Consider the following 110,738-nt stretch of genomic DNA (forward strand, 5'->3'; position numbering starts at 1 on the left):
GGCGTCCTTGCCGGTCGCCTTGCCCATCTGGCTGGCGTCGGCCGTCAAATCGAGCAGGTCGTCGGCAAGCTGGAAGGCGAGGCCGATCGCCGAGCCGAATTCGGCGAGCCGTTCGCGATCCTCAGCCGGCGCGCCGGCGATGATGGCACCCGCCTCGCAGGCGAAGCGGATCAGCGCGCCGGTTTTCATCGCCTGCAGCCGGATGATGCCGGCCTCGTCGGGCGCTGCCTGTTCGGCCTCGAGATCGAGTTTCTGGCCGCCGACCATGCCGCCGGCACCGGCGGCGCGGGCAAGCGCCAGCACCAGGGCGGCCCGCCGCTCGGCCGGCAACACGGTCGCCTCGCCGGCGATGATGTCGAAGGCCAGGGTCAGCAACGCGTCGCCGGCCAGGATGGCTGTCGCCTCGTCGAAGGCCCTGTGCACGGTCGGCTGGCCGCGGCGCAGATCATCGTCGTCCATCGCCGGCAGGTCGTCATGGATCAGCGAATAGCAGTGCACGCATTCGAGCGCCGCCGCGACGCGCAGCGCCGCTTCGCCATCGGCCGAAAACAGGGCGGCACTTTCCATGACCAGAAACGGCCGCAGGCGCTTGCCGCCGTTCAGCACGCCATGGCGCATCGCCGCCATCAGACGATCGGGCCGCGCGATCTCGCCCGAAAGCGGGCGATCATCGAGCAGCCGCCGCAGCAGCACCTCGATGGCGGCTGCCCGCCGGATAAGCGCCATTTCGAACGCCATTTCGTCGTCATTCGTCATGGCCGGGAGCGGTAGCCGACACTCAGACGTTGCGCAAGAAGGCAAGCGCCATTATGCCGGAGCGGTAAGAGCCCGTTGGAAACTCTCCTCCTGCGGTCATCTGAAGGCGTTTTCCGCGCTTCCGGTGCTTGCGTACTCGAATGTACGCTCCGCTTCGGGTCTCGAAAACACCCTCATATGATGCACAGGAGCGAGTTTCAAAACGATCTCTCTGGCACGGGTTGGGCGGCTTGGCGGAACCGATCGTCGATCATGAAACCGAAAAGCTGGACATGGCGACGAGATCGCGCGGCGTGAACCGCCGCAGTCTCAGGCGCTGGGTCCGGCGCGGCCTCATCGCGGCCGCCGTGCTGGCGCTGATCCCGGCAGTGCTGACCTTTCTTTACCTGCCGTCCTTCGTGCATCCGGTGTCGACGCTGATGCTGAAGGATCTGGCGACCTTCTCCGGCTATGACCGGCGCTGGGTGTCGATCGACGATGTCGCGCCGGTGCTGGCCCATTCCGTCATCATGTCGGAGGACGGTCAGTTCTGCTTCCACCGCGGCGTCGATCTCGGCGAACTCAGGGGGGTCGTCGACGATGCGCTGGCCGGCGAGGCGACGCGCGGCGCCTCGACCATCACCATGCAGACGGTGAAGAACCTGTTCCTGTGGTCGAGGCCGCTGGGCTCGGTGCGCAAGGTCGTCGAACTGCCGCTGGCCGTCTATTTCGACGCGGTGATGTCGAAACGGCGGATCATGGAGATCTACCTCAACATCGCCGAATGGGGCCCCGGCATCTACGGCATCGAGGCGGCGGCGCAGCATCATTTCGGCATTCCGGCAAAACAACTGTCCAGACGGCAGGCGGCGCTTCTGGCCGTCACGCTGCCCAATCCGATCGCCCGCAATCCGGCAAAACCCGGGCCGGGCTTGAGACGGCTCGCCAATCTGATCGAGCGCAGGGCTGGCCGCTCAGGCGCCTATGTCGGCTGTCTCGAATAGCCAGCTCAAAAAAATTCACTGTAGTGCTGGCCAAAACAGTGTCAGGCGTGTATAGGCACCCGACTTTCTCAGATTTAGGCCCCGACATGGCCCTTTCACGAGGGCGGGCGGGGCTTTTGACCATGTAGTGGAGCATATCCATGGCCGTTCCGAAACGCAAAACCTCTCCGTCCAAGCGCGGCATGCGCCGCTCGGCCGACGCCCTCAAGGCCCCGACCTATGTCGAGGACAAGAATTCCGGCGAAATGCGCCGCCCGCACCATATCGACCTGAAGACCGGCATGTATCGCGGTCGCCAGGTGCTGACCCCCAAGGAAAGCTGAAACCAGCTTTTTTGAAGGTTTGAGTTACAAAGGACCGGCCTCTGGCCGGTCTTTTTGCGTTTGGCGGAATTTTGACGACCGGAGCCGAAGGCTCGGGCCACTGCCCACTCCAGGACAACGACAAGCTCTTGAGGCTGCCTCCAACGGGGGCTGTTCCCATGCGCGTCGGATGCCCGCGCGCCGCGCGACCCTCCCTGGCTGACGTCCATCGACGCGACTTCCCTCAGCACCAAGCCCAGCTTCCAGATCTCATCCGACCATCGACAGGCCTTCCTTCGATGGTTTTCGGCATGGGTGGGATTGTTCTTGACGATTTCTTATGCAATTTTCAAAATAATAGTCGGAAATCGACACCAATGGGGAATTGCATGTGGGATTTCGTCAGCACGAGTGATCTCGACGACACCGAACAGGCGGTGCTTTCCCAACTCAAGGTCGACGGGCGGATGTCGAGCGTCGATATCGCCAAGCGCATCGGCGTCACCGAAGCGACGGTGCGGCGGAAAATGGCGCGCGTGCTCGAGGATCCGGATATCTGCATCCAGGCGGTCGTGCGCCCCCTGCGCAGCGATGTCGGCATCGCCGCCATTGTCGGGTTCGATGTCGATCGCGAGCACATCATCAGCGTCGCCCGGAAACTGTCGGAATATTCGTTCGTCGACAGCGTCTACGCCATGACCGGGCCGTTTGACATCATCATCCAACTCACTTTGCCATCAACGACCAGCTTGCATGACTTCCTGGTCAGCGAACTGGCGAACGTTCCCGGGATCAAGGATTCCGAGAGCTACATGATCGGCCGCGTGTTCAAGCACTCGGGCCGGGCCTACCAGCGCAGCAAAACCGAAGAAAAAAGAGGGTAACAATGGGTGAGTTCCTTTCCGCATCGCGCCGCCGCGTCCTGTCTCTGCTTGCCGCCGCGCCGCTCTTCCTGTCGTTAGCATCCGCCGCTCATGCTGACGGGCTTGTCGACCAGATCAAGCAGCGCGGCACCATCGTCGTCGGTACCGAGGCCGCCTTCGAGCCGTTCGAGTTCGTCCGCGACGGCCAGATCGTCGGCTACAACAAGGACATTCTCGACTATGTGGTGAGCCAGCTCGGCGTGAAGCTCGACCAGCTCAACCTGCCGTTCCAGGGGCTGCTGCCGGGCCTGCTGGCGAAGAAGTTCGATCTGATGGCCACCTCGACCGGCATCAATGCCGAGCGGGCGGCGAAATATGCCTATACGAGGCCGACGGGCTCGTTCGAGAACGTCATCGTGGTGCGCGCCGATGAGGAGCGCATCAAGAAGCCGGAAGACATCAGCGGCATGGTGGTGGCAACGCAGCTCGCCTCGTCCGTGCAGCCGATCATCGAAGCCTATGACAAGGAACTCAAGGACAAGGGAGGCAAGGGTGTCGGCGAACTGAAGCTGTTCACCTCCTTCCCCGAGACCCATGTCGCTCTCGCTTCCGGCCAGGTCGATGCGATTGTCATTGCCTCGCCTTCGGCGGCGGTGCTGATGAAGAACGTCCCCGACACCTACAAGGTCGTCGGCTCGATCGGCGAATTCTCCTACCTGTCCTGGGTCGTGCGGCCGGAGGACAAGGACCTGCGCGAATTCATCAACACCAAGATCGGCGAGCTGAAGGACAGCGGCAAGCTGAAGGAGCTGCAGCTGAAATGGTTCGGCTTCGAGATGAAGACGCCAGACCAGGGCTATCTGCCGCCCGGCGCACTCTGAATCGTTTCCCCTGAACTTGTCTGGCGTGGCGCAGGCGATGCGCTGCCGCGGCTATCGCCCGCGCCGACGCCGGACGGTGCTTCTCCGTTCGAGCTGAAAAATGTTCCATTTTTCAAAAACGCTGACCTTCCTGCCGCAATTCCTGACCGGCGCCGGCATCACGCTCGGCGTCTCAGCGCTGGGGTTCCTGGCCGGTACGCTGATCGGCTTCGGCCTGCTGGCCTGCGGCCGGTCGCGCTGGCGCCTGGTTCGCTGGATCGGCGCGCTCTACACCAGCTTCATCCGCGGCACGCCGCTGATCGTGCAGATCTTCGTCGTCTATTACGTGCTGCCGGGGCTCGTCGGCATCGATCTGCCGCCGCTCCTGGCGGGCGTGCTGGCGCTCAGCTTCAACAGCGCGGCCTTCGTCGCCGAGATCCTGCGCGCCGGGCTGACGCGCATTCCCTCCGGCCAGTATGAAGCGGCCAAGGCGCTCGGACTGAAACCCGTGGTGACCTGGTTCAAGATCATCATGCCGCAGCTGTTCAGGGCCATCATCCCGCCGATGGTCAACGAGTTCACCATGCTGGTGAAGGCCTCGTCCATCCTGTCGGTGATCGCCGTGGTCGAGCTGACCCGCACCTCGCAGAACATCATGAACGTTACCTACCGGCCGGTCGAGGCCTTCTGCATCGCGGCGGTGCTGTATTTCATCGTGCTGTTTTCCTGCAGCCTCTTGACCCGGCATCTGGAGCGCAAGGCGGAAGGCGCGCGCGCATGACGTTCGATTTCGCCGTCATCGCGGACAACTGGCAGATCCTGGCCAAGGGCTTTGGCAATACAGTGCTGATGTGCGCCGTGTCACTGCCATTCGGCTTCGCACTCGGCATCTTGCTGGCGCTGGTGAGGCTGAGGGGCGGACGGCTGCCGGCGGCAATCGTGTCGGCCTATGTCGAGATCTTCCGCAACATCCCGTTCCTGATCCAGATTTTCCTCTTGTTCTACGCCTTGCCGATGTTTGGCATCCGGCTCTCGCCGGTGGTGGTTTCGATCGGTGCGCTGTCGGCCTATGCCAGCGCCTATTCCGCCGAGATCATCAGAGGCGCGATCCAGTCCATCTCGTATGGCCAGGTCGAGGCCGGCTATGCGCTGGGCCTGCGCTACCTCACCATCTTCCGCAAGATCCTGGTGCCGCAGGTGCTCGGCTACATCCTGCCGGCGGCCACCAACCTCACCATCACATTGATCAAGGAATCGGCGATCCTGTCGGCGATCACCGTGCCAGAACTCACCTACATGGCCCAGAACATCATTGGCCGCACCTTCTCGCCGGTGGAGATCTTCACCGCCATCGCATTGCTGTACTGGGGGCTGACCGCCCTTGTCGCGGCAATCTCGCGCAGCCTGGAGCACAGGCTGCAGCCCCATCTCGCAGCCCGCCGTGGCGCCTGATCCAAAAAGCCTATCAACACAGAGGAGACCCCATGTCCAAACTCACCACCGCGCCGCGCGATGTCTTCCAGACATTCCTGAACTTCCCGCTCGAGGATATCGACACGCTGAAGGCCGATGTCGCCATCATCGGCATGCCCTATGGCGATCCCTACACGATCGACGAACTGATCAACGACCAGACCAACGCGCCGACGGCGGTGCGGCGCGCCTCGCAGCGGATCAGCCAGGCGCTCGACCGCTATGATTTCGATATTGGCGGGCCGGTCTTCGCCGGCCAGGACATCAAGGTGGTCGATGTCGGCGACGTGCCGGGCAATGCCGCCGATCATGTCGGGCACTACGGCAGAGCCGAGGCGGCGATCCGCAAGATCCTCGCCGCCGGCGCACTGCCGATCACCATCGGCGGCGACCACGGTATTCCGATCCCGATCTTCCGGGCGCTCGATGGCGAAGGCCCGATCACGCTGGTGCAGCTCGACGCCCATCTTGACTGGCGCGACAATGTCAACGGCGTCAAGGAAGGCTATTCCAGCACCATCCGGCGGGCCTCGGAGATGGCGCATATCAAGGATATCTTCCAGGTCGGCATTCGTGGCCAGGGCAGTGCGCGCACCGAGGAGGTGGAGGCGGCCCGCGCCTACGGCGCCAACATCATCACCACCAACGAATGGCAGGATATCGGCACCGCCGCGCTGCTCAAGCGCATTCCGGATGGCGGCCGCTATTATCTTACCATCGACGCCGACGGACTTGACCCTGCGGTCATGCCGGCGGTGGAGGGCCCGCAGCCGGGCGGCATCAGCTACCGACAGACGATCGACCTGATCAAGGGGCTGGTCGGCAAGGGTCGTCTCGTCGGCATGGATATCGTCGAGATCGCGCCGGCGCGCGATGTCAACGAGATCACCTCGATGACGGCCGGCCATATCATCCTCAACGTCATCGGTGCCGCCGTGCGTGCCGGCTACTTCAAGCGCTGAGCCTTTTATCTCTCGTTTGCTCCATGTCAGCCGGGCAGCCGGCTGACATGGTTGTTGCATCCGGTCTTCGACCGTGTTTGCGGCTGCGCACGAAAAATCTTGACGGCGTGCCTGTGGGGCATTCTACAGAAGGTGCCCCCTATGGAGACGCCAGATGTTCGGTGCCGTCCCGCTTTTGATCGTGCCTTTCATTCTCTACAATCTCGGCCTGCTGGGTATATTCGGCGGCGGCGACGATCCATGGGCGAGCGAGCTCTTTTCGTTCCGCATGATGTCGGGCGGGGTTTTCTCGATGACGCTTGGCGACCTGATGGTGCTGCTCGGGCTGATCTTCCTGTTCCTCGAAATGGTGAAGGCGGCGCGCACGACCGGCGCTTCGATCATGGACCATCTTCTGTCGACGCTGGTCTTCGTCGCCTTCCTGGTCGAGTTCCTGCTGGTCAAGGGCGCGGCGCATTCCATCTTCTTCACGCTGATGATCATCGCGCTGTTCGATGTGCTGGCCGGGTTCGCGGTGTCGATGCGGTCGGCAAGCCGGGACATCAACCTGAACTAGGTCCTTCCGCGCGGAAGCTTTGGCGGGCGCTTGTGCCGACCGTTGGCGGAAACGTCCGTCAGGTCCCCGGCCCTCAGCCTGGGTCGGCGGTAAAGCCGGCGGCCTCGATGCCGGCGATGGCCGCTGCCTCGTCATTGTCCGAGGTGTCGCCGGAAATGCCGACGGCGCCGATGATGGTGCCCGCCTTGTCGCGGATCAGCACGCCGCCGACCACAGGCAGTACGCGTCCGCCAGACACATCGGAAATGCCGGCGACCAGATGGGGGCGTTCCTTGGCGAAGGCCTCGACCTTGCGCGAGCCCATGCCTATGGCCAGTGCGCCATAGGCTTTGCCCGCCGACATTTGCGGGCGCAGGAACGAGGCGCCGTCCTGGCGCTGGAAGGCGACCAGATGGCCGCCGGCGTCGAGCACCGAGACACCCAGCGGCTTGAGCTTGAGATCGGCACCCTTGGCGAAGGCGGCATCGATGATTTGACGGGCTTTTTCGAGCGGCAGTGCGGTCACGGCAATCTCCTGTTTGAAAAGGGCAATGATCGGCGACCGGCCGCACGAAGCAATCCCGGTTTCGCTTGAAATTGCTTCTTGCGAAGCGATGGAATGAAGGCCGGGGCTGTCTGGATGGTGCCGTCGAGCTGATGTATCCGAGCAGTGTCGGTTCGCTGGAGAGCGGCGCGCTATTTCTTCTTGGCGCGCGCAGGCTTCTTGGCAGGAACTGCCGGCGCGTTGGCGAGGTCTTCGGCTTCCTTGGCGAGCCGCAGCGCCCGCAGCTTGTCGGTCTTGGCTTTGCGGGCATCACTCTCCGCGGCGTATTCCGCCATCGCTTTCTGGCGGACGGTTGCTGCCTCTTCCTGCTTCTTGAAGCGCAGATCGGCGCGCGCGCGGGCGGCATCCCGAGAGTTCTCAACCAAGACCTTATCCAATCCCGTGAATTGTGGTTTCCGCTTCTTCTAGCAGAGCCGGCCTCTTAGCGGGGAAAATAGTTGGTCACGCGGCCGGGCTGGTGCCGAGAGCCTTGCCTGCGACCACGGCTTCATAGGCAGCCTGCAGGGTCGCGCGGACAGAAGGGCCAGACGCTTTGTCGAGCGGCGTGCCGAGATGCTCATGGCGCAACTCGTCCATGAATTTCTCCCACAATGGCGGTCCGCCCTTTTCCAGGAGCTCGGCGCGGATCGAGAGCTCCTCGCTGGTCGGCAGCCAGACCCGGCCCCAGGCGCCAAGATGGGCCAGGATCGGCACCAGCGTGATGGCCATCTCGGTCAGGCTGTAGATCGCCTTCTGTTTGTGCGAGGGGTCGTCGGCCTTGGTCAGCATGCCGAGCTCCATTAGCCGCTTCAACCGGTCTGCGAGGATGTTTGAGGCAATGCCTTCCATCGATCCGTTGAGCAGCTCGCGAAAATGACGCCTGCCGCCGAAAATCATGTCACGCAGGATGATCAGGCTCCAGCGGTCGCCGAACACTTCCAGCGACAGGTTGATCGGGCAGCCGGACCGGCGATCGAGGCTCATTCGATTCTCTCCATAAAACCAGTTGCATTATCTTATCAGTTTTATTATGGTGCAACTGATTGCAAAGCGCAATCAGTTTGGAGGTCTGCTTGGACGACGATCGACCGTCCCGTGATCCTGCCCGAAACCTTCGGCGACCCGGAAAATCCTCCGCTGCTGCTGATCATGGGCGCGATGGCTTCGATGCTGTGGTGGCCGGTGGCATTTTGCCGGGAGTTGGCGGATGCCGGGTTGTACGTGATCCGCTACGACAATCGCGATACCGGCCGCTCGACCAAATATCCGCCTGGCGAGCCGCCCTACACATTCGACGACATGGCGGACGATGCAATTGGTGTGCTCGACAGTCATGGCATCGGCAAGGCCCATGTCGCCGGCATGTCGATGGGCGGCATGATCGCGCAACTCGTGACGCTCAGGCACCCCTCCCGTGTTGCATCGCTGACCGTGATCAGCAGCTCGCCGATGGGGATGGACACCTCGCATCTGCCAAGGATGAGCGATGCCTATATCGAGCATTCGGCCGAGGGCGCCGACCTCGACTGGACGGACCGCCGCCAGGTGATCGACTTCATGGTCAGGGATACCAGGGCGATCGCCAGCATCGCCCATCCATTCGACGAGGCCGGGATGAGAGCCTTCATCGAACAGGATTACGACCGATCCGGCGGGTTCCTGAGCGCGACCAATCATTTCTCGCTCAAGGGCGGCTCCAAGTGGAAGGGCCGCCTGCACGAGATGCAAGCCCCGCTGCTGGTCATCCATGGCACCGCCGATCCCATTTTTCCGGTCGAACATGGCGAGGCGCTGGCCCGGGCGGTCGCCGGTGCGAAGTTCCTTCGCGTCGACGGCGGCGGCCATGAACTGCATCCTCAGGACTGGCCGGCGATATCAGCCGCCATCATCATGCATATCAGGTCCAACCGGCGGACCTGATATGTCGGCCTTGACGGGCAACGCTCGGCACAATAGTGAAGTAAATGCTTCAGTGTTGGCTTGACGGGACATCCGGTTCCCGCCCGCCGACGAACCAGAAACAGGCGAGCAAAGAATGTCCGTGACGCTGCATTTCCATCCTCTGGCCTCCTTCTGCTGGAAGCCGCTGATCGCGCTTTACGAGAACGGCACCGCCTTCAACCCGGTCATCGTGGATCTCGGCGACGAGCAATCGCGCGCCGCCTTCCTCAAGATATCACCGACCGGCAAGATGCCGGCGCTGCGCGACGATGCGCGCGACCGCACGGTGCTGGAATCGACCATCGTCGTCGAATATCTGGCTGCGCATTATCCGGGGCCGGTCGAACTCGTTCCCGCCGACGTCGACCTGGCGCTGGCCGTCCGCCAGGCTGACCGCTTCTATGATTTCTATGTGCAGGAGCCGATGCAGAAGATCGTCGGCGACCGGTTGCGTCCGCAGGACAAGACCGATCCGTTTGGTGTCGAGCAGGCGCGCGGCCAGCTGCGTACCTCCTACGCCATCATCGAACAGGAGATGCAGTCGCGGAGCTGGGCGGTGGGCGATGCCTTCAGCCTGGCCGATTGCGCGGCATCGCCGGCACTCTTCTATGCCAACAAGGTCGAGCCGTTCGGCGACAAATATCCGGCCGTGAAGCGCTATCACGACCGGCTGCTGCAGCGCCCTGCCTTCGCCAGGGTGATCGAGGAGGCGCAGCCCTACTTCAAGTTCTTCCCCTATAATAACGGCTGACCGGGATGCTGCACGATCCCGCCCAGCTCGACCTGATGTTCCAGGCGCTTGCCGATCCGGCGCGACGGCAGATGGTCGACCGGCTGTCGCGTGGCCCCGCCTCGGTCAGCCAACTGGCCGAGCCGCTGGCAATGTCGCTGTCGGCCGTCGTCCAGCATCTCAACGTGCTGGAGGCGAGCGGCCTGGTGCGCTCGGAAAAACTGGGGCGCGTGCGCACCTGCCAGATCGAGCCGAAGGCGTTGAGAGCGGCCGAGCACTGGATCAACGAGCGACGCCACGCCTGGGAGCGCCGGCTGGACCGGCTCGGCGATTTTCTCGCCGAGACCAGTGACGAAACATGAAGGAGGCTTCAGTGAGCCAACGATCCGTCGTCCATTCCACCTTTGTCGTCGAGCGCTTCTATCCGGCGGCACCTGCAAGAGTCTTCTTCGCGCTCAGCGATCCTGATGCCAAGCGGCGATGGTTCGTCGATCCCCACGACCCGATGCCCAGCCGGCACGAAATGGACTTCCGCGTCGGCGGCAGGGAGACCAATGCCGGCTGCCCGAGCGACGGGCAGATGCATTTCTTCAACGCGGTCTACCAGGACATCGTGCCGGACAGCCGCATCGTCTACAGCTATGAGCTGCTGTTCGGCGAAACCCGCGTCTCGGTGTCACTGGCGACGATCGAGATCATGGCGGAAAACGGTGGCACGCGGCTTGTGATGACGGAGCAGGGGGCCTTCCTCGATGGCCACGACACGCCGGCCACGCGTGAGCATGGAACGGGCGAACTGCTCGACGCGCTTGGCGCCTTCCTGCATGTACAGACCTGATCATCGAGGCGCTGTCGAAGGTTGAGGGCGCCTGGATCAGGCCTCCCAGAATTGATCAAGCCAGATGTTGAGTTTCAGGAAGCCGGCGTTGCTTACCGTATAGACACGCCGCGTGCCTTCGGCCTTGGCATTGACCAGTCCGGCGTCGAGCAAAACTTTCAGGTGCTGTGAAACGGCTGGGCGTGACACTGGCAACCCGGCCGCCAATTCGTTGACGGTCTTCGGACCGCGTCGAAGTTCTTCCAGAAGATGGCGCCGATTGGGGTCGGCGATCGCCATGAAGGCGTCGGAAAACATCATGCCTCATTTGTGAGGCAAAGTTTTTCAAATCTCAACTGTCTGTTTCTTCTTTTCTTCTTGGATCAAGCCGCAATGCTTCCGGCGTCACCGAGCGGTCGGCCGGTTGCGTCTTGAAGGCGTCGCGATCTCCGATCGGCACCGGAGCGCGGCGGCTGATGCGCAGCAGCGTGTAGCCAGCCAGCGACAGATGCGCGAAGGCGGTCGCCAGGAACAGGCCTTCCGGGCGCATCCAGCCCATCAGCGCCGCCGCCAGCAAAGGGCCGATCATGGTGCCAAAGCCGTAAAGCAGCAGCAATCCGCCCGATACCTTGACGAAATCCTCGGCACGGGCGTGGTCGTTGGCGTGCGCCACGGCGATCGAATAGAGCGTGTAGGCGAAAGCACCATAGGCAGCGGTGAAGACGATGACGAAGATGCCGGAGCGCGGTTCGAACAGGAAGATCATGAGCGCGAACAGCGCCGCGCCGAAAGCGGCACCGGCCAGCACGAAACGCCGGTCGGTCTTGTCGGACAGGCGCCCGGCCGGCAGTTGCATGGCGGCGCCGGCGACGACCACAAGGCTCATCATCAAGGCGATCTCGGCGGTGGAAATACCAATGCGGGCACCGTAGACAGCACCAAGCGTTCCCCAGGCGCCGTTGGCGATGCCGATCAGCAGGCAGGCGATCGCCGACACCGGCGAGTTGGCGTAGAGCCCCTTGACGTCGAGTTTGACGTCCTGCAGCGGTTTGGGGTGCGAGGCCGTCGAAACCGCGGTCGGGATCAGCGACAGGCAGAACAGGATGCCGGTGATCATGAACAGCGATGCCGATTTCACATCGCCGCCAGCGACGATCATCTGGCCCCCCATGATCGAGGCATAGGTGACCATCATATAGAGGCCGAAGACGGTGCCGCGGTTCTCGTTTGTGGCCTTCTCGTTCAGCCAGCTTTCGATGACCATGAAGGCGCCGGCCATGGTGAAGCCGGTGAAGGCGCGCAGCAGGATCCAGACATATTCGTCGATGACCAGGCCGGTGAGCAGCGCCACGATGGCACCGGATGCGGCGAAAGCGCCGAAAGCGCGCACATGTCCGGCGCGGCGCACGATGCGCGGTGCAAAAAAGCAGCCGGTGACGAAGCCGCCGGCCCAGGCCGTGCCCATCAGGCCAAGCGAGGCTGTCGAAAACCCTTCCACCTGGCCGCGCAAGGGCAACAGCAGCCCATGCAGGCCCGATGCCGCCAGCAGGAAGGCAGTGCCGCGAAGCAGGGAGAGGATCGGCCTGTAGGATGCGAGCATTTTCTGATCCGGCTGGACTCTGGGAGGGACGCAAGGTCTGAAGACAGGCGCATTCGGGCTTTTCGGCGGCGGGCCGTTGCGCCCGTCGCCTATCCGCGGCGGAACAGCGCCTCGGCGGCCGATTTGGTGTTGTCCTTGGCCTTGAGTTCGGCCTCCAGCCGGGCGATTTCGTCGCGCAGGATGCCGATGCGCTCCGACAACTCGCCAACGGAGAGCAGCGACAGGTCCTGCCCGATCTCGTGCGGACGTGCCTTCTTCTTGGGTTCGTCGTCGAAGATCGCCATGGTTGCTCCTCCTCCGCCAGACCAGATTGGCCATTTGCCTGATTTGGCAATGAGCATACATAGGGCAAGGGCGTCGATGCAAACAGCCGGTAAGAACGCGGCGAGGAAAGACGGGAAAGTTCATGGCGAGCGGACAGAAAATTCCGGCAAGGATGACAGCGATCGCGATCTCGGAGCCGGGCGGCCCACGGGTGCTGAAACCGGAAACCCGCGACGTGCCCCAGCCTGGTCCCGGCGAGATCCTGATCAAGGTGCATGCCGCCGGCGTCAACCGGCCCGACGTACAGCAGCGCAAGGGGGCCTATCCGCCACCGCCCGGCGCATCGGACCTGCCGGGCCTCGAGGTCTCGGGGGAAGTGGCCGCGCTTGGCGACGAGGTGTCGCGCTGGCGCATCGGCGAACGGGTCTGCGCGCTCACCCCCGGCGGCGGTTATGCCGAATATGTCAAGGTTCATACCGGCAGCGTGTTGCCGCTGCCCGCGGGCTTCACCCATACGGAAGCGGCGGCGGTGCCGGAAAACTATTTCACGGTCTGGCACAATGTCTTCGAACGCGGCGGCTTGAAGAAAGGCGAGACGCTGCTAGTGCATGGCGGCTCGTCCGGCATCGGCACGACGGCGATCCAGCTTGCATCGGCTTTCGGCGCCTATGTCATCACCACCGCCGGATCCAAGGAGAAATGTGATGCCTGCCTGAAGCTCGGCGCTGACCGGGCGATCAACTATCGCGAGGAGGACTTCGTCAAGGCGGTCAAGGAGGCGACGGGCGGCAAGGGCGCCAATGTCATCCTCGACATGGTCGGTGGCGACTATGTCCAGCGCAACTACGAGGCCGCCGCCGTCGAGGGCCGGATCGTCCAGATCGCGGTGCAGGCGGGCGCTGTCGCCAGTGCCGACTTTTCCAAGATCATGGTCAAGCGGCTGACCCATACGGGTTCGACACTGCGGCCGCGCACTGTCGAGTTCAAGGCGGCGATCGCGGCTGCGCTGGAAGCGCAGGTCTGGCCGCTGCTCGGCACGCGCAAGGTCGCGCCGGTCATGGACATGATCTACCCGCTCACGGATGCCTGGCGCGCGCATGAGCGGATGGAGGAGGGCGAACATATCGGCAAGATCGTGCTCGACGTCGGCTAGGACGTATCGATATTCAGGTGAGGCCGGCCTGCAAATGATGGCTTCCTGCGCTTCCGGTGCTCACGTACCTGAGTACGCTCCGCTCCGGTTCTCGGAAACCATCATTTTCGACGCGGCCTGACCTGAATCTCGACACGTCCTGGGCCAGCGCCCTTCGTCCCACTGCCTACGAGATGAACAGAAGCTTAATGGTGCAATGCAGCATTTGCATCATTGCTATGCAAAATCGGCCGTTCAAGTCCTCGTCGATGATCACTATCTGTGCAGCATCAAAACGAACACCCCATCAGGAGGACCATCATGAACCCGATCCGCGCTTTCCGTAACTGGCGCATGTACAACGAGACCGTGCGCGAACTGAACCGTCTCAACGCGCGTCAGCTCAGCGATCTCGGCATCAACCGCGCCGACATCGAACGGATCGCCCGCCAGGCGATCTGATTTCAAGCACGACCCGGCCGCAAGGCCGTGCTCGTGCCGAGAAGCAGAGCCGTCGCAGACGCTTCCCGTCTCCGGTTCCGAACCCGCTGGACCCAGTCCAGCGGGTTTTGTCTTTTGGGGATCCGGGTGATTGGCTTGCCGGTTCCAGGAGCGCGCGCGTCGCGTGGCTTCCTCCGGCTTGCGCAAGCGGCAGGAGGCAGTTCAATGGTGCTCAAGCTGACCGCTCTTCGGCATTTTGCTTATTGACCGCGATTGCCGCCGTGGCATGTTTGACCTCGGGGGAAGATCGGTCGGCCTGAAGCGTTGATTGTTCGGGTCTGGCAAGTTGCTTGCCCGGAAAGGCTTCTTGCCCATGCTCGACGACCTGACGAACAGGATCTACGAGGCGGCCTTCGTGCCCGACCTCTGGCCGGATGTGCTGGAGGATATCGATTCCGTATCCGGCTCCGTGGGTGGGGCCGTGTTTCTGTTCGGCGACGACCAGCCCGCGCGCGGCAAGACGATCGCGTTCCTGCAGGATCTGCAAGGCGAATTGCTGGCGAGCGACACGCTGCAGTTCTCGGCGGCGGTTTCGCGCATGTGCGCGCTGCAGCCGGCAAGCTTCGTCGACGTTGAGGCTTTCCTCACGCCCGACGAGATCGAGAACGATCCGGTCCGAAAACGGCTTCGCGCCATGGGTATCGGCGCGCATGCCTGCACCGCGATACCGATGCCCAGCGGCGAGATGGCTATCTTCGTTTTCCAACGACGGCTCGGCGAAGGCGACTACGACCAAAAGAGCCTGGACGTGCTCGACAGTCTCCGGCCAGCCATGGCGCGTGCCGGCCTGATAGCGGGGCGGCTCGGCCTTGAACGCGCCGAAGGAACGGTTGCCGCCATGACGGCGATGGGCCTGCCGGCGGCTGTCCTGTCGCTGAAAGGGCGGGTGATGCTCGCCAATACGCTGTTCGACGGCCTGTCCTCCCTGTTCCTGCCCACCGCCTTTGGCGGCTTGGCCATTGCCGATCCCGAGGCCAACCGGCTGTTCCAGCAAGCTGTCGTCGCCGCGCGCAACGACATGGAGCCGACAGTCCGCTCCATACCGGTGCAAGGCGTGGAGGGCCGGCGGCCCATGGTTCTGCACATGTTGCCGTTGCGCCGTTCGGCGCATGAGATCTTTTCGGGCGCCGATATTCTGGTGGCGGCGACGGCGCTCAGCGCCAGCTCGCTTGTGCCTTCGCCGACACTGCTTGCCGGATTGTTCGATCTGACGCCGGCCGAAGCACGGCTGGCCACGGCGCTGTCGCAAGGCCATGCGCTCAAGGCCGCCGCAGTCGGTTCCAACATCACGGAAAAAACCGCCCGGACCTACTTGGAGCGAATATTCGCCAAGACCGGGACACGCCAGCAAAGCCAGCTCGTGGCGCTGCTCAAAAGCGCCGGACCCTTTGGTTGAGGTCGCCGGCGGTTGGCAGTGAATGCGCTTGCTGGTTCCCCAACGTATTGAGGCCGCCGCGCCTCCAAAAACATTGCGAAACAGCAAGGGAACGGTTATACAGGCCGCGAATTTCCCATTTTGGTGGCTCTAAACCACCGCCCGCGCGGGAACGCGGGCGAACGAGAAGGATTTTTAAAATGGCCAATACGCTGCTGATGCCCAAGGCGACCGCCGTCTGGCTGGTCGACAACACCGCGCTCTCCTTTGAGCAGATCGCGCAGTTCTGCGGGCTGCATCCGCTCGAGGTCAAGGCGATCGCCGACGGCGAATCGGCGCAAGGCATCAAGGGCATGGACCCGATAATGACCGGCCAGCTGACCCGCGACGAGATCGCGCGCGCCGAGAAGGATCCGAACCAGCGCCTGAAGCTTTCCGATCCCAAGGTGCGGGTGCCGGAATCCAAGCGCAAGGGTCCGCGCTACACGCCGCTGTCGAAGCGCCAGGACCGGCCGAACGCCATCCTGTGGCTGGTGCGCAACCATCCCGAACTCAAGGACGCCCAGATTTCGCGTCTCGTCGGCACCACCAAGTCGACGATCGAGCAGATCCGCGAACGCAAGCACTGGAACTCGGCCAATCTGCAGCCGATGGACCCGGTGACGCTGGGTCTTGCCTCGCAGATCGACCTCGACATGGAAGTCAACCGTGCCTCGCGCGGCCGCGAGCAGGCGCAGCCGGTCGGCGACACGCTGCTGCCCGCGGCCCTGACCGAGCGGCTGGTGCCGGCTCCCGAAAAGCCGAAGGACGAAGATGCCGAACTCGACGCCAACGCCGTGTTCGCCAAGCTCTCGGCACTGAAGTCGAAGAACGAGGACGCGGACGACGAGTGAGCGTCTGGACAGACCAAAAAAGCCCGCTTCGAGCGGGCTTTTTTTATCTTGGGGTCTCAGCTTCGGGCCACGTGGTCCGGCGCCATGCCGTAATCCTCGCTGCGCTCCACCGCCCGGTAGAAGTCGGCAAGCTGCTTGCCGCGCTCCGGCTTGAAGATACGGCCGGCGATCACCACCGAGGCGATGCGGTCGATGCGGAAGGCTCGAAAATCGTCGCGCATTTCGCACCAGGCGACCAGCGTCCACACCTTGCCCCAGAACCACAGGCCGAGCGGCCGGATGTCGCGCGCGGTGCTACGGCCGGCCTCGTCCGAGTAGTCAACGGTCAGCACCTGGCGCTTCTCGACGGCGCGCTCGATCAGGTCGATCGCCTCGCGGGCGGCGTCGCTCACCACCCACATCGGCGTATGGATCTCGGTGCGGGCGATGCGGTCTTTCTCCGCGTCGGGCAGCACGGCGCCGATCTTGACCAGCGCCTCGTCGGCGGCGCGTGCCATGGCGGCGCCGCCAAAGGCGCGCACCATGCGCGCGCCGGCAACCAGCGCCACGATCTCGTCACGCGTGAACATCAGCGGCGGAAGGTCGAAACCCTCCCTCATCATGTAGCCAACACCGGCCTCGCCGTCGATCGGCACCCCGGTCGACTGCAGGTCGGCTATGTCGCGGTAGATCGTTCGCTCGGAAACCTCGAGCCACGTGCCGAGCTTCTGGGCGGTGACCAGACGGCCACCCCGCAGATGCTGCACGATCTGAAAGAGCCTGTCGGCGCGGCGCATCGTTTGCTTCCCCGGTGGTTTTCCCATGCATGCCGTGGCTCCCGGACCGGATCCACATGCGAATGACATGCATTACGGCTTCAGTCCTTCGCGCTTGCGCTGCGCGGCAACGAACTCCGCGCCAAAGGACAGTTTCTTCGTTGTCGGCGTCTTGGCATCGAGCACGCGCCAGAAGGGAGCGATGTCGCTCAGCGTCATGCCGCGCTCCAGGTCTTCCCTGGCGGCTTCGGCAACCGTGCGCAGATGATAGCCGATGGTGACCGGGCATGTCACTTCGGCACCGTGTTCGACGGCAAGCGCCGTGCGCAACGCACGCACGTCCATCTCGACGCCTTCTGGAATGGAGCGGATGAAGTCATCGACCTGCCGTGCTGTCGGCACCAGCATCGGCTGGCCTTCGATGACATCTCCCACCGTGCGTGGCGTTGGTTTCACGCCGTTGATGCCAGGCGTGTTCAGCCTGTCGTTCCAGCTTTTCATCGATCGTCCTCTCGGCCGGCCTTGCGCATTGTCCCACCATCGCACGCGCCTCCTGACAGCATACTGTCAGGAGGCTTCAGCATATTCCCTGGCGAACAGCGTCCGCATCTGCGCGAGATCGCTGCTTCTTTCCGGATAGAGCGTCTTCAGAAAGGCGAGGGCAAAGGTGCCCGGCGCCGAACCCGGCGCGGATAAGATCTTGCCGTCCGCGACCGCGTGCGGCACGTCCTGGTAGTTGTTGTCGCCCGCATAGCCGGCTTCATGACCGTTGATCCAGTCGCGGCCATTGCTGGTATGTTTGGCATGTCCGAACATGCCGGCCCGAGCCAGAGCCAGCGTGCCGGCGCAGATCCCGCCGACGACACCGCCGCGCGTTGCAACGGAGTTCAGCAGTTCGGCGACATCCGGCGGTGCCTTGCCCGCCCACTGGTCGGAACCGATGACGGCGATAGCATCGAGATCGGCATTCTCTTCAACGCCGGCCGAGCGGTCAGGCGTCAGCCGAAAACCGCTGATTCCGGTCACCGGCCTGCCTTCGGGGGTCAGCGACACGGCGCGGGCGCCGAACCATTCAACCGCCGAGGCCGCCAGCAAGCCATACTCCCAGTCGGCAAAACCTTCGATGAAGAGGAAGCCGATTGTCTTCTGTTCGGGCATAAGCTCGCTCCATCCCCGGCGCGCCATAGCTTCATTTTCATGCATGTCGTGCCCCCAAGCCGGGGGCGATTTTCGGGCTACATGCATCGATATCTGGGCATTGGCGCATCCATGTCCAATATCGACGTCGAAAAATTCGCCTCAATTGCCGCGAGAGCGACGTTCCGCATACATATCCGGCCAGCCGATATCCTTGCGGATGTCCGCGGGCAGTGCGTTCATGAAACGCTGCGTGCGGATTTCGTTGCGCATGGTGCGAACCTTGCCGACATAGTGCTGCATGCCGCGCAGAATGGTGAAACCGTTCATGGCTATTCTCCTCTCTCTGACTGAATGCAGTATCGCACACCCCTCCTGACAGCAGTCTGTCAGGAGGATGGCAGGGTTCGCGGCGATAGCTCCGCCTGATACAGATCCGGGAAGGCCATCCTCGAACCGCAAACTCGGGCCAGCGAGCAGGAGGAGGATTGTTCACCGTATGAGTGCTTATCGATGGGTCATTGTTCAATCTGCGGCGACGGACTGTCGGGATACAAGGCCTTCAGCGATGGGGCCGCAGTTCTGATATGACAGGAGAAAATTCTTCCCCAAAAACAGGGAGACGACCATGAGCCTGCAACTGACAGGAATCCACCATCTGACCGCCATCACCGCCAATGCACCCGGCAATCTTCACTTCTATACGAAGGTGCTGGGCCTGCGGCTGGTCAAGAAGACGGTGAACCAGGACGATACGTCGGCCTACCACCTCTTCTATGCCGACGGTGAGGCAACACCGGGCACCGACCTCACCTTCTTCGACTGGCCGGTTGGCCGCGAACGACGCGGCACCCACAGCATCGCGCGGACCAGCCTCAGGGTCGGCAGCCAGGAGAGCCTTGCCTGGTGGAGGCAGCACCTGGCCGCTGAAAACATCGTGACAGGAGAGATTGCCGACATCGGCGGCTACCCCGGCCTCGATTTCGAGGATCCTGAAGGCCAGCGTCTGCGGCTGATCAGCGATGGCGGGAAGGGCGGCAGCCACCCCTGGGCGCAAAGCACGGTGCCGCCCGAGCATCAGATTCGCGGGCTCGGGCCAATCGTCATCAGCGTCCCCGACATCACCAATACCGAGGCGGTGCTGACCAGGGTGATGAACATGCGCAAGGTCCGCGACTATGCCTCGCCGGACGGCGAGGGCCAGGTCCACGTGTTCGAAATGGGCGCGGGCGGGCCGGCGGCGGAGCTCCATGTCGCCGTGCAGCCCGGGCTGGCGCCGGCAAGGCAAGGCGCCGGCGCTGTTCACCACGTCGCCTTCAGGGCGCCGGACCAGGAGACGCTGCATCAATGGACCGCCCGTCTGGGCGAATTCCGCCTGCCGTCGAGCGGCGAGGTCGAGCGCTACTATTTCCGTTCGCTCTATTTCCGCGAGCCGAACGGCATCCTGTTCGAGATCGCCACGGACGGGCCGGGCTTCACCGCGGATGAGCCGCTGGAGACGCTGGGCGAAAGCCTGGCCCTGCCGCCGTTCCTAGAAACGAAGCGCGCCTCGATCGAAGCTGGCCTCAAGCCGCTGAGGTAACTCAAGACAGACGGGCGAGAGGAGCACTTTGACAGCCGGCCGCCATGCAGGGCAAAAAGCGGCTGTCGAAATTCCTCTCGTTCGTTGTGAGACCATGACTGTCGGCCAGCCGCTCATGCCAGCCACCGCCGCCGGCCTGACACGGAGTGATTCCCAGGCGTTGGCCATGTTGGTGCTGGCCGCGGTCTCGGCGTCGCTTGCCTTTTACAACCTCGACTTCCCTTTTGGGATCCAGCCGGACGAGTCGATCAAGGTGGCGTTTGCCGCGGGGCAGCACCACAATTACGCACACCCTCCATTGTTGATCGTATTGGCCCGCTTCGCGGGATGGCTTTCCGGCGCGTCGAACGAACATGACTATTTGCTGGCTGGCCGAAGTGTCAGCGCGTTGGCCTGTGTTGCGGCAAGTATCCTCTTCTATATCGTGTTGCGGCGATACGCGGATGATATCAATGCCTTCCTCTGGGCTTGCGTTTTCGCGGTCTCGCCAGCCATCGCGGTTCACGCGCATTACTTCAAGGAAGACGCTGTCCTGGTCTTCGCCCTGTGTGTCGGGCTGCATGCGCTCGTTCGGCTGAAGGAGCAGGTTAACTCAGTCAATCTCGTCTATTTCGGATTTGCGCTCGGCCTCGCCGTCTCGGCGAAATATGTGGGCGCCGGCAACAGCCTCGTTCTTTTCATCGTGGCGATCGTCTACTGCCGGCTCGGTCTCAGGCAGACCGCCATTATCGTCGCCGCTGATGCGCTTACCATATTGGCGATCTTTGGCGTGTCGCTGCTGACCGAGGCCGGAAGCGGCCTTTCAACGGTGATCAAAGGCCTTGGCTCGGAACTGATACACGCTGAAACAGGCCACGACCTCAGGGAATGGTTCTGGGAGGGCTACGGGCTCACGCATTTCCGTTACCATCTGATCCCCAGCCTCACCGGCCCGACCGTGGCGATCGCGCTTGGGGCGATCGCTTTTGCCATCATCGCCGACCGCAACAAATATGTTGCCGCCTACGCGGGCGGGGCCTTCATCTGGCTCTTCCTGCTCGAACTCTCGCCGCTCAAAATCGTCGGCTCCATGCGTTACATCCTGCCGGTGGTTGTCTATCTGCTGTTGGCTGCGGGTATTGCCTGTTCCAGGTCGATCGGGTCGCGAGGCAGGCCGGTGGCGATCGGACTTGGACTTGTCGCGATGGTTGCCAGCGCGCACGCCGGCATGACCTATGTCGCGAACCTGGACCGGGAAACGGATACACGCTTTGCAGCGATGCGCTTCCTTGAAAAGCAAGGCGTCACGCGTTTCGTGGTGGATTTTCCAATGGGAGAGCCGGCACCGGAAACCAAGGACTACCGCAATCTCTCGTCGGTCGACTACCTCGTATCGTTGAAGTTTCAGCGATATCTGCGCGGCGGAGGATTGAGAGCGCAGGATCCGCTGATTTATGAGCTTGCCGGCATGTTCCATTGCCTCGACGGCCATGTCGTGGCGCAATTTTCGAAGCCATATGGGGACTATGGCTATGTCGCGCCGACGGTAAGGATCTATGATCTGCGCAACGCGCGATCCTGCATCCCCGCCAGCATGGTCCGCTGATGGCATGCGCTGAAACATCTGGCTTCGGCCGGTGATGTATAAGCAGGTTTTGACAGCCGGTCGCGTTGCTGGTCAAAGGCGGCATGACGAAACTTCTCGCCCTTGTCATCGTCGGCTTCATGGTCATCCAGCTGATCAAGCCAATCGGCTGGCCCGGGCTGAAGCGCCGCGCCGATTTCTGGAAGCTGGCGCTTCTGGCGATGGCCGCGATCTCGCTGGCGGCCGTGCTCGGGCATTTGACATAGGCCTTCCCAAGACAAGATAGGCTTCTTGGCTGTCAACTGGCGAGGACCATGCCGACGAGATGTTCCGCCCAGGCCCGGTAACCCGCCTCCGAGGCATGAAAGCCGTCCGAGGCAAAACCGGCCTCGGGATTGGTGATCGGCAGGCGGGGTGCGGGCAATGCGCCGCGCTCCAGGCAAAGCCGCTCGCCCATCCTGTTCATCGCGGTGGCGCGGATTTCGAGGATTTTGCCCAGCAGCGTCGGCATGGCGGGAGCGCGGGTGAACTCCAGCACCGGCGACCACACCACGCGCGCCTCCGGCCATTTGGCGCGCAGCGCGTAGAGCAGGCCGCCGAACTCCTTCTTGAAGCGCGGCACGGAATGAAAATTCTTGGTGTCGTTGGTGCCGATGGCAAGCACGATATGCGTCCACGGATCGGCGGACAGATTGGGCAGGACGTGGTCGCGGATCTGGCCCGACGTCGCCGAATTGAAGCCGGCGGCGCGCCAGCGCACGGCCTGGCCGGTACGCTGCGAGACCAGAACGGCGAGCTGCGCGGCAAGCCCGTCCTCGGAATTGCCTATGCCGACCGAGGCGGCGGAGGAATCGCCCAGCACCAGCAGCGAGATCGCCGGTGGCTTGCCTGATATCTCATGCATGACCGGTCCCTGCGCCGGCAGCATCCGCGAGGTGCGGCGGCGCACACCCAATCCCTGCCAGACATAGATGGGGAAGGCGAGCCAGGTGAGAAGGGCGGGAAAACGCATGGCGATACCGTGGAATGATTTGCGGCAGGCTTAGCGCATGTTTCGGCGGAGGTGAACGCCTTCAGTCGCAGCAGTTCGGCTGGCCCGCCTGCTTGTCCTGATATTCGTCGTGCAGCCGCACCCAGTCCATCAGGCCGTGATAAGGGCCATTTTCATTGCGGCCTTTCGGCGTCATATCGAGATAATCATAGGCGCCGATCTGCGCCTCGCCGCCGCGCGCACGCGACAGAAAGGTGAGGAAGATGTCGCCGTTCTCGTCCTGATAGAAAACACTGGTACCGGGAAGCTCCTTCGATGTCCGCGGACGGGTCTCGAAATTGTAGGTGGTGTCGCCGGCCGCAATCTGCTTGTCGGTGAAGGAAACCTGCATGTCGAAGTTGAAGTCCGAGGCATAGGACGACACCCAGTCGAATTTCCAGCCCATGCGCTGCTTGTAGGGCAGAAGCTCGGCCAGCGGCGCGCGCGAGATCACCACCAGGGATACTTCGTGATGCCTCAGGTGCTGGTTGGCGCCGTCTATATGATCGGCAAGGAAGGAGCAGCCCTCGCAATGATGCCTGCAGCCCGGCCCGAACATGAAGTGGTAGACGATCAGCTGGCTGTTGGCGCCAAACAGGTCGGCCAGTTTCTTCGGCCCCTGTTCAGTCTCGAAGACATAATCCTTCCTGATCTTCAGCCAGGGTAATTCACGCCGCTCGGCCGCGATGCGCTCGCGAAGCCGGGTCAGTTCCTTCTCGCGGGCCAGATGTGCCTTGTGCGCCTGAAACCAGTCTTCGCGTGAAACGATCTTGTTGCGATGCATGAATCTCTCCCTGTCTGCACCCCAAGGACGTTCGGGATGAGCGCAAACCGACATCGCTCGTTGGTTGAGCATGATCCCTGGACAGGCCGGCTCCCGTTTGTCCGGGAAGACCGGCTTCCACTTTTTGGATCATGCTCCTGCGCCGAGAGGGAGATAAGGATGGACAGGCTCCATCCCAAGCCCAGGCCTGCCGCAAACAAAAACCCGGGCGCATTGGCCCGGGTTCGAAGAAGACGAGAGAACTGTGTTCAGGCGGCCTGTTCGAGGCTCGCCTTCCATTTTCCGAGCGCGGCCAGATAGTTCATATGAGCGCGATGGGTGAAGGCGGCCTGACCGGCGGCGACATTCGATGCCTTGCCGCTCCAGGCCTTCTGCGGGGCGGCCTGCAGCGCGCGGCCGTAGGAGAAGGTCAGTTTCCACGGATGCGGGCCGATGGCGTTGATGGCGTTGAGGTTGGCGGTCGCCTCCTCGTCCTCCTGGCCGCCGGAAAGGAAGGCGATGCCCGGGACTGCCGCCGGCACCGTCTCGCGGAACAGTTTTATGGTCATCTCGGCGACCTTTTCGGGGCTGTCCACCGTGCCTGACTTCTTGCCCGACAGCACCATGTTGGGCTTCAGGATCGTGCCTTCGAGCACGACGCGGGCCGCGTAGAGCTCGTTATAGAGCTTGAGCAAAGTCATCTTGCTGATCTCGTAGCACGTGTCGATCGAATGGGCGCCGTCCATCAGCACTTCCGGCTCGACGATCGGCACGATGCCGGCTTCCTGGCAAAGGGCGGCGTAGCGGGCCAGTGCATGGGTGTTGGAGCCGATAGAGGTCGCCGACGGCACGCCCTTGGCGGTGTCGATGTCGATCACCGCGCGCCATTTGGCGAAGCGGGCGCCGAGCTTGTAGTAGTCGGCAAGGCGTTCGCGCAGGCCGTCGAGGCCCTCGGTGATGGTGTCGCCGGGGAAGGCGGCCAGAGGCTTGGCGCCGGCATCGACCTTGATGCCGGGGATGGCGCCTGCCGCCTTGATGATGTCGACAAGCGGCGTGCCGTCGGCGGCCTTCTGGCGGATCGTCTCGTCATAGAGGATGACGCCGGAAATATACTTGGTCATCGCGTCCTTGGCGCGGAACATCATCTCGCGATAGTCGCGGCGGCTGTCGGCGGTCGATTCGACGCCAATGACATCGAAGCGCTTCTTGATCGTGCCGGAGCTTTCATCGGCGGCCAGCAGGCCCTTGCCGTTGGCCACGATCGCGGCGGCAATGTCTTCGAGACGTTCGCTCATCATGCTTCTCCTGAAAGGGGTTCGTTCCGCGCTTAACGGAAGTCTACCGCCAAAGGAATGGCATCGGAAAGCTCGAATCGATTGAAAGTCGAGAGTGCCGCCCGGCGCTCTCTTTGTGTTGATTGCCTTGACTGATCTAGCCGCATTCCTGCGACGCCAGGCGTTTCCGCCTGGCTGCAGAACGCGCTTGCGTCTTGACGCAATTCCCAAGGGAAAGCGCTGCGCGCTTTTCCTTGGAATTGCTTACCGCTTCAGCACGTCGACGCCGGGCAGGGGCTTGCCTTCCATCCATTCCAGGAAGGCGCCGCCGGCGGTCGAGACATAGGTGAAGTCGTCGGCGACACCGGCGTGGTTGAGCGCCGCCACCGTATCGCCGCCACCGGCGACGGAGATCAGCTTGCCGGCCTTGGTGCGCGCCGCCGCGTGCTGGGCGGCAGCCACCGTGGCGTGGTCGAACGGCGAGATCTCGAAGGCGCCGAGCGGGCCGTTCCAGACCAGCGTCGCGGCACGGTCGATCCATTCGCCGATCGTCGTCACGGTCTTGGCGCCGACATCGAGGATCATGCCGTCGGCCGGCACCTCCGATATGGCAACGGTCTCGCAGGCCGCACCCGCCTTGAACTCCTTGGCGACGACGCCGTCGACGGGCAGGATGATGGCGCAGCCGGCCTCCGCCGCCTCGATCATGATCTGCTTGGCGGTGGGGGCGAGGTCATGCTCGCACAGCGACTTGCCGACATCAGTGCCACGCGCGGCCAGGAAGGTGTTGGCCATGCCGCCGCCGATCACCAATGCGTCGACCTTCTTCACCAGGTTCATCAGCAGGTCGATCTTGGTCGAGACCTTGGCGCCGCCGACGATGGCGACGACCGGGCGCACCGGTTTGCCCAGGCCTTTCTCCAGTGCTTCCAGTTCGGCCTGCATTGTGCGGCCGGCAAAGGCCGGCAACAGACGGGCCAGCCCTTCGGTCGAGGAGTGGGCGCGGTGGGCCGCCGAAAAAGCGTCGTTGACGAAGATGTCGCCATTGGCGGCGAGCCTTTCGGTGAAGGCCGGGTCGTTCTTTTCCTCGGCCTTGTAGAAGCGGGTGTTTTCGAAGAGCAGCACGTCGCCCTTGTTCATGGCCGCGACCGCACTGCCCGCCGTATCGCCGACGCAATCCGAGGCAAAGCCGACGGGACGGCCGAGCACCTCGGCCGTCGCCCTGGCGATCGGCTCCAGCGAGAATTCGGGCGAGGGACCATCCTTCGGCCGGCCGAAATGCGCGAGCAGGATGACCTTGGCGCCCTTGCCGGACAATTCGGCGATGGTCGGCGCGATGCGCTCGATGCGGGTGGCGTCGGTGACCTTGCCGTCGGCGACGGGAACGTTGAGGTCGACGCGCACCAGCACGCGCTTGCCGCTGATGTTGCCGATATCGTCCAGTGTCTTGAAGGCAGCCATGCCGGTCCCTTTCCTCGGAAAATCGCCGGGACCATACCCCGCATCGGTGACGATGCAAGGCTTTGGCCGCGGTGCGGCGCGAAATTTTGAGGCGGGCGGGGACATAGTCCGTGAAGATCGGCCCACGCCGACGGGAGAGGGCAAACGATCGCTGTTGTCAGCTTCCGGTCGTTGCCTTTTCAGCCGGTGGCTCGGGGCCGTCTTCGGGCTCTGCCGTCACCTGCGTCTCGATCGGCTTGCGCCAGTTGCGGATAAAGGCGCTCAGACGGTCGCCCATCTCGCCAGCGCTGAGGAACACCGGCACCCGCGCCACCGGTGCGGTCGGCTCGAAGGAAAGACCGAGGCCCGTGATCCTGCCCTTGTCGTCGACGTCCCTGACGATCAGTTCGATCGAGCCGATGAGCACGCGGTCGGCATATTCGGCATGGCCGCCGAGCCGCGCCGTGACCAGCGCGCCGACGGTCTGTTTCTGCTCCGCTTCGGTCAGGCCCGGCGCGTAGGCGGCCTCCAGCTCGGCGGCGGAGCGCGCCGGGTCGACGGCGAAGGCGCCGAAGAAATCGGCATCCTCGGGGTCGACCACGGCGCGGCTGGCGAACAGCTTGTCGAGCAGGCGCGGATAGCGGTCCGGCACGAAGATGTAGACCTGGTCGCCGGCGGCCAGCCGGCCCATGTCCTGGAAGCGCATCGAGCGGCCGTCGCGCAGCACCAGCGAGGGCCGTGCCCAGCGCGGAATGCGCTCGCCGCGCGCCACAGGGCTGCCAGGTGCGACGCGATAGGCGAGAAGCTCGTGATGGGCGGAGCCGGGGAGTTCGAGTTCGACCTTGTCCAGCGGTCCCAACCGTGCCGGGACGATGAGGCCGAGGCGGCGTGCCAGCGGACCGACCGTCCAGCCCTGAACGACCAGGGACACCAGCACGATGATGAACGCCGTGTTGAAGATGACGCGGCCGTTCTCCAGCCCGCCGAGCAGCGGCGTGATGGCAAGCAGGATGGACACGGCGCCGCGCAGGCCGACCCAGGAGACGAAGGCGACTTCGGGTCGCGGCAGGCGGAACGGAATCAGGCAGAGCCAGACCGCGACGGGTCTTGCGACAAACATCAGGAACAGGCCGAGCAGCACCGCCGGCACCATGATCGCCGGAAACTGCGAGGGTGTCGCGAACAGGCCAAGGATCAGGAACATGATGATCTGCGCGAGCCAGGACATGCCGTCCTGGAAGCGCTTCAGGATGGTGACGGCGCGGATGTCGGAATTGCCGGCAATGAGGCCGGCGATATAGACCGCCAGAAAACCCGAACCGCCAATGGCGCCAGCGGCGGCGAAGACCATCAGCGACAGGGTCAGCACGAAGATCGGCAGCAGGCCGTGGTCGAGGTTGAGCCGGTCGACGAGACGCACGATGGCAAGGCCACCGAGCACGCCGACGATGGCGCCGAGGCCCATATTGACGAGGAAGCCGAGGATCAGGCTGGTGACCAGGACGTCAGCTTCGGGGTTGGCGTGGGCGGCGATGACCTCGACCAGGGTGATGGTCAGGAAGATGGCGATCGGGTCGTTGCTGCCGGATTCCACCTCGAGCGTGGAGCGCACGCGTTCGCGCAGATTGATCTCGCCGGCGCGCAGCAGGAAGAACACCGCCGCGGCGTCGGTCGAAGCGACGGCGGCCCCGAGCAGGAAGGATTCCAGCCAGCTCAAATCGAGCAGATAGTAGGCCGCGGCGCCGAAAAGGCCGGTGGTGAGAAGCACGCCGAAGGTCGCCAGCGAGAGCGCCGGGCCCGCCGCCTGCCGCAAGGCGTTGAGCGGCGTGCCGAAGCCGGAATCGAACAGGATGACGGCGAGAGCCAGTGAGCCGGCAAAATAGGCGATGCGGGCATTGTCGAATTCGATGCCGAGACCGTCGGTTCCGGTGGCGAGCCCGATGCAGAGAAAGAGCAGGAGGAGAGGGGCTCCGAAGCGGAAGGCGATCAGGCTCGAAAACGCGGCGGCGACAACGAGCGCCGTGCCGACCAGCGTGACGAGATAGATCGCATGCTCCATCCGTGATTTGCCCCCTCGAATTCCTGCCGCATGACCCCGAAATCGGGATGGATTTCGGAAAGGATCATGCGCAAATCAAAAGTGTCACAGTGTCCCTTGCGCGTCCAAGGACGCGCGGCGCTGTAATGTCATCCCGATTCAATGGAGAGTGGGGCGAAGGCATGGCCAGTGCAAGGCGGCAGGGTGGTTTTTTGGCCGAAGCCGCCGATTTTCGTCGCTGCTCCGGCAAATGAAAACGCCCGGACAAAGCCGGGCGTTTCAAGTCTCTGGAAGATGGAGCCGCGATCAGGCGATGGTCTTGCCGAAGGCGACGGCCGTGTCACCCATGCGGTTGGAGAAGCCCCATTCATTATCGTACCAGGACAGCACCGAAACGAAGTTGCCGTCCATCACCTTGGTCTGGTCTAGCGCCATGATCGAGGACCGCGGATCGTGGTTGAAGTCGATCGACACGTTCGGGTGATGAGTGACGCCGAGAATGCCCTTCAACTTGCCATTGGAGGCGGCGATGACCGCGTCGTTGATTTCCTGGACCGTGGTCGGACGCTTGGCGATGAACTTGAAGTCGACGACCGAGACGTTCGGGGTCGGCACGCGGATCGAGATGCCGTCGAGCTTGCCCTTGAGATCGGGCAGCACGAGGCCGATGGCCTTGGCGGCACCGGTCGAGGTCGGGATCTGCGACAGGGCCGCGGCGCGGGCGCGGTAGAGATCCTTGTGCATGGTGTCCAGCGTCGGCTGATCGCCCGTGTAGGAGTGGATCGTCGTCATCATGCCCTTTTCGATGCCGACCGTCTCGTGCAGCACGGCGGCCAGCGGCGCGAGGCAGTTGGTGGTGCAGGAGGCGTTCGAGATGACGATGTGGTCCTTGGTCAGCTTGTCGTGGTTGATGCCATAGACGACGGTGAGGTCGGCGCCTTCGGCAGGGGCCGAGACCAGCACGCGCTTGGCGCCGGCGGTCAGGTGCGCGGCGGCCTTGTCACGGGCGGTGAAGATGCCGGTGCATTCGAGCGCGATGTCGACGCCGAGTTCCTTCCAAGGCAGCTGCGTCGGGTCCTTGATGGCGGTGACCTTGAACTTTTCCTTGCCGACCGTGATCTGGTCGCCGGACACCGACACTTCATGCGGGAAGCGGCCGTGCACGCTGTCGTAGCGCAGCAGGTGCGCGTTGGTCTCGACCGGGCCGAGGTCGTTGACCGCGACGACGTCGATGTCCTTGCGGCCGGATTCGTGGATGGCGCGCAGGATGTTGCGGCCGATGCGGCCGAATCCGTTGATGGCAACTCTGACGGTCATTTTTCTCTCCCTGGGAGCTGGAGGGCAGACGATGGGTCCGCAGCTTCATAGCGGCGCAAGCGGAAAGAATCCAGCCGCAGCGACGCAGATTTAAATCGATTAGTTTGGGCCAGTCCGGCGAAATCGCTTTGCGCGGTTTCGCCGGGTCATTTTTGTTTCGTGCAAGTCTTCACCCCAAAACCGCAATACGGCTTTGGCACATGCACAGGCCTTACTTGGCGTGCAGGCGGGCCTCCGCTGCCTTGGCCGCCGCCTCGGCGGTGATGCCGAAATGCGGGTAGAGCTGCTCGATCGTGCCCGAGGCGCCGAAGCCGGTCATACCGACGAAGATGCCGTCCGAACCGATGAGATGATCCCAGCCCTGGCGGATGCCGGCCTCGATCGCCATCTTGATCGGCGCGTTGCCGATGGTCTTCTTGCGGTAGTCGTCGCTCTGCTTGTCGAACAGTTCGAAGCAAGGCACCGAGACGACGCGGGTCGGATGGCCGTGCTTCTCGAGCAGGTCACGGGCGCCAAGAGCGATCTCGACCTCGGAGCCGGTGGCGAAGATGGTCACCGCCGCCTCGCCGCTGGCCGCGGCCAGTTCATAGGCGCCCTGGCTGCTCAGGTTCTTGGCGGAGTGCTCGGTGCGCACCGTCGGCAGGTTCTGACGGGTCAGCGCCAGGGTCGACGGGGTCTTTTCGGATTCGAGCGCGATCTGCCAGCATTCGGCGGTTTCCACCGCATCGGCCGGGCGGAAGACATTGTGGTTGGGGATGGCGCGCAGGGCCGCCAGGTGCTCGACCGGCTGATGGGTCGGGCCGTCTTCGCCGAGCCCAATGGAATCATGGGTCATGACGAAGATCGAGCGGATGCCCATCAGCGAGGAAAGCCGCATCGACGGGCGGGCATAGTCGGAGAAGCACATGAAGGTGCCGCCATAGGCGATGAGGCCGCCATGCAGCGTCAGGCCGTTGATCGCGGCCGCCATGCCGTGCTCACGGATGCCGTAGTGGACATAGCGCTGGCCATAGTCGTCGGGCGTGATGTTCTTGGTCTGGCTGGTCTTGGTGTTGTTGGAGCCGGTCAGGTCGGCGGAGCCGCCGATGGTTTCCGGCACGGCGCCGTTGATGACTTCCAGCGCCATCTCGGACGATTTGCGGGTGGCGACCTTCGGCTTGTCGGCCGAAAGCTTCTTCTTGTACTCGGCAATGACGGCGTCGAAATTGGACGGCAGCTTGCCGGCGAGGCGGCGCTCGAACTCGGCCTTCAGCTTCGGCTCGGCCTTGGCGAGGCGGCCTTCCCAGTCGGTGCGCGGCTTGGCGCCGGCCTTGCCGGCTGCGCGCCAGGCCTCGAGGATCTCGGCCGGAATCTCGAAAGGCGGCGATTCCCAGTTGAAGAACTTGCGCGCGCCGGCGATCTCGTCGGCGCCGAGCGGCGAGCCGTGCGCCTTGTTGGTGCCGGCCTTGGTCGGGGCGCCGAAGCCGATGGTGGTCTTGCAGGCGATCATCGTCGGCTTGTCGGAATGGCGGGCGGCCTCGATGGCGTAGGCGATCGCTTCCGGATCGGTGCCGTCGATATGGCTGGCATTCCAACCCGAGGCCTGGAAGCGGGCGACCTGGTCGGTGTTGTCGGCGAGCGAAACCGGACCGTCGATCGAGATGTTGTTGTTGTCCCAGAACACGATCAGCTTGTTGAGCTTCAGATGCCCGGCAAGCGCGATGGCTTCCTGGGAAACACCTTCCATCAGGCAGCCGTCGCCGGCCAGCACATAGGTGTAGTGGTTGACGAGGTCGTTGCCGAAGGCGGCGTTCATGATGCGCTCGCCAAGCGCGAAGCCGACCGAATTGGCCAGCCCCTGGCCGAGCGGGCCGGTCGTCGTCTCGATGCCGGTGGCATGGCCGTACTCGGGATGCCCGGCGGTCTTGGAGCCCAACTGGCGGAAATGCTTGATCTGGTCGATCGTCATGTCCTCGTAGCCGGTCAGGTAGAGCAGCGAATAGAGCAGCATCGAACCATGGCCTGCCGACAGGATGAAGCGGTCGCGGTCGGCCCAGTGCGGGGCCTTTGGATCGTATTTCAGGAAGCGGGTGAACAGCACCGTGGCGATGTCGGCGCAGCCCATGGGCAGGCCGGGATGACCGGAATTCGCCTTCTCGACAGCGTCCATGGAGAGAAAACGGATCGCATTGGCCATCCGGTCATGTTGTTCACGCGACGTCATGGTTCCTCCAGGGTGGGGGTTTGAGGGCTTGGGAGAGCCCTTGAAAAGGGTGCGCGACACATAGCAGGCGCGGGCTTTTAGTCAACAAATCGGGTGCACATTTGCCAGTCTTGTGATGCCGGCGGCGGGCCTACATTAGCGTTAGCGGGGGACAGTCGCGAGAGCTTTGTTGACGTTGCCTTCACCCGGTGCCTAATGTTTCCGAGATAACGCGTTCTGAACGCGAACGATTCGGTGATGGGCAGGGCACAGGACGAAGCCATGACCGGGGAAAGCACGCTCAAGGAAGTAATCGCCAGGCTGGGCAAGGCCATCGAAGGGCTGGAGAACGCCGTCGCGGCCAAGCTGGAGCACGAGCGCGACTATTCGGAAGCCGAGGCCGAAGTGCAGCGGATGAATGCCGACCGCTCACGGCTGGCGCAGGAACTCGACAATTCCGAAGCGCGCGCCGAACGGCTGGAAGACGCCAACAAGGAAGTCTCGCGACGGCTGGTGACCGCCATGGAAACCATCCGCGCCGTGTTGGACAGATAGGAGCTGGCCCATGGCACAGGTCACGGTTTCAATCGACGGCAAGCAGTATCGCATGGCCTGCGACGAGGGCCAGGAAGAGCATCTGATCGACCTTGCCGAACGCTTCGACCGCTATGTCTCACACCTGAAGGACTCGTTCGGTGAGATCGGCGACCAGCGGCTGACGGTCATGGCCGGCATCATGGTGATGGACGAACTGTCGGAGCTGCAGAAACGCGTCAAGGGCATGGAAAGCGAAGTGCTGACCTTGCGCAAGACTCGCGACGAGGCGTTGACCAAGGCCGACAAGAGCGACAGCGTGCTGACCAACGCGCTCGGCGCGCTGGCGCAGCGCATGGAAGATCTGACGGCGACGCTGGCGATCAACAAGGCCTGAGTTGCCGAAGCCTCGCCGGTGCAACCGGAAGGCTCTTGCGCCGATGCCGTCGGCAGCATGAAAATGCTCATTCCGCCGCCGACAAGAGTTTCATATTATCTTGCAGTCACGATTTTTGCGCTAAGATGCGGCTGTGCCGGAGGGCGGGCGCCTGGTGGCGGCATGGTTTGCCGCCCGTCGCGCTGACCGCGGACCAGATCAGTTACAGGGGAAATGTGCCATGAGCCTTCGTATCAACGACATCGCGCCGGACTTCACCGCCGAGACCACGCAAGGAGAGATCAAGTTCCATGACTGGATCGGCGACGGCTGGGCGATCCTGTTCAGCCATCCGAAGAACTTCACGCCGGTCTGCACGACCGAGCTTGGCACGATGGCGGGGCTGGAAGGCGAGTTCAAGAAGCGCAACGTCAAGATCATCGGCATCTCCGTCGATCCGGTCGCGAGCCACGACAAGTGGCAGGCCGACATCAAGACGGCGACCGGCCATTCGGTGCACTATCCGCTGATCGGCGACAAGGACCTCAAGGTCGCCAAGCTTTACGACATGCTTCCCGCCGGCGCCGGCGAAACCTCGGAGGGTCGCACGCCCGCCGACAACGCCACGGTGCGCTCGGTCTATGTCATCGGACCGGACAAGAAGATCAAGCTGGTACTGACCTATCCGATGACCACGGGCCGCAACTTCGACGAGATCCTGCGCGCGGTCGATTCCATGCAGCTCACCGCCAAGCATCAGGTGGCGACGCCGGCCAACTGGAAGCAGGGCGAAGACGTCATCATCACCGCCGCCGTCTCCAACGAGGATGCGATCAAGCGCTTCGGCGCCTACGAGACCATCCTGCCCTATCTCAGGAAGACCAAGCAGCCATCCGCCTGACGCGGGCGCACCGGAACCGTTTTTGGCTTTTCCGCCCTTGCGCGCCACGTCATGCTTGACTGGCCCGCGAGGGTGGACAACCATGCTCCTGTTGGGTGCCGGTGGAGAAAATCGTTCCCGCCGGCGATGGGTCGAGGGAGCCGGACGTGGACGTAACTTTGGCCAGGCCAATGGTCAGGGGCTTCTATGACAAGCCGACCGGGGCCATCCAGTATATCGTCGCCGACCCTGCCACGAATCGGTGTGCCGTCATCGATCCGATCCTCGACTTCGACGAGAAATCCGGTGCGACGGGTACGAAGAGCGCGGATGCCTTGCTCGATTTCATCGGGGAAAGCGGGCTGGAGCTCGAATGGATCCTCGACACACACCCGCATGCCGACCATTTCTCGGCCGCGCACTACCTGAAACAGAAGACCGGAGCGCCGATGGCGATCGGCGACAGGATCATCGACGTCCAGAACCTGTGGAAGGTGGTCTACAACTGGCCGGATTTTCCCGCCAACGGCTCGCAGTGGGACAGTCTGTTCGCAGACGGCCAAACCTTCCGGGTCGGGACGATGCCGGTCAAGGTGTTGTTCTCGCCGGGGCACACGCTGGCGTCGATCACCTACGTCATCGGCGATGCCGCCTTCATTCACGATACGCTGTTCATGCCCGACAGCGGCACGGCGCGGGCTGATTTTCCCGGCGGCAGTGCCGCGCGGCTGTGGCACTCGATCCAGGGCATACTGGCGTTGCCCGACGAGACGCGCGTCTTTGTCGGGCATGATTATCAGGCCGGTGGCCGCGAGCCGTTGTGGGAAAGCACGGTGGCCGCGCAGAAAGCGACCAACATCCATCTCGTTGCAGCGCGCAACGAGGCCGAGTTCGTCGCCCTGCGCGAGGCGCGCGACCGGACATTGCCGATGCCGCGGCTGATCCTGCACGCGCTGCAGGTCAACATGAATGGTGGACGGCTGCCGGAACCGGAAGCCAATGGAAGGCGGTATTTGAAGTTCCCGCTGGATGGGCTTTGAAGAACCAGCGATCTTCCCCCTGCGGGTAGGGCTATATGAGACTTCCCGAACGTTTGCCCGGCACGTACCCCCACCCCTAACCCCTCCCCACAAGGGGGAGGGGACTTTCGTTGGCGCTGACCTCAGCAAATTACCTGAGTTTCGACACCAAGGAGGGAGTAACAAGCACGCGGCAGCGTTCTCTCCCCCTTGTGGGGAGGGTTAGGGTGGGGGTCCTCTTCGTAAAAACTCATATGCGATTGCTTTGCCCTTGCGGGGGAGATTGGCTTTTCCCTCGCTTTCGCCAACCACCAGCCGTAAGCACAAAAAAAGGCGGCGCCAGTTTCCTGGCGCCGCCTTTTGTTCATTACCGAACCCGGGCTTTAAGCCGCCGGCTGGGCCTCGATGGTGCGCAGGGCCTGGGTCTGGCGCTTGGCGGCGGCCTTGACCGCATCCTGCACCTTCTCGAAGGCACGCACCTCGATCTGGCGCACACGCTCGCGGCTGATGTCGAACTCGGACGACAGCTCTTCCAGCGTCAGCGGCTCCTCGGCGAGGCGACGGGCCTCGAAGATGCGCCGCTCGCGCTCGTTAAGCACGGCAAGAGCGCCCGAAAGCATGCCGCGCCGGTTTTCCAGCTCGTCCTGCTCGATCAGCATCTCTTCCTGGCTTTCGTGGTCGTCGACCAGCCAATCCTGCCATTCGCCGGATTCGCCTTCCGTCGCCCGGATCGGCGCGTTGAGCGAGGCGTCGCCCGACAGGCGGCGGTTCATCGACACCACTTCGGCTTCGGAAACGTTGAGCCGTGTGGCGATCTCGGCGATCTGGTCGGGCTTGAGGTCGCCGTCGTCCAGCGCCTGGATCTTGCCCTTCACCTTGCGCAGGTTGAAGAACAGACGCTTCTGGTTGGCGGTCGTGCCCATCTTGACCAGGCTCCACGAGCGCAGGATGTACTCCTGGATCGAGGCCTTGATCCACCACATGGCGTAGGTCGCGAGGCGGAAGCCGCGCTCGGGTTCGAATTTCTTGACGGCCTGCATCAGGCCGACATTGCCTTCCGAGATCACTTCGCCGATCGGCAGGCCGTAGCCGCGATAGCCCATGGCGATCTTGGCGACGAGCCTCAAATGGCTGGTGACGAGCTTGTGCGCGGCGGAAGTGTCTTCATGCTCGGCATAACGCTTGGCGAGCATGTACTCTTCCTGCGGCTGAAGCATGGGAAAGCGGCGGATTTCTTCCAGATAGCGGCTGAGGCCGCCTTCGCCGGAAACGATACTGGGTAGTGACTGGGCCATGATAGCGCCCCCTCTCTATTGGAGTGATGCCCCCGAAACGCGGCGGGCATGTGACGCGAACACCAAAAGGCTCGCTCGCGACATCAGAACTTATACAGGAACAAAACCAGAAAAGACAGACATTTGTTCAACGCGAAACAGTGTGTCACGTTGAAGTGAACAATGCCAGTCAGGTTTTTTGATGGCTGGTTTCGAACTCGTTGATGGCAGGTTCAGAGATTACGAAAGCCGCCGACGAGTTCCTCCATGTCCCCCGGTATCGGCGCCTCGAACCTCATCGGTAGATGGGTATCGGGATGGCGAAATGCAAGGAGCCAGGCATGCAAAGCTTGCCGGGAAAATGCCTTGACCTGACTTTTCAGGGGCTCCGGCAGCCGATTGGCCTTGGTGCGGAAGGCCTGGCCATAGTCAGGGTCGCCGATCACCGGGTGGCCGATATGGGCCATATGGACGCGGATCTGGTGGGTGCGGCCCGTCTCCAGCCAGCATTCGACCAGGCTGGCGGTCGCAAATGCCTGCTGGTTCTCGCCGAAACGCTCCTGAACGGCGAAATGGGTGACGGCATGGCGGGCGTCGTCGCGGCCTTCCGGCACAACGGCGCGGCGCACCCGGTCGGCGGCGCGGCCGAGCGGTGCATCGACCGTTCCGGTCGGCCTCTGCGGGATGCCCCAGACCAGGGCCAGATAGGCGCGTTCGAGATCGCCGGTCCGGCCATGGTCGGCGAAGGCTTCGGACAGGGCCTTGTGGGCGCGATCGGTCTTGGCCACCACCATGACGCCGCTGGTTTCCTTGTCGAGACGATGGACGATGCCTGGCCGGCGCACCCCGCCGATGCCGGAAAGGCTGTCGCCGCAATGATGGATCAGCGCGTTGACCAGCGTGCCGGTCCAGTTGCCGGCGCCGGGATGCACGACCAGCCCCGCCGGCTTGTTGATGACGATCAGTGCGTCGTCTTCATAGAGTACGTCGAGGGCGATGTCCTCGCCCTGTGGCGCGGCCGGCTCCGGCTCCGGCATCGCGACCGATACACGTTCGCCTGGTGTCATCTTGCGCTTGGTCTCGTCAACCGGCTTGCCGTCGACCCTGACCGCGCCTTGCCGGATCAACATCTGCACGCGGCTGCGCGACATATCAGGGCCAAGGCTGGCCGCCAGCCATTGGTCGAGGCGCTGGCCCGCCGCATCCTCGCCCGCTATCAGCACGGCGGGTGCCGCCTCTGTCAATTGATCCCCTATCAATTCGGGGGCCTCTTCGTTATGAGCGCTCATCGAAAAACCGTTCCGGAATGTTTTGCCATGGCCCGGCCCGCTGCCGAAGAAGATCAGGAAAAGCCGCTCGATCCCGAGGTCGAAAAGATGCGTGGCAAGCTCGTCCGCTTCATGGCCATCAATCTCGGCCTGCTGTTGCTGGCCCTTATGGTGGTGATCGCGGCGATTGTCTACAAAGCCCGCAAAGCATCTCCCGAGAACCCGCCATCGGCCGGCGATATCCAGGTGCCCGCCGGCGAGCCGTTGAGCGGCGACATCGTGCTGCCGGTCGGCGCCAAGGTGGTCAGCCAGTCGCTGTCCGGCAATCGCATCTCCATCGATGCCGAACTTGCCGACGGCGGCCGAACGATCTTCGTCTATGACATTGGCGAGCGCCGCCTGATCGGCCGTTTCGCTGTTCGCAACAAATGACAGGCCGCAACAACGAGCAGGCCCAAGGCATGAAGGGTTTTGCCCAACATCGCCGTGTCGCGACCGTGGCACTGGTCGTCGCCAACTATGACGAAGCGATCGCCTGGTATGTCGGGCGGCTGGGCTTCCTGCTCACCGAGGATGTCGATCTCGGCGGCGGCAAGCGCTGGGTGACGGTGGCGCCGGCCAACGGGCAAGGCGCCCGGTTGCTGCTGGCCGAGGCGTCGGACGGGGCGCAAAGGCAAAGCATCGGCAACCAGACCGGCGGCCGCGTTTTCCTGTTCCTCGAAACCGACGACTTTGCCCGTGACCATGCGGCGATGCTGGAAAAGGGTGTCGAATTCCGCGAGGCGCCGCGTTTCGAACCCTATGGCACGGTGGCTGTTTTCGCCGATCTCCACGGCAATCTCTGGGACCTGATCGAGCCGAAACGGTAAAGCGCGGGCGTCTTTTCATTCGATCTGGTAAAGCCGCCGAACCCCAGTTGCTTTTTCCTGGCCGTCAGCCTATATCGCCGGTTCTTGAACGCGCCCATCGTCTAGCGGTCAGGACACCGCCCTCTCACGGCGGGAACAGGGGTTCGATTCCCCTTGGGCGTACCAACGATTTCAATGCCCTATCAAAAGCAATTCTGAAACCGTCAAATAAACGATTGGGGCGGGCCGCTTCCCGGCGCCGTTGGCCGAGAAACTGAAAGAGCGCGGCGCCCACGAAGGCGTACGTCCAAATCTTCTGTAAGGCGGAAGGTTAGGATGGAGGGGTAAGGCGCCGACACATCAACAATATGCGATCGTGCTTTTGGTCAGGACTGTGTCCATCTGAACACCGCAGGTAGTGCGGGACTTCTCAGGGCATCGAACATACGATTCGCCAACGATCCGCCAACGCTCCTGAAACGGCCTTTGAGTAACCTTGCTACTGTGGAGTGCAAGGGCGTTCTCTGCCTCAACGACTCCACAAATCCTAGCTACGGAAGGAGGTGATATACGTGGTGAGTTCCGGCAAGAGTGCCCTTGAGGCGATATCCAGCAAATCGGTTACACAGATCATTACAGCAGCCGTTACAAAGGATGTCACAGCGTCCGCGACAAAAAGCGCGACACTTGCCTTGACAGCAGCGATGCAAACAGCAGCCGTAACACAGAGCGTGACAGTCAGTGTCACACAGTCGATGACACAAGGAATGACACAGGCTCTGACACAGGCTCTGACAGCAGCGATGGCCACATTGGCCAAGTTGCCAGAATTGGCAGTCACATTGTCCGACGAGTTGTCCAAGACAATCTCGGCGTCTCTGACAGACCGCATTGCGGATGCTTTGACATCGGAAGAAGTGACAGCGGCTCTGCGCTGACCTTGTCATGAGACACGCGGACTGAACGCGGAGGCCGCCCGTGCAAGTCCACCGCACTGGATAAACGATCGCGCTGCTCGCGACATCCAGTATCAAACATAGATGGCGTACTCATCCGCGTCGCCGATACGCCATCTTGGCATCTAGACTAGGCAATAACGGCAAGCGCCCATAGTTCAACGGAAACGAACAAGGCATCGACCATAGGGGTGGAAGACCATTTATTGTCGATTATGGGAACCGGGCCCCGACTTGATGCTAGCCAGGTCGCACAGGGTTTCCGTGGCGAGAGTTCGCCGAAAAATCGACGCGGCGCGATGTACTAACTGCCCCGCCGTAAGGTCACAAGCTGAGTTCTAAGAGCCACGGTCTTGTAAACCGTAGATGCGGGTTCGAATCCCGCTGGGCGTTCCAATTGCAGCGTAGCTGGGCTTGTTTCGCAGGGATTTCGTCAAGGCTGTCTCGTAGCAATCTGCAATGGAGTTTGTCATGACGGCGGGTACATTGTCCGAACCAGAGTTGCGGGGAGCCAAACGGCTAGCTCACACACCTCTTCGGCCTGATGGGGACGCGGAGTGTCCCAACGTACGAATTACGGATCTGCCCCTTTTCCTCGGCAGGAAAGTCGAACTCAGGGGCTGGCTCGTCGCATCGCGGCAGGCTCGCTCCATGCAATTCCTACAGATCCGAGATCGAACAGGAGAAGTACAGGTCGCGCGTCGGATAGACCACGAGTCTTGTGCATCTCCATCGATAGAGCCGGAAAGTGCTATCAGAGTAATAGGACGCGTCTGTGAACCGCGGATCGCAAAGTTTGGCAAGATCGAGATCAATGCTGATTCAATTTCTACCCTGGCGCCGGCCATCGAGAAACAGGCGAATTACGACCGTGACTCTTTCGATCCTCTTCGCCATCGATTCCTAGCCTTGCGCCAGAGGTCACAGGCTCTGATCATCGAAGTTCAGACGACCTTGCTTAGCTCTATTCGATCATTCCTTTTGTCGCATCATTTCCTTGAGGTGCACACGCCGAAGATAACGGCCAGCGGAAGCGAATCCGGATCTGCTGTTTTCGAGCTCCCCTATTTCGGCGAACGAGCCTTCCTAATCCAGTCGCCGCAATTCTACATGCAAATGGCGATGGCTGGAGGTTTGGAGAGGGTCTTTGAAGTGGGGCCGGCCTTTCGTGCCGAAGGTGCGGTCACAAATCGCCATGCAACCGAGTTCACCAGCATTGATGTCGAATGGTCGTGGGTCGCGTCACATCAGGAGGTGATGGACCTGCAGGAAGAAATGCTCTGTTTCGCCCTGCGCGATATCGATCGATTGCATGGTGCCGATATTAAGACGCACTTCGGCGTGTCGGTTGAAATTCCGGCGGATAAGATCCTACGACTTGACTATCGTGCAGCGCTTGAATTGCTCAATCGTAGCGGCCTAGCGATCGACAGAAGACTTACTCATCAATCAGAACAGATGCTGTGCAGGTATGCCAAGGAAAAGACAGGCTGCAGCTTCGTCTATATTGAGAATTTTCCGGCGACAGACCGGCCTTTTTACACGATGCGCTCTCAGGATAGTGAGATACCGTTGGGGCAGGCGGTCACTCGCAGCTTCGACCTATTCTGGCGAGGGGCAGAGATATCGTCAGGCTGCCAGCGCGAGCATGATCACGAGCGCCTGAAGCGTCAGATGGCCTCAGACGGCTTTTCTCCGGAGATTATCCAGCAGTACCTGGAGCCCTACTTTCTCGAAATGTTCCTGTATGGCTGCCCGCCTCACGGAGGCTTCGGTATCGGCCTAGACCGATTTCTAATGATCCTCTTCGGTTGTTCCTCCATCGAGGAAACATCCTTCGTGCATCGTTCGTCGAACAGGTTCGTTCCATGAGTGCGGCAGATGTGACAGCTAAGCCCGGATTGTCGACAGGACCGATCCAGTCGCTAATTGTGGCGCGACTTCGGGATCGCTTTCCATACGATTTCGAAGTCTCTTTGGCCGACCGTTCGCCATTCGGAAAGCGAGCAGTCAGGTTGCGCCCGAGTGCAAAGGGAAGCGATGCAGCCGCAAGCCTTGACCCAGAGATAGCAAATTGGTTGGCCGGTCGGGATTGGGTTGAGGAGGTCGTTTCCAAAGGGTGCAACATCTATCTGCGGCCTCGAGTTTTGGCGATGAGCAACTGGACGGAAGCGCTGCTCGGTTCACTGCAGGTTCCCGTTGACCAGCCGGCTCGGGTTGCGGCACTCAGCGATGATGAGGGCGATAGCCTCGAGGCGGCTCGACGCTGCTTTGCCAAACGAGCGGCCGCCGCCCAGCTTATTTGGCGATCCCGACAGACACCAGACGAGGCAACGGACGCCCCGCTAGCTGTTGGAGACATCGAAGTAACTGGAGGGCGACTGCGGTCCAAATTCGGAGGAATCGTTGCGCGGTCGGAACTCGCGGCTGATCTCAACGAGAAGCTGCGCGGGAATGTGCGGTGGCTGCCAGAGCTGTCTCTGGTCCTTACCCCCGAGACGGCTCTGTCGTTTCTGCTGATGCGATCGCGACGCGGCAGCCACTGCCAGGTAGGGGGAGAGCGTGACGGAGTTGAACTGTCACACTTGCTCAACGTATTGCCGTTCGTTCTGCTCCAAGCGTTCGACCATTCAGATTGCTATGAGGCTATTTCGCGACCTCGTAAGGATGGGCTTACAGACGAGACCTTGCTCGAATTGGAAGTGCTGTCGAGCACGTTCGACCGAGCGGCGGCTGAATTGGAGCCGGCTTTCGCGCTCGGTGGAGTCGTCAATTTCTGCAACCGGCATAGCACATTGGCTAGGCGGGTGGGCGTCAACGACCGGTTGTTGCCAATCATAGTTCGGGCGGTTGTGGTCGGCCTGCTGCTCGGAGGTGTGGCCTTTGCAGCAAATGCAGGCACTTTCATCGCAGTTCCCCCAAAGAGACAGGAGGCTTGAAATGGACGGTGGTTTTCCTGCGGCCTACTTTTGGACAAGCCGCGTTCTCGCAGCACTGCGTGGGTCTCTGGCATCTCAGAGCTTTGATGAAATACTACCCGCCATCTTGTCGGAGCGTTATGAGCCGGGGGCGCGTCATGGAGTTGCAGTCCTAGGCGACCGCGCTCGGCCATCTGTCTCTGTCGCCAACGACTCCAACGGACGCCAGCACGTTACAGTGACCGGCGCCAAATACTATTATCTACCGGTTAGCCACTGTGTGGAGAAACAACTCGCACTCGAGTATGCCAGCAAAGTCTACTGCATAGCCCCTTGCCTGCGCTTGCTGATGGATGGAGAAGATCATTCTGGGCGGCATCTCTACACCTTTTTCCAGGCCGAGATCGAGTGGCACACGGAAAGTGTCGATGATGTCTATGGGACTGTGGAAGCCATATTGAGCGGTTTCGCCGCGCGCCTATTGCAGTCCGTCGAAGGCGATGCGCGTGCCGACGAGCGGGCTTTGCAGCGTATCGGCAGGCTCGCCGTGAAGCCATTTGTCCGGATACCGTTTGCCGAGGCGAGACGTCACGTGGCCGATGTCGGCGGTCCCGTCAATCCGCATGCGAAAGGTGACCTTACCCATGCAGAGGAACATGCGCTTTCGATGCATCAGGGTGCGCCATTCTGGCTCACCAACTATCCGGACGGTGTGCGTGACTCTATTTACCGCCGAAAGGCTGACGGAACCTTTGCCACCTACGATCTGGTACTGCCGGAGGGCTACGGCGAACTCGCTACCGGCGGCCTCCGGCCTGATTCCCCGGAAGACATCCTACGGCAGGCACGAGATCTTGGCGAAGAGCCGCACAAACACTATGCGCAATGGAAGGCCAGAGCGGCGATACAAACGGGCGGCATTGGTTTCGGCATAGAGCGGTTGATCCGCTACTGCGCGGGGGCGTCGAGCGTTCTCGACTTGCGCTTCGCGCACGATCAAGGTCCCAATTCCGAGATCGGTCAGTTAACGGTTTCGGCATGACAAGCGACCGCAACCTGGCGGATATCGAGCGCGCCGCGCGCGCTCGGCTCGACGACGCGCTGTGGGCTTATCTCGACGGCGGGGCGGGAAGCGAAAACACGATCGCCGACAATAGCGCAGCCTTCTGCCAGTATTGGTTGCGCCCTCGCCTTCCTCGCGTTGACTGTTCGAACCCGTCGCAGCAGACACCACTGTTCGGCCGCATGTTATCGATGCCCCTGCTGCTGGCGCCGACAAGTCCCTTACGCATTTTCGATGAGGGTGCCGAGATTGCAGTGGCGGCCGCTGCTAGCGCGGCGGGTCTGATCACTATTGTCAGCAGCGACAGCCACTATCCGCTTGAGGATATTGCGCGCGCCGCCGGCGGAAGCTGGTGGTTTCAACTTTACGCCTATCGCGACATGGATACTGTTAAGGAGGCGATCCGCCTTGCCGATGAAGCAGGCGCGGAGGCCATAGTCGTGACGATGGACGCCCATTTCCCGGCAGAAAGGCTGCGGACACAGCGATCCGGTTTCGTGACGCCAGCTGCTACTGATTTTCATCTACTTCGCAGACTGGGAGTTCTGTCAGGCAGTGCCCCCTCTTCTGCCCGCATCGAGAGACTTCCCATCTCACTGTCGCAGCTCTCTCACATCCGTCGCATGAGCAGACTGCCTCTGGTGGTAAAAGGCGTCACGCGCGGTGAGGATGCAAGGCACTGCCTTGATGTTGGCGCAGACGGGTTGATCGTCTCCAACCACGGCGGCCGTCAGCTAGACCACGTCGTTCCAACGCTCGTAGCGCTCCGGGAAGTCGTCGAGGCGATCCACACGAGGATTCCAGTCCTCCTTGATGGTGGGATTCGCTCAGGTATCAACATCGCAACTGCACTAGCGCTTGGTGCATACGCAGTCTGCATCGGGCGTCCCTACGTATGGGGGCTGGCCGCTGGGGGGCAACAAGGTGTTGCTGAAGTCATTCTGATCCTTAGACGGCAACTCAAGGATACTTTGCGTCAGATGGGAGTACCTACGGTCCAAGAACTTTGCAGAGACGATCTCTTTGACCGTAAGCTGGTGGAGGCCGCCTCTTGGACTTCCCATACTGAGCGGGAGGTGACCAATGGCTAACTCGCACGCAATTAGACTTGATCGGCTTCAGTCCGACTTAATTGAATTTAACCGCGGCGTGCCCCCGTCTGAACTCATTCCGACGCAAGCCTTGGGCGAGATCACAAGAGAAGTCCTGGCAGAACATTCGCGAGGTCTGTTCCAATATGCACGGCTCGGTGGTTTTCGAGGTGATCCGGAACTGATTAACGAAATCTCTCGTTTTCACGGCGCGGATTCCGAAACTATATTCGTCGGCAATGGATCGCTCCAGGTCCTCGACCTGTTGGCGCGCATACTCCTGCAATCTCCCAACCCGACGGTGCTCGTAGAATGCCCAACCTATGACCGTTCTATTGCAATTTTCAAGCGACTTGGCGCCCGGGTTATCGGGATATCCCTCTCTGAGGACGGTATCGACATCGACGCTCTCGCCCGACATTTCCACCTCGACGCCCCATCATTTCTCTACATGATTCCAGATTTTCAGAATCCAAGCGGCGTCACGACGTCAATGGCAAAGCGCAAGCAAATCCTACGACTGGCGTCTGAGTTCAAAGTTCCGCTAGTCGAGGATATTCCCTACCGCGAACTACGCTACGAAGGACATCCTCCCCCTCTGATGCGAGAACTGTGCCAAAACGCGGATGTCTTCACCGTCGGCTCGTTGAGCAAGATCCTGAGCCCTGGACTTCGCATCGGCTACGTCATCGGCGATCCGGCGAAGCTCAAAGCGGTCGCAGCACTCGCCGAAAACACCTATTTGTCGCCGCCGCCGCTGACCCAGGCCATTGCAGCCAGAGCCTTCAGTTCGGATTTGGTTGTCTCGACTATTGCAAACCTGCGCGTTCAACTACGACCTAAATGGCAGGCTGCTATCGCGGCTACGCGCCGTCAGTTCGGGAGTGCGCTCTTAACCGCACCTGAGGGCGGCTATTTCCTCGGCTTGAGATTTCCCTTTCACATCGACGAGACGAACTTGATTGCGAGGGCGCGCGAGAATGGCCTTACACTGGCGCGAGGGTCGGCCTTCCTGGCGGACACAGGCGACGGCAAACAAAGCGGCAGTTTCCTTAGACTACCTTTCCAGGAACTTTCCCCTTCAGATTTTGCTCTAGGCGCCGCGCGGCTCGCTGAACTCATGCACTCGCTACACTAGACTTGGAGCGAACGACAATGTCTGCAGAACAAATTGTCAGCAGGTCTGCAACTCTGCTGCATAGAACACCTGCAACAGTGCGTTGTAGTGTTGCAACCGCTCCGTTCATGGCCACCGATCCGGAGAAAAACATAGCTCTCTGGGAGGAGGAGGGGGCGAAACGGATGATTGGGTTGCTGGGCAGCGTACGGGTAGAGGCAGCTCGACGCAGTCTTGATCACTCCGCCCATTTCCACCTGACTGACTTGCCAGTTGACGCCAACCCGCCAGCCTCACCCTATGAACGCGACCCGCCGTCGAGGCGCATTGCCGTCTGTGTGGCAAACACCATCGGAATGGTGGGAGCCATGAAACTACGAAGCTTCGCGTATCAGGACGAGAATGCCGGTCGAATCCTTCGCCACGTCGCACCCAACAGGCATGCGGCGAACGAAGCTAGTTCGCAAGGATGGGCAAGAGCACTCGGCTGGCATATCGACGGCGCGTATCGTCCTTTAAACAATAGCACCGCTGGGCCTACAAACCTTTTCCCCGCGCCACGCTATCTTTTCTGGGGCGCCATCTATGACGAACCTCAAGTTCCAATCACATTTGCGTGCCTTTCAGATGTTCTTCAGCAACTTACTCACGCGGACATTGAAGTGCTCGGAAAGCCGCTTTTCGATGTGGCGAGCCCTGACTCGTTCGGTCTCCCGACGACCACACGAAACGTGAGCGTCCTGTCCAGCGACGGAAGCGGCGGCTATTTCATACGGTTCAATGAAGACAAAATTTCAACTACTGCCGTCTTTGCCAAAAATGCATTGGACAATTTGAAGAATGCCCTGCGGGAAACGCCGCCACGACGCGAGTTATTCTTTAATCGCGGAGACGTTATAGCATTGGACAATTGGAAGACCGTTCACGCTAGGCCACGGTTTACTCCCAGGTGGAACTCCCGAGATCGGTGGCTGGTCAGGATCTACGCCACGCCGCCTGAGATGCTTGTCGCCCTGGGTAATGAGAGCAGATGTGTGACATAAGATTTTACTCGAATGATAAACAAATGAGTAAGTAGTAGACCAGATACGGAATATGTGCTACTTTCAAATGTCAACTTCTCTTATGCGTCATAGTCAATCGTACCTGGTCACTCGCCAGCTTAGCTATCTTACGACATCAATCAGTATAGATCTTGTAAATGGCTTGCAGGAGACTGCGCAATGGCAAATATTGAGATTGGGTTACTTGGTGAATTCTCATTGCGAGTCGACGGAATGCGAATAGCATTGCCGCCACAACTTTGTCAGATAGTAGCCCTGGTCGCTCTAAGTCGCAACAGGTGCTTGTCGCGAGACGAAATTGCTACGGAGATATGGGGCGAGCTTTCTGACGAAAGCGCCAAGAGAAACATGCGAGTTTGCCTGTCCCACTTCAAAAAGGATTTCCTGGAAAAGAATGGGATACCACTGTCAGAATTTTTCATCCGCGACGGGAATAGAATATTTCTGCACGATAACGTAATAGTTGACGTCGAAGTATTTAGTAGAAATGTATTAATGGGAACAGAATCCTCCAATAAAAGAGAATTATTGGCTGATGCGGTTGCCGTTTACAAAGGAGATTTGCTACTGACGTGGGGTTTTGAATGGATTTATTTTGAGAGACATCGTCTAAATACGATGTATATGGAATGTCTCGCTATCCTATTTGAAGTCGCACTTACCCATGATGAATATCATAGCGCAATAAATTGGGGAAATCTCCTTTTGAAAGAAGATCCTTACGACGAGGCGGTGACTGCAAAACTCATGAAGGTGCTTCATTGTCAAGGTCGGCGCGTGAAGGCGATTGAGTTATTCAGGGGACTGTCGGATCGCCTTCGTCATGACTATGGGATTGCGCCGTCAGCGCAAGTGCGCTCCCAATTCGAGGCTGTCTCAACCGATCGTAGTAGTCTCAGCTAGGTTGAAGGATTCGTAGATCGAGGTGTCGCCCTTCCTAACCTTTTGGATGAATAGCATTGAGACGTTTATTTTGGAGGTGGACGTGAGTGGACTGTGTGCCCTCAATGCCTCCGCCCTCTCACGGCGGGAGCAGGGGTTCGATTCCCCTTGGCGTACCAACGATTTCAATCGCCATTGCAGTAGAAGTCATAGACGAGCCGCCCCGTGGCTCGCCACATCAGGGCATAGTTCTGACGGCTGAAAGTGTGCACATGTGCTTTCGCCCTACCGAGAAAAGCCGTGGCCGTCACCGAACAGGTATCCCCAAATGTGCAACTCTCCGAGTTGCCGGCGGAGTGGGCCACCCGCCGGGTCCGCTTCTATGGGGCTCGACTAGCGTTTTCTCGCGACCACCAAGAAGTTTTGGGCAAAGCGCTCCGGGACACCGGCTCTCCTGCTTATCGTCTCAATGGGCCCGACCAACATTTCGCAAAGCCTTGGTAGCAGCCATCCGGGCCGCGGCAAGTACCCGTAACCGATGACCTGTTCGACGACGAAGCCATTGGAAACGAGCATCTGGCGATATGCCTGGACGCTCAGCGTATTGCGCACGACGCGTCCCTGACATTGGTTTAGAAAGCGATAGACCAGCCCCATTGGCGAGGATGCGTTCATGTGGATGTTGGAAACCAGCAACCCGCCCTCGTTCAAATGCTCATGAATAGCCAAAAGCGCGTCTTTCCTAAGAGTGTCTTCAGCGTTCAAGAAGAATCGAAAAGCCGTAACCACGTCGAATCTTCTGGGGAGCGGGGAGACCGTCAGATCGGCTTTCACCAGCGTCACTGTCCCCGGAACCCGCGCACAAGCAAGCATGGATTGGGAGACATCGACCCCAACCACCACGCCAAACAGTGGGCCTGCAACATTTGTCACGCGACCTGTGCCGCACGCGAAGTCGAGACAGCTGCGGTCCGGCCCGGCAAGAGGCTTGAGAATGCTCTCGACGAGGGGGCGTTCGATACGCGACCACAACGCAGCATAGTAGCCGGAACAGAAAGTTCTCAAGTAACTGTTGCCGTAGCCAGCGTTCTGATGGCTTGATCGGTAATCGCTATAAGCGCCCGGCTCGCATGACCGCTCGTCCAACACATAAACATCGGAACCATCCATCGCGACAATCTCCTTTCTCGGCCCGCGAATAGAGGTCACTCTTCACAATCGATCTTCATGCTTTCACACGACGCAGACCTTACAAATGCGTAAGGAATGAGGGGTCGTAAGGGGGGCGCTCTTCAAGGGTGTGAGGCCGGCAGCCACAGAGAATGGATCAAGCCGGCAACTTGTACGTCACAGAAGCCTTCGGTGGGTGTGCGGCAGCCTTGTACCGCGAGCGCGTCGGCTACGCGCAGATAGGCGGCGAGCAAGCTCTAGGAGCCCGATGGCGAGGTCGTGGCCGATTTTTCAATATTCACATCGATCTCGTCATACGCTCTATCGACGAGTGCAAGAAACTTGGTTGAGTATATTCCCCTATAGTTGTCAGCATCAGGGACATCCTTATGCAGAAGTGGCCTGATGTATTCACCATGCCGAAATAGCTGGTCACGTAGAATCTGAAAATAATAATCACCTTCTGTATAATTTATTGCTTCATCGAAAGCGGATAGCATTATAGAAACGAAAGTGTCATACCTGTCCTCGTCTACATCATCGCCCTTTCTGTATTTCCCCATAGATAGATCTGGAAACTTCAAGCACAATTTAAGGTAATCATTATAGAGTGATTTGGCCGACGATTCCCTGCTAATCTGCTTGTCGAGTTCATTAATTCTTATATCTCTCTCTTTTTAATCTTGGGTTCTTCTTTTATCTCGTCGATATTCTTTGTATGAAATCACAAAGGCCGCAAGCAGGAACGCCACCGCGACAATGTTTGCGACGTCTATGCCAGGCTGAATCTGGTTGGCAACGTGGGACTCGAGAAAGTTCGAAACCCATTCAAACATTGTGCCAATCCCCCACGACAAATGACTGAATATCGTCCCGGCACACTGGGCGCGGACCGGCGAATATATGCGCCGCTCTAATATTCGCGAAGCATGCAAATGGAGGACGGGGAGATGTTACGGATAAGCCGGCTACACCCAGCGGCGACAGCCTGCTGGTGACTGCGGCGAAGCGTTAGGTCTCAACGGGTGCTTTCCACCGTTCTTCAATTCGGTCGGATGGATTTCGCCGGCATTGGAATGTCGGTCTGTAGCCCTAGGGCGTCCGCCGCCCAATCTCTCATTTCCGGTGAAGCGTCGCTGGACTTTAATATTGACACTGCCAGCGCAGAGATGTCGGCGGGAGGTCTTCTGTAGGCGGTTGCGTAGGTGAAATAGCCAACCAGGATAGCGCATACCACCGAAATGATCGGTGGGACAAACCGCAGTGTCGCTAGAGCCAACGTCCGCCAGCGTGCTGGCAGATAGGTTCTTGGAAGTTCACCCTCTTCTGCAAGGTCGGTCATTCCACTTCGCCCTCGCGTCGATAGAACGTCCGTATGATAATGGTCTACATTAGTTAAAATGCGAATAAACATCTTGAAGCACATGGTGTCAGACGGGGTGCCCTAGATTTCCCAGCTTCGCCAGACGCGCGGCTTGCTACCACGCCGGACGTATGTCCCAGAATGAGGCATATTGGATTGGCACCGCAATTGCGATCAGTAGCGTAGGGGGCGGGGCGAGGCCCGTCGCCTCGCGAATGAGGCGGCGGGCCTTCGATTTGTGGATTGGCGGCCAGAGCGGGCCGAAACACAGTTGCCTGAAGCCACGCGAAGATGGATCACGTTGGCAATCTATCCGTTGAACTAATCCACGCTATATCCCGCGGCTCAATGCAAAGCACAGGGCTGGCACGACCAAGCCAATTGCCATGGCTACGACAACGACAACACCAAGTCTCTCGGTTCGTCTGACGAGGTCCGCCATCTTATCGTCTTCCGACGAAAGGAGGTCCAAGGCTGAGGAGATATCAGGAGCGGGGGAATTGTTGTCATTCGCGGCTTGATTTTCGCCGTCATGGACTGTCGTTCTCTCGACAAAACTCGCTGGTTGCCCCGCTTCCAAAAATCTCACGACAGTCACCACTAAGCCACATCCACAACAGGGGTTTGCGCGCTCCACCGAGGGGCTGCGCCAGGTGCGATTCTAACGTGCTTGCCAGGCTCCGGTTGCGGCGCAGGACTTCAGTCGGGTGGCTTCCCGGACCTTAGCCTCACAGCGGAACGCATATGTGCGGGGGCTGTTGCTCAACCGTTGTAAATGGAAAATTGGAGAGGAAAGTCATGGCGGACGGCCCAACTGTTGTAAACTCGGGGGGGCGGCGGCACTGCCGTCGCCATTGTTCTCGCAATCATCGCAATTGTTGTCTTGTTGTTCTTCACGGGCGTTATCAATATCCATGGAGGCAACGGGCAGGACATCAACGTAAAGGTTGAAGCGCCCAAGGTTGAGGCTCCGGCAAAGCCAGCAGCACCTGCGCCAGCGGCGCCAGCTCCGGCACCGCCTGCCAACGGCGGTTAACGCACGGGCTTGTTGGAACCGATTACGCTCGGGGAAGTTCTTCGGGAGCTCGGGCGTCCCCTCGATCGAGCTGACAAACAAGAGCCCGTCACTGCCTCCGTGGTGGCGGGCTTTCGTTCCAGATGCACCGTTGGTGCGTGCGACACCGCTAGCGGACAATCCCGGCGATCCGAACTGCGAGTGCATCGAGCCCGCCGCTGTAAATACTCGTCAAGACCTGTTCCGCAACTTCAGCTCTTTGCGCAGTGCATCCGATCAGGTCTCCGCCGCCCAGTCTTGCTGGCTTGTTGCCGACGCAGTCCCACACGCCCCATGATCCGTCAGCCTCGATATGGCAATAAAATCTATGCTGGTGATTTTCCATATAGCCCAACCGTTCAACCTGGGTTTTGGGTCCACGCTATCCATGACAGTGGTTAATGGACCAGCGGTTGTCGCTTCCAAGAAGCCGGAACTGACCAGGCCTGAGAAACTGTCGAGCGTTGTGGCTCAGTGGGCGTGTCCGCCGCCGATCGACACTGAGCCCACGTAATCGCTGTGGGCCTGAATCGAGGCCCGCCGGCTCCGGCTGACGGGCCTTCCTCGTTTTTGTCGCCATCTTCCGAACTCGAGATCGTTGCCCCTTCTGCGGGCCGACGGCTTATGACGCGACGCCTCGTGCCAGAATACCTCGCCAAGTCGCGCTGATCCACTTTCTGTCCGCAGTAGGGGCACGGGTAGATATGACTGTCGATCGCATCAAGCTGCTCACCTTGCGCTAAGAAGGCACAAGGATGATGATCACGGCGGCAAGGCTTCCTCGTTCGCGTGGATTGAACAGGGAAACTGCGCCGACCTCCAGGGGCCTGCCAACTCGATGTTGCCTTCGTGATCGACCCTTCCAAGCGCCAGGACGGCCATCCCGACGAGGCCATCGAACCGGCTTTTCAGGCAATCGAGGCACGCAGGGTTCCCTTGCCCGGCGGCTACCGACAAGGTGTGATCTCCGCGATCACCGTATTGCTCGGATTTTCGTTGCTGTTCCTGCGATACTGGAATTTCGAAGCTGATGGCGGATGGACGATTGCCTCGGTCCTGGCGACGCTCCTTCTCGCGCTGGCCATCGTTCTGCAACTCGTCGCACTGTGGCGTTCGCTGCTCCCAAGCGACGACGACGAGCCGGTCTATCGGGTCACGCTGCGCTGGTTCCTTGCCTCGATCATCGCTCTCCTTGCGGGCGTGCTGCTGGCCGGGCTGACCGCCTCGCACGTCTTCAATCTTTGATCGAGGCGGTTTCGGCTGCGCCACTATCCGCGCCTGCGCCCCGAGGTCGCCCTGGTTGCCTGCATGGGGAAGGCCCGCCGACCGGGAGTCAGGCGGGCCTTGGAGTAGTCGCAAAGGGACTGGCTTCGGACTGCTCGGTGATCCGTAGGATCACCTTCAATATGCTCCTCAGGATGAGTTGGCGCATCGGCCGAATAGATGAAAGAAGGAGCCCTATCCACATTTCGTGGCGATCCTGCTCTGAGAATAGAGAGGAAGAATAGAGAGGGCCTGGACGACAGTCGGGCACGCATCCGCGCGGATCGCGCCTGGCCAGGGGATTGGTAAATTTCGGAGGGCCCGAAGGCTTAAGGCCTTCAATCCACCCAATTTAAGTCAGGCCGCGGCGCTTGAAAGCGCAGCAATCTCTGTTACTTGCGGTGCCGGGGGTAGTATCCGCGGCAGTGCGGATTTTTGGGTCGGTAGAGTTGGAATGGCGTCACTGAAGATGATTTGCCAGCGTTGCCATGGCGGCGGCAAGGTTTTCGATTGCTCCAGATGGAGTGCATCGAAAGGGCATTGCTGCCCACAAGGGACGCATCAGACCGGTTGCCCGGGGAAGACCCTCATTTGCACCGAATGTGGCGGCGTTGGGATGCTTGCGGAAGCCGAGCTCAGGGCCGTCGCCTAGTCATTGCTTCGGCCGCCACGCGATGCGGACGGCTTTCGCGTCGCGATCGTGCCGCCATCCCTTGAAGAGATCCCGCGGGCTTTTGCGGCCAGAGCGGTTTCGTCCTTCGTGCCGCTTCTGGCGCGGCGTCACCGATTGCATTAGCATCACGTCATGGATTTCGAGGCACGGCTGAAGCGCCGCGCGGAATGCCGGGTGCCAGGCAGATCCTGACGGGCAGACGATGCCGTAGGGAGAAGGCCAATGCAGAAACTGCAATCGCAGGGCGTCCACCACATCACGCTGGTCGGCGCCGGGCGCCAGACCTCGATCGATTTCTGGGAAGGCGTGCTCGGCATGCCGTTCATCTTCGAGCAGCCCAACCTCGACAAGGCCAGCGAAAGCCATCTCTATTTCGATCCAGGCGACGGCCGGCTCATCACCGTCTTCACCGATGAGAGCCGCACGCCGGTCAAGCGGCGCACGCCGACCGATCCGGGCTGCGTGCATCATATCGCGTTCGCGGTGTCGCGCGTCACCTTCCTGCAGGCGGTCGCCAGGCTCGACGAGCGCGGCATCAAGCACAGCGGCGTCAAGGATCGCGGCTTCATGGATTCGATCTACTTCGAGGATCCGCTCGGCCTGCTGATCGAACTCGCCTCCTACCGCTTCGAGCCGCCGGCGGGTTTCACCCATGCCGACGTGCTGATGCAGGCACACAGGCTGCGTATCGCGCGCGGCGACTACAACATCGCCGAGGTGCATCTTGCCGACGCGATCCAGGCGCTTGTCGAAAGCTCCCGCGCGACCTTGTCGGACGACCGGGCGCCGAAGAATCCATACTGACGGCCAACAAGACAGAGGGAGGAAAACAATGGCAAAGACAGCGACCAAGAACGTGAAGAAACCGGCTGCCACGGCAAAGCCGAAAGCCGCCGCCAAGCCTGCCGCGAAGGCAGTCGCGAAGCCGGCGGTGAAGGCAGCAGCAAAGGCCGCGCCGAAGGCGGCCGCGAAAGCCGTGGCAAGACCGGCAGCCAGAAAGCCGGCACCGAAGACCGCGAAGGCCAAGGCAGCGAAAAAGCCGGCGCTGAAGCTCAGCATGCTGAAGCCGAGCGTCAACAACATGACGGTGCGGGTATTTGCGCGCGCGGCAGGGTTCGATGCCGCCGAGACGGACGCCTGGGGTCACACGCGCTCTCCCGACTACATGGCGCGCAATCCGGCGCATCTGACGCCGATGATCGAGGACAAGGGGCTGCCCAGGGGCGTGCTTTGGGAAAGCTGCGCCATCATGCAGTATCTGGCAAACAAGTACGGGCTGGAGAAATTCTACCCCAAGGCGCCGGCCAGGCGGGCGATGGTCGACAGCGCCATGTTCTACCTGATCGGCACGCTCTACCCCTATGTGGCGCGCGCCACATATCCGGCGCTGGGTTTCCGCAATATGCCGGCGAGGTCGGCCACAGCGATGCCCATCCCGACAAGAAGTCCGAAGCGCAGAAGGCCGCGATGGCGGCGATCGCCGAGCCGCTGGAGGTTTTCCATAGCTTCTTCAGGGACGGCAAGCCGTTCATCGGTGGCAAGAACCCGTCGATCGCTGACATCCGGCTGGCGGCGACGCTCGAGTTCCTGGCGGTCATCGACTACGCGCTGCCGCAATGGGCGACCGAATATATGGCGGCAATCGAGAAGAAGCTCGGCAAGGCCTACGCCGAGCCGGCCGGCGACGTGCGCGGCTATATCGCCTATGTGAGATCGCAGGCGAAGGCCTGACGTTAAGGATTCATTAACCAAAGCCCTGTCTACTGTCAGGAATTCGCCGCGCGACCACGGATGTACTGGCGCAATATCGGTGAAAGGAAAGGTCGGCTCCGTGCCGGCCTTTTTGCTTTTCCGAGCCCCATGCCGGGACATAGCGAGACGGTGATCCGGCAAACCCGGAGCATCAACTTTTCGCGTCGGGATATTGTCATCGTCGACGTTGGCTCTAACATCCCTTTCAGCGAATCCGGCCTGGAATGCCGGCCTGGAGTGAGATGAGGGTTTGCGATGAAATGCGTGGCGGCAATGCTGATGATCGCCGGTGGAATGCTTGCCGGGACGCTTCTCCCATCGCGGGCCGCAACGCTCAACACGATGGATGATGTCGGGGCCGCGATCCAAGCGTGCTGGACGCCGCCGGCGGACGCAGGGAATTCGATCGTCACCCTGAGCTTCAGCTTCAAGCGCGACGGCTCGCTGATCGGTCCGCCACGGCCGACCGCCGCGAAGGTCTCCGGCGATGACAAGGCGCGCAAGGCATTCATCGACGCGGCCATTGCCGCCGTCAAGAATTGCACGCCCCTGACCTTATCACCGGCCTTGGCGCAGGGCATTGCCGGCAACGTCTTCACGTTGCAACTGACTTCCCCGAAGCAATAGCAGTTACCGCCGGCTTCTCAGTAGGAAGAAGCGGTAGCAAGAAATGGCGGCATGTGGATTCGCAACCTCGTCAGTGGGCGAGGGAATGCTTTCAAACAGCAGATGACGGTCAGGGCTTTCAGACCCCGCCAGACCGGTTTTTCAAAATCAACGGCTCAATGGCTCAGGCGCCGTACCTCGGCATGCCGGGCCAGGTCCGGTGTTTCGAACACATAGTCGCTCCAAGCCGATTCCGGAATTTGTCCAGCCAGATAGCATTCCAGCAACAGATTTTGCTCGGGATTGAGCGGTCGTGGGGCGCGCTCTTGGTCCAGCCCGAGGGAATGAAAAAGGTTCCTTGTCAGTTCCGATACCGTGAAGTGGATCGACATCTGCGTTCTCCTTTGCCCATCAACGCCGCAGTCAGGCAAAGGTTTCAGCGCCATGCACCGGTAACGCCGGATTGATCGTTCGCCAGAGACCATGGCCCGTCAACGTCGACAGCCGCCGGTCTGGCCGCATTTGTTTTCCGGTTCGTCTCAATCTTGAAATAAAAATGTAATACCGAATTTACAGGGGCCCTTCTACTACACTAGATAAAAGTCTGTTTAGATCGGAAAGTCTTAAGTATTAGGTATAGCTCATTTAGGCGAAGATTACCCAAGTAGAAATAATGCCTTCCCACGCCGTCAGCAACAGGGACAGTGTCGTCGCGATGATCCGTTTCCGGCTTCTCATGATGGTGGCGCTGGTGACGGTGGTCGCCCTTGCACTCGGCACGACGTCTTCCCATGCGGATAGTTGCAGCGCGATCAAAGGCCAGTTGCTTTCCGGCGGCCGCGGCGGGGGTGTGAGCCCCGAACTGGCGCAACTGCGCCGCCAGCTTGCGGCAATCCAGGGCCTGGAGAGGCAGCGCAGGTGTACGGCGCAAAGTACCACCGGCGGCTTCTTCAACGCTTGCGCCGACCTTGCCAGAAACCGGACGGAGGTGCAGCGCCAGATGGCGGCCGCGTCCAGTTCCAGCCGGGACATTTCAGGCCTGCAAGCACGCTTCGCGGCGCTGGGCTGCACCGGGGCAAAGGAACAGCGTTCGGCACCGAAGACCCAATCCGCAGCGGGTGGAGCAACGTATGTCGGCAATACGATGCTGTTTTGCGTGCGCCTGTCGGACGGATATTTCTTCCCGGCGCCAAAGTCGCAATTCGCCGGCAGCGGCGATCTCAAGGAAACGGCCGATCAGTGCCGTTATATCTGCGATGATCCGGCCGTCGATCTGTACACGTTGAGCGATGCCAGTCTGGAGACCGAAAAGATGGTCGCGCTTGATACGCGCAAATCCTACACCGAACTGCCGTCGGCTTTCCGCTACCGGGACGATGCAAATTTCAAGGCCTGCGACGTCAAACGTTATTATCAGCGTGTTGCCGAACTCAGGGCAAGGACTGTGACGCCGACAAACATGTCCAATGCCATCATTCCCCTGCCTCAGCCGAAGCCGGACCTCGGCGGTGTCGCGGCAATCCCGCAATCCGGCACCGAAGCCCCGGGTGTTGCCCAACTGCAGTCGATCGAGGCCGGCAAGCGGACGGTGCGCGTGGTCGGCCCGGCCTTTTTCCCGGCGGAATAAACCACTTCTTTCTTCCCATCCCGCGGATACAGCTTGCAGCGAGCCGCCAGCGCGGCAGCAAGGCCAGCTGGAACAGAGGGGCGCTCACGGCGTTGTGATCGACATCAGCCAGGAGAAACGCCATGGCCACGTTCCGGGAAATGCGGGTGCAGGAAATCGTCGAGGACGAATCCCTGTCCACCGAACAGAAGATCGCCGAGTTGCGTGAGATCGAATCCGAGGCACGTGGGCTGCAACGGGCGGCATCGGAGAGCTCGATGGGTGATAATGACGGTTGGCAGGACGATTTGCGCCAGGTTCGGTTCGCGCTCGACAAGCTGGGCGCAAAGGAGCCGAAGAAGGGCGCGGCATCACTATAGGGCCTGTCCGCGACTTCGGGTTGTGCTTCCAGGGATCAGTCGCAGACCATGCGAACTCGCTGGCCGGGTGCGCTAACGTTCCTGCACGCCAGTTGTTTTTCCGGCTCAGAGGACGCGGGAGACAGCGGTGAAAGCCTCGTCTGGTGTCGTCTCTGGACGGCAGGTTTCGAAATCCTGCGTTCGGAAAATTGTGCGGGCGGCTGCGGCGGCACCGGAAAGGCGCCATTGTCGACCTGCGGCGCGTAATCGACATTCGGGGGCGGCCGTTCCCAGAAGCGCCTGGCGTCGAGCGGCCGCGGGATGACGACCGTGCCGTCATAGCTGCGCGAACAGCCACTGCCGAAAAGCAGTGTCACGCCCAGCAAGAAAGGCCCTATCCGTCCGTACATTAGCAACACCCCTGCATAGGCTTATAACGCGGCCGGGGCGCGCCCGACAACCGGGCGGAATAACGCAGGCGCAGCGTGCCGGTCGTGCCGTTAAGGTTAGCGGATCGTTAATGCTTCTCGGGCACATTCCGCCGACGAACCGCGGAGGGAGGGTTCGACCTTGATCTTCGGGGTGGGGACAGCATGGCGGAAGCGGACGAAGCAATCGGTGCGCGCGGCAAGCGTGGGTCCGGCAAGGCGGTGCATCACGGTGACGCGCCAGCGTGCGCGGACATGGATTCGGCCGACGCGCTTCGCCAATTGGTCGAGGCAGGCTCGGACTGGATCTGGGAGACCGACGCCGAACTGCGATTCTCCTGGCTTTCACCCACTTATCAGGCGGCCACCGGTATCGACCCGGCTGATGTGCTCGGCCGGTTCCGCTTCGATTTCCTGAACCAGGTCCTGAAAGGCAAGCGCAGCGCGGCTGCGCATCTGGAGGATCTGGAGGCGCACCGGCCTTTCCGCGACTTCGTCTATGAACTGAAGGGAGGCCGCGCCGGCTGTCGCTGGGTGCTGACTTCAGGATTCCCACGGTTCGACAGCGAAGGGAAATTTGCCGGCTATCGCGGCATAGGCCGCAATGTCACCGCACTGGCCAGCGCGTTCGAAGACATCGCGTTCGACGACATGGAGCCAAGGCAGGAACCGCCAGTCGGCGGCGACACGGCCGGGCATCTTGCCGATCTCGAGCGGACGATGGACGCCATGCGCATGGGGATCGTGCTTCTCGACGCGAAGCTCGACACGCTGATCATCAACAAGGCCTATCGTGACATCTCCAAGATGTCGGAAGGCGATGTGGCCGTCGGCGCACCCTTCAGCCTGCTGATGGAGATCAACCGGCGCAACGGCATTTATGGCGATATCGCCCAGCCGGAATGGGAGCGCTATCTCGCCAGCCGGCTGGATGAAATCCGTGCCGGCAGCGTCTCGGCACGCCAGTTCCGCCATGCCGACGGCAAGACGATGCTGTTTTCCATCACCGCCTTGTCGGGCGGCAAGCGACTGCTGACCTATTACGACATCACCGAGCTGAAGCTGCGCGACGCCGAGCTCGCCGATGCGCTGGAAAAGGCGCGGCTCGCGGAGGCGGTGATCAACGCCGTCGAGGATCCGATTTTCGTCAAGGACGATCATCTCCGGTTCGTCTTCGTCAATGAGGCGTTCGCGAACCTGTTCGGCCAGACACCGCAAGCCATGCTTGGCAGACCCGGAGGCGATTTCCTCGGGCCGACCCAGGTCGCGCTCTTCGAACGCAGCGAACGGGAAGTCCTGTCGACGGGACAAATTTATGAAGTCGAAGAGAATTTCGACGATGACGGCGCCGCTCGTTCGCGCATTGTCAGGAAAAACCGCGTCCGTATGCCAAGCGGCCGCGACTATGTCGCCGGCTTCCTCTTCGACATTTCCGATATGAAACGGCGCGAGACCGAGGCGCAGGATGCGCGCAAGCATCTCGCCAGCGTGCTGGAATCGCTGCCGGCCGGCGTGATCATCTACGATCGCGACGACAAGTTCGTCTTCGCCAACCACAAGCTGCAGGATACGCTGCCGGCGCTGAAGCCCTTCTGGCAGCCCGGCCGGAGCTTCCGCGAGGCGCTGGAATTCGGCCATTCCGTCGGCTATTTCCGCTCGAGCGGCGACAGCGGGATCGACGGGCTTTACGAATCCGAACCCGAACGCTGGCTCGACAGCATATTGGCGCGCTACCGGCTGCCGAATTCTTCCTACGAGCGCCTCAATGCCGATGGACGCTGGTATCAGGTCTACGACATGCGCACCGATGACGGCACGTTCATCGGCGTGCGCGTCGACATCACCGATATCAAGAGCCGCGAAGCGGCCCTGCGCGATTCCATGCGCCAGATCGACCTGTTCCGGCACGTCATGGATGAGTTGCCGGTGGCCGCCTTCATCAAGGCGCAGGACCTGAGCATCGAATTCGTCAACAAGGCCTGGTGCGCGATCACGGGCCTCGCCAAGGAAGACGTCATCGGTCGGACCGACCGCCAGCTGTTCGGCGCCGCGGAAGCGGAAGGCTACAGCCATGACGACAGCGATGTCGTGGCGACCGGCGCCGTGCGTGAGGTCGAGGAACCCGTCACCCATCGCGACGGCACGGTGCGGCAATTGATGACGCGCAAGAGCCGCCTGGTGGCGACGGACGGATCGGTGCATCTGGTCGGCTCCAGCACCGACATCACCGACGTCAAGGCGCGCGAGCGGGCTCTGGAAGAGAGCATGCGCGAGAACGAGGTGTTCCGCAGCCTGATCGACAATGTGCCGGTGTCGATCTACGCCAAGCGCTCCGACCTCAGGCAGTTCTATGTCAACAAGGGCTGGTGCGACCTCACCGGCTTCAGCAAGCAAGAGGCGATCGGCAAGACCGATGTCGAGATCTTCGGCCCGGATGGCGAGGCCTTCGTCGCCGGCGATCTGGCCGTGCTGCGCACTGGCGAAACCCAGGAGATCGAAGAGAGCGTGACGCTCCCCGATGGCAGCGTGCGCCACCAGTTCGCGCGCAAGGGCGCGATGATCGCGTCGGACGGTTCGCTCTACCTGATCGGATCGACCACCGACATCACGGAGCTGAAGATGCGCGAGGCGGAGCTCAGCGAGGCGCGCCAGCGCGCCGTGCTCGCCGACCGCGCCAAGTCGGAATTCCTCGCCAATATGAGCCATGAAATCCGCACGCCGATGAACGGTGTGCTGGGCATGGCGGAACTCTTGGCCAAGTCCAATCTCGATCCGAAGCAGAAGACGTTCACCGACATCATCGTCAAGTCCGGCAACGCGCTCCTGACCATCATCAACGACATCCTGGATTTCTCCAAGATCGATGCCGGCCAGATGGTGCTCGATCCGGCGCCCTTCAACCTTGCCGAGGCGATCGAGGATGTGGCGACGCTGGTGTCGACGCGTGCCAAGGAAAAGGACCTCGAGCTTATCGTGCGCGTCGAGCCAAGGCTCGAAAACCTGTTCATCGGCGACGTCGGCCGCATCAGGCAAATCGTCACCAACCTGCTCGGCAACGCGGTCAAATTCACCGATGAAGGCCATGTGCTGGTCGACGTGACCGGCGAGAGGGTCCCGACCGGAACCAGGCTGACGATCTCGGTCACCGACACCGGGATCGGCATCCCCGAGGAAAAACTGAAGCTGGTGTTCGAAAAATTCAGCCAGGTCGACACCTCTTCGACACGGCGGCACGAGGGCACCGGGCTTGGCCTTGCCATCACCTCGCGGCTGGTCGACCTGATGGGCGGCGAGATCGGTGTCGAGAGCGCCGAGGGCAAGGGCTCGACCTTCTGGTTCACCGTGACGCTGCCCAGGGCCGGACAGCAGAACGGCCAGCGCATCATGCCGGTGGACGTGACGGGCGCACGGGTGCTGATCGTTGACGACAATGCCGTCAATCGGGCCATCCTGACCGAGCAGATGACCTCGTGGACGTTCGATTCCTGCGCGGCCGAAAGCGGCGCCGAAGGCCTCAAGGTGCTGATCGCGGCCGCCGCCTACGGCGTGCCCGTGGACTGCGTCGTGCTCGACTACCAGATGCCTGAGATGAGCGGCGCCGAAATGGCGCGCATCGTGCGCAACACCGAAGGTCTCGCCGACACGCCCATCATCATGCTGACCTCGGTCGACCAGTCGCTCGCCAACACCAGCTACCGTGATCTCGGCATCGACGCCCAGCTGATCAAGCCGGCGCGTTCCTCGGTGCTCCTGGAGACGCTGGTCGCGACCATACAGCGCCATCGCCACGCCACGGATGTCCACGCCGCCCAGCCGCTCGCGGGCGAGGGGCCTGGCGCTTCTCCGCCGCTGGCATTGTCCGAACAACGCGCGCAATTGCAGCCGCCACCGGTTCGCCCCAGGCTGCCTGCCACCGGCGATGGCGGACACAGGCTGGACATCCTCGTGGCCGAGGACAATGAGGTGAACCAGATGGTCTTCACCCAGATCCTTGGCGAAACCGGCTATGGTTTCGAGATCGTCGGCAATGGCCGCAAGGCGCTCGACGCCTTCGGCAAGCTCAATCCGTGCATGATCCTGATGGATGTCTCGATGCCGGAGATGAGCGGGCTCGAGGCGACCGCCGCGATCCGCCGGCTGGAGCAGGAAACCGGCACGCATGTGCCGATCGTCGGCGTCACCGCGCATGCGCTAAAAGGCGATCGCGAGCGGTGCCTGGAGGCGGGCATGGACGACTATCTGCCCAAGCCGATCAGCCCCAGGGCCCTGCTGGAGAAGGTCGAGCGCTGGATCGGCGCCGGCCGCCAGGTCCAGCGCAACGCGGGATAGCATCGCATTGCCTGGTTCCAGGGATGTGAGAGGCAAGCCAAGGGAATCAATCGCGGATTTGCCGCTGCGCCCGCATGCAATGACTATGGTGCGATCGCACCATATCAAAGGCGGCGCCCAGCCGAGACAATGGCAAAATCGAATTCCGCCCTTGCAGTTACGGGCGGGAGCAGCGACCGCCGGCAAAGAAGCAGCGTCAACCTACCCCAACGGACCTGTTTTTGGCGATGGCCCGGCCACGACACGCTCTGGCCTTGAGCAACGCGCTCCCGTCCGGATTTTCTTCCCCTGAGAAAGCCCCGTCGAATCCGGCGGCGGCTCCGGCTGGCGGATGGGCCAAGTCACTGATTCCGAGAGCAAACTCGGATCTGACCGCGACCGCTCGATGCCACCGCCTTTGCCAGGGCCTGTGACGCGTTACCGGGCTGACACGAAACTGTCATGCGACTGTTATAATCGAAGGCTATTGGCCTCAGCGGGCGCCGGTTAGGAATGGCGCCGAGAGACCATCTTCCGAACAGGAGCAGGCCACATGAGACATTTCATCCGCTCGGCGGCCGTTGCGATTGCAATGGCTACGGCGTCTACCTTCACCCTTTCCGCAGCAATGGCAGCTGACCTTTCCGGCGCCGGCTCGACATTCATCTACCCGGTGTTCGCCAAGTGGGCCGACACCTACAAGAAGGACACCGGCATCGGCCTCAACTACCAGTCGATCGGTTCGGGCGGCGGCATCAAGCAGGTCATCGCCAAGACCGTGACCTTCGGCGCCACCGACAAGCCGATGTCCGACGCCGACCTGGAAAAGAACGGCCTCGTGCAGTTCCCGATGGTGATGGGCGGCATCGTTCCGATCGTCAACCTCACCGGCGTCAAGCCGGGCGAGCTCGTCCTCGACGGCAAGACGCTGGCCCAGATCTATCTCGGCGCCATCACTACCTGGGACGACGCCGCCATCAAGGCGCTGAATCCCACCCTCACCCTGCCGTCGACCGCGATCGCCGTCGTGCATCGTTCGGACGGTTCGGGCACCACCTTCAACTTCACCGACTATCTGGTGAAGCTCTCGCCCGATTGGAAGGACAAGGTTGGTTCGGACACCGCCGTCGAATGGCCGACGGGCGTCGGCGCCAAGGGCAGCGAAGGCGTTGCCAACACCGTCAAGCAGACCGACGGCGGCATCGGCTACGTCGAATACGCCTATGCCAAGCAGAACAACCTTTCCTACTCCAAGCTGGTGAACGCTGCCGGCAAGGTCGTTGAGCCGTCGCTCGAATCCTTCGGCGCCGCCGCTTCGAATGCCGACTTCAAGACTGCCAAGAACTTCAACGTCATCATCACCAACGAGCCCGGCGACACCACCTGGCCGATCGCCGCCTCCACCTGGGTCCTGATCCACAAGGCTCCGGACGATGCCGCGACCACCGGCGAAGCCCTGAAGTTCTTTGCCTGGGCCTACAAGGACGGCAAGGAAACCGCCAAGGCGCTCGACTATGTCTCGATCCCCGACAGCGTCGTCGACCTGATCAAGGCGTCGTGGAAGGCCGACATCCAGGCCGGCGGCAAGCCCGTCTACGCCGGCGAGTAAGATCTTCCTAAGGAGCGCCGCGACCGTGGCGCTCCTTTTCCCTCAACCTGAAAGAGCCGAGCTTGACATGAGCGCTGTCCAGGAAGCCTTGCCAGCCGTCAGAGGTTCCCGCGATGCCACCGTTCGACGGTTCGCGCTGACCGACTCAATCTTCCACGCGACAACCCGCGCCGCCGCGATATTGGTGCTGGTGCTGCTTGGCGGCGTCGCGATCTCGCTATTTGCCGGTTCCTGGCAAGCCCTGTCGACTTTCGGCTTTTCCTTCCTGACCAGCGAAAGCTGGAACCCGGTGACGGAGAAGTTCGGTGCGCTGGCCCCGATCTACGGCACCATCATCACCTCGGCAATCGCCATCCTGATTGCCGTGCCGCTCGGCATCGGCATCGCCATCTTCCTCACCGAGCTTTGCCCGCGCCCGCTTCGGCGCCCGATCGGCATGGCGGTGGAATTGCTGGCCGGTATCCCTTCGATCATCTATGGTATCTGGGGCCTGTTCGTGCTGGCACCGTTCCTGCAGACGACCGTACAGCCTTTCATCATCAGCGTGTTCCACGGTATTCCGGGCCTCAACAGCCTGTTCGCTGGCCCCCCTTACGGCATCGGCCTGCTCACCTCGGCGATGATCCTGGCCATCATGATCCTGCCTTTCATCACCTCGATCACCAAGGACGTGTTCGACACGGTGCCATCTGTGCTGAAGGAATCGGCCTACGGGATCGGCTGCACGACCTGGGAGGTGACGCGCCGGGTCGTCATTCCCTACACGCGCATCGGCATCATGGGCGGCGTCATGCTGGCTCTCGGCCGCGCGCTTGGTGAAACAATGGCGGTGACCTTCGTCATCGGCAACGCCCACCGCATCTCGACGTCGCTGTTCGCACCGGCAACCACCATCTCCGCGACCATCGCCAACGAATTCACCGAAGCCGTCGGCGATCTCTACACCTCGTCGCTGGTCGCGCTCGGCCTGATCCTGTTCGTTATCACCTTCCTGATCCTTGCCATCGCACGCTACATGCTGATGCGCATCGATGCCCGCACGGGAGCCTGACCGATGTCGACAGCCACATCGCTTCACCAAAGCCGCAAGCGCAAGAATGGCGTGATGATGACGCTGTGCGTCGTCGCCGCCGGCATCGGCCTCGCCTGGCTGGCGCTGATCCTTGGCGCACTGCTCTACAAGGGCCTGTCGGGGGTCTCGCTGTCGGTCTTCACGGAAATGACTCCGCCGCCCGGTGACGCCGGCGGCCTGCTCAACGCCATCTACGGCAGCATCGTGATGACCATCATCGGCATCATCGTCGGTACGCCGATCGGCGTTCTGGCAGGCACCTACATGGCTGAATACGGCCGCTTCTCGAAGCTCACCACCGTGGTGCGCTTCATCAACGACATCCTTCTGTCGGCGCCATCGATCATCATTGGCCTGTTCGTCTATGAGCTGATGGTGCGGCCGATGGGGCATTTCTCGGCGATCGCCGGTGCCGTCGCGCTGGCCATCCTGGTCATCCCGGTGGTCGTGCGCACCACCGAGGACATGCTCAATCTGGTGCCGAACGCGTTGCGCGAAGCCGGCACCGCGATCGGCGCGCCGCGCTGGGTGGTCATCCGTTCGGTTGCCTATCGCGCGGCGCTTTCCGGCATCGTCACCGGCATATTGCTGGCCATCGCCCGCATCTCCGGCGAGACCGCACCCCTTCTTTTCACGGCGCTGAACAACCAGTTCTGGTCCAGCAATCTCAACGCGCCGATGGCCAGCCTGCCAGTCACCATCTTCCAGTTCGCTCTCAGTCCCTACGAGGAATGGCAGCAGCTGGCCTGGACCGGCGCACTCATAATCACATTGACGGTTCTCGCGCTCAGCATCTTTGCGCGCAGCCTGACCGGACGCAGAGAGGACAAATGAGCCAGATGTTGTCTCCAGACATGACGATCGCCGCCGAGGCGGCGGCCAAGGCCAAGATCGAGGTCAAGAACCTCAACTTCTACTACGGCCAATCGAAGGCGCTGAAGGATATCACGCTGTCGCTGCCCGAGCGCAGCGTCACCGCCTTCATCGGCCCTTCCGGTTGCGGAAAGTCGACGCTGCTGCGCGTCTTCAACCGCATCTACGAGCTCTACCCCAAGCAGACCGCGGAGGGCCAGGTGCTGCTCGACGGCCAGAACGTTCTCGACCGCTCGCAGGACCTCAACCTTTTGCGCACCAAAATCGGCATGGTGTTCCAGAAGCCGACGCCGTTCCCGATGTCGATCTACGAGAACATCGCCTTCGGCGTCAGGCTCTATGAGAAGATCAGCAAGGCCGAGATGGACGGTCGTGTCGAGCAGGCGCTGAAGCGCGCCGCTTTGTGGACCGAGGTCAAGGACAAGCTCAATGCCAGCGGCCTCAGCCTGTCGGGCGGCCAGCAGCAGCGGCTGTGCATCGCCCGCACGGTGGCGGTGAAGCCGGAGGTCATCCTGCTCGACGAGCCGGCCTCCGCGCTTGATCCGCTGTCGACCGCCAAGATCGAGGAACTGATCGACGAGCTGCAGGCCGACTACACGATCGTCATCGTCACCCACAACATGCAGCAGGCGGCGCGCGTCTCGAAGCAGACCGCCTTCATGTATCTTGGCGAACTGGTCGAATTCGACCGCACCGAGAAGATCTTCACGTCGCCTCGCGAGAAGCGCACGCAAGACTACATCACCGGCCGCTTCGGCTGATCGCACGCATACGAGGACCAGGATCATGGCCGAACATACAGTCGCAGCCTTCGACGAGGATCTCGGACAGATCAGCAGGCTGATCAGCGACATGGGCGATCTCGCCGGTTCGATGGTCGGCGGCGCCACCAAGGCGCTGCTGAATTCCGACAACGCGCTGGCACAGCGCGTAGTCTCCGACGACGCCATCATGGATGCGCGCCAGCGCGAACTCGACGATCGCGCCATCACGCTGATCGCCAAGCGCCAGCCGATGGCCGACGATCTGCGCCATGTCGTCGGGTCGATCCGCATGGCCGGCGACCTCGAACGCATTGGCGACCTTGCCAAGAACATCGCCAAGCGCGTCGGCACCGTCGGTCTCAACGCAACGCCGCGCGACCTGTCGCATTCCATCGACGCCATGGCGCAGCTGGTGCTGATCCAGGTGCAGGGCGTGATCGAGGAGTATGCGGCGCGCGACGCCGCCGCGCTTGCGAAGCTGCGCGCCGACGACGAACGCATCGACGTCAAGTACACCTCGGTGTTCCGCGAACTGCTGACCTACATGATGGAGGATCCGCGCAACATCACCGCTTGCACGCATCTGTTGTTCTGCGCCAAGAATCTCGAACGCATCGGCGACCATGTGACCAACATCGCCGAGAACGCGTACTATGTCCTGACCGGCACGCAACTGCCCGCCAACCGCCCCAAACAGGACGAGACGGCGATGTCGGCGCCGGCGGCTTGAGCGTTGGAGCGGTTCAGCGTTTCGCGGAAACGCCGAACCGCTCTATCTCTTTGTTTCACGCAATTCAGGATGGAAAACCGCTACATATTTTTTCCTGGGATTGCTTTAGAGGTGACCAGTCAATGATCGCACCACGCATCATGGTGGTGGAGGACGAGGAGCCGCTCGGCGTGCTCCTCCGCTACAATCTGGAATCGGAAGGTTATCAGGTCGAGGTGGTAACCCGCGGCGATGAAGCCGAAATCCGGCTGCAGGAGAACGTGCCCGATCTCCTGGTGCTCGACTGGATGGTACCGGCGGTGTCCGGCATCGAACTCTGTCGCCGGCTAAGAATGCGGCCCGAGACCGAACGGCTGCCGATCATCATGCTTACCGCGCGGGGTGAAGAAAGCGACCGCGTGCGCGGCCTTTCGACCGGTGCCGACGACTATCTGGTCAAGCCGTTCTCGACGCCGGAATTCATGGCCCGCGTCAAGGCGCTGCTGCGCCGCGCCAAGCCGGAAGTGCTGTCCAGCGTGCTCAAGGTCGGCGACATCGTGCTCGACCGTGAATCGCACCGGGTCTACCGCAAGAAGAGCGAGATCCGGCTCGGGCCGACCGAATTCCGCCTTCTGGAATTCATGATGCGCCATCCCGGCCGCGTCTTCTCGCGCAGCCAACTGCTCGACAATGTCTGGGGTGAGACGATCTATATCGACGAGCGCACCGTGGACGTGCATGTCGGCCGCCTGCGCAAGGCGGTCAACAATGGCCGCATGCCCGACGTCATCCGCACCATCCGTGGGGCAGGCTACGCGATCAGGGAAGATTAGAGCCTTGAGGCGGAAGCGTTGATCGGTTGAATGTGTCCACTCCCGGGTCACACGCATTGACAATTGGCTGAGACGCTCATGGCTTCGTATCCTTGGGCGAGCAAAGGAGCGCAGCGACGCGGCGCGGACCCCTGGAGCTGCTCTGCAGCCCAAGGATCCATGCCGCGACCTCAAAGCGTTGCCACGGCGCAAATCCTGCTCCGCTGCACTGCGTGGCATAGGTCACGGAATGGATCCCAGGGTCTCCGCGACGGAGCTTCGCTCCTGCTCCGCCCACGGATGACGACGGCCAATCTCCAAGTAAGCGAGGGTCTACGGCATCAACGACGAATGCCAGCTCAGGCAACGCTCTTCCCGGCACTGCCTCTTGCCTGCACGCCCGGCGCGAAGATCTCCTGATCGACGAAGGTCAGTGCGCGCATGGCGCAGCCCTCGCGGATCAGGGGCAACTCGTTCGGTTCGGTGTCGAACGAAATCGATTTCGAGTGCTGGCCGCCGGCGGTCTGGGCGATCGCCTCGCGCAATGCCGGCTCGATCAGGTCGAAGGCGGCGGCGCTGACGCCGACCATGGCCACGGGGGCGGGATCGATCAGCGCGAACAGGCTGCCGAGGCCATAACCCAGTGCTTCGCCGGCCTTGCGATAGGCTTCGCGCTCGGGCCCGGCCCGTTCCCGTGCCGTCGTCGCCAATGCCCGCATCTGCGCGTCGCTGACGTCGGCGACCGGTTCGGTGTCCTCGCCAAGCTGCCTGGCATTGCGCCAGATGGCGTAGTTGCCGGCATAGGCCTCGACGCAGCCGCGCCGCCCGCAGCGGCAGAGCGCGCCGCCTGGCCGATGGATCATGTGGCCGAACTCGCCGCCCGACGAATGGGTGCCGGTGAACAGCTCGCCCTTCAGCACCAGGCCCATGCCGATGCCGTGCGACAAAAGGATGGCGATGAAGTCGTCGCGGTAGCGTTCGGGGTCGCGCCAGCGCAGCGCCACCGCCATCATGTTGCAGTCGTTCTCCATGGTGGCCGGGATGCCGAACTCGGCTTCCAGTATGTCGGCGAAGGCGATGTCGGTCTGCGGCGTGATCGGCGACCACAGCATGGCCCTGGCCTCGGTGTCGGTGATCCCCTGGATCGCCAGTGCGATGCGGGCGACGCTGCGCACGTCGATATCGGGATCCTCGAGGCGGCGCCGTACAATGGCGACGCATTCACCGATCAGCGCCTCGCGCGACATGGTCAGCGTGTCCAGCCGGCGCTGTTCCTCCGATATCACCTGGCCGGCATAGTCGATGACGGCGACGGACAGGAAATTCAGCGACAGCACCACAGTCATGATGGCCGCGGCCTCCGGGTTGAGGCCGAGGCCGACCTGTGGCCTGCCGCGTTTGAGCGCACCGGCCTCGCTCGGCTTGCCCTCGACCAGGATGCCTTCGCCGATCAGGTCCGAAGAGATCGCCGATATGGTCGAATGGCTGAGGCCGGTGGTCGCGGCGATCTCGGTGCGCGACGGTTGGCCGGCCCGGCGCACGGCCGCAATCACCATGGCGCGGTTGCGCCGGCGCAGATCGTCGTGGCGGATTCCGACCGACATACTTTCCCACATCCTCCCCGTCGCCGCGGTTCTTACTGCCCCTCGAACACTGCCGGCGACTGGGGCAAATACTGGCAGAAGCGGCTGGTGCTGTCATTTATTTATTGCGAGGCTCGAAAAAAAGTCCACCACACCTCAAGATCCATCAGAATCGATGTTGACAGCGTTCCGACGATGGATCAGTATTTTTTTTGAGGCTCGAAAAAATAGAGCCTCTGTGCCGGCCTTCGGGTCAGTTTGGTCGCGCCATACGCGGCGCAGGGAGGATATCATGAAGAGATTCACGGCCGCCATCCTGGCGGGTGTCGCCATGTCGCTGACGCTTGCGTCGGTCGCGCAGGCGAAGGACAAGGTCATCGGTGTTTCGTGGTCGAACTTCCAGGAAGAGCGCTGGAAGACCGACGAGGCCGCCATGAAGAAGGCGATCGAGGCCGCCGGCGACAAGTACATTTCCGCCGATGCGCAGTCCAATCCCGGCAAGCAGCTTACCGATGTCGAGAGCCTGATCTCGCAGGGCGCCAACTCGCTGATCATCCTGGCGCAGGATGCCTCGGCGATCGGCCCGGCGGTGCAGAAGGCACTGGACGAAGGCATTCCGGTCGTCGGCTATGACCGCCTGATCGAGAACAAGGACGTCTTCTACCTGACCTTCGACAACAAGGAAGTCGGCCGCTTGCAGGCCGGCGCAGTGTTCAAGGTCAAGCCGGAAGGCAACTATGTCTTCATCAAGGGCTCGGGTGCCGATCCGAACGCCGATTTCCTGTTCTCGGGCTCGATGGAAGTGCTCAAGGCGGCCATCGACAGCGGCAAGATCAAGAATGTCGGCGAGGCCTATACGGACGGCTGGCTCCCCGCCAACGCCCAGAAGAACATGGAACAGTTCCTGACCGCCAACGACAACAAGGTCGATGCCGTGGTCGCCGCCAATGACGGCACCGCAGGCGGTGTCGTCGCGGCGCTGACGGCGCAAGGCCTTGCCGGTACCGTGCCGGTGTCGGGCCAGGACGGCGATCATGCCGCGCTGAACCGCATCGCGCTCGGCACCCAGACCGTGTCGGTGTGGAAGGATGCGCGCGAGCTCGGCAAGAATGCCGCCGAGATCGCCTCGCAGCTGGCTGACGGCAAGAAGATGACCGACATCGCCGGCGTGAAGGACTTCACGACGCCTGGCGGCAACACCGTCAAGTCGCTGTTCCTGACCCCTGTCGCCATCACCAAGGACAATCTCAATCTCGTCATCGATGCCGGCTGGATCAAGAAGGACGAAGTCTGCGCGGGCGTCGCCGCCGGCAGCGTCGCGGCCTGCAACTAAAACGGCGCAGCACAGTTCGACAATGACGCCGCGGCGCAGAGCGGTTCAGTGTCTTCTAGATACGCTGAACCGCTCTGGTCTTTGTTTCCGCAATTCCGGACGGAAAACCGCTACGCACCTTTCCTGGAATTGCTCTCAAGCCCCGGCGTTTTCTCAAAAAGATTTGTGTTTCCGCCTCAGGCGGATAGCTTCTAGGCTGCGTTCCGGCATCCGTGCCGGATGGCCGGCCGGTGGGAGGAAATCATGACCGACACGACGTCCAACCCGCAGGTCGACACCGCGCGCGCGTCGGAGCTTGGCGCGGTCGCCCGGTTCCTGAAGGCAACCGAGATAGACACCCGCATGCTCGGCATGATCGGTGCCCTGTTGCTGATCTGGGTCGGGCTGCACGTGATTTCGAGTCTGCGTCTGGGCGTCAATCCGCTCGATTTCGACAGCCGCACCTTTCTCACTCCGCGCAATCTGTGGAACCTGTCGGTGCAGACCTCCGCTGTCGCCATTATGGCCTGCGGCATGGTGCTGGTCATCGTCATGCGCAATATCGACCTGTCCGTCGGCTCCGCCGAGGGCCTGATCGGCATGGTCATGGGCTTTGCCCAAGTGCATTTCCTGGTCCGGTTCGTCGGGCTTGAACTCGGCAATCCGTGGATCTGGGTTCTGGCGCTGGTGATCGGGCTGGCGCTCGGGCTGCTGATCGGCGCTTTCCAGGGTTTCATCATCGCCTATCTCGAAGTGCCGGCCTTCATCGTCACGCTGGGCGGCCTGCTGGTCTGGCGCGGTGCCGCCTGGTGGGTCACGTCAGGCCAGACCGTGGCACCGCTCGATGCCACGTTCCAGCTGATGGGCGGCGGCCCGGCCGGATCGATCGGCGCCACCTGGAGTTGGATCGTCGGTATCGTCGCCTGCCTCGCCGTCGTGTTTGCACTGTTCAACGGGCGGGTGCAGCGCAAGCGCTTCCGCTTCCCGTTGCGCCCGGTCTGGGCCGAAACGCTGCTTGGCACAGTCACCTGCGCCGTCATCATGGGCGCGGTGTGGCTGGCCAATTCCTATCCCTGGCCCATCGGCATCGTGAACAGATACGCCGCCGCCAACAACATCACCGTACCCGAGGGTGGCCTGTTCATCGCCCACGGCATTGCCATCCCGGTGCTGATGGCGATCGCCGTCGGGCTGATCATGACCTTCATCACCAACCGCACCCGTTTCGGCCGCTATGTCTTCGCCATCGGCGGCAACCCGGAGGCCGCCAACCTGGCCGGCATCAACACACGCTGGATCACCATGAAGGTGTTCATGATCATGGGCGTGCTGGCCACGATCGCCGCCGCGATCTCGTCTGCCCGGCAGAACTCGTCGACCAACGTGCTTGGCACATTGGACGAGTTGCTTGTCATCGCCGCCGCCGTCATCGGCGGCACATCGCTGGCCGGCGGCTCGGGAACGATCATCGGCGCCATGCTCGGAGCGTTGCTGATGCAGTCGCTGCAGTCCGGCATGGTGCTGCTCGGCGTCGACTCGCCGCTGCAGAGCATCGTCGTCGGCGCCGTTCTGGTCATCGCCGTCTGGCTCGACACCGTCTACCGCAAGCGGGTTTAGGGGGAGAAAGACCATGGCTGAAAAAACCGCTCCCGCCGCCGGCACGCCGCTGGTCGACATGCGCAACATCTCGATCGCCTTTGGCGGTATCCGGGCCGTCGACGACGCCTCGATCGATCTTTTCCCGGGCGAGGTCGTGGCGCTCCTCGGCCACAACGGCGCCGGCAAGTCGACGCTGATCAAGATCCTGTCGGGCGCCTATAAGCGCGACGCCGGACAGATCTTCGTCAATGGCGAGGAGGCTTCGATCTCCAACCCGCGCGACGCCAAGAGATACGGCATCGAGACGATCTACCAGACGCTCGCCTTGGCCGACAATGTCGACGCCGCCGCCAATCTTTTCCTTGGCCGCGAACTGATGACCGCCTGGGGCACGCTCGACGATGTCGCCATGGAGGCCGAGGCGCGCAAGGTGATGGGGCGGCTCAATCCCCGCTTCCAGCGCTTCAAGGAACCGGTGATCAAACTGTCGGGCGGACAGCGGCAATCAGTGGCGATCGCACGCGCGATCCTGTTCAACGCCCGTATCCTGATCATGGACGAACCGACGGCGGCTCTGGGTCCGCAAGAGACGGCTCAGGTCGGTGAACTGGTCAGGCAGCTCAAGTCCGACGGCATCGGCATCTTCCTGATCAGCCACGACATCCATGATGTGTTCGAGCTGGCCGACCGGGTCTGCGTGATGAAGAACGGACAGGTCGTCGGCACCGCGCGCACCACCGACGTCACACAAGACGAGGTGCTCGGCATGATCATCCTGGGCAAGTGTCCCCCTGGCGCCATTCCTGGACCAGGTGCGCTGAAGATTGCCGCCTGAGGGCTTTCGGCGGGGTGGCATGGCTCTCCCGCACGTTCCCGTTGCCGCTCACGTGATGTGCCAGTGATCGCGATGGGTTGGCCTTGCCATTGTGTTGGCCCGGCGACTTGCCCATAAAGGTCCGGTATTGCTCATGGACCGCATCATCCGTTGAAGAAACTTTTTCCGATTGTCGCGTTCATCGCCGTTGCGCTGATCAGCATGACCATGGCGGGGTTCGCCTATTTCGCGACGCAGGAAGCCGCCCGCATCAAGTTCGAGGCGGCGGCCGATGACGCACTCAACCGGATCGAGAGCCGTATCGATCTGCATTTGTCCCTGCTGCGGTCGACGCAGGCCCTGTTCGATGCCCGCAATGGCGACATCTCCCAGAGCGAGTTCAAGGCGTTCTTCAACGCGCTGGATGTCGACACCAATTTCGCCGGCCTGCGCGGCATCGGCTTCCTCGGGCTGGTCAAGACGGGCGATGAGGCGGCGGTCGAACGCGACATCCTGCATGATTTTGGCGCCAGCCATCCAGTCTATCCGGAGACGACGCAGCCCTGGCGCGCGCCCATCATGCTCTTCGAGCCGATGGATCCGTCCAACCAGGCCAGCATCGGCTACGATATGTTCAGCGAACCAGTGCGGCGCGCGGCGATCGAGAAGGCGATGGCCGATGACCAGCAGCACGCAAGCGGGCTGCTGCAACTGGGCCAAGGCACCGGCGCCACGCAGACTTTCACCGGCTTCCTGGTCTTCGTCCGGCTTAACGTCGAAACAGCACCTGAGGTCATCAACGCATCGCGATCCTCGACCGCGGGCTTTCTCTACGCGGCCTTCCGCGCCCGCGACCTGTTCCAGATCGCGCTCAGCCGTGCGCCGCTATTGCCGGTCAACACGGAAATCTATGACGGCGCGGTGAACAGCGACGACCTCCTGTTCCAGTCGGAGACGCCGCCGGCTTCGTCCTTTGGCGATCGGCTGCTGGTCACCCGCAAGATCACGGTGGCCGGCCGGCCGTGGACGGTATTGTTCAGGCCGACCAGCGCCTTCTCGCAGCCATCGTCGCGCGCCATCCCGGTGATGCTGGGGCTGTTCGGCCTGCTGGCGGCAGGCGCCATCGCGCTGGTGGCGCGCTATCAGGAGCGTGCCTATGAGGCGGCATCGCGCTTGCACGAGACGACCGAGAAGAGCCTGCTCGAAAAAGACCTGATGCTGCAGGAGATGAAGCATCGCATCAAGAATTCGATCACCAGGGTGCTGGCGATCGCGCGGCAGACAGCTTCGCGAGCGACCGACGTCAACGAGTTTTCAGCGTCCTTCTCGGCCAGGCTGCAGGCTATGGCCGCTTCCCAGGACATGCTGACGCGCTCGCGCTGGCAGAAGGCCGATCTGGCCGATCTCCTGCGCATCGAACTTGGCCAGGTGTTCGGCAAGGACCTGCCGGAGGGGTTGTTGACGGGTCCCGAGGTGCTGCTCGACGAAACCACGACGCAGGCGCTTGGCCTCACCTTCCATGAACTGGCGACCAATGCGCTGAAATATGGCGAAGCCGGCAATTCCGCCAATGCGCAACGAAGTGACTGGGCGCTCAAAGTGGACTGGTCGCTGGAAGGGCGGGGGCGCGAGCGGACGCTGGCGCTGAACTGGCGAGAGGCCGGGAAGAAAAAGGTCGAGGCGCCCGCCGAGACCGGATTCGGTACCAAGCTGATCGACCTCAACGTCACGCGCGAGTTGCGCGGCACGATCAAGCGCGATTTTCAGGCCGATGGTTTGAAGGTGGAAATAAGAATTCCGCTCGCGGGCTGACGGCCAAATGGCCGCGCCGATAGCGATGGAATGTGTCCATACGTGTAAAATCCGGAGGCTGGCGTGGCCGGCCTCCGGATCGAAGTTTCGACTATCGCCGAATTAGTTGCAGCGGGCCGTGTAAATCCGGCCGTGACGGTCGCGATACTGGCAATAGCCGTTGCGCAGGTTGCGAACCAGCAAGCCCGATCCGGCACCGACAGCCGCACCGATCAGCGCACCCTTGCCGCCGCCGACCAGGCCGCCAATGCCAGCACCAATCAAGGTGCCGCCAGCCACGTCCTTCTCGGTCGAGGTGCAGCCGCTGAGAGCGGCAACCGCAACCACCGCAATAATCATCTTCCGCATTGAGTCACTCCTCACTTTGTGTCCACACTTTGGTTGGCTCCAGCAGCCATTTAGCTTAGTTGGGTCCAGCAGCCATTTAGCACGAAATGACGGCCTTTGCTGCTCGAATTTATTGTTGGCTAAGATAGTCTTTTTCTGGGCGCGCCGCCGCCGATGCCATCACCACATTGGAAATCGCCAATGATGCATTGAGGCTGCCATCGGGGCGCACATTCCAGACTATTTGATCGTAGTCATCCTCAAGTGCGGGATCGACCGCGAGGCATTTGGCGACGACATGCTGCGCCTGCCCTTGCACGTCGCCCATCGCGAATGGCCGTTCAGCGGTGCATTCATCGGCGGTCGCGAAAACACTGACGGGCACCTGCAATTCTCGGCAATCGGCCATCGAGTTCGAACAGCCGATGACCAGCAACAACGCGGCTATGTGTTCCATGACGAGATGTCCTCTCGCCGCAACAACGGCGCACATCGTCAAAAAGTTCCTGTCAGGTCACGAAGACGCGCAAATAATGACGGTGCGAGGAACTGGGTTTCCGCACGAGAGGCTGCCACCAACAAACCGGCCTGGGACCGGGGCAAGGTAGTGACATCCAGCCGAGAGCGCAGGGGAGGGCGAGCAGGACTTCGGTCAGGTCAACTGGAACAGAGCGGCCAGGAGTATTATAGCGGCCAGCGCCAGGCCGACCCCTTTGATCAAGCCGTGACGTACATGAGGGAGTGTTTCCGCGGCGGCTTCGGCATCCAGAAATTCGCCCATCGAAATACGGGCGGCCTGTTCCAATCTGTTGATGTCGGCAACCGTCAAGACATTCCTCCTCTACCGTCTGAAGTCCTGCTGCCAACAATGTCCGAAGGCTGGACAGGTTCCGGCGGTGTCTGGGTAAAAAACCATCCGCTTTTATGGTGAACGGCTGGTTAAGATCGTTGCTGCCGCAAGCCGCTCACTGGGCCTCGAAATTGCTGTGTGGGACGACGAGGCGGTATTCGAGGCGGCCATCCACGATGTCGAGGGTCGCGGTTCCGCCCAGGGATGTCGGCACCACCCGCTCCAGCGCGACGCTGCCGAAGCGCTTCTCCGTCCTCCGACCGCCATTGGCTCCGACGGCTTCGGCCCATGTCAGCGAGAGTGTAACCTCACCGGTCGCGGCGGTGTTGAGATCGGCGGTTACTTCGACGAACCCATCCGGCCGGGACAGGGCGCCGTAGCTGACCGAGTTGACGGCGAGCTCATGCATCGCCAGGCCGATATGAAGCGCGGCGTTGGGATTGAGGTAGGGATTGGCGCCCCGGAAGCGAAGGCTGTGCGGTGTGTTCGTCCCATAGCGGCCAACCTGGCTCGTCACCAGTTCATGAAGCGCCGCACCGCGCCAGTTCGAGGACGTAACCAGATCCTGGGAGGAGGCCAGGGACTGCAGCCGGCCGCGAAAGCGCGTCAGGAAGTCGCCGATGCCATCTGAATAGCGGCCGGTCTGGCTCGCGATGCTCTGGATGATCGCCAGGAGATTCTTCGAGCGATGGCTGACCTCGCGCAGCAGCGTTGTCAGTGTCTGTTCGCGCCGCTTCTGCTCGGTCGTCTCGACCATGGTGGTGACGACACCTTGCACGTCACCGGCGTCGCCCCGGTCGGCATCGACCCAAATCTGAAACCAGCGGACGCCATTCTCGACTGGAACACTGATTTCAAGGCGCTCCGGATTGCCGGTCGCAACCACATCGCGCTTGGCGGCGCTGATCCGGTCGGCCTGCGCCATCGGCAGGATGCCGTTGCCGTCGGAATTGTCCGAGGCCCAAGGCGCGCGCATGTTGCGCGCCCATACGGTCTTCATGTCGCGATCCTGATAGAGGACGGAAATGCCTGCATTGTGCAGTGCGTGGAGAAGGGCTCGGCCAAGCTGCATGCCACTTTCAGCCGGATGCAAGGCGATGACTTCATCGCTCCGTGCGCCTTCCGTTTTATCTGCAGTCCTGGAGCGCATCGGTCTATCTGTCCACCCAACTCAGGCTGAACGGCTCACTGTCGAATGGGTTCCAAAATGAAATGTCCCGAGAGCCTGCCCCTCTAAAGCGGTCCGCCGGACGGTGTCCCCTGAAGGGATACCGCCCGGCGGTGGCTGGAAACCGTTTGAGGGGTGCGGCTTCCAGTGTTCGCTCGAAGAAGTGTTCGCCCTCAGGCCCGTTTGAACAGGCCGGCCAGGAGCGAAATGACCAGGAAGGCGAGAAAGATGAAGAACAAGATCTGCGCTATACCGGCGGACGTGCCGGCGATGCCGCCGAAACCAAGCGCGCCGGCAATGATTGCCACGACGAGAAATACGAGCGCCCAGTAAAGCATGGTTCATCTCCTTCCGAATGGTGCAGGGAAAACGTGGGTGGATGCGGTTTGTTCCACCATTTGCCGAAAAAGACGATGCTTGCAAACCGTTAGAGGCGGAACCGACAGCGAAATTCAGGAATGACGGTCTCGGCTGCCAAAAGGCCGCCCGACGCATCGCGTCGAACGGCCTTTGATTTCTTGATACTCGTGCCGGAAACAGCGAACCTATGCGGCGGCCTTTGCCTGGCGGTCAAAGAACAGCGCCTGGCTGATCAGCGCCTTGACCATGTCGGGATTGAACGGCTTGGTCACCAGGAAGGCCGGTTCGGGGCGCTCGCCGGTCAAGAGCCGCTCGGGGAAGGCGGTGATGAAGATGACCGGCACCGAGGTTGACGACAGGATCTCGTTGACCGCCTCGATGCCCGAACTGCCGTCGGCGAGCTGGATGTCGGCCAGCACCATCTTCGGCCGTGTCTTGCCGAACATCGTCACTGCTTCGGCATGCGTGCGCGCCGTTCCAACCACACGATGACCGAGGCTCTCGACCATCTCCTCTATGTCCATGGCAATCAGCGGTTCGTCCTCGATGATGAGCACGTCGGTCGCCACCTGGCGGGAAATTTCATTGCTTGCCTGGGCAAGCAGTTCGGAGAATTGCTGGTCGCCGACGTCGAGAATCTCGGCCGCCTCGTCCTCGCTGAAGCCTTCGACCGCAACCAGCAGGAAAGCCTGGCGGGGCAGCGGCGCGATCGCATTGAGATTGGCGGCGGCGCGCTGCTCCCACGCCGATTGCGCCTGTTCCTGCGGTACGCGGATGGCGACGGAGGTGAACAGCTTGGCGAAAACCTTGTACAGAGCGATGCGGTCGCTCGATGCCTCAGGGAAGATGTCGACGTCGGCGATGATGGCTTCAAGCATCGCAGCGACCAGCGCGTCGCCGCTCTCTTGCGATCCCGAGACAGCGCGCGAGAAGCGGCGCAGGAATGGCAGATGCGGTGCGATGGTGGCGGATAAACTCATGGTAAAACGTCTCCCTCAGAATGACGTGATTGCCTGGATTGCAGGTCAAGCTGATTGCAAGCCCCGCTAATACAACGCGGGTTTTCCGAAAAAGTTCCGGCCGATATGGAACGAAAAGGCGGGAACGGCGTTTGGTGTCGGGATGGGCAACCAGACGAGGGTGCCGCTTGCCTTGTATTGAGTTGAGTATGAGCGGCCTAGCGCTGGGAATATAAGGGCGAAATGAAGGACATGACGAAAGATATTCTGGCTGGCGCCGAGGGCAGGCGCCGGAACGGTGTAGGTGACCCTCTGGGGCCGAACTCCGAGATCGGACGCAAACTCAAACAATATTACGACGAGCTGGTCTCCGACGATGTGCCGGATCGCTTTGCCCAGTTGCTCAGCCAGCTGGAACAGACCGAACCCGCACAGAAGAAGGACTGAGGCATGGCAGCGGTCTCCCAAGGCTTCAAGACCGATCTGCTTGGGGCAATCCCGAGCTTGCGGGCCTTTGCCGTGTCGCTGACGCAGAATGCCGACAAGGCCGACGACCTCGTCCAGGAAACGCTGGTCAAGGCCTGGGACAAGCATGAGAGCTTCCAGCCCGGCACCAATCTCAAGGCATGGCTTTTCACGATCCTGCGCAATGAATTCTATTCGCAGATGCGCAAACGCGGCCGCGAGGTTCAGGACAGCGACGGCATCATGACAGCGAGGCTCGCGGTGCATCCCGCCCAGCACGGCCAACTCGACCTCAAGGATTTTCGTGGCGCTCTCGAGCAATTGCCGGAAGACCAGCGCGAGGCCATCATTCTCATCGGCGCATCGGGCTTCTCCTATGAGGAGGCCGCCGAAATCTGCGGTTGCGCGGTCGGAACGATCAAGAGCCGCGTCAGCAGGGCCCGCACGCGCCTGCAGGAGATCCTGAAGATTTCCGGCGAGGACGAATATGGTCCCGATGCGATCTCGGCTCAGGTCACGGGGACCGCGGCGCATTGACGTAAGGTTCAGAGAGCGAATTCGGACGCAGCTGTATCGATCTTACCCCGCGGAGCCGCGTCCGTAGGCCCGAGCCACCGCTTCGACGAGATCCTCGCCTGAATAGGGTTTGGTGACCAGCCTCACCCCCGGAAAGGACGCCTTGATCTCGTCCGCATCCGAATAGCCGGAGGCAAACACGAAAGGGACGCCTGTTTCCCGCAAGCCGGCGGCGAATTCGAGCGTCGATGTGCCGCCCAGCATCAGATCGACAATGGCCGCGTCAAACTGCATCGCGACCTTTCCGCCGTCGACCTCGGCCAGGTCTCGGGCTATCACCACTTCCCGCGCACCGTGGTCGCGGCAAAGCTGCTCGACATCCATGGCGATGAGGAATTCGTCCTCCAGGACAAGAATCCGCAATCCGTCAAGCAATGTGGGCATCACAGGTGAAGGCTCCTTGAAACGCCGGGAGTCATGATCGCAATTGGGTGTGTTGTCATTTAAAAAAGACATGCCCTCAACCTGGAACTCCGATCCCGGCAAAACGTTTAAGGGTGCCTGCTGACCGGCAGGCTTTCGAAGAGGGGTCGAAATGCCAGGGCAGAACGGGCGTGCTTCATCGAGCCGGCAATATCCTTGCGAGAAATGTCCGTTACGGCCATTGCCGGTTTTCCGCGAGTTCGAAAATCAGGAACTGGCCTTCATCAGCAAGTTCAAGAAGGGCGAGCTCGCGGTCGACAAGGGCGCCACGGTGCTCGTGGAGGGGAGCCATAGCGCTCATCTCTACACTGTACTGTCCGGCTGGGCGTTCCGCTACAAGCTGTTGCCGGACGGCCGACGACAAATTCTCAACTATCTCATGCCCGGCGATCTCATCGGCCTGCAAGGCAGCGTCATGGGGGAGATGCAGCATTCCGTCGAGGCCTTGTCGCCGATGCTGCTTTGCGTTTTTGAACGCGACAATCTGCACGAACTCTACCGCAACCATCCGGGTCTCGGCTACGACATCACCTGGATCGCGTCGCGCGAAGAACGCATGCTGGACGAGAACCTGCTCAGCGTCGGCCGCCGCAGCGCGATCGAGCGTGCCGCTTATCTGATTGCCTTCATAGCCAGCCGCGCCAAGGTCGTCGGGCTGAACGGCAAGCAATCCATCCAGATTCCGATCACGCAGCAGCACATCGCCGATACGCTCGGCCTGTCGCTGGTTCACACCAACAAGACGATCCGCAAACTGATGGACCGCAAGCTGATCCTTTGGCGGGACGGTGGCTGCGAGGTGGTCGACACTGAAGGGCTCAAGCAGCTCGCCGGTTGGGAAGGGTTGGGCGAGGGCCGTCGCCCACTGATCTGACGACACGCCCTCTCGCCATGGTTTGGTGATTGGTGCGTCCGTGCGCGTTTTCGGCTAGAGCAGTTCACTGTTTCACGGAAACAGCGAATTGCTCTATCTCTTTGCTTTTTGACGTAACTCCGAAGGGAAAGTGCTACGCACCTTTCCCGGGAAAACCGCTTCACACTTTTCCTGGAGTTGCTCTAGTTTATCCCGATACCGGAACCTTGAGACGCAAGGCGCGTTTGAAATCGAGCAATCACAAGGAGTTAAGCAATGGCAACCGCCGCAGGAAAGACCGCCAACGAAGCGCGGACGAATTCGGACCTCGAAGCCGACATCAAGCAGTTGAAGGCCGATATCGACAAGCTTACCAAGCAGTTGGCCAAGACCGGCGAACACGGCTACGGCACGGCGCGCCGTGCGGCGGCCGAGGGTGTCGAGCAGTTGCGTGCCCAGGGGGAAGCGGCCTTTGACAGCCTGCGCGGCAATGCCAGGGATATCGAGGCACAGATGGTGGCGAGCGTGCGCGAAAAGCCGGTGACGTCGCTGGCGATCGCCGCGGGCGTCGGCTTCCTCTTCGCGCTGCTCGCGCGTCGCTAGATCCGCCCCAGATGGGACTGCTGGCATCCCTGCTTTCGGGTTTCGCCTCGGGTGAAACCGTGGCCGCCATACGTCGCGCGCGTACGGCGGCCATCATCTATGCGCTTGCCGCGCTGGCGGCTTTGTGCGGTCTCGGCTTTCTGGTCGGGGCAGCCTATATCTGGGCCGCGGCCCGCTATGGATCGTTCGCGGCGGCGCTTGGCTTCGGTGTCGGCTTCCTGGTGATCGCCGGCCTCGTTCTTCTCGTCCATCGCTTGATGTCCGGCGCCCGCGCCCGCCGCGAGGCGCGGCGGCGCAACGCCGATATGAAGGCGATCGGCATCACGGCCGCACTTGCCGTGCTGCCGGCCTTGCTCAAGGGAAAGGGCGGCCTCGGCGTGGTTCTGGGCCCGGCCGTGGCGCTCGCCGCCTATGCCATATACCGCGAGAATACGAAGCCCGACGATCCGGATGGCGGGCACGAGACATGACGCCGCCGCTCTGATCCTCGATAGGATCCGTCACTTGGACAGATCTTCCAGCGGCATCGATATTTCGGCGAAGACGCCTTCGGGCCGGAATTCATGGGTGACTTCGCTTGAAATGACCTTGGCCAGGCTGCGGCGGATGAGAATCGAGCCGAAGCCGTGGCGCTGCGGCGGGGCGACTTCAGGGCCGCCGCTTTCGCGCCAGGTCAGCACCAGGCGCCGGTCGCCCTTCCTGCCTTGTGTCTTCCAGCCGAGGTCAACCTTGCCCGATGCAACCGACAGCGATCCATATTGCAGCGCATTGCTGGCCAGTTCGTGCAGGATGAGCCCGAGGCCGACGGCCTGGTCGGGCGACAGCAAAAGGTCGGCGCCGGAGATGGTGATACGCGGCTGGTCGTCGGTGTCAAAGGGCCTGATCTCTATCTGGACGAGTTCGCGGATGCCGATGCCACGCCACTCGCGATCGGACAAGAGATTGTGGGCGATGCCCAATGCCTGAAGCCGGGCGCCAAAGGCGTCTAGGAATTCGCTCGGCTGGCGGGCATGACGCACGGTCTGCGTCGCCAGCGCCTGGACGGTCGCCAGCGTGTTCTTGACGCGATGGTTGAGTTCGCGCAGCAGGAGCCGCTGCCGCTCTTCGCCGAGCTTGCGTTCGGAAATGTCGTAGTTGACGCCAAAGATCAGCGTCGGCTTGCCGTCGCCGTCGCGCTCGATGACGCTGCCGCGCGTGGCCACCCAGCGCGGCGGATGAAAGTCCTTCACCCGGTATTCGCCGAAATAATCGTCGCTGCCGGTCAAGGCGTCACGAAAGCGGGTTTCGGTCTGATAGACGTCGCGCGGATCGATGGCGGTCAGGATGTCGCGTGCCCGCAGCCGGGTCGAACGCGGCAGGTTGAACAATTCCGACAATCGCACATCGCACTCGATGATGTCCGTGCGGACATCCCATGCCCAACTGGCAAGCGACGCCGCATCGAGCGCGATGGCACGCCGCTTCTCCTCGCGCGCAAGTGCTGCCTCGGCGATGGCACCGCTGCGGGTCGCGTCCTTCAAGGCGAACAGGCTGGCGGCGAGTCCTGCCAGCGTCTTCAGCTGGTCGAGCTTGGCCTGTGACGGAAAGGCATGTGGCTTGCGGTCGAGCACGCACAGCGTGCCGATCCTGGCGCCTGCCACGAGCATCGGCGCGCCAGCGTAGAAACGCACATGGTGCTTGCCGGTGACCAGCGGATTGGCCTTGAAGCGAGGGTCTGTCGTCGCGTCGGTCACCACCATGGGATCGTCGCCGGCTGCGATGGCGTGGGCACAGAAGGAGATGTCGGTCGAGGTTTCGGTCTCGTCGAGCCCAAAGCAGGACTTGAACCATTGCCGCTCGACATCGACGAGCGTCACCAGGGCGACCGGCACCTGCATCACGGATGCGGCAAGGCCGGTGATGCGGTCGAAATCCGGGTCGGCCGCCGTATCCAGCATCTCCAGCCCGTGCAGCACGGCCAGCCGGTCTTGGTCCTCTATCGAGCGCGCGACCTCGGCCGGCAGGCTCGTCCCTATTTCCGCCTTGCTATTCACCCCAATCCCCAATGCCCATGCCGGTCTTCGCCGTCTTGCCAAACCACCGACCCGCTACGGGCTCGCTTTCCCGGAACCATCCTAGCAGGGAACCGTTACCCGACCGTGTTTTGCCGAGTGCGCCAACAGGCGCAGAACGAAACAAGGATCGGCCATGACCAAGATCATTCCTGAAGACAAAGCGCGACAGGGCCGATGGGGCTGGCACGGCCTGCGCATCCTGATCGCCGCGCTGCTGCTGGCTATCGCTGCCTGGGGCATCGCCGAAATCTATGGTGAGGTGGCCAAGACACCGGCGACGCAGCAGGGAAGCGCGCCGAGCGGCTAGGGCAATTGCGGGAAAGGCGTGAAGCGGCTTTCCGTCCGGGATGGCGTCAAGACAATGCTCCGGATTTTCGGCCGTCATGGTTGGGGATCGCATCAGGCGGCCTTTGCCTCGGCGATGCTGGCGGGCACCAGGACGTTCAACGCACAAGGCTTGATCTCGATGGTGGTTTCACGATCAAGCCGGACCAGTTCACCATCCATGACGGCGCGGAACTTCCTGCTGCCGGAATGGATTTTCAGGACAGTGCGGTCGGACTGATGGATTTCGACATGTTCATTGTCGCGCCATTTGCCGCGCGCCACGTTGAAGAGGAACTTCACCAGTTCGGCACGCTGCTGCGCCACCGTGACGTAGATGCCCAGCACGCCGCCCGAAGGGTTGTCCGCATAGGGAAGGTGGCCCTCGCCGAACAGATTGTTGGTGACGCCGATGCCTGTTATGCGCGCCGTCATCTCGGCGTCCCCGATGCCGAGCGTCACGTTCATCGCAGGCGGGTTCTTGATCGTCGCCCACGCCGCCTTGGCCGAAGCTCCGATCTTGCCCAGGCGCGACCCGAATTCCATGCCTTGGCGCAGTTGCACCATCTTGGCATGCATGCCGATCGAGAACTGATGGACGAAGGGTTGGCCATTGGCCGTGGCCATGTCAACCGCGATGATCTCGCCGTCGGCGAAGGATTCCAGCGCGGCGTCAAGCGACTGCGGAATGCCGAGACCGCGTGCGAACAGGTTCATGGTGCCGGCCGGCAATATGGCAAGTGCCTTCTTCTTGCCCATCAGCCTGGCGGCCGCGGCTGAAATAGTTCCGTCACCGCCACCGGCGAGCACTACATCGACGGTGCGGCGCGAGGCAGCGCTGTCGAGGGTTTCCACAACGTCCTTGCCGGCAACGACATCGATGCTGAGAGAATGGCCTGCCGTCTCCAGCGTCTGGCGCATCCTGTCGGAAAGGGCGGCGAGGTCGGTTGTGCGCAAGGTGCCACCGTCCCGGTTCAGCACCGCCGCAAATTTCATGCCCCGCTCCGTCTGTCAGCCAAAATGTGCCGGGCGAGCCCAGCCGCAGGCTGAAACGTGACGGTACGGGAAAGGTTCCATTCGAACGATGCAATTCAGCGCATGGTCTCAGGCCGCCGTGCAACCGCTCCGTGTTTTTTCGCCGCCGGATCCAGGCCAATTTTGTCGGAACAACAGCATGGTCACGACGTTGTGAACCCGTAGAGATGCCACGCCCGATCTTCCCAGCGACGGTTCAATCGGGCGCGGCGTGCACGAAATCATGCACGAGGAGAGACTATCATGATCCGCACCCTTTTTGCCACGACCGCACTCGCAACGCTGATCGCGACCGGCGCCTTCGCACAGAGCGCGACGACTCCGGTTCCGGCGGACGCCCCCGCCGTTCAGGAGCCGGCCGCAGCCGCTCCGGTGCCGCGCGCCGAAGGCAGCATCGTCACCAACATCATCGGCGAATCCGTCTATAACGGCACGGGCGACGACGCCGAGAACATCGGCAAGGTCAGCGATGTCGTCTTCGACAAGGATGGCATGGCGAAATCCGTCGTCATCGGCGTCGGCGGCTTTCTGGGCGTAGGCGCGAAAAATGTCGCCTTCGACTACGACAAGCTGCAGTGGGCCGAGAAGAATGGCGACCGCTGGCTGGTTGCCCAGACAACCAAGGAAGAACTGACGGCGCATCCGGAATTTGACAGCAAGCCCTATGGGCCCGCGCCGGCGCCAGCCGCTTCGACGGATGCGACAGCTCCCACGGCCCCCGCGACAACGGATACAGCGCAGAAACCTGTCGACATGAATGCCACCCCGGCTGAGCCGGTGAAGCGCGCCGACGGCAACCTTGCCACCAATATCATTGGTGAGACCGTCTACAACGGCACCGGTGACGACGCGCAGAATATCGGCAGTGTCAACGACATCGTGCTGTCCAAGGAGGGCAAGGCCGAATCCCTGGTTATCGGGGTGGGTGGGTTTCTTGGCCTAGGCGCCAAGAATGTCACCTATGATTTCGGCAAGGCACAGTGGGCCGAGAAAAACGGCGACCGCTGGCTGGTGGCGCAGACGACAAAGGAAGAGTTGCAGGCGCAGCCGGATTTCAACCGCAAGGCCTATGATCCGGTGCCGGCAACCACGGCTTCCAACGAGCCCGCGGCGACAGCACCGGCCACGACCACGGCTCCCGCCGCCGCTCCGGCGGACAAGACAGCCGAGGCTCCGGTCGCGACGGCTCCCGACCAGACGCAGACGGCTGCCATCGACAAGTCCACGCTGACCGCGATGCCGGTTGGTGAGATCAAGGCCGACGACCTCAAGGGCACCACGGTCTACGGCGCCAATGATGCCAAGGTCGGCGAGATCGGCGATGTCGTGCTGACGCCCGACAACAAAACCGATGCCGTGATCGTCGACGTCGGCGGCTTCCTCGGCATCGGCGGGAAGGAGGTCGCGGTTGGCCTGGATAATCTCAAATTCATGACCGACAAGGACGGCAAGAAGTATCTCTACACGACCTTCACCAAGGAACAGCTGCAGGCGCAAACCGCCTATGACAAGGGCAGCTATACCGAGAAGCGCGACCAGCAGCGGATGATTGTGAGGTAGGGCAGTAGGGCAGTAGGGCAGTAGGGCAGTAGGGCAGTAGGGCAGTAGGGTGCGGCGTCGGTGCTGGTATATCCAAACATACTGCCTTACTGCCTTATTCCCCTATTGCCTTACTGACATGGCCAACCACGCCATTTTCCGTCAATTCCGCCAGCGCCAGTGACTGGTCGAGATGTTCGGCCCGCCAGGCGAGAAGCCGCTCGGCGAATTCCAGACGGGTGGACAGATGTGCGGGGCTGTTGGCGAGGTTGGTCAGTTCGCCCGGGTCCGCCTCGATGTTGAAAAGCAACGGCGGCAAGCCGCCGCCAAAATGCACGTATTTGAATTTCTTGGTCCGGATGACCGCCAGGTTGCACTGGCGAGAGTCAATGCCGAAAGCCGCTTCGGCCTCGCCGCCCGCGATCGAGCGGAAGTCGAATTCCCAGTGCGCGGCATCGCGCCAGCTGGCCGGGGTTCCGCCGCTCAGGAATGGTTTCAGCGAACATCCGTCGAGATGCGGTTTGGGCGGCTCGCCAAGCAGGTCCACAAGCGTGGGCAAGATGTCCACCGCTTCGGTGAAGCGATCGATGCTGGTGCCGGCAGCCTTGCGATGTCGCGGATCGCGAATGATCAGCGGAATGTGGTAGCTGCCGTCGAAATAGCCGCCCTTGCCCAGCATGAAATGATCGCCCATCATTTCGGCGTGGTCCGAGGTGAGAATGATGATGGTGTCGTCCCAGGCGCCTGAAACCTTGACTGCCTGCCAGATGCGGCCAAGCTGTGCGTCGACCTCCGAAATCATGCCGTAGTAAATCGCCCGGATGCGGCGGAAGTCATCCTCGCTCCAGTCGTGCACCCTGCCTGTCGCGCCGGGACGGAACTTAGCGCGTTTCTGGCGGCTAAGATCATAGGCGAGATAGGGATGGCTCTGAGCTTCAGCCCGCCAACTCTCCGCCCGGTGGAACGCCGGGCCATCGGCCGGATCATATAGCGTGTTGTAGGGCTCCGGGACGATGAAGGGTGGATGCGGACTGATGAAGGAGAGATGCGCGAACCAGGGCGTGGCCTGCTCCTGCTCGCCGAGCCAGCGGATGAACTCGCCGGCAAGGAAAGCCGTCGGCGTATGGTCTTTCGAATAGATTGGCGGTGCCTCAGTCACCGCGTCGGCGTCGCCTTCCTCGTCTACGGGACGATGGATGTCGGGAGATCCGGCGCTAGCATCGATGCCGCGCAGCTTCAGCCAGGACAGCCATTGCTTCTGGTGCTCGGGCAGCAGTTGGCGCACCGTGAATCCAGGCAGTACGCCTTCATAGCTTTTCAGCCTCGGATCGCCTGAACTCATGAGGCGCGGATCGAGCGACACGTCGGTGTAACCGAACAGGGTCGGATCGTAGCCGAGGCCGCGCGCGTGCAGAGCGATGTTGCCGTGGCGGGCGTCAAGTGGCGAGCCGTTGCGGCAGACCCGGTTGTTCATCTGGTAGAGGCCGGTGTAGAGGCAGGCACGGGCCGGCGAACAGGGCGCCGCGCCGCCATAGTGCCGCTTGAACAGCACGCCTTCCGCAGCCAGTGCATCGGCATTCGGCGTCTTGACAACGGAGTGGCCGGCGGCCGACACGCAATCGCCGCGCCACTGGTCGCAAGTGATCAGGAGAACGTTGGGGCGCCTGGCTTTTCCTGTCACTCGCGATACCTTTCGCTGTATGTTCGACGCCGCTCATGGAAACGATTTCCGGCAATGGCGCAAGGCCGCTCTCGTTAGCTAATTGGTGAACAAATCTCTTTTGATTGTTCACTTTTACAGCACAGTCCATTCTGCGTTTGCCGCCTTTGCCGCAAGCGGTGGTGTCCTCATATTGGCGTGGACAGCGGCGAGGGCCGCACAAACACAAGGGAAGGAGCAAGACAATGCTCGACCAGATCAAGGGCCTCCATCACGTCACCTCGATGGCTGGGGATGCGCGCCGGAACAATGATTTCTTCACCCACAAGCTCGGCCTGCGCCGGGTCAAGAAGACAGTCAATTTCGACGCGCCCGACGTATACCATCTCTATTATGGCGACGAGGTCGGCACGCCCGGTTCGGTGATGACCTATTTTCCGTTTCCCAACATCGGCAAGGGCCGCCGCGGCGTCGGCGAAGTCGGCACCACTGTCTACTCCGTGCCGCAAGGCACGCTCGCCTATTGGGAAAAGCGCTTCGCCGACGAAGGCGTGGCGGATGTCTCCCGCGAGGAGAGCTTTGGTGAGAAACGGCTCAGATTTGCGGGCCCCGACGGCGACGGTTTCGCGCTCGTCGAGGCCAAGGCCGATAGCCGTGCGCCCTGGGTCAAGGGCGGTATTCCGGCCGACGAAGCGATCCGTGGCTTCCATTCGGTCGCGCTTCGGCTGAAGGATGGCGGCGCCACCGAAGAGCTCTTGAAATTCATGGGCTACGAGGAGATCGAGAAGTCGGGCAATGTCAGGCGGCTGGCCGTGAAGAACGGCAATGGCGCCGATGTCGTCGATATCGAATCGCTGCCGACCGCGGCCTTCGCCGATCTCGGCGCCGGCTCTGTCCACCATGTCGCCTTCGCCGTCGAGAACCGCGCCAAGCAGCTCGAAGTGCGCAAGGCGTTGATGGATACGGGTTATGGAGTGACACCGGTGATCGATCGCGATTACTTCTGGGCGATCTATTTCCGCACGCCGGGCGGCGTGCTGTTCGAAGTCGCCACCAACGAGCCGGGGTTCGACAGGGACGAGGACACCGCGCATTTGGGCGAAGCGCTGAAGCTGCCGACGCAGCACCAGCATCTGCGGCCCTATCTCGAACAGCATCTGCAGAAGCTGGAAGGCTGAGACCATGAGCAAGGACGCTTACATCCACAAGGTGCTGCCCGGTTCGCCGGGCGGCCCCATGCTTTTCGTCTTCCACGGCACCGGCGGCGACGAGAGCCAGCTTCTGTCGCCGGGGCGCGATCTCATGCCCCAGGCCACCATCATCTCGCCGCGCGGCGATGTGTCGGAACACGGCGCGGCGCGCTTCTTCCGCCGCACCGGTGAAGGCGTCTACGACATGGACGACCTTGCGCGAGGGACGAGCAAGATGGCTGAATTCGTCAAGGCGCATGTCGAAGCAGCCCATGTCGGGGCGGCAAAGCCGTCGGCGGTGCTCGGCCTCGGCTATTCCAACGGCGCCAACATCCTGGCCTCGGTGGTGTTCGCCGAGCCTGCACTGTTCGACGCCACGGTGCTGATGCATCCGCTGATCCCGTTCGAACCGAAGGTGGAAGGCAGCCTCGCCGGCCGACACATCCTGCTGACCGCCGGTAAGCGCGATCCGATCTGCCCGCCGAACCTGACGACGCGGCTCGAAGCCTATTTGCGTGCCGACGGCGCCGATGTCACAGTGGAGTGGCACGAAGGCGGGCACGAAGTGCGGCCAAATGAAATCGAAGCGGCGCGGCGGCTCTTTGCCGGTGTCGCTCAAGGAGTTTAGAAATGCCCGACCAACTGCCTGAGATCGAATTGGAAGACCGCGGCTCCAAGGGCCGCTATGTCCTGCGCGGCCCCGGTGGCGCCGAGGCCGAGATGACCTTCACCAAGATCGGCGAGCACCAGATCATCATCGACCACACGGAAGTGCCGGACGCGTTTCGCGGCCAGGGTGCCGGACTTCGGCTGGTCACCCGCGCCGTCGAGGACGCGCGCGCGGCGGGCAAGAAGATCATCCCGCTTTGCCCGTTCGCCAACGCCCAGTTCCGCCGCCATCCGGAATGGGCCGACGTGCTGAAGCAGTAGCGAGCCGCACTTCGTCGACAGGCGGCAGCGGGGGGATAAAGGGGCAACTCCCGCTGCCGGTTGGCTTTGTCATTTGCCGCGACCGGATATCTTGCCTAGATATGATATCTCGCCGTGCCGACAAACGAACTGAATGATCCCCTGATGACCGAAACAGACCTCGTCCCCGTCTTCGACGGCCACAACGATACGTTGCTGCGCCTTTATCAGTCCAAGAACGCGGACGTCGAAAAGCTGTTCATCGAGGGGAAATCGGGCGGTCATATCGACCTGCCGCGCGCGAAAGCCGGCGGCTTTGCCGGCGGCATGTTCGCGATCTTCCCACCCCCGGTCGAGAAGGCCAGGCGAAGCGCCGTGCCATTGGCGCCCAGCGACAGCGAGCCGCTGCCGCCGGAGGTGCCGCGCGCCGATGCGCTCAATTCGACGATTGCGATGGCTTCGATCCTGTTCCGGCTGGAAAGGGCCGGGGCGCTTGCCGTCTGCCGCAGTGCCGGCGACGTGCGCAACGCCATGGCGCAAGGCACGATTGCGGCAGTCTTCCACATCGAGGGCGTCGAGGCGATCGATCCCGAACTCACCATGCTCGATGTGCTGCATGCCGCCGGCCTGCGTTCGCTTGGCATCGTCTGGAGCCGTCCAAATGCCTTTGGCCACGGCGTGCCGTTCCGCTTTCCGTCCTCGCCGGACACGGGCCCGGGCCTGACCGATGCCGGCAAGGCGCTGGTCAAGGCCTGCAACGAGCTGAAGATCATGATCGATCTTTCGCATCTCAACGAAAAAGGCTTTCGCGATGTCGCTGGGCTCAGCGATGCGCCGCTGGTCGCCACGCATTCCAACGTGCATGCGATATGTGGCCACTCGCGCAATCTGACCGACTGGCAGCTCGGCGCGATCCGCGAGTCCGGCGGCATGGTCGGGCTGAACTTCGCAACCGGATTCCTGCGCGAGGACGGCCGCATGAATGCCGATACCAGCCTCGACATCATGGTGCGCCATGTCGATTCCCTGCTGCAGGCACTGGGCGAGGATGGTGTCGGCCTCGGCTCGGATTTCGACGGTGCCATGATCCCGGCCGTCATCGGCGACGTCGCCGGCCTGCCGAAGTTGATCGATGCGCTGGCCGAGCGTGGTTTTGGCCGGGCGCTGATCGAGAAGATCGCTTACCGCAATTGGTTGAGCATGCTTGAGCGCACGATAGGTTGAGGCGACAATTGTGGACGATCGAGATTGAGGCGCCCCAAACGTCGTCATCCTAGGGTCTGCGCGCGTCGCTTCGCTTCCTGCTCCGCCCCAGAATGACGAGTGATGGGAAAGCCTAAGCACCCATCCTTTTGAGCCAATCCTTACCGACGCCGCGATCGCGGATGATCGGCAGCGGATCTTCAGAATCAAGCCGCGCGCAGATGCGGTAGACCTCGAGCGTCTCGGCGCTCATCTCGTCGCGCTTGTAGAAGAACATGGCGGCGGCGTAGCGGGTGCGGCCCGACCATTTTTCGCCGAGCGGCGTGTTGACCAGCTCCCACTGCTCGGCGGCCTCCAGTTCCGCGTCGTCGGCCATGGTCAGAAATCCGCCGGCGGATTGGCGGTGCGGCGGTCGAGTTTTATAAAGGGCCGCGCCACCACCTTGGCTCGCTTCATCAGCTTCTGATATTGCAGCTCGCGCATGGCGTAGATCTCGACCCAGAGGTCGTCCACAATGGTATCACCATAGGGCCGCGCCAGCGAGGCGATGGCGATGTTGCGCTTGGCCATCGGCGACCACATGGCGGCGCTGACCAGGCCAACCTCCTGGCTTTTCTTGTGGTAGACGATGGCGTGTTCGGCGGGGATGTTGCCTTCGATCTCCAGCCCGACCAGCACATGGCGCAGCTTGCGTTTGGCGCGCGCTTCGAGAATGGCGCGGCGGCCGTTGAAGTGGCCTTTCTCCGGATCGATCATGAAGCCGAGCCCGATCTCGTCTGGCATGCGCAGGCGATCGGCGCGGATGGCATGTTCGGCGGTGGTGAAGTCGGCATTGGCAACGATCAGCCCGGCCTCGAGCCGTGCGCGGTTCAGCGCGGTGTAGCCGATGGCACGGATGCCGCGCAGTTCGCCCGCCGCCATCAGCCGATCCCACAGGCTCAGCGCCTTGTCGGCGGTCACAAACAACTCGTAGCCGAGATCGCCGGTGAAGCCGGTGCGCGAGATGGTGACGGTGCCGCCGTCATGGGCGAACTCGGCGAGGTCGAAGATCTTCAGTCTCTCGACGCCGGTGAAGCCGGCATCGCGCAGCACGGCGAAGGAGGTTGGCCCCTGCAGGGCGAGCCCGGCGACGGCCTCGGTTTCTTCCTCGACGGTGACGTCGAATCCAATGGCGCTGTCCAGTAACCAGGGCAGATGCCGCTCCTGCGAACACAGGCGAAAGCGCGTCGGCGACAGGCGAAACAGCGTGCCGTCGTCGAGGACAAAACCTTCGTCGTCACACCAGGCGGTATAGTGGACACGGCCAGGTCTCAGCTTGGTCACGTCGCGCAAGGTCACGCGGTCGAGAAGGGCCTCGGCATCCGGCCCCTCGATCCGGTATTTGGTCATCGGCGAGATGTCGAACAGCGCCGCCTGGCTGCGGATGGCGAAATATTCCAGCTCCTCGTCCCACAGCGAATGCGGCGCGCGGTAGCCTGCCCAGTTGTACCAGTCCTCAGTCCTGGCCAGCGTATCGAGGCGCGGCTGGAACGGGGTGCCGAGGCGCAGCGTGCGGAAATGGCCTTGCGCGGCGATGTGTGCGGAAACGGCCGCACTGGCGGTCTTTGCAACGGGCTTCTTCCTGGTTGCCTGGGTCATGACCTACCTCTTCATCGCAATGATGCGCCGCGCGGCATTGAGGCCGGGTGCGCCGGAGACACCGCCACCGGGATGCGAGCCGGCACCGGCCAGGAACAATCCTTCAAGCGGCGTGTCGTAGCCGGACCAGCCCGAAACTGGACGCGAGATCAGCATCTGGTCGGCCTGCAATTCGCCGTGGTGCCAGTGGCCGCCTGGCATGCGATAACGCGTCTCGATATCGGCCGGCGTCAGCAACTCGGCATGGACGACGCTCTTGCCGATGCCGGGCGCGTAAGCCTCGAGCTGCGCCATGACAGCCTTGAGGAATTTCGGCTTGCCGGCAGCCCAACCTTCTTTCAACGCATAGGGCGCGTATTGCACCACAGCCGACAGCACACAGGCTCCGGCAGGTGCCAACGATGGATCGGCGAGACTGGGCAGGGTGATCTCCATGACCGGCTCGGGTGAGAACTCGCCATACTTGGACGGATTGAAGGCGCGTTCGACATGATCGGGCGAAGGCGCGATGACCAGCCTGCCCTTGTGGCCGGCGGCATCGACGCCGGCGAATTGCGGTGGCCGATCGAGCGCCAGATTGAGTTTCGCCGCGTCGCCTTTCATCCGAATGTTCTTCACCTTGCGCACGAAGCCGGTGTCGAGCTCGCGGGGCCCGACAAGGTCGAGGAAAGTTGTCGCCGGATTGATGGCGGAGATGACCGTCCTGGCGCGCAGCTCCTCGCCGGTGTCGAGCGCGACGCCGACGGCACGGCCTTTCTCGACGATGATCTTTCCGACGGGCGCCGATGTCCGGACGGTGACGCCGGCCATCTCCGCCGCCGCGCGGATGGCGGCGACAACGGCGCCCATACCGCCTTGCGGCAGCATCTGTGCGCCGGACGCACCGCCGATCTCGCCGGCGAGGCGATAGTAGAGGCCGAGCAGCGAGGTCGGCGAGCGCGGGCCGAGATGGCTGCCGAGTGTCGCATCGAAGGCGAGCAGGCCTTTCAGCCTGTCGTCCGCAAGCTGCTCGTCGAGCAGGTCGGCGACGTTCATCAAGAGCACGCGCAGGAAGTCGCGCATGTCTTCCTTGCCGAGTTTTTTCAGCGCCAGCGCGGTCTGGCCGAGTGACGCGGTCTCGAGCAGCGACATGCCGGCGAGATCGGGCGCGCGGCGCGACAAGAAAGGTTTCAGGATGCCGGCATAGCGCAGCAATTGCGCACGCAGTTCCTTCCAGGCGGATTGCTCGGACGCGCTGGCGCCGGTCAGCACCTCGCCATAGGCGCCATGCAGCATCAGCGCTGGGCCGTCTTTCGACAGCGCCACTGACGGCAGGAAGTCGGCGCGGGCGACTTTTAGCCCGTGCTTCTCCAGCTCCAGCGTCTTCACCACGTCAGGATGCAGACGGTTCAGCACATGGGCGATCGATGAGACGCGAAAGCCCGGCGCGAACTCCTCGGTGCGCGCCGCGCCGCCGGTTTCGCTGCCCGCTTCCAGCAGGAGCACCTTGCGGCCGGCTTTCGCCAGCGTGGCCGCGGCGACGAGACCGTTGTGGCCGCCGCCGATGACGAGCACATCCCATTTTGGTGCATCAAATGACGTCATGGGCAGGGCTCATATGCGAGGTGGATTTGGCGAGATCGCGCAGGATTTCGGCGGCGGCATTGCGGCCGGGCGCGCCCATGACGCCGCCGCCGGGATGGGTAGAGGAGCCGCACATATAGAGCCCGCCGACCGGCGAGCGGTATTGCGCGTAGCCCGGCACCGGGCGATTGAACAGAAGCTGGTCGAAGGTCAGTTCGCCCTGGAAAATGTTGCCTTCGGTGAGGCCGACCTCGGCTTCGATCTCGCGCGGCGTGCGCACCTCCATGTGGATGATGCGGTCGCGGAAGCCCGGCGAATACTCTGATATCTGCGCAATCACGCTCTCGGCGAAGCCGTCACGATCGGCATCGGTCCATTCGCGGCCGTTCACCTTGGGCGGCGCGTATTGCACGAAGCAGCTCATGAAATGCTTGCCCGGCGGCGCCATGGTCGGATCGAGCGTCGTCGGGATCACCATGTCGAGGAAAGGGTCGGCCGACCAGCGCCCGGCCTTCCAATCGTCATAGGCGCGCTCCATGCGTTCCATCGAATCGGTGAAGTGCATGTCGCCGCGATAGACCGGCGAATCCTTCGGCAGCGCCGGGAATTCGGGCAGCGAATCGAGCGCGATGTTGACCTTGCCGGAGGAACCGCGGATCTTGAAGTTCCTGACCCGACGCAGGAAAATGTCGGGCAGTTCCTTTTCCTCGACCAGCTTCAGGAAGGTGCGCTTCACGTCGGCATTGGAGACGACGAGCTTGCCGTAGATCTCCTCGCCGCCTGCCAGCACCACGCCTTTGGCTTTGCCGCGTTGGACCAGCACATGGTCGACCTCGGCGCCGGTGCGGATGGTGCCGCCCGAGGCCTTGAACGACGCGGCCAGCGCCTTGGTGACCGCGCCCATGCCGCCGCGCGCATAGCCCCAGGCGCCGACCGAGCCGTCGACCTCGCCCATATAGTGGTGCAAGAGCACGTAGGCCGTGCCGGGCGACATCGGCCCAAGCGCCGTGCCGATGATGCCGGACAAAGCGAAGTTGGCCTTGATGACATCGGTCTCGAAATACTCGTCGAGAAATTCCGAGATCGACATGGTCCAGAAGCGCAGCGTCAGCGCCATTTCTTCCGCCGACAGGCCGGCAAACTTCCTGCCGAGATAAAGCAACTCGCCGAGGTCGCGCGGCTTGAGGCTGGTCGGGTCGGGCGCGGTGCGCATCAAGAGCGGCTGGATGAAACGGCACTGCCGCGTCACGTCGCGGGCGTAGCGATCATAGGCTTCGGCGTCGCGTTTCGAGAAGCGGGCGAATTCGCGCCGGTGCGCATCATGGTCGCGATAGTTGGCGAGGTAGTCGCCGTCGCGGGTGAACACCGCGCCGCCCTCATAGGAAATGACCTGCAGGCCGAAGCGCGGCAGTTCGAGGTCGCGCATGATTTCGGGGCGGAACAGCGAACAGACATAGGAGCAGTTGGAGTAGAGGAAGCCGGGTGTCAGCTCGCGGCTGGTGGCGGCACCCCCGACCCAGTCGTTCTTCTCCACCACCAGCACGTCGAGCCCGGCGCGCTGCAGATAGCAGGCGTTGACCAGGCCGTTGTGTCCGCCGCCGATGACGATCGCGTCCCAAGCTTTCATTGTGGCCCAGTCTCTTTGTTCCTGCGCAATTCCCAGGGGAAAGAGCTGTGCGGTTTCCCGGAAAACCGCTCATGCTTTTCCTGGAATTGCCCTGTACGACCCGCTGTTCATTTTTGCGTGATCTGTTCCCGAATATGCGGAATTTGGCATGGTATCGGCTGTTTTGTCCAGCCATTCTGAATGAATGTTCAACAAACGATGTTGCGTTTTCCCGGGCATGCGCTAGGCTTTGCCGGCGTTCGAACTGGGCAATCATCGATTGGGGATCGAGGGCTGATGATCGAAACGGCAGATGCCGAGCCGGAGTATGACGACACCGCGATCCGCTTCCTCGAGGCGCTGTGGGGCGAGGGCTACCTGTCGCCGGGCGGCCCTGATGAGGTCGACCGGGTGGTCGAAGGGCTTTCGCTCAAGGGCAAGACGATCCTCGATATCGGCTGCGGCTCCGGCGGCATCACCTTGCATCTGGTCGAGCATCACGGCGCCGCCCACGCCACCGGCTTCGATGTCGAACAGCCGGTGATCGAAGCAGCCAGACGGCGAGCCGCGGCGCGTGGCTTCGCAAATCGCGCCAGCTTCGTTCAATCGTCTCCCGGACCGCTGCCTTTCTCCGATCGCTCCTTCGATGTCGTCTTCTCCAAGGACGCGCTGCTGCATGTGCCTGACAAGGACGCGTTGTTCGCCGAGATTTTTCGCGTGCTGAAACCGGGCGGCGTCTTTGCCGCCTCCAACTGGATGATTGGGCATGACGGCGAACCCTCGCCTGAGATGAAGGCTTATGTCGCGGCGGAAGGTCTGTCCTTCACCATGGCATCGCCGGCGCGCTATGCGCAGGCGATGCGAAGCGCGGGCCTTGCCGACATCACCGTCAGGGACCGCAACCCCTGGTACCGGGAGGTGGCGCGCGGGGAACTCGCACGGCTCAAGGGACCGCTCTACGCCCGAGCCGCGGCCGCGGTGGGCGCGGCCTATGTCGACAAGAACATCAAGACCTGGGAGGCAATGCAGAAGGTGCTTGACAGTGGCGAGCACCGTCCCACTCATCTGCGCGGTTGGAAGCCGGTTGGATAGCCGGCAATGCTGGAGACCGTCACATCCATGAAGACTTCCGAGGCCAGGGACGTTCTCGCCGAAACGACGCGAAAGAGCGACGCCGAAAAGCGCGGCCGCAAGGCTTCGAAGGAGGTCCGTCAATTGCAGCTGATCGAGGCAACGATCGATTCCTTGGCCAGGCGTGGCTACGCCGAGACGACGATGGCCGATGTCGCCGATGGCGCGGGCCTCTCGCGTGGCATCGTCAACTTCCATTTCGAGAGCAAGGAAAAGCTGCTGATCGCGACCCTGCAGCATATGTATGACGAGTACTCGGCGCATTGGCGCGCCGCGCTGCAGAAGGCAGGCGACGATCCGGCACGACAGCTGCAGCAACTGGTGTGGGCCGATTTCGACCGCTCGATCTGCAACAAACGCAAGCTGGCCGCCTGGCTGGCCTTTTGGGGCGAGGCCAAGTCGCGGCCCACCTATCAGGCGCTGAGCAGTTCGCGCGATAATTATTACCAGCAGGTCTTCATCGATCTCTGCACGGCGCTCAAGCAGAGCGGCGCGTATGCCTATGAGCCGCAGGTGATGGCGCTGGCGCTGTCGGCCATGCTGGAAGGGCTGTGGCTGCGGCTGATGATGGGCACCGAGGACACAACGCGCGAAACAGCCTTGCAGGCGGCCAATGCTTTTTTGGCCGCTGCCTTCCCGAAGCACTACGGTTAGCAACAGCCGGCCGCCAAGACCGGCAAGACCAAAAGAGGATGGAACAGCATGAAGAAACTTAGCCGACGCCTGACATTGACATTGGCGCTGGGCGGCGCGCTTGCGGCTTCGGCGGCAGCGTTCGCCGTCGCCGCGGACAAGGACCTGATCGTGTTCGACTGGTCCGGCTACGAGGACCCGAGCTTCCACCCGAAATATGTCGAGAAGAACGGCGATTCACCGACCTTCGCCTTCTTCGGCGACGAGGACGAGGCGTTCGAGAAGGTCCGTTCCGGCTTCAAGGCCGATCTCGGTCACCCCTGCTCACAGAGCGTGACGAAGTGGCGCGAAGCCGGGCTGCTGCAGCCGCTCGACACCTCGAAGATCGCGGGCTGGAAGGACCTCAATCCCGGCATCATGGCGATGAAAAACCTCGCCACGACCGATGACGGCAAGGCCTGGTTCATGCCGTGGGATTGGGGCAACACGCAGCTCACCTACAACTCCTCCAAGATCGACGCCAAGGACGTGCAGTCGCTGAAGGCGTTCGCCGATCCGAAGTTCAAGGGTCGGGTGTCGATCGGCGACAATGTCGACGACGCCTATGCGCTGGCGAGCCTTGCCATCGGCCTGCGGGACTGGACCACGATGACGGACGACCAGTTCAAGCAGGCGTCCGACTTCCTGCGCCAGGTGCACAAGAACGTCCGTTCCTACTGGACCGACACCACCGATATCGTCCAGTTGCTGTCGGGCGGTGAGGTCGACCTCGCCTGGGCCTGGAACGATGCGACCGTGCAGTCCGTCAAGGCAGGCGTGCCGATCAAGTCCGTAAAGGACACCAACGAAGGCATCTCGACCTGGGTTTGCGGCTACGTGCTGTTCAAGGACGCGCCCGGCAACATCGACAAGGCCTATGATTATCTGAACGCCGTCAACGATCCGGAGACCGCCAAGGTGCTGGTCAAGGACTGGGGCTATGGCCAGGCCAATGCCAAGGGCATGGCCGGTGTCGACCAGGCGATCCTGAAGGAAAAGGGCTATGACGACGTGCAGAAATTCGTCGACAAGACGCTGTTCCAGTCGCCGCTGCCGTCCGACCTCAAGCTGAAGATGATCGCCGAATTCGAGAAGATCAAAGCCGGGTACTGAGTTTCGTTCCACGGTCCGTCCGCTGCCGCCTCGGTGCAGCGGACGACCCTCGCCAAAACAGATGATTTCTCCTAACCTCGCTGCAGCTTTTCGCGATGGGGGAGTTTCGCCATGACGCCAATGCTACGCCACCTTGCACTTGCCGCCGCCTGCATGATCGGCGCTGGCGGGGTCTATGCCTGGGCGGAAGGCGGCGGCGATCTCGTGGTGTTCGACTGGTCCGGTTACGAGGATCCGCTGCTGCATCCGGCCTACACCGCCAAACACGGCGCCGAGCCGACCTTCGCCTTCTTTGGCGACGAGGATGAAGCCTTCGAGAAGATGCGGGCGGGCTTCAAGGCCGATATCGCGCATCCCTGTTCGCAAAGCGTGGCGAAGTGGCGCGATGCAGGGCTGTTGCAGCCGCTCGACACCTCCCGGATTGCCGGCTGGAAGAACCTCAATCCCGGCATCATGGCGATGAAGAACCTCGCCACCACCGAGGACGGCAAGGCCTGGTTCATGCCGTTCGACTGGGGCAATACGGCATTGCTCTACCGCACCGACAATGTGACGGCCGAGCAGGCGCAGTCGCTGCGGATCCTGGCCGATCCGAAATTCAAGGGCCGCGTCACCATCGGCGACAATGTCGACGATGCCTACGCGCTGGCGAGCCTGGTGATCGGGCTGAAGGACTGGACCAAGATGACCGACGCGCAGTTCAAGGAGGCGTCCGATTTCCTGCGCCAGGTGCACAAGAACATCCGTCTCTACTGGACCGACTCGAGCGATATCGACCAGGCTTTTTCCGGCAATGAGGTCGACCTCGCCTGGGGCTGGGGCCAGACACTGATCGCGATGAACGGGCAAGGCGTTCCCGTCGCCATGAACCGCGATACCAAGGAAGGCATGTCGACCTGGGTGTGCGGCTACGTGCTGATGAAGGACGCGCCGGGCAAGCTCGACCAGGCCTATGATTTCCTAAACGCGGTCAACGCGCCCGACATTTCGAAATACATGGTCACGACATTCGGCTACGGCCATGGCAACAGCGCCGGCATGGCCGCGATCGACCACAAGGTGCTGGCCGAGCGCGGCTTCGACGACATCGACAAGTTCCTCGACAAGACGCTGTTCCAGCAGCCGGTCGCGCCGGAACTGAAGAAGCGCATGGTCGACGAATTCGAGAAGATCAAGGCCGGCTATTGACGAGCGAACTGGAAAGAACCGAAGTCGTCATCGTCGGTGCCGGCTTCACCGGCCTGTCGGCTGCGCTTGAGTTGAAGCAGGCCGGCATAGGCTTCCTGCTGCTCGAAGCGCGCGACCGTGCCGGTGGCCGGGTCGAGGCGGTCCGCAACGGACTTGGCGAGCGCATCGACAGCGGCGGCCAGTTCCTGTGCGAGGACATGCCGGAAGTGATGGCGCTGGCGAAGGCACGCGGCAAGACATTCGTCACCACCTATGTCGAGGGAGATTTCATCACCCATCCATCAATGCCGGCCAAGGACGCCAAGCAGACCTATCACGGCGCGATGGCGATCCGCGAACGCATGAACGGCATCGAGCCGGACGACACCTCCATAGAAGGCATGAGTGTCGCGGCCTGGCTGGAACAGCAGCATGATCCCATCGATGCCAAGACGGCCTTCCGCTCGATGATCGAAGGCCTGTGGTGCCTGCCGATGGACAAGGTGCCGCTCTGGTACCTGATCGATAATGACCGCCGCATCACCAACGAAGTGCCGGAACTGCAATATTCCCTGCGCGAGACCATGCAGTCGCTGGCCGAAGATCTTTCTGGCGATCTTGGCAATCGGGTGTTGCTGAACGAACCGGTCACGCGCATCGAGCATGGTCTGCAAGGCGTTCGCATCGTCACGGGCAATGGCGTGATCGAAGCGCGACACGTGCTGATGGCGCTCCCGCCGGCGACGACCGCGAAGCTCGATTTCGCACCGGCCTTGCCGACGAGACTCGCGACGGCGCTTGGCACCTGGGAAAGCGGCGCGGTGATCAAGATCCTGGTGCGCTATTCCAGGACATTCTGGCGCGAGCAGGGTTTGAGCGGCATGGTGATGTGGCGCGACCTGCCGGGCCTCTTTGCCTGCGATGCCAGCAAGGATGCGCAGCATGCCGCGCTCGTCGTCTTCATCGGCGGACCGCTCGCGCTGCGCTGGCGGGGGCTGGGCGAAACGGCACTTCGTGCGGAAGTGACGGCACGATTGCAGGACGCGCTCGGTCCGCATGCCGGCGATATCCTTGATTTCAGTTCGCGCGATTGGATACAGGATCGCTGGAGCGGCGGCGCCTACAGCGACCTCATTGTCGACGTGACGGCCAGGGATGCCGAGCGGACGATTCTGGCGGGTGCGCCGCCGGTGCATTTCGCCGCTTCGGAACTTTCGCCGTCATTCCCCGGCTATGTCGAAGGCGCGATCGTCGCCGGGCGCATCGCGGCGCGCAAGATCTTGGCGCTGCTTCAATCCCCCATCGCCACCAGCGCCTCGGGATCGTAGGCAAGGCGGATCGGGGTGCCGACGGGAATGTCGTCGGCGCCGAAATCGTTGGTTTCGGTCACCGATAGCGGCTTTTCCAGACCCGGTATCTCGACGATCAGATGGGTGATCTCACCGAAATAGTGGCGTTCGACCACCTTGCCGGCAACCTCGAATTTTGCCGTCGCATTGTCCCACAAAACACGCAGGCGCTCGGGCCTAATGCCGAGCGTTGCGGCGCCGCCATTGCGCACGAAGGCCTTCGGCTTGTCGGTCTTGACGCGGCCGAAGCCCAGCGTGTCGACGATCAATGAGGCGCCGTTCTCCTCGACGATCTCCGCCTTCACGAAGTTCATGCCGCCGAGGAAGTCGGCGACCTGGCGATTGACTGGCCGCTGGTAGATTTCCTTGGGCGAGGCGACCTGGGCGATCCTGCCGCCGAACATCACGGCGATGCGGTCCGACATGGCGAGCGCCTCGTATTGGTCGTGGGTGACCAGCACGAAGGTGATGCCGACGGCCTGCTGCAGGCGGCGCAGTTCGACCTGCATCTGCTCGCGCAGCTTCTTGTCGAGCGCCGACAGAGGCTCGTCGAGCAGCAGCACCTTGGGCCGCATCACCAATGCGCGGGCCAGCGCGACGCGCTGGCGCTGGCCGCCCGACAGTTCGGTGGCCAGCCGCTTGCCAAGGCCGGTCAGCGAAACCTGCGCCAATGCCTCCTCGACGCGGCGCTTCTCTTCGCCGCCCTGTAATTTCAGCCGCTTCAGCCCATAGGCGACATTCTGCTCGACATTGAGATGCGGGAAGATCGCATAGCTCTGGAACACCATGTTGGTCGGCCGTCGGTTGGCCGGGATGCCTTCCATAGGCTGGCCGCCGACCGCGATCGATCCGCTGGTCGGGTTGTCGAAGCCGGCGATCATGCGCAAAAGCGTGGTCTTGCCGCAGCCGGACGGCCCGAGCAGCGAGAAGAATTCGCCCTCCCTTATGGTCAGGGACGCATCGTCCAGCGCCTTGAACGATCCATAGCTGCGGGTGACGTTGCGGATCTCGATCATCGCTCGATCGGACTGGGCTCGATCGGATTGAGGGCGCTCGATCTGCGGCTGTTCAGGCATAGAGGCCTCCCTCGTTCTGGGTGCGTCTGGCCGCGCGGCGACGCAGGATTTCGGCAATCGTCATCAACAGGAAAGAGGCAACGAGCAGCAGCGTGCCCAGCGCCAGCACGCCTGGCAGTTTCGAGGCGAAGCGCAACTGGCCCCAGATGTAGATCGGCAGCGTCGCTTCGGTGCCGGTCAGGAAGAAGGCGATGATGAATTCGTCGAGCGAGATGGTGAAACAGACGAGCAGGCTCGAGATGATGGCCGGCGCCACCATCGGCAGCGTCACCCGCCGGAAGGTCCCGAAGGCGCTTTCGCCGAGGTCGGCGGAGGCTTCCTCCAGGCTGCGGTCGAAGCCTTCGAAACCGGAGGTCAGCACCGTCATCGAATACGGAATGCAGACCAGCACATGGCCGAGCACGACGGTGAATAGCGACAGGCTCAAGCCCAGCTGCAGCATCACCAGCAGCATGGAGATGGCGACGATCACCTCGGGTAGCACCAGCGGCGCCATGATCAGGCCGTTGATGGTGCGGCGGCCGGGATAGCGGTAGCGGGTGATCGAGCGGGCGGCGAGGATGCCGAGCACGGTGGCGAGAACCGAGGCGCAGACACCGACTTTGAGGCTGTTCCAGGCGGCGTCGAGCAGGGCCGGCGTGTGCGGCAGGTCCGCATACCATTGCAGGGTGAAGCCGGTGAGCGGGAATTTCGGCGTTGGCGCGGTGTTGATCGAGAAGATCGGCAGGAAGATGACGGGCAGATAGAGGAAGACGATGTAGAGGAACGCATAGACGGACAGCCAGCCGCCCGAAAGGAAACGCCGCGCCCTCATCGTGCCAGCCTCTGCAAGGCGCGGATGATCAGCACCGTGGCGCCGGCCATCAAGGTGACGATCAGCATGGTGGTGACGGAAAGGGCGGCACCCAGCGGCCAGTTGGCGGCCTTGCCGAACTGCGCCTGGATGGCATTGGCGATCATGACGCCGTCCTTGCCGCCGACGAGCTTCGGCGTGACGTAGTCGCCGACGGTCGGGATCATGACGATCAGCGCCGCCGAGATGACGCCTGGTGCCGACAGCGGCAAGGTCACGCGCAGGAACGAGCGCAAGGGGCCGTCGCCAAGGTCGGTGGCCGCTTCGACCAGCGTGCGGTCGACCTTCTCCAGCGAGACGAAGATCGGCAGGATGGCGAAGGCCGCCCAGGCGTGGGTAAGCGTGATGATGACGGCGCTCGAATTGTAGAGCAGGGCCGTCGACGGCTCGTGGATGATGCCGAGGCCCATCAGGCCGGAATTCAGGACCCCGTTGTAGCCAAGGATGACCTTCCAGGACATGACGCGCAGGAGATAGCTGGTCCAGAACGGGATGGTGATGAGGAACAGCCACAGGCTCTTGTGACGGCCGCCATGGAAAGAAATGAAGTAGGCGATCGGGTAGGCGAGGATGACGGTGAGCAGGCTCACCGTCAGCGAGATGTAGAGCGAGCGCCACAACAGATCCCGGTAGATCGGTTCGGTCAGCGCGACGCGGTAGTTTTCCAGCGTGAAGGTGCGGTCGATGGTCAGGTAATGCTGTGTCCAGAAGGAATGGGCGATGACCACCAGGATCGGCAGGACCAGCAGGATGAGCGCGTAGAGAAAGGTCGGGCTGATCAGGGCAAAGCCCTGTACGGGCTCGGACTGCAGAAGGGCATTTCGTCTGGCCCGCGTCATGCGCAGCGGGGGCGACCCTTCCGCCGCCGCCGTCATTGCCAGACTCCGGGGGGCAGGGCTCCGGGCGTGATTTCGGTTGCTGGCCTGGACTGTTCCGCCATGCGGCATCCCATTGTGCTGGCGCCGACTTGTTGTTCCCCTTGCCGGCTTTCTTTCATCATGCCCGTATCCGCGGATTGAAATCAAGCGCTATTTCTGCAATATTGATTGAACGGACATTCAAAATGAAGTGAAGAAAGCCCGGATTTTCGGCATTTGACGCTGAATTGGATGCCCGAGAAGAAATCGATGAGATGATGTGGAGGCGATCATGGCGGCTGCGAGAGATCTAAGAGCGACCGAGACGACCGAGCCCGGCGGCGGCGATGCCATCGAACTGGCCAAGCGCCATCTCATCCAGCCCTGGCCTTATGCCGGTTCCGTCGGTGCGGAAGCACGCGCGCTGATCGGTGAGGGCGACGGCATCTACATCACCGACAACACCGGCAAGCGGCTGATCGACGGGCCGGCCGGCATGTGGTGCGTCAATGTCGGCCACCGCCGCGAGGAGCTGGCCAAGGTGATGTACGACCAGGCGATGGCGTTGTCCTACAACACGCCCTGGTACACGATGAACGCGCCATCGGCGGAGCTTGCCATGCGCATCGCCGGCCATGCGCCGGGCGATCTCAGCCATGTCTTCTACACCACCGGCGGCTCTTCGGCCGTGGAGACGGCGCTGCGCTTCATGCAGTTCTACAACAATGTGCGCGGCCGCCCGGAAAAGAAGCTGATCCTGTCGCGCGGCGGCGCCTATCACGGCTCGACCTACCTGTCGGCCTCACTCAACGGCCGCCCACGCGACCGCGACTGGATGGATGGTGCCGACGAGCTGGTGATCAAGCTGTCCTCGCCCGATCCGTTCCGCCGTCCGCAAGGCATGAGCCTTGCCGCCTTCACCGATTTCCTCGTCGAGCAGTTCCGCGACACGGTCGCCCGTGTCGGCGCCGACAGGATAGGCGCCTTCGTCGGCGAGCCGGTGCAGGCCTCCGGCGGCGTCGTCGTGCCGCCCGATGGCTATCTCGGGCGCATCCGCGAGATCTGCCGCGACAACGACATCCTCTATGTCTCCGACGAGGTGGTGACGGGCTTTGGCCGGCTTGGCCATGTCTTCGCCTCGGGCGACGTGTTCGGCATCGATCCCGACATGATCACCTTCGCCAAGGGCGTCACCTCGGGTTATTTTCCGCTCGGTGGCGTCATCATCTCGGAACGGCTGCTGGAAGAACTGCGCCGCTCGAACCATCCCGATGCGATGTTCGGCCACGGCCTGACCTACACCAGCCACCCCGTCGGTTGCGCCGTGGCGCTGAAGAACCTCGACCTGCTGGAAGAAAGCGTGCTTGCGCACACGCAGGCGGTCGCCCCCTATTTCCAGGCGCAGCTGAAGACGCTGGAAGAATTGCCGTTGGTTGGCGAGGTGCGCGGCGTGGGGCTGATGGGCTGCGTGGAGTGCGTCGCCGACCGCGAAAGCAAGGACCCGCTGCAACTCGACAAGGATGTCGGCAAACGCATCGACGCCCATTGCCATGAGCTTGGCCTGCTGGTTCGTCCGCTGATCAACATGTGCGTGATGTCGCCGCCGCTGATCATCACGCGCGAGCAGATCGACGACATGGTCGCAATCCTGCGCGAAGGCATTTCACGCACGATGGATGACCTGCGTCGGGAAGGCGTGTGGCAGGGGTAAAGCTCTCCCTTCTCCCCGTTTCACGGGGAGAAGGTGCCTGTTGGGCAGGTGATCTCCTCCGACCTTGCGGATCTATGCAGCGGCGCGTTCGCCCGCAGGCCGGCGGCGCTGATCGGCTTGCAGGATCGCCGGCGGGTTGTAGTTGGCCTCATTCAGTCCGACATCGGTTCCCGGCGGGACGATCTGATCGATCCGATCCAGAATGTCGTCGCCGAGGCGGACCTCGGCGCCGGCGAGCAGATCGTCGAGATGCTGCATCGTGCGCGGTCCAAGAATGGCCGATGTCACGCCCCGATGAGCCATCACGAAAGCCATCGCCATGTGGGTGAGCGACAGCCCGGCCTCGTTCGCCAACGGGATGAGTTGCTCGACCGCATCCAGGCTGCGCTCATCCGACATTTGCCTGGGCATGTATTTCACCCGCAGGCTGTCGGGCATCTTCTGCCCCTTGCGGTAACGCCCGGTGAGCATGCCTTTCGACAATGGGCTCCAGACCATCGCTCCCATTCCATGTCGCTCGCAGGTGGGAAGCACGTCGCGCTCGATGCCGCGATCGAGGATCGAATATGGCGGCTGTTCCGTGCGGAAACGGGCCAGCCCGTGCCGCTCGGCGACCCATTGGGCCTCGACGATCTCGGAGGCCGGGAAGGTCGACGATCCGATCGCCCGCACCTTGCCGGCGCGCATCAGATCGGTGAGCGCGGAAAGCGTTTCCTCGATGTCTGTGTCCGGCGCCGGCCGATGAATGAGGTAGAGATCGATATGGTCGGTTTGCAGGCGGCGCAGCGACGCCTCCACAGCCTGCATGATCCAGCGTCGTGAATTGCCCTGACTGTTCGCGTCTTCCCCCATTGGCCCATTCACCTTGGTGGTCAGCACGATGTTGTCGCGCCGGCCCTTCAGCGCCTTGCCGACGATCTCCTCCGACTCACCGCGGCTATACCGGTCGGCGGTGTCGATGAAGTTGATGCCGTGATCCAGGGCTCTGTGGATTATGCGGATGCAATCGTCGTGGTCGGGATTGCCCAGTCCGCCGAACATCATCGAGCCCAGGCAGTAAGGGCTGACCTTGATGCCGGTTCGTCCCAGTGTGCGGTAGTGCATAACGTTCTCCTTGGTGCAGGGTTGTGGCCAGCACTGCCTTGCTGTGCTATTCGGTCTAAGCGGAACAGTATTCCGTTTTTATACGGAACAATGTTCCGTTTTGCAAGCGGGTGTGTCGTGAACGACCAGACAGACGATTCAGATGGTGGCCTGGAGCCTCGGGCTCGTGCCGACCGGCGCGTGCGCGCCGATGCGCGGCGCAATCTCGACACGCTGCTCCAGACGGCCATGGCGGTGTTTGCGAGTTCCGGCGTGGATGCGCCGGTGCGCGAGATCGCGGAAAGGGCGGGCGTCGGCATCGGCACCGTCTATCGGCACTTTCCGCAGCGCTCCGACCTGATCGCCGCCGTCTTCCGCCGTGAGATTGACGCCTGCGCGGACGCAGCTTCCGTCCTGTCGGCTGGGCATCGACCCTTCGACGCGCTGGCGAACTGGATGCAGCGATACGCGGCCTTCGTCGCGGCCAAGCGTGGGCTCGCCAAGGCCCTGCACTCAGGAGATCCGGCGTTCGACAGTCTGCCGGGTTACTTCGACCAGAGGCTGCGGCCTGCGCTGCGCAGGCTTCTCGATGAGGCGATCGCCGTCAGAGAAATCCGCGCCGATGTCGATGCCGACGAGCTTCTTGGCGCGGTGGCGAGCCTGTGCATGTCGGCCCACAATGCCGGAAGCGGCCGCGCGGAGCGCATGGTCGCTCTCCTCGTCGATGGGCTGCGCCACGGCGCGAAATCGTCGTAGCGGGCCAGACCTGCACTGCTCTAGGACCGCGACCTGAGCGCGTCGTTCAGATTCCACATGTCCTTCTCCTCGGGCGCGGTCTCGAGGCCCAGCACCGGCAGCATCTTGCGCAGATGGTCGTGGTGGGTGCGCACTCCGTATTCGAGGTCTGAGAGATAGAAGCCCTCAAAGGCCTCGGACAGCATGGATTCGTTCGACCACACGGACAACTGCACATCTTCCGACATGGTGTCGCGGTCGATGCGGAAGGACAGGTATCTGGCGGCGGCCTGCTCGCGGCTTTCGTCGCGGTAACGGTAGATGGCGCCGCGCAGCAGGGTCTGACCCGTCGACAGCGGAAACTCCTGATAGAACTGCACGGATTCCGGCATCACCGAAATGACCGCATTGGGGAAAATGCCATAGTAAACCCATGCCTTCTTCAGATAGTCCGGCAGATGCGTCGGCTCGGGCGCGATCTTGACGTAGTTCCTGACGCTCCAGCGGCGGCCGGCATGCGGGTTGTAGGTGGCGAAGGATCGCGACACGCCGTTTATGAAGGGCTCATCGAAATAGGTCGCGCCATAGAGATCCTGCAAGGCGGGATGCGCCATGGCGACGTGATAGCCCTCATTGTCGACATCGCGCACCGACTTCCAGTTGACCGGGGTCTTCTGGGTCCAGATGCCCCAGGACGGCACCATGTCGGCGGCATTGTAGTGCGCGAATTCGGGTTCGATCGGCTTCATCAGTTCGGCGACTGAAGGCTGCGGGCCGCCATTGCGGAAGCGGATGAAAATGAAGCCCATCCAGATTTCGAGATCGAGCTGCATCAGGCCGAACTCGGTCTTGTCGAGGTCGGGGAAGGAGCGCGGGCGCGCGGCGCCGCGCAGCGTGCCGTCGAGATTGTAGACCCAGCCATGGAACGGGCACACCAGCGCGTTCTTGCAATTGCCCTGGCTGTCGGCGACGACGCGGCTGCCGCGATGGCGGCACATGTTGTTGAAGCCGCGCACGACGCCATCCTTGCCGCGCACGATGAGGGCGCGTTCGCCGACCACGTCCATGGTCAGGTAATCGCCAGGGTTGGGCACGTCGCTGACATGGCCGACGATCTGCCAGTGGTTGCGGAAGACGTGCTCCTTCTCAAGCTCGAGAAGGGCATCGGAATGGTAACTCCAGCCCGGTAGTCCCCGCCGGTCCCAATCGTTGGGGATCGCCACGTCACGGAGGTGCGGGTTCATAAAACGTCTCTTCTTTTTGTTGAATAATCATTCAATAAAAGCATATTTTTCATTGAAATGCAATGGCTTGTGAAAATACGAATGGTTTCAAGGCGAGGCCCTGGCATTGCCCTTGGCTGAATTCGATACGGCTGCTGCCCAGGAAAATCGCGGAGAATCCGGGTGTTAGCCTCGGTTCCGAGGCGCCGTTTCGACACGATATCCCGAAGCGCGGAAACCGAAGGACAAGACGCCTGGCCGGAGGCAAAAAGCGCTCGCCGCGCCTCGGCCGATCTGCTGTTCGGCAGGCGCTTGGGGCCGGGATCGCCCGTGGGACTTGGCCTGAGGTTCGCTTGCCTCGGCCACATGCGATCCGGAATGACCGATTCTGCCCGATTTTGCCCGAAACTTCTGTTTCAACCTGGTTACATTGCCAGATCTACACCACGTTCGTGCTGTTACAAAGCGCGAGTAAGTTCGTTTCATCAGCAAAAAGAAACGCAGCGAAGGGGAAGGCAATGCATGCGAAAGTCAAGATCATCAGCGGCGAGCACCGCCTCCAGGCTCCAGAGCGCGCTGACCGCCGCCCGAAACTGGCGCTGCGCCAACGCGCCAGCGACCACCCGATGGCTATGTTCATGGGACTGGCTGCTTGCGCCTTCGTCGGCATGGCGCTTACGCCGACAGTCGGGCCGGCCTTCGCTTCGTTGAACCCGCCGGCCAACGTCGTTGACGGCGCGCCGACGACAATCAAGACCGCGCGGCTGCCGATGCCGACGCTCGATTTCGCCTGCAAGGGACAGGCCTGGGGCGCCGAGAGCGTGGATTGCCTGCGCGCTATCGCCGAGCAGTCCGGCACGCACAAGGCCCGCGCGATCCGCATGATCGCCAATGCCGCACCACTGACCAACACGCCAAACATTTTCTGATTTCCGTCGAAGTGTGGTCCCGAAACCCGTTCCCATTCGGGATCATGCTCTGACCTCCCCGAGCGCTCCTCCAGCGCTCTCTTCGGCTCCCGCCGCTCAGTCGGCCGGGAGCCTCTTTTTTACCCTTTCAACGCCGCCTGCTCGGCAATCGTTGAAAGCACGCTGCGCACGTCCAGCGTGCTGAACGGCTTTTCCAGGATTTGCGGCCGCTGCTGCGCCGGCAAGGCCTCGATTTCCGCCTTGGCGCCGATCAGATCGCCGGTGACCAGCACGAAACGTCGTGCGAGGTCGGGCCTCTCGGCAAGCAGTTCGCGGTAGATCGCTATGCCCGATGTGCCGGGCATGCGCAGGTCCGAAAAGACGATGTCCGGTGGCATGTGGCCGCTCAAGGTGGCGGTGCCCGATACCCAGACGGGCGCGATCCGCGACTTGATGCCCATCAGTTCGAGAATGTCCGACAGCGAGCCGGCGACGTCAGGTTCGTCGTCAATGATCAAGGCATGACGCAGGCCGCTCGAGCGTGGCTGCGTCTCGCCGGCGGTGGCGATGCCCGCCGAGATGGCCGGCAGATGGACGACGAAACGCGCGCCTCTGGGCACAACTTCCTCGAACCAGACATTGCCATTGTGCCGTTCGATGATCGATTTCGAGATCGACAGGCCAATGCCGGTGCCCACGCCAACGGGCTTGGTGGTGAAATAGGATTCGAAGATGCGGTTGCGGATCGCTTCCGGAATGCCGGGCCCGTTGTCCTCGACCGAAAAGCCGGGATTGCCGCGATCGGTACGGAACGTCCGCACCTTGATCAGCCGGTCGCCGGCAATGCCGGCAAGCGCATGCTGGCTGTTGATCAAAAAGTTGGCGGCCACCTGCGTCACGTGATCGGCGTCCGCCATGGCCAGCAGCGGACCGGGCGCGAAATCGGTATCGATGATGATGCCGCTCGAGCGGGCGCCGTAGGCTGTCACCTCGAGGGCGGCGCGGATCACCTGGTTGAGATCGGTCTCGGCCTGCGCCGCGGGATGCAGGCGCACCATGGAGAGGAAGCTCTTGACGATGCGGCCGCAGCGCTCGGCGGCGGCGCGGACCT

General features: G+C 62.1%; 111 protein-coding genes, 2 tRNA genes and 1 pseudogene (2 of these 114 running past the window's edge). 71 read left to right on the forward strand and 43 right to left on the reverse strand.

Going from position 1 to position 110,738, the window contains the following annotated elements:
- Nucleotides 1-756, reverse strand: partial view of a polyprenyl synthetase family protein gene (locus MesoLj_RS07630; protein WP_202325615.1) — the 5' portion only. The gene continues 162 nt to the left of window position 1, outside the view; 756 of the gene's 918 nt are visible here — the first part of the coding sequence; the start codon lies at nucleotides 754-756; the stop codon falls past the left edge of the window.
- A 221-nt stretch (nucleotides 757-977) separates the two neighbouring features.
- On the opposite strand from MesoLj_RS07630, the gene MesoLj_RS07635 reads away from it, so the two are divergent.
- The 8 genes from MesoLj_RS07635 to MesoLj_RS07670 all read left to right on the forward strand — a co-directional run bounded on the left by MesoLj_RS07635 (nucleotide 978) and on the right by MesoLj_RS07670 (nucleotide 6,755).
- Entirely contained in the window at nucleotides 978-1,739 is a 762-nt protein-coding gene (locus tag MesoLj_RS07635; protein ID WP_202325616.1) for a biosynthetic peptidoglycan transglycosylase, read from the forward strand.
- Nucleotides 1,740-1,879: 140 nt separating this feature from the next.
- Nucleotides 1,880-2,062 (forward strand): 50S ribosomal protein L32, encoded by a 183-nt coding sequence (gene rpmF / locus MesoLj_RS07640; RefSeq protein WP_008834724.1) that lies wholly within the window; start codon nucleotides 1,880-1,882, stop codon nucleotides 2,060-2,062.
- A gap of 278 nt (nucleotides 2,063-2,340) precedes the next feature.
- Nucleotides 2,341-2,925: an Lrp/AsnC family transcriptional regulator gene (locus MesoLj_RS07645; protein ID WP_202325617.1), complete on the forward strand. Its 585-nt coding sequence runs from the start codon at nucleotides 2,341-2,343 to the stop codon at nucleotides 2,923-2,925.
- A gap of 2 nt (nucleotides 2,926-2,927) precedes the next feature.
- The gene (locus tag MesoLj_RS07650; protein ID WP_202325618.1) at nucleotides 2,928-3,785 is read left to right on the forward strand and encodes a transporter substrate-binding domain-containing protein; all 858 of its coding nucleotides are present in this window, start codon (nucleotides 2,928-2,930) and stop codon (nucleotides 3,783-3,785) included.
- Between the two features lie 100 nt (nucleotides 3,786-3,885).
- Nucleotides 3,886-4,545 (forward strand): amino acid ABC transporter permease, encoded by a 660-nt coding sequence (locus tag MesoLj_RS07655; protein ID WP_140777004.1) that lies wholly within the window; start codon nucleotides 3,886-3,888, stop codon nucleotides 4,543-4,545.
- On the forward strand, nucleotides 4,542-5,216 hold the full coding sequence (locus MesoLj_RS07660; protein ID WP_140777002.1) for an amino acid ABC transporter permease: 675 nt from the start codon (nucleotides 4,542-4,544) through the stop codon (nucleotides 5,214-5,216). Before MesoLj_RS07655 ends, MesoLj_RS07660 begins: the two co-directional genes overlap by 4 nt.
- A gap of 32 nt (nucleotides 5,217-5,248) precedes the next feature.
- Entirely contained in the window at nucleotides 5,249-6,199 is a 951-nt protein-coding gene (locus MesoLj_RS07665) for an agmatinase (protein ID WP_202325619.1), read from the forward strand.
- A gap of 154 nt (nucleotides 6,200-6,353) precedes the next feature.
- On the forward strand, nucleotides 6,354-6,755 hold the full coding sequence (locus MesoLj_RS07670; protein ID WP_140776998.1) for a hypothetical protein: 402 nt from the start codon (nucleotides 6,354-6,356) through the stop codon (nucleotides 6,753-6,755).
- Between the two features lie 73 nt (nucleotides 6,756-6,828).
- On the opposite strand, the gene MesoLj_RS07675 is transcribed toward MesoLj_RS07670, so the two are convergent.
- From MesoLj_RS07675 to MesoLj_RS07685, 3 genes are all read right to left on the reverse strand, one after another.
- A complete protein-coding gene (locus tag MesoLj_RS07675; RefSeq protein ID WP_172348204.1) occupies nucleotides 6,829-7,260 on the reverse strand; it encodes a GlcG/HbpS family heme-binding protein in 432 nt (143 codons plus the stop codon).
- Between the two features lie 170 nt (nucleotides 7,261-7,430).
- A complete protein-coding gene (locus tag MesoLj_RS07680) occupies nucleotides 7,431-7,664 on the reverse strand; it encodes a hypothetical protein (RefSeq protein WP_056576497.1) in 234 nt (77 codons plus the stop codon).
- A gap of 76 nt (nucleotides 7,665-7,740) precedes the next feature.
- A complete protein-coding gene (locus tag MesoLj_RS07685; RefSeq protein WP_202325620.1) occupies nucleotides 7,741-8,262 on the reverse strand; it encodes a winged helix-turn-helix transcriptional regulator in 522 nt (173 codons plus the stop codon).
- 165 nt (nucleotides 8,263-8,427) lie between these two features.
- Between MesoLj_RS07685 and MesoLj_RS07690 the strand changes: the two genes are divergently transcribed.
- From MesoLj_RS07690 to MesoLj_RS07705, 4 genes are all read left to right on the forward strand, one after another.
- Complete coding sequence (locus tag MesoLj_RS07690; RefSeq protein WP_244735520.1) at nucleotides 8,428-9,198, forward strand: alpha/beta fold hydrolase; 771 nt, start codon at nucleotides 8,428-8,430, stop codon at nucleotides 9,196-9,198.
- A gap of 115 nt (nucleotides 9,199-9,313) precedes the next feature.
- The gene (locus tag MesoLj_RS07695) at nucleotides 9,314-9,970 is read left to right on the forward strand and encodes a glutathione S-transferase family protein (protein ID WP_202325621.1); all 657 of its coding nucleotides are present in this window, start codon (nucleotides 9,314-9,316) and stop codon (nucleotides 9,968-9,970) included.
- Between the two features lie 5 nt (nucleotides 9,971-9,975).
- Nucleotides 9,976-10,311 carry an ArsR/SmtB family transcription factor gene (locus MesoLj_RS07700; protein WP_202325622.1) on the forward strand — a complete coding sequence of 112 codons (336 nt, stop codon included), beginning with the start codon at nucleotides 9,976-9,978 and terminating at the stop codon, nucleotides 10,309-10,311.
- 11 nt (nucleotides 10,312-10,322) lie between these two features.
- Complete coding sequence (locus MesoLj_RS07705; RefSeq protein WP_202325623.1) at nucleotides 10,323-10,787, forward strand: SRPBCC family protein; 465 nt, start codon at nucleotides 10,323-10,325, stop codon at nucleotides 10,785-10,787.
- Between the two features lie 36 nt (nucleotides 10,788-10,823).
- Here the strand turns inward: MesoLj_RS07705 and MesoLj_RS07710 are convergent, their stop codons facing one another.
- From MesoLj_RS07710 to MesoLj_RS07720, 3 genes are all read right to left on the reverse strand, one after another.
- Nucleotides 10,824-11,087, reverse strand: coding sequence for an ArsR/SmtB family transcription factor (locus MesoLj_RS07710; RefSeq protein WP_027031521.1), 264 nt, complete (start codon nucleotides 11,085-11,087; stop codon nucleotides 10,824-10,826).
- Between the two features lie 31 nt (nucleotides 11,088-11,118).
- On the reverse strand, nucleotides 11,119-12,366 hold the full coding sequence (locus MesoLj_RS07715) for an MFS transporter (protein ID WP_140776984.1): 1,248 nt from the start codon (nucleotides 12,364-12,366) through the stop codon (nucleotides 11,119-11,121).
- Between the two features lie 89 nt (nucleotides 12,367-12,455).
- Nucleotides 12,456-12,650: a DUF1192 domain-containing protein gene (locus MesoLj_RS07720; RefSeq protein WP_027047479.1), complete on the reverse strand. Its 195-nt coding sequence runs from the start codon at nucleotides 12,648-12,650 to the stop codon at nucleotides 12,456-12,458.
- Nucleotides 12,651-12,772: 122 nt separating this feature from the next.
- Here MesoLj_RS07720 and MesoLj_RS07725 point away from each other — a divergent pair, with 122 nt between their 5' ends.
- From MesoLj_RS07725 to MesoLj_RS07740, 4 genes are all read left to right on the forward strand, one after another.
- Complete coding sequence (locus MesoLj_RS07725) at nucleotides 12,773-13,783, forward strand: NAD(P)H-quinone oxidoreductase (RefSeq protein WP_202325624.1); 1,011 nt, start codon at nucleotides 12,773-12,775, stop codon at nucleotides 13,781-13,783.
- 300 nt (nucleotides 13,784-14,083) lie between these two features.
- Complete coding sequence (locus MesoLj_RS07730) at nucleotides 14,084-14,224, forward strand: DUF1127 domain-containing protein (protein WP_064987068.1); 141 nt, start codon at nucleotides 14,084-14,086, stop codon at nucleotides 14,222-14,224.
- 352 nt (nucleotides 14,225-14,576) lie between these two features.
- On the forward strand, nucleotides 14,577-15,659 hold the full coding sequence (locus tag MesoLj_RS07735; protein WP_202327209.1) for a helix-turn-helix transcriptional regulator: 1,083 nt from the start codon (nucleotides 14,577-14,579) through the stop codon (nucleotides 15,657-15,659).
- A gap of 179 nt (nucleotides 15,660-15,838) precedes the next feature.
- Nucleotides 15,839-16,531 (forward strand): DUF1013 domain-containing protein, encoded by a 693-nt coding sequence (locus tag MesoLj_RS07740; protein ID WP_044548374.1) that lies wholly within the window; start codon nucleotides 15,839-15,841, stop codon nucleotides 16,529-16,531.
- 56 nt (nucleotides 16,532-16,587) lie between these two features.
- Here the strand turns inward: MesoLj_RS07740 and MesoLj_RS07745 are convergent, their stop codons facing one another.
- The 4 genes from MesoLj_RS07745 to MesoLj_RS07760 form a co-directional block, all read right to left on the reverse strand.
- Complete coding sequence (locus MesoLj_RS07745) at nucleotides 16,588-17,307, reverse strand: helix-turn-helix transcriptional regulator (protein WP_202325625.1); 720 nt, start codon at nucleotides 17,305-17,307, stop codon at nucleotides 16,588-16,590.
- A gap of 72 nt (nucleotides 17,308-17,379) precedes the next feature.
- Nucleotides 17,380-17,787, reverse strand: a complete 408-nt coding sequence (locus MesoLj_RS07750; protein WP_202325626.1) for a hypothetical protein — start codon at nucleotides 17,785-17,787, stop codon at nucleotides 17,380-17,382.
- Between the two features lie 66 nt (nucleotides 17,788-17,853).
- On the reverse strand, nucleotides 17,854-18,444 hold the full coding sequence (locus MesoLj_RS07755; protein ID WP_202325627.1) for a DJ-1/PfpI family protein: 591 nt from the start codon (nucleotides 18,442-18,444) through the stop codon (nucleotides 17,854-17,856).
- A 141-nt stretch (nucleotides 18,445-18,585) separates the two neighbouring features.
- Nucleotides 18,586-18,753 carry a hypothetical protein gene (locus tag MesoLj_RS07760; RefSeq protein WP_019861634.1) on the reverse strand — a complete coding sequence of 56 codons (168 nt, stop codon included), beginning with the start codon at nucleotides 18,751-18,753 and terminating at the stop codon, nucleotides 18,586-18,588.
- 298 nt (nucleotides 18,754-19,051) lie between these two features.
- Between MesoLj_RS07760 and MesoLj_RS07765 the strand changes: the two genes are divergently transcribed.
- From MesoLj_RS07765 to MesoLj_RS07775, 3 genes are all read left to right on the forward strand, one after another.
- Nucleotides 19,052-20,005 (forward strand): ring-cleaving dioxygenase, encoded by a 954-nt coding sequence (locus MesoLj_RS07765; RefSeq protein ID WP_202325628.1) that lies wholly within the window; start codon nucleotides 19,052-19,054, stop codon nucleotides 20,003-20,005.
- 28 nt (nucleotides 20,006-20,033) lie between these two features.
- Nucleotides 20,034-21,590 carry an ArnT family glycosyltransferase gene (locus MesoLj_RS07770; RefSeq protein WP_202325629.1) on the forward strand — a complete coding sequence of 519 codons (1,557 nt, stop codon included), beginning with the start codon at nucleotides 20,034-20,036 and terminating at the stop codon, nucleotides 21,588-21,590.
- Nucleotides 21,591-21,673: 83 nt separating this feature from the next.
- Nucleotides 21,674-21,835 carry a hypothetical protein gene (locus tag MesoLj_RS07775; protein WP_140776964.1) on the forward strand — a complete coding sequence of 54 codons (162 nt, stop codon included), beginning with the start codon at nucleotides 21,674-21,676 and terminating at the stop codon, nucleotides 21,833-21,835.
- 32 nt (nucleotides 21,836-21,867) lie between these two features.
- Here the strand turns inward: MesoLj_RS07775 and MesoLj_RS07780 are convergent, their stop codons facing one another.
- From MesoLj_RS07780 to tkt, 7 genes are all read right to left on the reverse strand, one after another.
- A complete protein-coding gene (locus MesoLj_RS07780) occupies nucleotides 21,868-22,581 on the reverse strand; it encodes an SGNH/GDSL hydrolase family protein (RefSeq protein ID WP_140776962.1) in 714 nt (237 codons plus the stop codon).
- 61 nt (nucleotides 22,582-22,642) lie between these two features.
- Nucleotides 22,643-23,383: a DUF899 domain-containing protein gene (locus tag MesoLj_RS07785; protein ID WP_202325630.1), complete on the reverse strand. Its 741-nt coding sequence runs from the start codon at nucleotides 23,381-23,383 to the stop codon at nucleotides 22,643-22,645.
- 248 nt (nucleotides 23,384-23,631) lie between these two features.
- Nucleotides 23,632-24,657, reverse strand: a complete 1,026-nt coding sequence (locus MesoLj_RS07790) for a class I fructose-bisphosphate aldolase (RefSeq protein ID WP_202325631.1) — start codon at nucleotides 24,655-24,657, stop codon at nucleotides 23,632-23,634.
- A gap of 243 nt (nucleotides 24,658-24,900) precedes the next feature.
- Complete coding sequence (locus MesoLj_RS07795) at nucleotides 24,901-26,097, reverse strand: phosphoglycerate kinase (RefSeq protein WP_202325632.1); 1,197 nt, start codon at nucleotides 26,095-26,097, stop codon at nucleotides 24,901-24,903.
- A 157-nt stretch (nucleotides 26,098-26,254) separates the two neighbouring features.
- Nucleotides 26,255-28,135 (reverse strand): potassium/proton antiporter, encoded by a 1,881-nt coding sequence (locus MesoLj_RS07800; protein ID WP_140777479.1) that lies wholly within the window; start codon nucleotides 28,133-28,135, stop codon nucleotides 26,255-26,257.
- A 285-nt stretch (nucleotides 28,136-28,420) separates the two neighbouring features.
- On the reverse strand, nucleotides 28,421-29,431 hold the full coding sequence (gap, locus tag MesoLj_RS07805) for a type I glyceraldehyde-3-phosphate dehydrogenase (protein WP_065005509.1): 1,011 nt from the start codon (nucleotides 29,429-29,431) through the stop codon (nucleotides 28,421-28,423).
- Between the two features lie 211 nt (nucleotides 29,432-29,642).
- The gene (tkt, locus tag MesoLj_RS07810; RefSeq protein WP_140777477.1) at nucleotides 29,643-31,634 is read right to left on the reverse strand and encodes a transketolase; all 1,992 of its coding nucleotides are present in this window, start codon (nucleotides 31,632-31,634) and stop codon (nucleotides 29,643-29,645) included.
- A 261-nt stretch (nucleotides 31,635-31,895) separates the two neighbouring features.
- On the opposite strand from tkt, the gene MesoLj_RS07815 reads away from it, so the two are divergent.
- From MesoLj_RS07815 to MesoLj_RS07830, 4 genes are all read left to right on the forward strand, one after another.
- On the forward strand, nucleotides 31,896-32,168 hold the full coding sequence (locus MesoLj_RS07815; RefSeq protein ID WP_056576508.1) for a DUF4164 domain-containing protein: 273 nt from the start codon (nucleotides 31,896-31,898) through the stop codon (nucleotides 32,166-32,168).
- 10 nt (nucleotides 32,169-32,178) lie between these two features.
- Entirely contained in the window at nucleotides 32,179-32,544 is a 366-nt protein-coding gene (locus MesoLj_RS07820; protein WP_056575728.1) for a cell division protein ZapA, read from the forward strand.
- Between the two features lie 220 nt (nucleotides 32,545-32,764).
- The gene (locus tag MesoLj_RS07825; protein WP_056575731.1) at nucleotides 32,765-33,424 is read left to right on the forward strand and encodes a peroxiredoxin; all 660 of its coding nucleotides are present in this window, start codon (nucleotides 32,765-32,767) and stop codon (nucleotides 33,422-33,424) included.
- 146 nt (nucleotides 33,425-33,570) lie between these two features.
- The gene (locus MesoLj_RS07830) at nucleotides 33,571-34,443 is read left to right on the forward strand and encodes an MBL fold metallo-hydrolase (RefSeq protein ID WP_244735315.1); all 873 of its coding nucleotides are present in this window, start codon (nucleotides 33,571-33,573) and stop codon (nucleotides 34,441-34,443) included.
- A gap of 362 nt (nucleotides 34,444-34,805) precedes the next feature.
- Here the strand turns inward: MesoLj_RS07830 and rpoH are convergent, their stop codons facing one another.
- Both rpoH and MesoLj_RS07840 read right to left on the reverse strand, forming a co-directional pair.
- Nucleotides 34,806-35,717: an RNA polymerase sigma factor RpoH gene (gene rpoH, locus MesoLj_RS07835; protein ID WP_140772745.1), complete on the reverse strand. Its 912-nt coding sequence runs from the start codon at nucleotides 35,715-35,717 to the stop codon at nucleotides 34,806-34,808.
- Nucleotides 35,718-35,929: 212 nt separating this feature from the next.
- Nucleotides 35,930-36,985, reverse strand: a complete 1,056-nt coding sequence (locus tag MesoLj_RS07840) for an RluA family pseudouridine synthase (RefSeq protein WP_202325633.1) — start codon at nucleotides 36,983-36,985, stop codon at nucleotides 35,930-35,932.
- Between the two features lie 27 nt (nucleotides 36,986-37,012).
- On the opposite strand from MesoLj_RS07840, the gene MesoLj_RS07845 reads away from it, so the two are divergent.
- From MesoLj_RS07845 to MesoLj_RS07900, 12 genes are all read left to right on the forward strand, one after another.
- Nucleotides 37,013-37,396, forward strand: a complete 384-nt coding sequence (locus MesoLj_RS07845) for a hypothetical protein (RefSeq protein WP_056575742.1) — start codon at nucleotides 37,013-37,015, stop codon at nucleotides 37,394-37,396.
- Nucleotides 37,397-37,425: 29 nt separating this feature from the next.
- Nucleotides 37,426-37,833 carry a VOC family protein gene (locus MesoLj_RS07850; RefSeq protein ID WP_202325634.1) on the forward strand — a complete coding sequence of 136 codons (408 nt, stop codon included), beginning with the start codon at nucleotides 37,426-37,428 and terminating at the stop codon, nucleotides 37,831-37,833.
- A 90-nt stretch (nucleotides 37,834-37,923) separates the two neighbouring features.
- Nucleotides 37,924-37,998 (forward strand) — tRNA-Glu (locus MesoLj_RS07855).
- 386 nt (nucleotides 37,999-38,384) lie between these two features.
- Nucleotides 38,385-38,750, forward strand: a complete 366-nt coding sequence (locus MesoLj_RS07860) for a hypothetical protein (RefSeq protein ID WP_202325635.1) — start codon at nucleotides 38,385-38,387, stop codon at nucleotides 38,748-38,750.
- A gap of 489 nt (nucleotides 38,751-39,239) precedes the next feature.
- Nucleotides 39,240-40,640, forward strand: a complete 1,401-nt coding sequence (aspS, locus tag MesoLj_RS07865) for an aspartate--tRNA(Asn) ligase (RefSeq protein WP_202325636.1) — start codon at nucleotides 39,240-39,242, stop codon at nucleotides 40,638-40,640.
- A complete protein-coding gene (locus tag MesoLj_RS07870) occupies nucleotides 40,637-41,707 on the forward strand; it encodes a hypothetical protein (protein WP_202325637.1) in 1,071 nt (356 codons plus the stop codon). The genes aspS and MesoLj_RS07870 overlap by 4 nt, the downstream gene beginning before the upstream one ends.
- A gap of 217 nt (nucleotides 41,708-41,924) precedes the next feature.
- Nucleotides 41,925-42,728, forward strand: coding sequence for an amino acid--tRNA ligase-related protein (locus MesoLj_RS07875; protein ID WP_446720299.1), 804 nt, complete (start codon nucleotides 41,925-41,927; stop codon nucleotides 42,726-42,728).
- The gene (locus MesoLj_RS07880; protein WP_202325639.1) at nucleotides 42,725-43,840 is read left to right on the forward strand and encodes an alpha-hydroxy acid oxidase; all 1,116 of its coding nucleotides are present in this window, start codon (nucleotides 42,725-42,727) and stop codon (nucleotides 43,838-43,840) included. Before MesoLj_RS07875 ends, MesoLj_RS07880 begins: the two co-directional genes overlap by 4 nt.
- Nucleotides 43,833-44,978: an aminotransferase-like domain-containing protein gene (locus MesoLj_RS07885; RefSeq protein WP_202325640.1), complete on the forward strand. Its 1,146-nt coding sequence runs from the start codon at nucleotides 43,833-43,835 to the stop codon at nucleotides 44,976-44,978. The genes MesoLj_RS07880 and MesoLj_RS07885 overlap by 8 nt, the downstream gene beginning before the upstream one ends.
- A 17-nt stretch (nucleotides 44,979-44,995) precedes the next feature.
- Nucleotides 44,996-46,000: a TauD/TfdA family dioxygenase gene (locus tag MesoLj_RS07890; protein ID WP_202325641.1), complete on the forward strand. Its 1,005-nt coding sequence runs from the start codon at nucleotides 44,996-44,998 to the stop codon at nucleotides 45,998-46,000.
- A 180-nt stretch (nucleotides 46,001-46,180) separates the two neighbouring features.
- A complete protein-coding gene (locus MesoLj_RS07895; protein WP_202325642.1) occupies nucleotides 46,181-46,924 on the forward strand; it encodes an AfsR/SARP family transcriptional regulator in 744 nt (247 codons plus the stop codon).
- Nucleotides 46,925-47,002: 78 nt separating this feature from the next.
- A tRNA-Glu gene (locus MesoLj_RS07900) sits at nucleotides 47,003-47,082 on the forward strand.
- Between the two features lie 214 nt (nucleotides 47,083-47,296).
- Here MesoLj_RS07900 and MesoLj_RS07905 read toward each other — a convergent pair.
- Entirely contained in the window at nucleotides 47,297-48,073 is a 777-nt protein-coding gene (locus MesoLj_RS07905; protein ID WP_202325643.1) for a class I SAM-dependent DNA methyltransferase, read from the reverse strand.
- 3,266 nt (nucleotides 48,074-51,339) lie between these two features.
- On the opposite strand from MesoLj_RS07905, the gene MesoLj_RS07910 reads away from it, so the two are divergent.
- The 4 genes and pseudogenes from MesoLj_RS07910 (at nucleotide 51,340) to MesoLj_RS07925 (ending at nucleotide 54,805) form a co-directional block, all read left to right on the forward strand.
- Nucleotides 51,340-51,735 carry a hypothetical protein gene (locus MesoLj_RS07910; RefSeq protein WP_202325644.1) on the forward strand — a complete coding sequence of 132 codons (396 nt, stop codon included), beginning with the start codon at nucleotides 51,340-51,342 and terminating at the stop codon, nucleotides 51,733-51,735.
- Nucleotides 51,736-52,648: 913 nt separating this feature from the next.
- On the forward strand, nucleotides 52,649-53,230 hold the full coding sequence (locus tag MesoLj_RS07915; protein ID WP_202325645.1) for a VOC family protein: 582 nt from the start codon (nucleotides 52,649-52,651) through the stop codon (nucleotides 53,228-53,230).
- Nucleotides 53,231-53,258: 28 nt separating this feature from the next.
- Nucleotides 53,259-54,157: pseudogene (locus MesoLj_RS07920) on the forward strand (glutathione S-transferase family protein).
- 276 nt (nucleotides 54,158-54,433) lie between these two features.
- Nucleotides 54,434-54,805, forward strand: a complete 372-nt coding sequence (locus tag MesoLj_RS07925) for a hypothetical protein (protein WP_202325646.1) — start codon at nucleotides 54,434-54,436, stop codon at nucleotides 54,803-54,805.
- 155 nt (nucleotides 54,806-54,960) lie between these two features.
- Here the strand turns inward: MesoLj_RS07925 and MesoLj_RS07930 are convergent, their stop codons facing one another.
- Nucleotides 54,961-55,176, reverse strand: coding sequence for a hypothetical protein (locus MesoLj_RS07930; RefSeq protein ID WP_202325647.1), 216 nt, complete (start codon nucleotides 55,174-55,176; stop codon nucleotides 54,961-54,963).
- A gap of 281 nt (nucleotides 55,177-55,457) precedes the next feature.
- On the opposite strand from MesoLj_RS07930, the gene MesoLj_RS07935 reads away from it, so the two are divergent.
- The 9 genes from MesoLj_RS07935 to phoB all read left to right on the forward strand — a co-directional run bounded on the left by MesoLj_RS07935 (nucleotide 55,458) and on the right by phoB (nucleotide 67,345).
- The gene (locus MesoLj_RS07935; protein ID WP_244735317.1) at nucleotides 55,458-56,411 is read left to right on the forward strand and encodes a DUF2865 domain-containing protein; all 954 of its coding nucleotides are present in this window, start codon (nucleotides 55,458-55,460) and stop codon (nucleotides 56,409-56,411) included.
- 122 nt (nucleotides 56,412-56,533) lie between these two features.
- Nucleotides 56,534-56,770, forward strand: coding sequence for a hypothetical protein (locus tag MesoLj_RS07940; protein WP_140772723.1), 237 nt, complete (start codon nucleotides 56,534-56,536; stop codon nucleotides 56,768-56,770).
- A 572-nt stretch (nucleotides 56,771-57,342) separates the two neighbouring features.
- Entirely contained in the window at nucleotides 57,343-61,506 is a 4,164-nt protein-coding gene (locus MesoLj_RS07945) for a PAS domain-containing protein (protein WP_202325648.1), read from the forward strand.
- Nucleotides 61,507-62,038: 532 nt separating this feature from the next.
- Complete coding sequence (pstS, locus tag MesoLj_RS07950) at nucleotides 62,039-63,094, forward strand: phosphate ABC transporter substrate-binding protein PstS (protein ID WP_202325649.1); 1,056 nt, start codon at nucleotides 62,039-62,041, stop codon at nucleotides 63,092-63,094.
- A gap of 67 nt (nucleotides 63,095-63,161) precedes the next feature.
- Nucleotides 63,162-64,145 (forward strand): phosphate ABC transporter permease subunit PstC, encoded by a 984-nt coding sequence (pstC, locus tag MesoLj_RS07955; RefSeq protein WP_140772715.1) that lies wholly within the window; start codon nucleotides 63,162-63,164, stop codon nucleotides 64,143-64,145.
- 3 nt (nucleotides 64,146-64,148) lie between these two features.
- The gene (pstA, locus tag MesoLj_RS07960) at nucleotides 64,149-65,000 is read left to right on the forward strand and encodes a phosphate ABC transporter permease PstA (protein WP_202325650.1); all 852 of its coding nucleotides are present in this window, start codon (nucleotides 64,149-64,151) and stop codon (nucleotides 64,998-65,000) included.
- Nucleotides 64,997-65,800, forward strand: coding sequence for a phosphate ABC transporter ATP-binding protein PstB (gene pstB, locus MesoLj_RS07965; RefSeq protein ID WP_056575782.1), 804 nt, complete (start codon nucleotides 64,997-64,999; stop codon nucleotides 65,798-65,800). Before pstA ends, pstB begins: the two co-directional genes overlap by 4 nt.
- A gap of 25 nt (nucleotides 65,801-65,825) precedes the next feature.
- The gene (phoU, locus tag MesoLj_RS07970; protein ID WP_140772711.1) at nucleotides 65,826-66,533 is read left to right on the forward strand and encodes a phosphate signaling complex protein PhoU; all 708 of its coding nucleotides are present in this window, start codon (nucleotides 65,826-65,828) and stop codon (nucleotides 66,531-66,533) included.
- 122 nt (nucleotides 66,534-66,655) lie between these two features.
- Nucleotides 66,656-67,345 carry a phosphate regulon transcriptional regulator PhoB gene (phoB, locus tag MesoLj_RS07975; protein WP_010911896.1) on the forward strand — a complete coding sequence of 230 codons (690 nt, stop codon included), beginning with the start codon at nucleotides 66,656-66,658 and terminating at the stop codon, nucleotides 67,343-67,345.
- Between the two features lie 338 nt (nucleotides 67,346-67,683).
- Here the strand turns inward: phoB and MesoLj_RS07980 are convergent, their stop codons facing one another.
- Nucleotides 67,684-68,928 (reverse strand): ROK family transcriptional regulator, encoded by a 1,245-nt coding sequence (locus MesoLj_RS07980; RefSeq protein ID WP_140772709.1) that lies wholly within the window; start codon nucleotides 68,926-68,928, stop codon nucleotides 67,684-67,686.
- A gap of 271 nt (nucleotides 68,929-69,199) precedes the next feature.
- On the opposite strand from MesoLj_RS07980, the gene xylF reads away from it, so the two are divergent.
- The 4 genes from xylF (at nucleotide 69,200) to MesoLj_RS08000 (ending at nucleotide 74,444) form a co-directional block, all read left to right on the forward strand.
- The gene (gene xylF / locus MesoLj_RS07985; protein WP_140772707.1) at nucleotides 69,200-70,240 is read left to right on the forward strand and encodes a D-xylose ABC transporter substrate-binding protein; all 1,041 of its coding nucleotides are present in this window, start codon (nucleotides 69,200-69,202) and stop codon (nucleotides 70,238-70,240) included.
- 243 nt (nucleotides 70,241-70,483) lie between these two features.
- Nucleotides 70,484-71,836, forward strand: a complete 1,353-nt coding sequence (locus MesoLj_RS07990) for a sugar ABC transporter permease (RefSeq protein ID WP_056576524.1) — start codon at nucleotides 70,484-70,486, stop codon at nucleotides 71,834-71,836.
- Nucleotides 71,837-71,849: 13 nt separating this feature from the next.
- Nucleotides 71,850-72,653 (forward strand): ATP-binding cassette domain-containing protein, encoded by an 804-nt coding sequence (locus MesoLj_RS07995; RefSeq protein WP_202325651.1) that lies wholly within the window; start codon nucleotides 71,850-71,852, stop codon nucleotides 72,651-72,653.
- Nucleotides 72,654-72,803: 150 nt separating this feature from the next.
- Complete coding sequence (locus MesoLj_RS08000) at nucleotides 72,804-74,444, forward strand: CHASE domain-containing protein (protein WP_140772703.1); 1,641 nt, start codon at nucleotides 72,804-72,806, stop codon at nucleotides 74,442-74,444.
- Between the two features lie 102 nt (nucleotides 74,445-74,546).
- On the opposite strand, the gene MesoLj_RS08005 is transcribed toward MesoLj_RS08000, so the two are convergent.
- The 6 genes from MesoLj_RS08005 to MesoLj_RS08030 all read right to left on the reverse strand — a co-directional run bounded on the left by MesoLj_RS08005 (nucleotide 74,547) and on the right by MesoLj_RS08030 (nucleotide 78,129).
- Entirely contained in the window at nucleotides 74,547-74,792 is a 246-nt protein-coding gene (locus tag MesoLj_RS08005; RefSeq protein ID WP_140772701.1) for a YMGG-like glycine zipper-containing protein, read from the reverse strand.
- A gap of 109 nt (nucleotides 74,793-74,901) precedes the next feature.
- Nucleotides 74,902-75,228 carry a hypothetical protein gene (locus MesoLj_RS08010; RefSeq protein WP_140772700.1) on the reverse strand — a complete coding sequence of 109 codons (327 nt, stop codon included), beginning with the start codon at nucleotides 75,226-75,228 and terminating at the stop codon, nucleotides 74,902-74,904.
- A gap of 195 nt (nucleotides 75,229-75,423) precedes the next feature.
- Nucleotides 75,424-75,600 (reverse strand): hypothetical protein, encoded by a 177-nt coding sequence (locus tag MesoLj_RS08015; RefSeq protein WP_202325652.1) that lies wholly within the window; start codon nucleotides 75,598-75,600, stop codon nucleotides 75,424-75,426.
- Nucleotides 75,601-75,736: 136 nt separating this feature from the next.
- The gene (locus MesoLj_RS08020; protein WP_202325653.1) at nucleotides 75,737-76,771 is read right to left on the reverse strand and encodes a sensor histidine kinase; all 1,035 of its coding nucleotides are present in this window, start codon (nucleotides 76,769-76,771) and stop codon (nucleotides 75,737-75,739) included.
- Between the two features lie 191 nt (nucleotides 76,772-76,962).
- Nucleotides 76,963-77,127, reverse strand: coding sequence for a DUF1328 domain-containing protein (locus MesoLj_RS08025; protein WP_027031438.1), 165 nt, complete (start codon nucleotides 77,125-77,127; stop codon nucleotides 76,963-76,965).
- 207 nt (nucleotides 77,128-77,334) lie between these two features.
- A complete protein-coding gene (locus MesoLj_RS08030; protein WP_064990804.1) occupies nucleotides 77,335-78,129 on the reverse strand; it encodes a response regulator in 795 nt (264 codons plus the stop codon).
- Between the two features lie 222 nt (nucleotides 78,130-78,351).
- On the opposite strand from MesoLj_RS08030, the gene MesoLj_RS08035 reads away from it, so the two are divergent.
- Both MesoLj_RS08035 and MesoLj_RS08040 read left to right on the forward strand, forming a co-directional pair.
- Complete coding sequence (locus MesoLj_RS08035; RefSeq protein WP_056575812.1) at nucleotides 78,352-78,555, forward strand: NepR family anti-sigma factor; 204 nt, start codon at nucleotides 78,352-78,354, stop codon at nucleotides 78,553-78,555.
- 3 nt (nucleotides 78,556-78,558) lie between these two features.
- Complete coding sequence (locus MesoLj_RS08040; RefSeq protein ID WP_010911883.1) at nucleotides 78,559-79,110, forward strand: RNA polymerase sigma factor; 552 nt, start codon at nucleotides 78,559-78,561, stop codon at nucleotides 79,108-79,110.
- 42 nt (nucleotides 79,111-79,152) lie between these two features.
- Here the strand turns inward: MesoLj_RS08040 and MesoLj_RS08045 are convergent, their stop codons facing one another.
- Entirely contained in the window at nucleotides 79,153-79,533 is a 381-nt protein-coding gene (locus MesoLj_RS08045; RefSeq protein ID WP_172352833.1) for a response regulator, read from the reverse strand.
- A 151-nt stretch (nucleotides 79,534-79,684) separates the two neighbouring features.
- On the opposite strand from MesoLj_RS08045, the gene MesoLj_RS08050 reads away from it, so the two are divergent.
- The 3 genes from MesoLj_RS08050 (at nucleotide 79,685) to MesoLj_RS08060 (ending at nucleotide 81,498) form a co-directional block, all read left to right on the forward strand.
- Entirely contained in the window at nucleotides 79,685-80,446 is a 762-nt protein-coding gene (locus tag MesoLj_RS08050) for a Crp/Fnr family transcriptional regulator (RefSeq protein WP_140772696.1), read from the forward strand.
- A gap of 255 nt (nucleotides 80,447-80,701) precedes the next feature.
- Nucleotides 80,702-81,028, forward strand: coding sequence for a DUF883 family protein (locus MesoLj_RS08055; protein ID WP_140772693.1), 327 nt, complete (start codon nucleotides 80,702-80,704; stop codon nucleotides 81,026-81,028).
- A gap of 11 nt (nucleotides 81,029-81,039) precedes the next feature.
- Complete coding sequence (locus MesoLj_RS08060) at nucleotides 81,040-81,498, forward strand: hypothetical protein (protein ID WP_202325654.1); 459 nt, start codon at nucleotides 81,040-81,042, stop codon at nucleotides 81,496-81,498.
- 30 nt (nucleotides 81,499-81,528) lie between these two features.
- Here the strand turns inward: MesoLj_RS08060 and MesoLj_RS08065 are convergent, their stop codons facing one another.
- On the reverse strand, nucleotides 81,529-83,061 hold the full coding sequence (locus MesoLj_RS08065) for a sensor histidine kinase (RefSeq protein ID WP_202325655.1): 1,533 nt from the start codon (nucleotides 83,059-83,061) through the stop codon (nucleotides 81,529-81,531).
- Nucleotides 83,062-83,215: 154 nt separating this feature from the next.
- On the opposite strand from MesoLj_RS08065, the gene MesoLj_RS08070 reads away from it, so the two are divergent.
- Nucleotides 83,216-83,389 (forward strand): hypothetical protein, encoded by a 174-nt coding sequence (locus MesoLj_RS08070; protein WP_181179846.1) that lies wholly within the window; start codon nucleotides 83,216-83,218, stop codon nucleotides 83,387-83,389.
- 92 nt (nucleotides 83,390-83,481) lie between these two features.
- On the opposite strand, the gene MesoLj_RS08075 is transcribed toward MesoLj_RS08070, so the two are convergent.
- Complete coding sequence (locus MesoLj_RS08075; RefSeq protein ID WP_202325656.1) at nucleotides 83,482-84,402, reverse strand: diacylglycerol/lipid kinase family protein; 921 nt, start codon at nucleotides 84,400-84,402, stop codon at nucleotides 83,482-83,484.
- A gap of 282 nt (nucleotides 84,403-84,684) precedes the next feature.
- Between MesoLj_RS08075 and MesoLj_RS08080 the strand changes: the two genes are divergently transcribed.
- Nucleotides 84,685-86,001 (forward strand): PRC-barrel domain-containing protein, encoded by a 1,317-nt coding sequence (locus tag MesoLj_RS08080; protein ID WP_202325657.1) that lies wholly within the window; start codon nucleotides 84,685-84,687, stop codon nucleotides 85,999-86,001.
- Between the two features lie 94 nt (nucleotides 86,002-86,095).
- On the opposite strand, the gene MesoLj_RS08085 is transcribed toward MesoLj_RS08080, so the two are convergent.
- Nucleotides 86,096-87,661: an alkaline phosphatase family protein gene (locus MesoLj_RS08085; protein ID WP_202325658.1), complete on the reverse strand. Its 1,566-nt coding sequence runs from the start codon at nucleotides 87,659-87,661 to the stop codon at nucleotides 86,096-86,098.
- A 224-nt stretch (nucleotides 87,662-87,885) separates the two neighbouring features.
- Here MesoLj_RS08085 and MesoLj_RS08090 point away from each other — a divergent pair, with 224 nt between their 5' ends.
- The 4 genes from MesoLj_RS08090 (at nucleotide 87,886) to MesoLj_RS08105 (ending at nucleotide 90,963) form a co-directional block, all read left to right on the forward strand.
- Nucleotides 87,886-88,818 carry a VOC family protein gene (locus MesoLj_RS08090; RefSeq protein WP_140772681.1) on the forward strand — a complete coding sequence of 311 codons (933 nt, stop codon included), beginning with the start codon at nucleotides 87,886-87,888 and terminating at the stop codon, nucleotides 88,816-88,818.
- Nucleotides 88,819-88,822: 4 nt separating this feature from the next.
- Nucleotides 88,823-89,458 carry an alpha/beta hydrolase gene (locus MesoLj_RS08095; RefSeq protein ID WP_202325659.1) on the forward strand — a complete coding sequence of 212 codons (636 nt, stop codon included), beginning with the start codon at nucleotides 88,823-88,825 and terminating at the stop codon, nucleotides 89,456-89,458.
- Between the two features lie 2 nt (nucleotides 89,459-89,460).
- On the forward strand, nucleotides 89,461-89,760 hold the full coding sequence (locus MesoLj_RS08100) for a GNAT family N-acetyltransferase (protein WP_140772677.1): 300 nt from the start codon (nucleotides 89,461-89,463) through the stop codon (nucleotides 89,758-89,760).
- A gap of 144 nt (nucleotides 89,761-89,904) precedes the next feature.
- Nucleotides 89,905-90,963: a dipeptidase gene (locus MesoLj_RS08105; protein ID WP_140772675.1), complete on the forward strand. Its 1,059-nt coding sequence runs from the start codon at nucleotides 89,905-89,907 to the stop codon at nucleotides 90,961-90,963.
- Between the two features lie 112 nt (nucleotides 90,964-91,075).
- On the opposite strand, the gene MesoLj_RS08110 is transcribed toward MesoLj_RS08105, so the two are convergent.
- From MesoLj_RS08110 to MesoLj_RS08125, 4 genes are read right to left on the reverse strand one after another with little or no spacing between them, the layout of a single operon-like run.
- On the reverse strand, nucleotides 91,076-91,318 hold the full coding sequence (locus MesoLj_RS08110; protein ID WP_202325660.1) for a hypothetical protein: 243 nt from the start codon (nucleotides 91,316-91,318) through the stop codon (nucleotides 91,076-91,078).
- A 2-nt stretch (nucleotides 91,319-91,320) separates the two neighbouring features.
- Entirely contained in the window at nucleotides 91,321-92,580 is a 1,260-nt protein-coding gene (locus MesoLj_RS08115; protein ID WP_202325661.1) for an aminomethyltransferase family protein, read from the reverse strand.
- Between the two features lie 3 nt (nucleotides 92,581-92,583).
- On the reverse strand, nucleotides 92,584-94,164 hold the full coding sequence (locus MesoLj_RS08120; protein WP_202325662.1) for a phytoene desaturase family protein: 1,581 nt from the start codon (nucleotides 94,162-94,164) through the stop codon (nucleotides 92,584-92,586).
- On the reverse strand, nucleotides 94,151-95,770 hold the full coding sequence (locus tag MesoLj_RS08125) for a phytoene desaturase family protein (protein ID WP_172348259.1): 1,620 nt from the start codon (nucleotides 95,768-95,770) through the stop codon (nucleotides 94,151-94,153). Before MesoLj_RS08125 ends, MesoLj_RS08120 begins: the two co-directional genes overlap by 14 nt.
- Before the next feature lie 276 nt (nucleotides 95,771-96,046).
- Here MesoLj_RS08125 and MesoLj_RS08130 point away from each other — a divergent pair, with 276 nt between their 5' ends.
- The 5 genes from MesoLj_RS08130 (at nucleotide 96,047) to MesoLj_RS08150 (ending at nucleotide 101,160) form a co-directional block, all read left to right on the forward strand.
- Nucleotides 96,047-96,841 (forward strand): class I SAM-dependent methyltransferase, encoded by a 795-nt coding sequence (locus MesoLj_RS08130; protein WP_202325663.1) that lies wholly within the window; start codon nucleotides 96,047-96,049, stop codon nucleotides 96,839-96,841.
- 6 nt (nucleotides 96,842-96,847) lie between these two features.
- A complete protein-coding gene (gene betI / locus MesoLj_RS08135) occupies nucleotides 96,848-97,534 on the forward strand; it encodes a transcriptional regulator BetI (RefSeq protein WP_056575858.1) in 687 nt (228 codons plus the stop codon).
- Between the two features lie 48 nt (nucleotides 97,535-97,582).
- Nucleotides 97,583-98,665 carry an ABC transporter substrate-binding protein gene (locus MesoLj_RS08140; RefSeq protein WP_202325664.1) on the forward strand — a complete coding sequence of 361 codons (1,083 nt, stop codon included), beginning with the start codon at nucleotides 97,583-97,585 and terminating at the stop codon, nucleotides 98,663-98,665.
- A 111-nt stretch (nucleotides 98,666-98,776) separates the two neighbouring features.
- On the forward strand, nucleotides 98,777-99,853 hold the full coding sequence (locus MesoLj_RS08145; RefSeq protein WP_202325665.1) for an extracellular solute-binding protein: 1,077 nt from the start codon (nucleotides 98,777-98,779) through the stop codon (nucleotides 99,851-99,853).
- Nucleotides 99,850-101,160: a flavin monoamine oxidase family protein gene (locus MesoLj_RS08150; protein ID WP_202325666.1), complete on the forward strand. Its 1,311-nt coding sequence runs from the start codon at nucleotides 99,850-99,852 to the stop codon at nucleotides 101,158-101,160. The genes MesoLj_RS08145 and MesoLj_RS08150 overlap by 4 nt, the downstream gene beginning before the upstream one ends.
- Here the strand turns inward: MesoLj_RS08150 and MesoLj_RS08155 are convergent.
- The 3 genes from MesoLj_RS08155 to MesoLj_RS08165 are packed head-to-tail and all read right to left on the reverse strand — an operon-like array spanning nucleotide 101,124 to nucleotide 103,985.
- Nucleotides 101,124-102,197, reverse strand: coding sequence for an ABC transporter ATP-binding protein (locus MesoLj_RS08155; RefSeq protein WP_019861565.1), 1,074 nt, complete (start codon nucleotides 102,195-102,197; stop codon nucleotides 101,124-101,126). The two genes, MesoLj_RS08150 and MesoLj_RS08155, sit on opposite strands and share 37 nt — an antisense overlap.
- A gap of 52 nt (nucleotides 102,198-102,249) precedes the next feature.
- A complete protein-coding gene (locus tag MesoLj_RS08160; RefSeq protein ID WP_202325667.1) occupies nucleotides 102,250-103,071 on the reverse strand; it encodes an ABC transporter permease in 822 nt (273 codons plus the stop codon).
- Nucleotides 103,068-103,985: an ABC transporter permease gene (locus MesoLj_RS08165; protein WP_140772656.1), complete on the reverse strand. Its 918-nt coding sequence runs from the start codon at nucleotides 103,983-103,985 to the stop codon at nucleotides 103,068-103,070. Before MesoLj_RS08165 ends, MesoLj_RS08160 begins: the two co-directional genes overlap by 4 nt.
- Before the next feature lie 274 nt (nucleotides 103,986-104,259).
- Between MesoLj_RS08165 and MesoLj_RS08170 the strand changes: the two genes are divergently transcribed.
- Nucleotides 104,260-105,678 carry an aminotransferase gene (locus tag MesoLj_RS08170; protein ID WP_202325668.1) on the forward strand — a complete coding sequence of 473 codons (1,419 nt, stop codon included), beginning with the start codon at nucleotides 104,260-104,262 and terminating at the stop codon, nucleotides 105,676-105,678.
- Nucleotides 105,679-105,750: 72 nt separating this feature from the next.
- Here MesoLj_RS08170 and MesoLj_RS08175 read toward each other — a convergent pair whose 3' ends face one another.
- A complete protein-coding gene (locus MesoLj_RS08175) occupies nucleotides 105,751-106,782 on the reverse strand; it encodes an aldo/keto reductase (protein WP_202325669.1) in 1,032 nt (343 codons plus the stop codon).
- 90 nt (nucleotides 106,783-106,872) lie between these two features.
- Between MesoLj_RS08175 and MesoLj_RS08180 the strand changes: the two genes are divergently transcribed.
- Complete coding sequence (locus tag MesoLj_RS08180) at nucleotides 106,873-107,517, forward strand: TetR/AcrR family transcriptional regulator (RefSeq protein WP_202325670.1); 645 nt, start codon at nucleotides 106,873-106,875, stop codon at nucleotides 107,515-107,517.
- A 20-nt stretch (nucleotides 107,518-107,537) separates the two neighbouring features.
- Here the strand turns inward: MesoLj_RS08180 and MesoLj_RS08185 are convergent, their stop codons facing one another.
- Nucleotides 107,538-108,740: an aromatic ring-hydroxylating oxygenase subunit alpha gene (locus MesoLj_RS08185; RefSeq protein ID WP_140772648.1), complete on the reverse strand. Its 1,203-nt coding sequence runs from the start codon at nucleotides 108,738-108,740 to the stop codon at nucleotides 107,538-107,540.
- Between the two features lie 497 nt (nucleotides 108,741-109,237).
- Here MesoLj_RS08185 and MesoLj_RS08190 point away from each other — a divergent pair, with 497 nt between their 5' ends.
- Nucleotides 109,238-109,648: a hypothetical protein gene (locus tag MesoLj_RS08190; protein WP_140772646.1), complete on the forward strand. Its 411-nt coding sequence runs from the start codon at nucleotides 109,238-109,240 to the stop codon at nucleotides 109,646-109,648.
- 119 nt (nucleotides 109,649-109,767) lie between these two features.
- Here the strand turns inward: MesoLj_RS08190 and MesoLj_RS08195 are convergent, their stop codons facing one another.
- Nucleotides 109,768-110,738, reverse strand: partial view of an ATP-binding protein gene (locus tag MesoLj_RS08195; protein ID WP_202325671.1) — the final stretch only. 1,117 nt of this gene lie beyond the right edge of the window; only the last 971 of its 2,088 coding nucleotides appear in the window; its start codon lies off the right edge, out of view; its stop codon occupies nucleotides 109,768-109,770.

Origin of the sequence: Mesorhizobium sp. 113-3-9, assembly GCF_016756515.1 — a bacterium.
Taxonomy (GTDB): Bacteria; Pseudomonadota; Alphaproteobacteria; order Rhizobiales; family Rhizobiaceae; genus Mesorhizobium.

What these genes read in the sequence shown, in the direction of transcription:
- rpmF (WP_008834724.1), top strand. Translation starts at nt 1,880, where the DNA reads ATGGCCGTTCCGAAACGCAAAACCTCTCCGTCCAAGCGCGGCATGCGC.
- MesoLj_RS07645 (WP_202325617.1), top strand. Translation starts at nt 2,341, where the DNA reads ATGGTTTTCGGCATGGGTGGGATTGTTCTTGACGATTTCTTATGCAAT.
- MesoLj_RS07650 (WP_202325618.1), top strand. Translation starts at nt 2,928, where the DNA reads ATGGGTGAGTTCCTTTCCGCATCGCGCCGCCGCGTCCTGTCTCTGCTT.
- MesoLj_RS07655 (WP_140777004.1), top strand. Translation starts at nt 3,886, where the DNA reads ATGTTCCATTTTTCAAAAACGCTGACCTTCCTGCCGCAATTCCTGACC.
- MesoLj_RS07660 (WP_140777002.1), top strand. Translation starts at nt 4,542, where the DNA reads ATGACGTTCGATTTCGCCGTCATCGCGGACAACTGGCAGATCCTGGCC.
- MesoLj_RS07665 (WP_202325619.1), top strand. Translation starts at nt 5,249, where the DNA reads ATGTCCAAACTCACCACCGCGCCGCGCGATGTCTTCCAGACATTCCTG.
- MesoLj_RS07670 (WP_140776998.1), top strand. Translation starts at nt 6,354, where the DNA reads ATGTTCGGTGCCGTCCCGCTTTTGATCGTGCCTTTCATTCTCTACAAT.
- MesoLj_RS07685 (WP_202325620.1), bottom strand. Translation starts at nt 8,262, where the DNA reads ATGAGCCTCGATCGCCGGTCCGGCTGCCCGATCAACCTGTCGCTGGAA.
- MesoLj_RS07690 (WP_244735520.1), top strand. Translation starts at nt 8,428, where the DNA reads ATGGGCGCGATGGCTTCGATGCTGTGGTGGCCGGTGGCATTTTGCCGG.
- MesoLj_RS07695 (WP_202325621.1), top strand. Translation starts at nt 9,314, where the DNA reads ATGTCCGTGACGCTGCATTTCCATCCTCTGGCCTCCTTCTGCTGGAAG.
- MesoLj_RS07700 (WP_202325622.1), top strand. Translation starts at nt 9,976, where the DNA reads ATGCTGCACGATCCCGCCCAGCTCGACCTGATGTTCCAGGCGCTTGCC.
- MesoLj_RS07710 (WP_027031521.1), bottom strand. Translation starts at nt 11,087, where the DNA reads ATGATGTTTTCCGACGCCTTCATGGCGATCGCCGACCCCAATCGGCGC.
- MesoLj_RS07715 (WP_140776984.1), bottom strand. Translation starts at nt 12,366, where the DNA reads ATGCTCGCATCCTACAGGCCGATCCTCTCCCTGCTTCGCGGCACTGCC.
- MesoLj_RS07720 (WP_027047479.1), bottom strand. Translation starts at nt 12,650, where the DNA reads ATGGCGATCTTCGACGACGAACCCAAGAAGAAGGCACGTCCGCACGAG.
- MesoLj_RS07725 (WP_202325624.1), top strand. Translation starts at nt 12,773, where the DNA reads ATGGCGAGCGGACAGAAAATTCCGGCAAGGATGACAGCGATCGCGATC.
- MesoLj_RS07730 (WP_064987068.1), top strand. Translation starts at nt 14,084, where the DNA reads ATGAACCCGATCCGCGCTTTCCGTAACTGGCGCATGTACAACGAGACC.
- MesoLj_RS07735 (WP_202327209.1), top strand. Translation starts at nt 14,577, where the DNA reads ATGCTCGACGACCTGACGAACAGGATCTACGAGGCGGCCTTCGTGCCC.
- MesoLj_RS07740 (WP_044548374.1), top strand. Translation starts at nt 15,839, where the DNA reads ATGGCCAATACGCTGCTGATGCCCAAGGCGACCGCCGTCTGGCTGGTC.
- MesoLj_RS07745 (WP_202325625.1), bottom strand. Translation starts at nt 17,307, where the DNA reads ATGCGCCGCGCCGACAGGCTCTTTCAGATCGTGCAGCATCTGCGGGGT.
- MesoLj_RS07750 (WP_202325626.1), bottom strand. Translation starts at nt 17,787, where the DNA reads ATGAAAAGCTGGAACGACAGGCTGAACACGCCTGGCATCAACGGCGTG.
- MesoLj_RS07755 (WP_202325627.1), bottom strand. Translation starts at nt 18,444, where the DNA reads ATGCCCGAACAGAAGACAATCGGCTTCCTCTTCATCGAAGGTTTTGCC.
- MesoLj_RS07760 (WP_019861634.1), bottom strand. Translation starts at nt 18,753, where the DNA reads ATGAACGGTTTCACCATTCTGCGCGGCATGCAGCACTATGTCGGCAAG.
- MesoLj_RS07765 (WP_202325628.1), top strand. Translation starts at nt 19,052, where the DNA reads ATGAGCCTGCAACTGACAGGAATCCACCATCTGACCGCCATCACCGCC.
- MesoLj_RS07775 (WP_140776964.1), top strand. Translation starts at nt 21,674, where the DNA reads ATGACGAAACTTCTCGCCCTTGTCATCGTCGGCTTCATGGTCATCCAG.
- MesoLj_RS07780 (WP_140776962.1), bottom strand. Translation starts at nt 22,581, where the DNA reads ATGCGTTTTCCCGCCCTTCTCACCTGGCTCGCCTTCCCCATCTATGTC.
- MesoLj_RS07785 (WP_202325630.1), bottom strand. Translation starts at nt 23,383, where the DNA reads ATGCATCGCAACAAGATCGTTTCACGCGAAGACTGGTTTCAGGCGCAC.
- MesoLj_RS07790 (WP_202325631.1), bottom strand. Translation starts at nt 24,657, where the DNA reads ATGAGCGAACGTCTCGAAGACATTGCCGCCGCGATCGTGGCCAACGGC.
- MesoLj_RS07795 (WP_202325632.1), bottom strand. Translation starts at nt 26,097, where the DNA reads ATGGCTGCCTTCAAGACACTGGACGATATCGGCAACATCAGCGGCAAG.
- MesoLj_RS07800 (WP_140777479.1), bottom strand. Translation starts at nt 28,135, where the DNA reads ATGGAGCATGCGATCTATCTCGTCACGCTGGTCGGCACGGCGCTCGTT.
- gap (WP_065005509.1), bottom strand. Translation starts at nt 29,431, where the DNA reads ATGACCGTCAGAGTTGCCATCAACGGATTCGGCCGCATCGGCCGCAAC.
- tkt (WP_140777477.1), bottom strand. Translation starts at nt 31,634, where the DNA reads ATGACGTCGCGTGAACAACATGACCGGATGGCCAATGCGATCCGTTTT.
- MesoLj_RS07815 (WP_056576508.1), top strand. Translation starts at nt 31,896, where the DNA reads ATGACCGGGGAAAGCACGCTCAAGGAAGTAATCGCCAGGCTGGGCAAG.
- MesoLj_RS07820 (WP_056575728.1), top strand. Translation starts at nt 32,179, where the DNA reads ATGGCACAGGTCACGGTTTCAATCGACGGCAAGCAGTATCGCATGGCC.
- MesoLj_RS07825 (WP_056575731.1), top strand. Translation starts at nt 32,765, where the DNA reads ATGAGCCTTCGTATCAACGACATCGCGCCGGACTTCACCGCCGAGACC.
- rpoH (WP_140772745.1), bottom strand. Translation starts at nt 35,717, where the DNA reads ATGGCCCAGTCACTACCCAGTATCGTTTCCGGCGAAGGCGGCCTCAGC.
- MesoLj_RS07840 (WP_202325633.1), bottom strand. Translation starts at nt 36,985, where the DNA reads ATGAGCGCTCATAACGAAGAGGCCCCCGAATTGATAGGGGATCAATTG.
- MesoLj_RS07845 (WP_056575742.1), top strand. Translation starts at nt 37,013, where the DNA reads ATGGCCCGGCCCGCTGCCGAAGAAGATCAGGAAAAGCCGCTCGATCCC.
- MesoLj_RS07850 (WP_202325634.1), top strand. Translation starts at nt 37,426, where the DNA reads ATGAAGGGTTTTGCCCAACATCGCCGTGTCGCGACCGTGGCACTGGTC.
- aspS (WP_202325636.1), top strand. Translation starts at nt 39,240, where the DNA reads ATGACGGCGGGTACATTGTCCGAACCAGAGTTGCGGGGAGCCAAACGG.
- MesoLj_RS07870 (WP_202325637.1), top strand. Translation starts at nt 40,637, where the DNA reads ATGAGTGCGGCAGATGTGACAGCTAAGCCCGGATTGTCGACAGGACCG.
- MesoLj_RS07880 (WP_202325639.1), top strand. Translation starts at nt 42,725, where the DNA reads ATGACAAGCGACCGCAACCTGGCGGATATCGAGCGCGCCGCGCGCGCT.
- MesoLj_RS07885 (WP_202325640.1), top strand. Translation starts at nt 43,833, where the DNA reads ATGGCTAACTCGCACGCAATTAGACTTGATCGGCTTCAGTCCGACTTA.
- MesoLj_RS07890 (WP_202325641.1), top strand. Translation starts at nt 44,996, where the DNA reads ATGTCTGCAGAACAAATTGTCAGCAGGTCTGCAACTCTGCTGCATAGA.
- MesoLj_RS07895 (WP_202325642.1), top strand. Translation starts at nt 46,181, where the DNA reads ATGGCAAATATTGAGATTGGGTTACTTGGTGAATTCTCATTGCGAGTC.
- MesoLj_RS07905 (WP_202325643.1), bottom strand. Translation starts at nt 48,073, where the DNA reads ATGGATGGTTCCGATGTTTATGTGTTGGACGAGCGGTCATGCGAGCCG.
- MesoLj_RS07915 (WP_202325645.1), top strand. Translation starts at nt 52,649, where the DNA reads ATGCAGAAACTGCAATCGCAGGGCGTCCACCACATCACGCTGGTCGGC.
- MesoLj_RS07925 (WP_202325646.1), top strand. Translation starts at nt 54,434, where the DNA reads ATGAAATGCGTGGCGGCAATGCTGATGATCGCCGGTGGAATGCTTGCC.
- MesoLj_RS07930 (WP_202325647.1), bottom strand. Translation starts at nt 55,176, where the DNA reads ATGTCGATCCACTTCACGGTATCGGAACTGACAAGGAACCTTTTTCAT.
- MesoLj_RS07935 (WP_244735317.1), top strand. Translation starts at nt 55,458, where the DNA reads ATGCCTTCCCACGCCGTCAGCAACAGGGACAGTGTCGTCGCGATGATC.
- MesoLj_RS07940 (WP_140772723.1), top strand. Translation starts at nt 56,534, where the DNA reads ATGGCCACGTTCCGGGAAATGCGGGTGCAGGAAATCGTCGAGGACGAA.
- MesoLj_RS07945 (WP_202325648.1), top strand. Translation starts at nt 57,343, where the DNA reads ATGGCGGAAGCGGACGAAGCAATCGGTGCGCGCGGCAAGCGTGGGTCC.
- pstS (WP_202325649.1), top strand. Translation starts at nt 62,039, where the DNA reads ATGAGACATTTCATCCGCTCGGCGGCCGTTGCGATTGCAATGGCTACG.
- pstC (WP_140772715.1), top strand. Translation starts at nt 63,162, where the DNA reads ATGAGCGCTGTCCAGGAAGCCTTGCCAGCCGTCAGAGGTTCCCGCGAT.
- pstA (WP_202325650.1), top strand. Translation starts at nt 64,149, where the DNA reads ATGTCGACAGCCACATCGCTTCACCAAAGCCGCAAGCGCAAGAATGGC.
- pstB (WP_056575782.1), top strand. Translation starts at nt 64,997, where the DNA reads ATGAGCCAGATGTTGTCTCCAGACATGACGATCGCCGCCGAGGCGGCG.
- phoU (WP_140772711.1), top strand. Translation starts at nt 65,826, where the DNA reads ATGGCCGAACATACAGTCGCAGCCTTCGACGAGGATCTCGGACAGATC.
- phoB (WP_010911896.1), top strand. Translation starts at nt 66,656, where the DNA reads ATGATCGCACCACGCATCATGGTGGTGGAGGACGAGGAGCCGCTCGGC.
- MesoLj_RS07980 (WP_140772709.1), bottom strand. Translation starts at nt 68,928, where the DNA reads ATGTCGGTCGGAATCCGCCACGACGATCTGCGCCGGCGCAACCGCGCC.
- xylF (WP_140772707.1), top strand. Translation starts at nt 69,200, where the DNA reads ATGAAGAGATTCACGGCCGCCATCCTGGCGGGTGTCGCCATGTCGCTG.
- MesoLj_RS07990 (WP_056576524.1), top strand. Translation starts at nt 70,484, where the DNA reads ATGACCGACACGACGTCCAACCCGCAGGTCGACACCGCGCGCGCGTCG.
- MesoLj_RS07995 (WP_202325651.1), top strand. Translation starts at nt 71,850, where the DNA reads ATGGCTGAAAAAACCGCTCCCGCCGCCGGCACGCCGCTGGTCGACATG.
- MesoLj_RS08005 (WP_140772701.1), bottom strand. Translation starts at nt 74,792, where the DNA reads ATGCGGAAGATGATTATTGCGGTGGTTGCGGTTGCCGCTCTCAGCGGC.
- MesoLj_RS08010 (WP_140772700.1), bottom strand. Translation starts at nt 75,228, where the DNA reads ATGGAACACATAGCCGCGTTGTTGCTGGTCATCGGCTGTTCGAACTCG.
- MesoLj_RS08020 (WP_202325653.1), bottom strand. Translation starts at nt 76,771, where the DNA reads ATGCGCTCCAGGACTGCAGATAAAACGGAAGGCGCACGGAGCGATGAA.
- MesoLj_RS08025 (WP_027031438.1), bottom strand. Translation starts at nt 77,127, where the DNA reads ATGCTTTACTGGGCGCTCGTATTTCTCGTCGTGGCAATCATTGCCGGC.
- MesoLj_RS08030 (WP_064990804.1), bottom strand. Translation starts at nt 78,129, where the DNA reads ATGAGTTTATCCGCCACCATCGCACCGCATCTGCCATTCCTGCGCCGC.
- MesoLj_RS08035 (WP_056575812.1), top strand. Translation starts at nt 78,352, where the DNA reads ATGAAGGACATGACGAAAGATATTCTGGCTGGCGCCGAGGGCAGGCGC.
- MesoLj_RS08040 (WP_010911883.1), top strand. Translation starts at nt 78,559, where the DNA reads ATGGCAGCGGTCTCCCAAGGCTTCAAGACCGATCTGCTTGGGGCAATC.
- MesoLj_RS08045 (WP_172352833.1), bottom strand. Translation starts at nt 79,533, where the DNA reads ATGCCCACATTGCTTGACGGATTGCGGATTCTTGTCCTGGAGGACGAA.
- MesoLj_RS08050 (WP_140772696.1), top strand. Translation starts at nt 79,685, where the DNA reads ATGCCAGGGCAGAACGGGCGTGCTTCATCGAGCCGGCAATATCCTTGC.
- MesoLj_RS08055 (WP_140772693.1), top strand. Translation starts at nt 80,702, where the DNA reads ATGGCAACCGCCGCAGGAAAGACCGCCAACGAAGCGCGGACGAATTCG.
- MesoLj_RS08060 (WP_202325654.1), top strand. Translation starts at nt 81,040, where the DNA reads ATGGGACTGCTGGCATCCCTGCTTTCGGGTTTCGCCTCGGGTGAAACC.
- MesoLj_RS08070 (WP_181179846.1), top strand. Translation starts at nt 83,216, where the DNA reads ATGACCAAGATCATTCCTGAAGACAAAGCGCGACAGGGCCGATGGGGC.
- MesoLj_RS08075 (WP_202325656.1), bottom strand. Translation starts at nt 84,402, where the DNA reads ATGAAATTTGCGGCGGTGCTGAACCGGGACGGTGGCACCTTGCGCACA.
- MesoLj_RS08080 (WP_202325657.1), top strand. Translation starts at nt 84,685, where the DNA reads ATGATCCGCACCCTTTTTGCCACGACCGCACTCGCAACGCTGATCGCG.
- MesoLj_RS08090 (WP_140772681.1), top strand. Translation starts at nt 87,886, where the DNA reads ATGCTCGACCAGATCAAGGGCCTCCATCACGTCACCTCGATGGCTGGG.
- MesoLj_RS08095 (WP_202325659.1), top strand. Translation starts at nt 88,823, where the DNA reads ATGAGCAAGGACGCTTACATCCACAAGGTGCTGCCCGGTTCGCCGGGC.
- MesoLj_RS08100 (WP_140772677.1), top strand. Translation starts at nt 89,461, where the DNA reads ATGCCCGACCAACTGCCTGAGATCGAATTGGAAGACCGCGGCTCCAAG.
- MesoLj_RS08105 (WP_140772675.1), top strand. Translation starts at nt 89,905, where the DNA reads ATGACCGAAACAGACCTCGTCCCCGTCTTCGACGGCCACAACGATACG.
- MesoLj_RS08110 (WP_202325660.1), bottom strand. Translation starts at nt 91,318, where the DNA reads ATGGCCGACGACGCGGAACTGGAGGCCGCCGAGCAGTGGGAGCTGGTC.
- MesoLj_RS08115 (WP_202325661.1), bottom strand. Translation starts at nt 92,580, where the DNA reads ATGACCCAGGCAACCAGGAAGAAGCCCGTTGCAAAGACCGCCAGTGCG.
- MesoLj_RS08120 (WP_202325662.1), bottom strand. Translation starts at nt 94,164, where the DNA reads ATGACGTCATTTGATGCACCAAAATGGGATGTGCTCGTCATCGGCGGC.
- MesoLj_RS08125 (WP_172348259.1), bottom strand. Translation starts at nt 95,770, where the DNA reads ATGAAAGCTTGGGACGCGATCGTCATCGGCGGCGGACACAACGGCCTG.
- MesoLj_RS08130 (WP_202325663.1), top strand. Translation starts at nt 96,047, where the DNA reads ATGATCGAAACGGCAGATGCCGAGCCGGAGTATGACGACACCGCGATC.
- betI (WP_056575858.1), top strand. Translation starts at nt 96,848, where the DNA reads ATGCTGGAGACCGTCACATCCATGAAGACTTCCGAGGCCAGGGACGTT.
- MesoLj_RS08140 (WP_202325664.1), top strand. Translation starts at nt 97,583, where the DNA reads ATGAAGAAACTTAGCCGACGCCTGACATTGACATTGGCGCTGGGCGGC.
- MesoLj_RS08145 (WP_202325665.1), top strand. Translation starts at nt 98,777, where the DNA reads ATGACGCCAATGCTACGCCACCTTGCACTTGCCGCCGCCTGCATGATC.
- MesoLj_RS08155 (WP_019861565.1), bottom strand. Translation starts at nt 102,197, where the DNA reads ATGATCGAGATCCGCAACGTCACCCGCAGCTATGGATCGTTCAAGGCG.
- MesoLj_RS08160 (WP_202325667.1), bottom strand. Translation starts at nt 103,071, where the DNA reads ATGAGGGCGCGGCGTTTCCTTTCGGGCGGCTGGCTGTCCGTCTATGCG.
- MesoLj_RS08165 (WP_140772656.1), bottom strand. Translation starts at nt 103,985, where the DNA reads ATGACGGCGGCGGCGGAAGGGTCGCCCCCGCTGCGCATGACGCGGGCC.
- MesoLj_RS08170 (WP_202325668.1), top strand. Translation starts at nt 104,260, where the DNA reads ATGGCGGCTGCGAGAGATCTAAGAGCGACCGAGACGACCGAGCCCGGC.
- MesoLj_RS08175 (WP_202325669.1), bottom strand. Translation starts at nt 106,782, where the DNA reads ATGCACTACCGCACACTGGGACGAACCGGCATCAAGGTCAGCCCTTAC.
- MesoLj_RS08180 (WP_202325670.1), top strand. Translation starts at nt 106,873, where the DNA reads ATGTTCCGTTTTGCAAGCGGGTGTGTCGTGAACGACCAGACAGACGAT.
- MesoLj_RS08185 (WP_140772648.1), bottom strand. Translation starts at nt 108,740, where the DNA reads ATGAACCCGCACCTCCGTGACGTGGCGATCCCCAACGATTGGGACCGG.
- MesoLj_RS08190 (WP_140772646.1), top strand. Translation starts at nt 109,238, where the DNA reads ATGCATGCGAAAGTCAAGATCATCAGCGGCGAGCACCGCCTCCAGGCT.